108 protein-coding genes, 1 tRNA gene and 1 pseudogene (1 of these 110 cut by a window edge) are annotated in these 112184 nt (G+C 70.5%); 55 read left to right on the forward strand and 55 right to left on the reverse strand.

Features of this window, described 5'->3' with window-relative positions; genetic code table 11:
• A protein-coding gene (locus ABCS02_RS31155; protein WP_345839601.1) for a bifunctional YncE family protein/alkaline phosphatase family protein crosses the window boundary here: on the forward strand, nt 1-2336 show its 3' portion. The gene continues 544 nt to the left of window position 1, outside the view; 2336 of the gene's 2880 nt are visible here — the last part of the coding sequence; the start codon falls outside the window, past its left edge; the stop codon is at nt 2334-2336.
• Between the two features lie 49 nt (nt 2337-2385).
• On the opposite strand, the gene ABCS02_RS31160 is transcribed toward ABCS02_RS31155, so the two are convergent.
• Nucleotides 2386-2949 carry a YbhB/YbcL family Raf kinase inhibitor-like protein gene (locus tag ABCS02_RS31160; RefSeq protein WP_345839602.1) on the reverse strand — a complete coding sequence of 188 codons (564 nt, stop codon included), beginning with the start codon at nt 2947-2949 and terminating at the stop codon, nt 2386-2388.
• A 53-nt stretch (nt 2950-3002) separates the two neighbouring features.
• On the reverse strand, nt 3003-3755 hold the full coding sequence (locus ABCS02_RS31165; RefSeq protein ID WP_345839603.1) for a CDP-alcohol phosphatidyltransferase family protein: 753 nt from the start codon (nt 3753-3755) through the stop codon (nt 3003-3005).
• 124 nt (nt 3756-3879) lie between these two features.
• Here ABCS02_RS31165 and ABCS02_RS31170 point away from each other — a divergent pair, with 124 nt between their 5' ends.
• From ABCS02_RS31170 to ABCS02_RS31205, 8 genes are read left to right on the forward strand one after another with little or no spacing between them, the layout of a single operon-like run.
• Nucleotides 3880-4857, forward strand: a complete 978-nt coding sequence (locus ABCS02_RS31170) for a zinc-binding alcohol dehydrogenase (RefSeq protein WP_345839604.1) — start codon at nt 3880-3882, stop codon at nt 4855-4857.
• Nucleotides 4857-5255, forward strand: a complete 399-nt coding sequence (locus tag ABCS02_RS31175; RefSeq protein WP_345839605.1) for a 6-carboxytetrahydropterin synthase — start codon at nt 4857-4859, stop codon at nt 5253-5255. Before ABCS02_RS31170 ends, ABCS02_RS31175 begins: the two co-directional genes overlap by 1 nt.
• Nucleotides 5252-6313 carry a glycosyltransferase family 4 protein gene (locus ABCS02_RS31180; RefSeq protein WP_345839606.1) on the forward strand — a complete coding sequence of 354 codons (1062 nt, stop codon included), beginning with the start codon at nt 5252-5254 and terminating at the stop codon, nt 6311-6313. Before ABCS02_RS31175 ends, ABCS02_RS31180 begins: the two co-directional genes overlap by 4 nt.
• A complete protein-coding gene (locus ABCS02_RS31185; RefSeq protein WP_345839607.1) occupies nt 6310-7158 on the forward strand; it encodes an SAM-dependent methyltransferase in 849 nt (282 codons plus the stop codon). Before ABCS02_RS31180 ends, ABCS02_RS31185 begins: the two co-directional genes overlap by 4 nt.
• On the forward strand, nt 7155-8144 hold the full coding sequence (locus ABCS02_RS31190; protein WP_345839608.1) for a lysylphosphatidylglycerol synthase transmembrane domain-containing protein: 990 nt from the start codon (nt 7155-7157) through the stop codon (nt 8142-8144). Before ABCS02_RS31185 ends, ABCS02_RS31190 begins: the two co-directional genes overlap by 4 nt.
• Complete coding sequence (locus ABCS02_RS31195) at nt 8141-8836, forward strand: dihydrofolate reductase family protein (RefSeq protein ID WP_345839609.1); 696 nt, start codon at nt 8141-8143, stop codon at nt 8834-8836. The genes ABCS02_RS31190 and ABCS02_RS31195 overlap by 4 nt, the downstream gene beginning before the upstream one ends.
• Entirely contained in the window at nt 8833-10461 is a 1629-nt protein-coding gene (locus ABCS02_RS31200) for a CDP-alcohol phosphatidyltransferase (RefSeq protein WP_345839610.1), read from the forward strand. The genes ABCS02_RS31195 and ABCS02_RS31200 overlap by 4 nt, the downstream gene beginning before the upstream one ends.
• Nucleotides 10462-10513: 52 nt before the next feature.
• Nucleotides 10514-10858, forward strand: coding sequence for a hypothetical protein (locus tag ABCS02_RS31205; protein WP_345839611.1), 345 nt, complete (start codon nt 10514-10516; stop codon nt 10856-10858).
• Between the two features lie 40 nt (nt 10859-10898).
• Here the strand turns inward: ABCS02_RS31205 and ABCS02_RS31210 are convergent, their stop codons facing one another.
• Complete coding sequence (locus ABCS02_RS31210) at nt 10899-12086, reverse strand: MFS transporter (RefSeq protein ID WP_345839612.1); 1188 nt, start codon at nt 12084-12086, stop codon at nt 10899-10901.
• Between the two features lie 108 nt (nt 12087-12194).
• On the opposite strand from ABCS02_RS31210, the gene ABCS02_RS31215 reads away from it, so the two are divergent.
• Nucleotides 12195-12593, forward strand: coding sequence for a hypothetical protein (locus tag ABCS02_RS31215; RefSeq protein WP_345839613.1), 399 nt, complete (start codon nt 12195-12197; stop codon nt 12591-12593).
• Nucleotides 12594-12599: 6 nt separating this feature from the next.
• Here the strand turns inward: ABCS02_RS31215 and ABCS02_RS31220 are convergent, their stop codons facing one another.
• The 4 genes from ABCS02_RS31220 to ABCS02_RS31235 all read right to left on the reverse strand — a co-directional run bounded on the left by ABCS02_RS31220 (nt 12600) and on the right by ABCS02_RS31235 (nt 15513).
• A complete protein-coding gene (locus ABCS02_RS31220; protein WP_345839614.1) occupies nt 12600-13004 on the reverse strand; it encodes a hypothetical protein in 405 nt (134 codons plus the stop codon).
• Nucleotides 13005-13014: 10 nt separating this feature from the next.
• Nucleotides 13015-13680: a DUF433 domain-containing protein gene (locus ABCS02_RS31225; protein WP_345839615.1), complete on the reverse strand. Its 666-nt coding sequence runs from the start codon at nt 13678-13680 to the stop codon at nt 13015-13017.
• A 75-nt stretch (nt 13681-13755) separates the two neighbouring features.
• The gene (locus tag ABCS02_RS31230; RefSeq protein WP_345839616.1) at nt 13756-14430 is read right to left on the reverse strand and encodes a methyltransferase domain-containing protein; all 675 of its coding nucleotides are present in this window, start codon (nt 14428-14430) and stop codon (nt 13756-13758) included.
• 54 nt (nt 14431-14484) lie between these two features.
• Nucleotides 14485-15513 (reverse strand): alpha/beta fold hydrolase, encoded by a 1029-nt coding sequence (locus ABCS02_RS31235; RefSeq protein ID WP_345839617.1) that lies wholly within the window; start codon nt 15511-15513, stop codon nt 14485-14487.
• Between the two features lie 115 nt (nt 15514-15628).
• Between ABCS02_RS31235 and ABCS02_RS31240 the strand changes: the two genes are divergently transcribed.
• The gene (locus tag ABCS02_RS31240; RefSeq protein WP_345839618.1) at nt 15629-16423 is read left to right on the forward strand and encodes an alpha/beta fold hydrolase; all 795 of its coding nucleotides are present in this window, start codon (nt 15629-15631) and stop codon (nt 16421-16423) included.
• A gap of 248 nt (nt 16424-16671) precedes the next feature.
• Here the strand turns inward: ABCS02_RS31240 and ABCS02_RS31245 are convergent, their stop codons facing one another.
• Nucleotides 16672-16992: a hypothetical protein gene (locus ABCS02_RS31245; RefSeq protein WP_345839619.1), complete on the reverse strand. Its 321-nt coding sequence runs from the start codon at nt 16990-16992 to the stop codon at nt 16672-16674.
• 81 nt (nt 16993-17073) lie between these two features.
• On the opposite strand from ABCS02_RS31245, the gene ABCS02_RS31250 reads away from it, so the two are divergent.
• Nucleotides 17074-17610 carry a dihydrofolate reductase family protein gene (locus ABCS02_RS31250; protein WP_345839620.1) on the forward strand — a complete coding sequence of 179 codons (537 nt, stop codon included), beginning with the start codon at nt 17074-17076 and terminating at the stop codon, nt 17608-17610.
• Between the two features lie 97 nt (nt 17611-17707).
• On the opposite strand, the gene ABCS02_RS31255 is transcribed toward ABCS02_RS31250, so the two are convergent.
• Together ABCS02_RS31255 and ABCS02_RS31260 are read right to left on the reverse strand one after the other, a co-directional pair.
• Entirely contained in the window at nt 17708-18349 is a 642-nt protein-coding gene (locus ABCS02_RS31255; RefSeq protein WP_345839621.1) for a helix-turn-helix domain-containing protein, read from the reverse strand.
• 5 nt (nt 18350-18354) lie between these two features.
• The gene (locus ABCS02_RS31260; protein ID WP_345839622.1) at nt 18355-18789 is read right to left on the reverse strand and encodes a VOC family protein; all 435 of its coding nucleotides are present in this window, start codon (nt 18787-18789) and stop codon (nt 18355-18357) included.
• A 229-nt stretch (nt 18790-19018) separates the two neighbouring features.
• Here ABCS02_RS31260 and ABCS02_RS31265 point away from each other — a divergent pair, with 229 nt between their 5' ends.
• Nucleotides 19019-20290 carry an ATP-binding protein gene (locus ABCS02_RS31265; RefSeq protein ID WP_345839623.1) on the forward strand — a complete coding sequence of 424 codons (1272 nt, stop codon included), beginning with the start codon at nt 19019-19021 and terminating at the stop codon, nt 20288-20290.
• An 18-nt stretch (nt 20291-20308) separates the two neighbouring features.
• On the opposite strand, the gene ABCS02_RS31270 is transcribed toward ABCS02_RS31265, so the two are convergent.
• Entirely contained in the window at nt 20309-21109 is an 801-nt protein-coding gene (locus ABCS02_RS31270; protein WP_345839624.1) for a thioesterase family protein, read from the reverse strand.
• A 48-nt stretch (nt 21110-21157) separates the two neighbouring features.
• Here ABCS02_RS31270 and ABCS02_RS31275 point away from each other — a divergent pair, with 48 nt between their 5' ends.
• The gene (locus ABCS02_RS31275; protein ID WP_345839625.1) at nt 21158-21301 is read left to right on the forward strand and encodes a hypothetical protein; all 144 of its coding nucleotides are present in this window, start codon (nt 21158-21160) and stop codon (nt 21299-21301) included.
• A 16-nt stretch (nt 21302-21317) separates the two neighbouring features.
• Here the strand turns inward: ABCS02_RS31275 and ABCS02_RS31280 are convergent, their stop codons facing one another.
• The 7 genes from ABCS02_RS31280 to ABCS02_RS31310 are packed head-to-tail and all read right to left on the reverse strand — an operon-like array spanning nt 21318 to nt 30068.
• Nucleotides 21318-23666, reverse strand: coding sequence for a glycoside hydrolase family 3 C-terminal domain-containing protein (locus tag ABCS02_RS31280; protein ID WP_345839626.1), 2349 nt, complete (start codon nt 23664-23666; stop codon nt 21318-21320).
• Nucleotides 23667-23715: 49 nt separating this feature from the next.
• Nucleotides 23716-24726, reverse strand: a complete 1011-nt coding sequence (locus ABCS02_RS31285; protein WP_345839627.1) for a BadF/BadG/BcrA/BcrD ATPase family protein — start codon at nt 24724-24726, stop codon at nt 23716-23718.
• 2 nt (nt 24727-24728) lie between these two features.
• Entirely contained in the window at nt 24729-26030 is a 1302-nt protein-coding gene (locus ABCS02_RS31290; protein ID WP_345839628.1) for a hypothetical protein, read from the reverse strand.
• A 40-nt stretch (nt 26031-26070) separates the two neighbouring features.
• A complete protein-coding gene (locus ABCS02_RS31295) occupies nt 26071-26877 on the reverse strand; it encodes a 6-phosphogluconolactonase (RefSeq protein WP_345839629.1) in 807 nt (268 codons plus the stop codon).
• Nucleotides 26878-26930: 53 nt separating this feature from the next.
• Complete coding sequence (locus ABCS02_RS31300; protein ID WP_345839630.1) at nt 26931-27743, reverse strand: carbohydrate ABC transporter permease; 813 nt, start codon at nt 27741-27743, stop codon at nt 26931-26933.
• A complete protein-coding gene (locus ABCS02_RS31305; protein ID WP_345839631.1) occupies nt 27740-28714 on the reverse strand; it encodes a sugar ABC transporter permease in 975 nt (324 codons plus the stop codon). The genes ABCS02_RS31300 and ABCS02_RS31305 overlap by 4 nt, the downstream gene beginning before the upstream one ends.
• A gap of 4 nt (nt 28715-28718) precedes the next feature.
• Nucleotides 28719-30068, reverse strand: coding sequence for an extracellular solute-binding protein (locus ABCS02_RS31310; RefSeq protein WP_345839632.1), 1350 nt, complete (start codon nt 30066-30068; stop codon nt 28719-28721).
• 135 nt (nt 30069-30203) lie between these two features.
• Here ABCS02_RS31310 and ABCS02_RS31315 point away from each other — a divergent pair, with 135 nt between their 5' ends.
• Nucleotides 30204-30923 (forward strand): GntR family transcriptional regulator, encoded by a 720-nt coding sequence (locus ABCS02_RS31315; protein WP_345839633.1) that lies wholly within the window; start codon nt 30204-30206, stop codon nt 30921-30923.
• A 24-nt stretch (nt 30924-30947) separates the two neighbouring features.
• Here ABCS02_RS31315 and ABCS02_RS31320 read toward each other — a convergent pair whose 3' ends face one another.
• A complete protein-coding gene (locus tag ABCS02_RS31320) occupies nt 30948-31892 on the reverse strand; it encodes a helix-turn-helix domain-containing protein (protein ID WP_345839634.1) in 945 nt (314 codons plus the stop codon).
• 295 nt (nt 31893-32187) lie between these two features.
• Here ABCS02_RS31320 and ABCS02_RS31325 point away from each other — a divergent pair, with 295 nt between their 5' ends.
• The 4 genes from ABCS02_RS31325 to ABCS02_RS31340 all read left to right on the forward strand — a co-directional run bounded on the left by ABCS02_RS31325 (nt 32188) and on the right by ABCS02_RS31340 (nt 35065).
• Nucleotides 32188-32865: a GntR family transcriptional regulator gene (locus tag ABCS02_RS31325; RefSeq protein ID WP_345839635.1), complete on the forward strand. Its 678-nt coding sequence runs from the start codon at nt 32188-32190 to the stop codon at nt 32863-32865.
• The gene (locus tag ABCS02_RS31330; RefSeq protein ID WP_345839636.1) at nt 32865-33533 is read left to right on the forward strand and encodes a GntR family transcriptional regulator; all 669 of its coding nucleotides are present in this window, start codon (nt 32865-32867) and stop codon (nt 33531-33533) included. The genes ABCS02_RS31325 and ABCS02_RS31330 overlap by 1 nt, the downstream gene beginning before the upstream one ends.
• 9 nt (nt 33534-33542) lie before the next feature.
• Nucleotides 33543-34229, forward strand: a complete 687-nt coding sequence (locus tag ABCS02_RS31335) for an SDR family oxidoreductase (protein ID WP_345839637.1) — start codon at nt 33543-33545, stop codon at nt 34227-34229.
• 104 nt (nt 34230-34333) lie between these two features.
• Nucleotides 34334-35065, forward strand: a complete 732-nt coding sequence (locus tag ABCS02_RS31340; RefSeq protein ID WP_345839638.1) for a hypothetical protein — start codon at nt 34334-34336, stop codon at nt 35063-35065.
• 19 nt (nt 35066-35084) lie between these two features.
• Here ABCS02_RS31340 and ABCS02_RS31345 read toward each other — a convergent pair whose 3' ends face one another.
• From ABCS02_RS31345 to ABCS02_RS31355, 3 genes are read right to left on the reverse strand one after another with little or no spacing between them, the layout of a single operon-like run.
• Nucleotides 35085-35645 carry a GNAT family protein gene (locus ABCS02_RS31345; RefSeq protein WP_345839639.1) on the reverse strand — a complete coding sequence of 187 codons (561 nt, stop codon included), beginning with the start codon at nt 35643-35645 and terminating at the stop codon, nt 35085-35087.
• A gap of 31 nt (nt 35646-35676) precedes the next feature.
• Nucleotides 35677-36192, reverse strand: coding sequence for a GNAT family N-acetyltransferase (locus ABCS02_RS31350; RefSeq protein WP_345839640.1), 516 nt, complete (start codon nt 36190-36192; stop codon nt 35677-35679).
• A gap of 31 nt (nt 36193-36223) precedes the next feature.
• Nucleotides 36224-37783: a phospholipase D-like domain-containing protein gene (locus tag ABCS02_RS31355; protein ID WP_345839641.1), complete on the reverse strand. Its 1560-nt coding sequence runs from the start codon at nt 37781-37783 to the stop codon at nt 36224-36226.
• A gap of 107 nt (nt 37784-37890) precedes the next feature.
• Between ABCS02_RS31355 and ABCS02_RS31360 the strand changes: the two genes are divergently transcribed.
• The 3 genes from ABCS02_RS31360 (at nt 37891) to ABCS02_RS31370 (ending at nt 39656) form a co-directional block, all read left to right on the forward strand.
• Nucleotides 37891-38337 (forward strand): hypothetical protein, encoded by a 447-nt coding sequence (locus ABCS02_RS31360; RefSeq protein WP_345839642.1) that lies wholly within the window; start codon nt 37891-37893, stop codon nt 38335-38337.
• A 296-nt stretch (nt 38338-38633) separates the two neighbouring features.
• Entirely contained in the window at nt 38634-39119 is a 486-nt protein-coding gene (locus ABCS02_RS31365; RefSeq protein ID WP_345839643.1) for an FBP domain-containing protein, read from the forward strand.
• Nucleotides 39120-39362: 243 nt separating this feature from the next.
• The gene (locus tag ABCS02_RS31370; RefSeq protein ID WP_345839644.1) at nt 39363-39656 is read left to right on the forward strand and encodes a DUF2277 domain-containing protein; all 294 of its coding nucleotides are present in this window, start codon (nt 39363-39365) and stop codon (nt 39654-39656) included.
• Between the two features lie 4 nt (nt 39657-39660).
• Here the strand turns inward: ABCS02_RS31370 and ABCS02_RS31375 are convergent, their stop codons facing one another.
• Both ABCS02_RS31375 and ABCS02_RS31380 read right to left on the reverse strand, forming a co-directional pair.
• Nucleotides 39661-41511: an amylosucrase gene (locus tag ABCS02_RS31375; RefSeq protein ID WP_345839645.1), complete on the reverse strand. Its 1851-nt coding sequence runs from the start codon at nt 41509-41511 to the stop codon at nt 39661-39663.
• A 50-nt stretch (nt 41512-41561) separates the two neighbouring features.
• The gene (locus ABCS02_RS31380) at nt 41562-42203 is read right to left on the reverse strand and encodes an NAD(P)-binding domain-containing protein (protein ID WP_345839646.1); all 642 of its coding nucleotides are present in this window, start codon (nt 42201-42203) and stop codon (nt 41562-41564) included.
• A gap of 54 nt (nt 42204-42257) precedes the next feature.
• Between ABCS02_RS31380 and ABCS02_RS31385 the strand changes: the two genes are divergently transcribed.
• From ABCS02_RS31385 to ABCS02_RS31420, 8 genes are all read left to right on the forward strand, one after another.
• On the forward strand, nt 42258-43739 hold the full coding sequence (locus ABCS02_RS31385) for a PQQ-binding-like beta-propeller repeat protein (RefSeq protein WP_345839647.1): 1482 nt from the start codon (nt 42258-42260) through the stop codon (nt 43737-43739).
• 397 nt (nt 43740-44136) lie between these two features.
• On the forward strand, nt 44137-44343 hold the full coding sequence (locus ABCS02_RS31390) for a cold-shock protein (RefSeq protein ID WP_179604383.1): 207 nt from the start codon (nt 44137-44139) through the stop codon (nt 44341-44343).
• 163 nt (nt 44344-44506) lie between these two features.
• A complete protein-coding gene (locus ABCS02_RS31395; protein WP_345839648.1) occupies nt 44507-45601 on the forward strand; it encodes an acyl-CoA desaturase in 1095 nt (364 codons plus the stop codon).
• Nucleotides 45602-45646: 45 nt separating this feature from the next.
• On the forward strand, nt 45647-46273 hold the full coding sequence (locus tag ABCS02_RS31400) for a TetR/AcrR family transcriptional regulator (protein WP_345839649.1): 627 nt from the start codon (nt 45647-45649) through the stop codon (nt 46271-46273).
• 74 nt (nt 46274-46347) lie between these two features.
• Entirely contained in the window at nt 46348-47265 is a 918-nt protein-coding gene (locus ABCS02_RS31405; protein ID WP_345839650.1) for an NADP-dependent oxidoreductase, read from the forward strand.
• Between the two features lie 34 nt (nt 47266-47299).
• Nucleotides 47300-47725, forward strand: coding sequence for a GNAT family N-acetyltransferase (locus ABCS02_RS31410; RefSeq protein ID WP_345839651.1), 426 nt, complete (start codon nt 47300-47302; stop codon nt 47723-47725).
• 7 nt (nt 47726-47732) lie between these two features.
• Complete coding sequence (locus ABCS02_RS31415; protein WP_345839652.1) at nt 47733-48062, forward strand: hypothetical protein; 330 nt, start codon at nt 47733-47735, stop codon at nt 48060-48062.
• Nucleotides 48063-48066: 4 nt separating this feature from the next.
• Nucleotides 48067-48366: a putative immunity protein gene (locus ABCS02_RS31420; RefSeq protein ID WP_345839653.1), complete on the forward strand. Its 300-nt coding sequence runs from the start codon at nt 48067-48069 to the stop codon at nt 48364-48366.
• A gap of 27 nt (nt 48367-48393) precedes the next feature.
• On the opposite strand, the gene ABCS02_RS31425 is transcribed toward ABCS02_RS31420, so the two are convergent.
• Nucleotides 48394-48885 (reverse strand): hypothetical protein, encoded by a 492-nt coding sequence (locus tag ABCS02_RS31425; protein WP_345839654.1) that lies wholly within the window; start codon nt 48883-48885, stop codon nt 48394-48396.
• A gap of 191 nt (nt 48886-49076) precedes the next feature.
• Between ABCS02_RS31425 and ABCS02_RS31430 the strand changes: the two genes are divergently transcribed.
• The 3 genes from ABCS02_RS31430 (at nt 49077) to ABCS02_RS31440 (ending at nt 51465) form a co-directional block, all read left to right on the forward strand.
• Nucleotides 49077-49673: a TetR/AcrR family transcriptional regulator gene (locus ABCS02_RS31430; RefSeq protein WP_345839655.1), complete on the forward strand. Its 597-nt coding sequence runs from the start codon at nt 49077-49079 to the stop codon at nt 49671-49673.
• 139 nt (nt 49674-49812) lie between these two features.
• Complete coding sequence (locus ABCS02_RS31435; protein WP_345839656.1) at nt 49813-50931, forward strand: XRE family transcriptional regulator; 1119 nt, start codon at nt 49813-49815, stop codon at nt 50929-50931.
• Between the two features lie 6 nt (nt 50932-50937).
• A complete protein-coding gene (locus ABCS02_RS31440) occupies nt 50938-51465 on the forward strand; it encodes a hypothetical protein (protein WP_345839657.1) in 528 nt (175 codons plus the stop codon).
• 155 nt (nt 51466-51620) lie between these two features.
• On the opposite strand, the gene ABCS02_RS31445 is transcribed toward ABCS02_RS31440, so the two are convergent.
• Nucleotides 51621-52793 (reverse strand): ROK family protein, encoded by a 1173-nt coding sequence (locus tag ABCS02_RS31445; RefSeq protein ID WP_345839658.1) that lies wholly within the window; start codon nt 52791-52793, stop codon nt 51621-51623.
• A gap of 7 nt (nt 52794-52800) precedes the next feature.
• Complete coding sequence (locus ABCS02_RS31450; RefSeq protein ID WP_345839659.1) at nt 52801-55191, reverse strand: glycoside hydrolase N-terminal domain-containing protein; 2391 nt, start codon at nt 55189-55191, stop codon at nt 52801-52803.
• Nucleotides 55192-55306: 115 nt separating this feature from the next.
• On the opposite strand from ABCS02_RS31450, the gene ABCS02_RS31455 reads away from it, so the two are divergent.
• The 3 genes from ABCS02_RS31455 to ABCS02_RS31465 all read left to right on the forward strand — a co-directional run bounded on the left by ABCS02_RS31455 (nt 55307) and on the right by ABCS02_RS31465 (nt 61133).
• Nucleotides 55307-57514: an alpha-galactosidase gene (locus ABCS02_RS31455; protein WP_345839660.1), complete on the forward strand. Its 2208-nt coding sequence runs from the start codon at nt 55307-55309 to the stop codon at nt 57512-57514.
• A 91-nt stretch (nt 57515-57605) separates the two neighbouring features.
• Nucleotides 57606-60131 (forward strand): X2-like carbohydrate binding domain-containing protein, encoded by a 2526-nt coding sequence (locus tag ABCS02_RS31460; protein WP_345839661.1) that lies wholly within the window; start codon nt 57606-57608, stop codon nt 60129-60131.
• Between the two features lie 15 nt (nt 60132-60146).
• On the forward strand, nt 60147-61133 hold the full coding sequence (locus ABCS02_RS31465) for an acetylxylan esterase (RefSeq protein WP_345839662.1): 987 nt from the start codon (nt 60147-60149) through the stop codon (nt 61131-61133).
• 134 nt (nt 61134-61267) lie between these two features.
• Here ABCS02_RS31465 and ABCS02_RS31470 read toward each other — a convergent pair whose 3' ends face one another.
• The 4 genes from ABCS02_RS31470 to ABCS02_RS31485 all read right to left on the reverse strand — a co-directional run bounded on the left by ABCS02_RS31470 (nt 61268) and on the right by ABCS02_RS31485 (nt 65842).
• Entirely contained in the window at nt 61268-61840 is a 573-nt protein-coding gene (locus ABCS02_RS31470) for a hypothetical protein (protein WP_345839663.1), read from the reverse strand.
• A gap of 288 nt (nt 61841-62128) precedes the next feature.
• Nucleotides 62129-63811: an ABC transporter substrate-binding protein gene (locus ABCS02_RS31475; RefSeq protein ID WP_345839664.1), complete on the reverse strand. Its 1683-nt coding sequence runs from the start codon at nt 63809-63811 to the stop codon at nt 62129-62131.
• An 85-nt stretch (nt 63812-63896) separates the two neighbouring features.
• Nucleotides 63897-64847, reverse strand: a complete 951-nt coding sequence (locus ABCS02_RS31480) for a carbohydrate ABC transporter permease (protein ID WP_345839665.1) — start codon at nt 64845-64847, stop codon at nt 63897-63899.
• Nucleotides 64841-65842 (reverse strand): ABC transporter permease subunit, encoded by a 1002-nt coding sequence (locus ABCS02_RS31485; protein WP_345839666.1) that lies wholly within the window; start codon nt 65840-65842, stop codon nt 64841-64843. The genes ABCS02_RS31480 and ABCS02_RS31485 overlap by 7 nt, the downstream gene beginning before the upstream one ends.
• A 362-nt stretch (nt 65843-66204) precedes the next feature.
• On the opposite strand from ABCS02_RS31485, the gene ABCS02_RS31490 reads away from it, so the two are divergent.
• Entirely contained in the window at nt 66205-67380 is a 1176-nt protein-coding gene (locus ABCS02_RS31490) for an ROK family protein (protein WP_345839667.1), read from the forward strand.
• On the opposite strand, the gene ABCS02_RS31495 is transcribed toward ABCS02_RS31490, so the two are convergent.
• Genes ABCS02_RS31495 through ABCS02_RS31510 form a run of 4 tightly spaced genes read right to left on the reverse strand, consistent with a single transcriptional unit; the run spans nt 67377 to nt 72031 of the window.
• Nucleotides 67377-68741, reverse strand: coding sequence for a glycoside hydrolase family 32 protein (locus tag ABCS02_RS31495; RefSeq protein WP_345839756.1), 1365 nt, complete (start codon nt 68739-68741; stop codon nt 67377-67379). The genes ABCS02_RS31490 and ABCS02_RS31495 overlap by 4 nt on opposite strands.
• A gap of 55 nt (nt 68742-68796) precedes the next feature.
• The gene (locus ABCS02_RS31500; RefSeq protein WP_345839668.1) at nt 68797-69672 is read right to left on the reverse strand and encodes a carbohydrate ABC transporter permease; all 876 of its coding nucleotides are present in this window, start codon (nt 69670-69672) and stop codon (nt 68797-68799) included.
• Entirely contained in the window at nt 69669-70628 is a 960-nt protein-coding gene (locus ABCS02_RS31505) for a sugar ABC transporter permease (protein WP_345839669.1), read from the reverse strand. The genes ABCS02_RS31500 and ABCS02_RS31505 overlap by 4 nt, the downstream gene beginning before the upstream one ends.
• Entirely contained in the window at nt 70628-72031 is a 1404-nt protein-coding gene (locus ABCS02_RS31510; RefSeq protein WP_345839670.1) for a sugar ABC transporter substrate-binding protein, read from the reverse strand. Before ABCS02_RS31510 ends, ABCS02_RS31505 begins: the two co-directional genes overlap by 1 nt.
• 148 nt (nt 72032-72179) lie before the next feature.
• On the opposite strand from ABCS02_RS31510, the gene ABCS02_RS31515 reads away from it, so the two are divergent.
• From ABCS02_RS31515 to tatC, 5 genes are all read left to right on the forward strand, one after another.
• The gene (locus tag ABCS02_RS31515; protein ID WP_345839671.1) at nt 72180-73223 is read left to right on the forward strand and encodes a LacI family DNA-binding transcriptional regulator; all 1044 of its coding nucleotides are present in this window, start codon (nt 72180-72182) and stop codon (nt 73221-73223) included.
• The gene (locus tag ABCS02_RS31520; protein ID WP_345839672.1) at nt 73220-74674 is read left to right on the forward strand and encodes a glycoside hydrolase family 32 protein; all 1455 of its coding nucleotides are present in this window, start codon (nt 73220-73222) and stop codon (nt 74672-74674) included. The genes ABCS02_RS31515 and ABCS02_RS31520 overlap by 4 nt, the downstream gene beginning before the upstream one ends.
• 117 nt (nt 74675-74791) lie before the next feature.
• A complete protein-coding gene (gene tatA / locus ABCS02_RS31525) occupies nt 74792-75010 on the forward strand; it encodes a twin-arginine translocase TatA/TatE family subunit (RefSeq protein ID WP_345839673.1) in 219 nt (72 codons plus the stop codon).
• 10 nt (nt 75011-75020) lie between these two features.
• On the forward strand, nt 75021-75317 hold the full coding sequence (locus ABCS02_RS31530) for a twin-arginine translocase TatA/TatE family subunit (protein ID WP_345839674.1): 297 nt from the start codon (nt 75021-75023) through the stop codon (nt 75315-75317).
• Entirely contained in the window at nt 75314-76069 is a 756-nt protein-coding gene (tatC, locus tag ABCS02_RS31535; protein WP_345839675.1) for a twin-arginine translocase subunit TatC, read from the forward strand. The genes ABCS02_RS31530 and tatC overlap by 4 nt, the downstream gene beginning before the upstream one ends.
• A 62-nt stretch (nt 76070-76131) precedes the next feature.
• Here tatC and ABCS02_RS31540 read toward each other — a convergent pair whose 3' ends face one another.
• Nucleotides 76132-78672 (reverse strand): GH32 C-terminal domain-containing protein, encoded by a 2541-nt coding sequence (locus ABCS02_RS31540; RefSeq protein WP_345839676.1) that lies wholly within the window; start codon nt 78670-78672, stop codon nt 76132-76134.
• A 160-nt stretch (nt 78673-78832) separates the two neighbouring features.
• On the opposite strand from ABCS02_RS31540, the gene ABCS02_RS31545 reads away from it, so the two are divergent.
• A complete protein-coding gene (locus ABCS02_RS31545) occupies nt 78833-79771 on the forward strand; it encodes a PfkB family carbohydrate kinase (RefSeq protein ID WP_345839677.1) in 939 nt (312 codons plus the stop codon).
• A 34-nt stretch (nt 79772-79805) separates the two neighbouring features.
• On the opposite strand, the gene ABCS02_RS31550 is transcribed toward ABCS02_RS31545, so the two are convergent.
• A complete protein-coding gene (locus tag ABCS02_RS31550; protein WP_345839678.1) occupies nt 79806-80855 on the reverse strand; it encodes a zinc-dependent alcohol dehydrogenase family protein in 1050 nt (349 codons plus the stop codon).
• Entirely contained in the window at nt 80843-82108 is a 1266-nt protein-coding gene (locus ABCS02_RS31555) for a multidrug effflux MFS transporter (protein ID WP_345839679.1), read from the reverse strand. The genes ABCS02_RS31550 and ABCS02_RS31555 overlap by 13 nt, the downstream gene beginning before the upstream one ends.
• A gap of 102 nt (nt 82109-82210) precedes the next feature.
• On the opposite strand from ABCS02_RS31555, the gene ABCS02_RS31560 reads away from it, so the two are divergent.
• From ABCS02_RS31560 to ABCS02_RS31570, 3 genes and pseudogenes are all read left to right on the forward strand, one after another.
• Complete coding sequence (locus tag ABCS02_RS31560) at nt 82211-83098, forward strand: helix-turn-helix transcriptional regulator (protein ID WP_345839680.1); 888 nt, start codon at nt 82211-82213, stop codon at nt 83096-83098.
• 298 nt (nt 83099-83396) lie between these two features.
• Nucleotides 83397-85262 (forward strand): AAA family ATPase, encoded by a 1866-nt coding sequence (locus ABCS02_RS31565; RefSeq protein WP_345839681.1) that lies wholly within the window; start codon nt 83397-83399, stop codon nt 85260-85262.
• Nucleotides 85263-85387: 125 nt separating this feature from the next.
• Nucleotides 85388-85582, forward strand: a pseudogene (locus ABCS02_RS31570) (site-specific integrase); the annotation flags it as partial.
• A 41-nt stretch (nt 85583-85623) separates the two neighbouring features.
• Here ABCS02_RS31570 and ABCS02_RS31575 read toward each other — a convergent pair.
• From ABCS02_RS31575 to ABCS02_RS31595, 5 genes are all read right to left on the reverse strand, one after another.
• Nucleotides 85624-85712: transfer RNA gene (locus tag ABCS02_RS31575), tRNA-Ser, on the reverse strand.
• A 70-nt stretch (nt 85713-85782) separates the two neighbouring features.
• Nucleotides 85783-86409, reverse strand: coding sequence for a DUF2510 domain-containing protein (locus tag ABCS02_RS31580; RefSeq protein ID WP_345839682.1), 627 nt, complete (start codon nt 86407-86409; stop codon nt 85783-85785).
• A gap of 24 nt (nt 86410-86433) precedes the next feature.
• A complete protein-coding gene (pntB, locus tag ABCS02_RS31585; protein ID WP_345839683.1) occupies nt 86434-87810 on the reverse strand; it encodes a Re/Si-specific NAD(P)(+) transhydrogenase subunit beta in 1377 nt (458 codons plus the stop codon).
• Nucleotides 87807-89354: a Re/Si-specific NAD(P)(+) transhydrogenase subunit alpha gene (locus tag ABCS02_RS31590; protein ID WP_345839684.1), complete on the reverse strand. Its 1548-nt coding sequence runs from the start codon at nt 89352-89354 to the stop codon at nt 87807-87809. The genes pntB and ABCS02_RS31590 overlap by 4 nt, the downstream gene beginning before the upstream one ends.
• A gap of 142 nt (nt 89355-89496) precedes the next feature.
• Complete coding sequence (locus ABCS02_RS31595; protein ID WP_345839685.1) at nt 89497-90096, reverse strand: class I SAM-dependent methyltransferase; 600 nt, start codon at nt 90094-90096, stop codon at nt 89497-89499.
• A 61-nt stretch (nt 90097-90157) separates the two neighbouring features.
• Here ABCS02_RS31595 and ABCS02_RS31600 point away from each other — a divergent pair, with 61 nt between their 5' ends.
• The 5 genes from ABCS02_RS31600 (at nt 90158) to ABCS02_RS31620 (ending at nt 94647) form a co-directional block, all read left to right on the forward strand.
• Nucleotides 90158-90589 carry a VOC family protein gene (locus ABCS02_RS31600; protein WP_345839686.1) on the forward strand — a complete coding sequence of 144 codons (432 nt, stop codon included), beginning with the start codon at nt 90158-90160 and terminating at the stop codon, nt 90587-90589.
• A 51-nt stretch (nt 90590-90640) separates the two neighbouring features.
• Nucleotides 90641-91879, forward strand: a complete 1239-nt coding sequence (locus tag ABCS02_RS31605; protein ID WP_345839687.1) for a DNA polymerase domain-containing protein — start codon at nt 90641-90643, stop codon at nt 91877-91879.
• 48 nt (nt 91880-91927) lie between these two features.
• Nucleotides 91928-92134, forward strand: a complete 207-nt coding sequence (locus tag ABCS02_RS31610) for a hypothetical protein (protein ID WP_345839688.1) — start codon at nt 91928-91930, stop codon at nt 92132-92134.
• Nucleotides 92135-92221: 87 nt separating this feature from the next.
• Nucleotides 92222-93517, forward strand: coding sequence for an alkaline phosphatase family protein (locus ABCS02_RS31615; RefSeq protein WP_345839689.1), 1296 nt, complete (start codon nt 92222-92224; stop codon nt 93515-93517).
• A complete protein-coding gene (locus ABCS02_RS31620; protein ID WP_345839690.1) occupies nt 93514-94647 on the forward strand; it encodes an alkaline phosphatase family protein in 1134 nt (377 codons plus the stop codon). The genes ABCS02_RS31615 and ABCS02_RS31620 overlap by 4 nt, the downstream gene beginning before the upstream one ends.
• A gap of 39 nt (nt 94648-94686) precedes the next feature.
• Here the strand turns inward: ABCS02_RS31620 and ABCS02_RS31625 are convergent, their stop codons facing one another.
• The 10 genes from ABCS02_RS31625 to ABCS02_RS31670 all read right to left on the reverse strand — a co-directional run bounded on the left by ABCS02_RS31625 (nt 94687) and on the right by ABCS02_RS31670 (nt 105141).
• Entirely contained in the window at nt 94687-95187 is a 501-nt protein-coding gene (locus ABCS02_RS31625) for an SRPBCC domain-containing protein (RefSeq protein WP_345839691.1), read from the reverse strand.
• Entirely contained in the window at nt 95184-95519 is a 336-nt protein-coding gene (locus ABCS02_RS31630; RefSeq protein WP_345839692.1) for a metalloregulator ArsR/SmtB family transcription factor, read from the reverse strand. Before ABCS02_RS31630 ends, ABCS02_RS31625 begins: the two co-directional genes overlap by 4 nt.
• 57 nt (nt 95520-95576) lie before the next feature.
• Nucleotides 95577-96077 carry an SDR family NAD(P)-dependent oxidoreductase gene (locus ABCS02_RS31635; RefSeq protein WP_345839693.1) on the reverse strand — a complete coding sequence of 167 codons (501 nt, stop codon included), beginning with the start codon at nt 96075-96077 and terminating at the stop codon, nt 95577-95579.
• A 65-nt stretch (nt 96078-96142) separates the two neighbouring features.
• Complete coding sequence (locus ABCS02_RS31640) at nt 96143-98086, reverse strand: beta-L-arabinofuranosidase domain-containing protein (protein ID WP_345839694.1); 1944 nt, start codon at nt 98084-98086, stop codon at nt 96143-96145.
• The gene (locus tag ABCS02_RS31645) at nt 98083-99816 is read right to left on the reverse strand and encodes a glycogen debranching protein (RefSeq protein WP_345839695.1); all 1734 of its coding nucleotides are present in this window, start codon (nt 99814-99816) and stop codon (nt 98083-98085) included. Before ABCS02_RS31645 ends, ABCS02_RS31640 begins: the two co-directional genes overlap by 4 nt.
• A 1-nt stretch (nt 99817) precedes the next feature.
• Nucleotides 99818-100636, reverse strand: a complete 819-nt coding sequence (locus ABCS02_RS31650) for a carbohydrate ABC transporter permease (protein ID WP_345839696.1) — start codon at nt 100634-100636, stop codon at nt 99818-99820.
• Complete coding sequence (locus ABCS02_RS31655; RefSeq protein ID WP_345839697.1) at nt 100633-101607, reverse strand: sugar ABC transporter permease; 975 nt, start codon at nt 101605-101607, stop codon at nt 100633-100635. The genes ABCS02_RS31650 and ABCS02_RS31655 overlap by 4 nt, the downstream gene beginning before the upstream one ends.
• Before the next feature lie 28 nt (nt 101608-101635).
• A complete protein-coding gene (locus tag ABCS02_RS31660; RefSeq protein ID WP_345839698.1) occupies nt 101636-102889 on the reverse strand; it encodes an extracellular solute-binding protein in 1254 nt (417 codons plus the stop codon).
• Between the two features lie 86 nt (nt 102890-102975).
• Nucleotides 102976-103983, reverse strand: coding sequence for a LacI family DNA-binding transcriptional regulator (locus ABCS02_RS31665; protein WP_345839699.1), 1008 nt, complete (start codon nt 103981-103983; stop codon nt 102976-102978).
• A gap of 147 nt (nt 103984-104130) precedes the next feature.
• Nucleotides 104131-105141: a LacI family DNA-binding transcriptional regulator gene (locus tag ABCS02_RS31670; RefSeq protein ID WP_345839700.1), complete on the reverse strand. Its 1011-nt coding sequence runs from the start codon at nt 105139-105141 to the stop codon at nt 104131-104133.
• 285 nt (nt 105142-105426) lie between these two features.
• Between ABCS02_RS31670 and ABCS02_RS31675 the strand changes: the two genes are divergently transcribed.
• Nucleotides 105427-107868 carry a LamG-like jellyroll fold domain-containing protein gene (locus ABCS02_RS31675; protein ID WP_345839701.1) on the forward strand — a complete coding sequence of 814 codons (2442 nt, stop codon included), beginning with the start codon at nt 105427-105429 and terminating at the stop codon, nt 107866-107868.
• A 206-nt stretch (nt 107869-108074) separates the two neighbouring features.
• Nucleotides 108075-108926, forward strand: a complete 852-nt coding sequence (locus ABCS02_RS31680; RefSeq protein WP_345839702.1) for an alpha/beta fold hydrolase — start codon at nt 108075-108077, stop codon at nt 108924-108926.
• Nucleotides 108927-108944: 18 nt separating this feature from the next.
• On the opposite strand, the gene ABCS02_RS31685 is transcribed toward ABCS02_RS31680, so the two are convergent.
• A complete protein-coding gene (locus ABCS02_RS31685) occupies nt 108945-109391 on the reverse strand; it encodes an SRPBCC domain-containing protein (RefSeq protein WP_345839703.1) in 447 nt (148 codons plus the stop codon).
• Between the two features lie 170 nt (nt 109392-109561).
• Here ABCS02_RS31685 and ABCS02_RS31690 point away from each other — a divergent pair, with 170 nt between their 5' ends.
• Nucleotides 109562-110536 carry an RNA polymerase subunit sigma-70 gene (locus ABCS02_RS31690; RefSeq protein WP_345839704.1) on the forward strand — a complete coding sequence of 325 codons (975 nt, stop codon included), beginning with the start codon at nt 109562-109564 and terminating at the stop codon, nt 110534-110536.
• 42 nt (nt 110537-110578) lie between these two features.
• A complete protein-coding gene (locus ABCS02_RS31695; protein ID WP_345839705.1) occupies nt 110579-111004 on the forward strand; it encodes a hypothetical protein in 426 nt (141 codons plus the stop codon).
• 543 nt (nt 111005-111547) lie between these two features.
• Here the strand turns inward: ABCS02_RS31695 and ABCS02_RS31700 are convergent.
• On the reverse strand, nt 111548-112177 hold the full coding sequence (locus tag ABCS02_RS31700; protein WP_345839706.1) for a TetR family transcriptional regulator C-terminal domain-containing protein: 630 nt from the start codon (nt 112175-112177) through the stop codon (nt 111548-111550).
• Nucleotides 112178-112184: the final 7 nt, after the last annotated feature.

A 112184-nucleotide genomic window follows, 5' to 3' on the forward strand; every position in this document is an offset into this window, starting at 1 on the left:
ACGGCTCGCTCGGCGCCGGCACGACGATCGCCATCCCGAACTCCGCCGCCGGCCAGGAGGCGCTGACCGCCGGGATGACCTTCTCGCCCGACGGCTCGACCCTCTACGCCGCGGTCAACGGCCAGAACACGGTCGTCGCGATCGACCCGGCCGCCGGCACCATCAAGCAGACCGTCGCGGTCGGCATCGCTCCGCGCCAGCTGACGTTCGTCGGGAGCAAGCTCTACGTCTCGAACGAGGGCGGCCGCTTCGCCCTCCCGGGCGAGACCACGATGGGGTCGTACGGCACGTCGGTCCCCGCCGACACCACCCTCGGCACGTCGACGACCGGCACGGTCAGCGTCATCGACACGGCGAACCCGTCGGCCGCGGTCGCGTCCATCCCGGTCGAGCTCCACCCGACCGCGATGCACCTCAGCGGCACGACCCTGTACGTCGCCAACACGAACAGCGACACCGTCTCGGTGATCGACACGCGCTCCGGCGCCGTCGTCCAGACGATCGCGACCCAGCCGTGGGCGTCGTCCAAGACCGGGTACCAGCCGACCGCGGTCACCCTGCAGGGCGACCACCTGCTGGTCTCCCTCGGCAACGCCAACGCGATCGCCGTCTACAAGATCAACCCCGCCGACCCGCGCGACCCCGCGAGCCTCATCGGCCTCCTGCCGACCGACTACTACCCCGAGAACGTCGCGGCGGTGAACGGCTCGATCGTCGTCACGAACACGCGCGGCATCGACGCGCGCGGGCCGGGGATCACCGTCAACAAGGGTGCGGGCGTCCCGATGGTGACCGGGCACGGCACGCACTCGACCACCGCGTCGCTCACCAAGTTCGTGCTCCCGAGCGACCAGGACATCCGCAAGGCGACCGCCCAGGTGTACGCGCAGAACGGCTGGACCGAAACCTCCCTCAAGCAGGCGGAGGGCGACCGGAGCGACAACGCGTCGGTGGCCATCCCGAAGCGTCTGGGAGACCCGTCGGCGATCAAGCACGTGTTCCTCGTCGTCAAGGAGAACCGCGGCTACGACCAGCTCTACGGCGACATGAAGCAGGGCAACGGCGACCCGTCGCTGACCCAGTTCGGGCAGACGGTCACGCCGAACCAGCACTCCCTCGCCTCCCAGTTCGGCCTGTACGACAACACGTACGACATCGGGACGAACTCGGCCGAGGGCCACAACTGGCTGATGCAGGGCGACAACACCGCCTACACCCAGACCAGCGCCGGCGAGTACACGCGCTCCTACGACACGGAGGAGGACGTGCTGGGCCACCAGCGCAGCGGCTTCCTGTGGAACTCGGTGCAGTCCGCCGGGAAGAGCGCGAAGAACTACGGCGAGTTCGAGTACGGCGAAGGCAAGCCGGCCGGCGCGACCTGGCAGCAGTACTACTGCGCCGCCACGAGCGTCATGGGCGGCGGTTCGCCCGCGCAGCTCTTCGACCCGTCGATCAAGTGGAACGCGGGCTCGGTCATCCCGTCGCTGAACGCGATCTCCGACCCGAACGCGGCGCCGTTCGACCTCGCGGTTCCGGACATCTACCGGTACGAGACCTGGAAGCAGGACTTCGAGAAGAACGGCCCGTCCAACTTCAACATGGTCTGGCTCTCCAGCGACCACACCGGAGGCACCGCCGACCCGAAGGCGATGGTCGCGGACAACGACCTCGCCCTCGGCAAGATCGTCGACGAGATCTCGCACTCGCAGTACTGGAAGGACTCCGCGATCTTCGTGGCGGAGGACGACAGCCAGGACTCGGCCGACCACGTGGACGGACACCGGGCGCCCATCCAGGTCATCAGCCCGTACGCGGTGCACGGGAAGACCGTGAGCACCTACTACTCGCAGATCAGCATGGTCCGCACGATCGAGCAGATCCTCGGCGCTCAGCCGCTCAACCAGAAGATCGCCGCGGCGACGCCGATGGTGGACGCGTTCCAGAACAAGCCGGACCTGACGCCGTACACCGCGGTCCCCAACCAGGTCCCGCTGACGGAGGGCGTGGCGACCAAGCCGGCGTGCGGCTACGACACCCTCGGCCAGACCGGAGCCGCGGCCGCCGCGGTGAACGCCCAGGCCGCGAAGGACGCCGCCGTACCGGACTCCGAGAAGTCGGTCGCTGCCGAGTGGCAGAAGTGGGCCGGAAAGCAGCACTTCACCGGAACGGCCGGCCACCCGGCCATCCCGGACTACGACAACCCGCTGCTGATGAACCGCTACACCTGGTACCAGACCAAGCACTGGACGTCGCCGTACCCCGGTGACGCGAAGATCTACGGTCCGAACGACGTTCCGGGCATCGCGCCTGGATCGGTCAACCACGACGACGAGTAGCCGTCGGAACGCGGACGCCCCTGCCCCTCGTGGGCGGGGGCGTTCGTGTTTACGGGTTCTCGTACGTGCCGTCGAGCCGGGCGCGGGCGATGACGTGACCGCTCATCGCACGCACCACGTCCTCCAGCCCGAAGGAGGCGGGGAGGTCGAGACGGCGATCCAGGGCGAACAGCTGGAAGACGTAGGCGTGCGGCCCGTGCGACGGCACCGGCATCGGGCCGTGCCAGCCGCGGGAGCCGAGCGACCCCCGGCCGTAGGCGACCCCGGCCGCTGCGCCCTTCCGCGCCAGGCCGCCCTCCGGCAGCCCGCCGAGCGACGGGTCGATGCCCCGCGCGATCGTGTGGATGGCGGGCTCGGCGCGCGGGGCGTCCGGATCCTCCACGATGAGCACCAGCTCCTCGGCGGCGACCGGCGGCGCCGTCCACTCGAGCGCGGGAGACAGGTCCTGCCCGAACAGCCGCCCGCGATACTGCGCCGGGATGGGCGTCCCGTCCGCGAACGCCGGGCTGGTCAGCACGAACGACTCCGGACCCTGCAGCCCGTCGCGGAGCCAGACGACCTTGTCGTGCCCGGCACGCCGATCGCGCAGTGCCCGTCCGATGGGGTTCGGCATGGTGGGGCCTTTCGGGGAGGGGTGGGTGCGAGGGCCAGCCTAGAGGACGCTGCTCATTTCTCCATCGTAGGAAGCCGATCGGCTGGCTGTTCCTCCCGCACCCGCACTCTCTCCCGCACCAACCACACCACATCCCGCCCGAACGACTCCCCCAGCAGCACCAGCGCCCCCGCGACCAGCACCGCGGCCACCACCGGCAGCCCCCCCGTGCACGCCACCGCGAGCGCCACCCCCGCGTACGCCGTCACCACCTTCCGCCAGTACCGGTACGGCAGCGTCGCGCGCATCCACGGCAGCGCCCACCCCGCCGCCACGAACGCGTACCGCAGCACCCCGATCGCCAGCACCCAGACCCCGAGCACGGGCGCGACGTACACACTGAGCACCAGCAGCAGGAACGCGTCCACCTCCATGTCGAACCGGGCGCCCAGCTCGCTCGTGCTCCCGGTGTGCCGCGCCACCCAGCCGTCGACCGCGTCGAGCGCGAGGGCGGGGATGACCAGGCCGACCAGCAGCGGCACGGGCACGGCCCCGGTGAACGACGCCACCACGAGTCCCGTGATCAGCCCGACCAGCGTCGAGCGCATCGAGGTGACGATGTTGGCGGGGCCGAAGCGTTCGGTCCGGCGGCGCTGGAGGCCGCGGACCAGCAGCACGTTCGACACCAGGAGGTACGCCGCGGCCGCCGCCCAGCCCGTCGCGGGCAGCGGCGTCATCCACCACTCGACCGAGAGCAGTCCGATGAGGAGGACGAGCGCGACGCCCGCGCCGGCCCAGCCGACCGCTGCGAGTTGAACCCTTTTCACCTGAGCCTCGTGTCTTTGGGGAACGGCACCGTGCGCTGCCGCATCTTGCCTTAACACGCAGCGTGTGCACGGATGGTTCACAACGGTCCCGGCCCATCGGGAGTCACCGCGAGAGGAGCTGGACGTGCTCGAAGCCACCGCGTTCTGGGTCGTGGAGCCCGGCGTCGGCGCCCTGCGGCCCGAGCCGCTGCGGGAGCCGCGCGACGGGGAGGTGCTGGTCCGCACGCTGCGCACGGGGGTGAGCCGCGGCACCGAGGCCACCGTGTTCGCCGGCCGTGTGCCGCCGAGCCAGCACAATCGGATGCGGGCGCCGTTCCAGGAGGGCGACTTCCCGGGGCCGGTCAAGTACGGCTACCTCAACGTGGGCGTGGTCGAGCAGGGGCCCGCCGAGCTGGCCGGGCGCACCGTGTTCACACTGTTCCCGCACCAGTCGGCCTTCGTTGTGCCGCCCGCCGCTGTGTTCCCGGTGCCGGAGGACGTGCCCGCCGAGCGCGCCGTGCTCGCGGGGGCGGTGGAGACCGCGGTCAACGTGCTGTGGGACGCGGCGCCGCTGCTCGGCGACCGGATCGCGGTGATCGGCGCCGGGATGATCGGCTGCTGCGTCGCGCGGCTGGCGCACGGCATCCCGGGCGTGGAGGTCACGCTGGTCGACGTCGACCCGTCGCGGCGGGAGGTCGCCGGGCGGCTGGGCGTGGACTTCGCCGAGCCGCAGGACGCCCCGCACGACCGCGACCTCGTCATCCACACCAGCGGATCGGAGGCCGGACTGCGGCTCGCGCTGGAGACCGTCGTCGCCGACGGCGAGGTGATCGAGGCGAGCTGGTTCGGCGACCGGCCGGTGACGCTGATGCTCGGGGAGGACTTCCACTCCCGGCGGCTCACCCTACGGTCGAGCCAGGTCGGTGAGGTGTCGCCCCGCCGGCGCGACCGGCGCAGCCACGCCGACCGCCTGGCGCTCGCACTCGACCTGCTGCGGGACCCGGCGTTCGACGCCCTCCTGACGGGGTCGTCGTCGTGGCGGGACCTGCCGGAGGTCCTCGCACGACTGGCGGCCGACCCCGGCCCCGAGCTCTGCCACAGCATCGATTGGAGTGACGCCTGATGCCGTTCACGGTCACGGTCCGCGACCACCTCATGGTCGCCCACAGCTTCACCGGCGCGGCGTTCGGCCCCGCGCAGCGACTGCATGGCGCGACCTTCGTCGTGGACGCGACCTTCGGAGCGGACGAGCTCGACGAGGACGGCGTCGTGGTCGACATCGGCCGGGCGACGGCCGCGCTCGCGGAGATCACCGGCTCGCTCACCTACCGCAATCTGGACGACGAGCCCGCGTTCGCCGGGATGAACACCACCACGGAGGTGCTGTGCCGGGCGATCGCCGACCGGCTCGCGGAGGCCGCGGCCGCCGGGTCGCTCGGCCGCGCGACCGGGCTGACCTCCATCGCCGTCACGCTTCACGAGTCCCACATCGCGTGGGCGAGCTATTCGAGGCCGCTGTGACCGAGCTGCACTTCGTGGTGCCGGACAGCATCGACGACCCCCGCCTGGTGAGCGGCGGAAACCGCTACGACCAGCGCGTCCGCGACGGCCTCCGCGCGGAGGGGTGGACGGTGCACATGCTCCTGGTCACCGGCCGCGGAACGGGCTGGACGGGACGAGCGCTGGCGGCGCTGCCCGAGGGGGCGCTCGCGCTGGTCGACGGACTCCTGGTGTCCCGCGAGCCGGAGGCGATCGTCGCGCACCGGTCGCGGCTGCGGATCGTGGTGCTGGCGCACATGGTCGCGGCGCCGACCGACTCGGGCGATGGGATGCTCGGCGACCGCGACCTCGCCGCTCTGCGCGCCGCCCGCCGCATCATCGCGACGAGCGCGTGGACCCGCTCCCAGCTCCTCGAACAGGACGCCGCCGACCCGCACCGGATCGTGGTCGCCCGCCCGGGCGTCGACCCGGCCCCTGCGACGGGGGCCTCCGCGGGCGGCGGGCGGCTGCTGTGCGTCGCCGCGGTCGCGCCGCACAAAGGACAGGACCTCCTGGTGCGCGCCCTCGCCGGCTTCGCCGACCGCGACGACTGGACCTGCACGCTCGTCGGCTCGCTGACGGTCGCCCCGGACTTCGTCGCGGCGCTGACCGCCGTGATCGACGCCGCCGGCCTGGCCGGGCGGATCCGGTTCGCGGGCGTCCTCGACCCGCGCGCCCTCGCGGAGGCGTACGGGGAGGCCGACCTCGTCGTGCTGCCGTCGCGCAGCGAGAGCTATGGGATGGCCGTCGCCGAGGCGCTCGCGCACGGCGTCCCGGTGCTCGCGACCGGCGTCGGCGGCCTCCCCGAGGCGATCGCGCGGGAGGACGCCGCGATGATCGTCCCGCCGGACGACGCCTGGGCGCTGCGCGTGGTGCTGCAGCAGTGGTGGGCCAGCGCGGCGCGGCGGGACGCTCTGAAGGCGGCGGCGCTGGAGGCCCGCGAGGCCGGCCGGCGCTGGGAGGACACGATCGCGGTGCTCTCCTCCGCGCTGCGCGAGGCCGCTGTGGAGGACCTGCGCCCGGAGGCGGTGCCGTCGTGAGCGGGATGCTGGAGGTCAGTGCCGACTGGCTCGCGCTGCGGGAGGCCGAGGACGGGCGCGCACGGTCGCGTCGGCTCGCGCGCCTGGCGGCTGGGCTCGTCGGCGCCGACGCGACGCACGGCCGCCCGGTCACCGTGCACGACCTCGGCAGCGGCACCGGCTCGATGATGCGCTGGCTCGCGCCGCAGCTGCCCGGTCCGCAGAGCTGGGTCCTCCACGACTGGAACGCCGGCCTCACCGCCCACGCGACCGAGGCACAGCCTCCCCTCGACCGCACCGGCCTGCCGATCACGGTCGTCTCCCGGGTCACCCCGCTCGACCGGCTCGCTGCCGCCGACCTCGCCGGCGCCGACCTGGTGACGGCCTCCGCGCTCCTCGACGTCGTGACCGCGCGGGAGGCGCACGCGATCGTCGACGCCTGCCTCGCCGCCGGCGCTCCCGCGTTCCTGCCGCTCAGCGTGACGGGGGACGTGGAGGTGCGCCCCTGGGACCCGCGCGACATCCTCTTCGCCCGCGCCTTCAACGAGCACCAGCGCCGGGAGGTCGACGGCCGCCGCCTGCTCGGGAGGTTCGGCGCGCCGATCGTGCGCGGGCTCTTCACGCGCGCGGGCTGGCACGTCCGCACCGCGCTGACGACGTGGCGGCTCGACCGTCGCGAGCCGCTGCTGCTCGGCGAATGGTTCGACGGCTGGACCGATGCGGCGGTGGAGCAGGCGGAGGTCGACCGCGACCGCACACTGCTCGACCACGCCGACGGGTACCGGGAGCAGCGCCGGGAGCAGCAGCGACGCGGCGGACTGTCCGCCGTCGTCTACCACCTCGACGTGCTGGCCTGGCCGCGATGACCGTTCGGCTGAACGCAGCGGTGGAGGAGGAGGCGCCCGCGGCGACGACCCCCGGACTCCGCCGCGCCCTCGCCCGCCCCTGGCTCCGGATCACGCTCCGCGTCGTCGTCCCGGTCGTCATCCTGATCGCGATCGTCGCCCGCGTCGGCGCCGGCCCCTTCCTGCACGGCCTCCTCAGCCTCGACGGACCGACGGTGATCGCCGCGTTCGCCCTGACCGCGATCGCCACGGTCGCGGCTGCCTGGCGCTGGCGCCTGATCGCCGGACGGCTCGGCGTCGGGATCCGCTGGTCCACGGCGATCGGGGCGTACTACCGCTCGCAGTTCGTGAACACCGTGCTGCCCGGCGGCGTGGTCGGCGACGTCCAGCGCGCGGTCGATCACGGCCGGAATGCCGACCGGATGGGAGCCGCGGCACGGGCCGTCGCACTGGAGCGGCTGGTCGGCCAGGCCGTGCAGCTCGTGCTCGCGGTCGTCATCCTCGCCATCGTCGGGATGGAGTTCGAGGGCGTCGTGCTGCCGCTGCTCGGCGTCGCCCTCACGGCCGTGATCGTCGGCGGAGCGGTCACGGCGTCCGCCAGCAGGCGCGTCCGGCGGGCGCTGGCGCGCGAGTGGCGGGAGGTCAGGGAGGGCCTCGGCTCGGTGTCGGTCTGCGTCCGGGCGGTCGTCGCGTCCGTGGTCGTCTGCGCCTGCCACCTGGGCACCTTCGCGATCGCGGCCGTCGCCGTCGGCGCGGACGTGCCGCCGCTGCGCATGCTCGCGCTCGGGATGGTGGTGCTGCTCGCGGCCTCCATCCCGTTCAACCTCGGCGGCTGGGGCCCGCGGGAGGGCGCGGCCGGGTGGGCGTTCGCGATGGCGGGCTTCGGCGCCGCGGCGGGCGTCTCGGCGGCCACGCTGTACGGCGTGCTGGCGTTCGTGTGCTTCGCCCCGGCGGCGCTGATCGTGCAGTCCGCGACCGTTGTGCAGCGGAGGAGGATGCGGCCATGACCGAGCGACCGTATGTGACCGTGAGCTGCGCCATCTCCCTCGACGGCTACCTCGACACCGCGCGACCGCCCAAGCTCGCGCTCTCGAACGCCGCCGACTTCGACCGGGTGGACGAGGTCCGCGCGCGGCACGACGTCATCCTCGTCGGCGCGCGCACGGTGCGCCGCGACAACCCGCGTCTGCTCGTGCGCAGCGCCGAGCGCCAGGACCGCCGGGAGGCCTCCGGCAAGTGCCGCACGCCGTGGAAGGCGACCGTGACCTCGACCGGCGACCTCGATCCCCGCGCGAACTTCTTCACGCTCGGCGACACCCTGAAACTCGTGTACTGCCCGAGCGCGCAGCGCAGCCGGCTCACCGACCAGCTCGGCGATGCCGCCACGGTCGTGCCGCTCGGCGACGACGTGCGGATGACCGACCTGCTCACCGACCTCGGCGAGCGCGGCGTGCGGCGCCTGATGGTGGAGGGCGGCGGGACGACGCTGACCCAGTTCCTCTCGGAGGGGCTGGTGGACGAGCTGCACCTCGCGGTGGCGCCGTTCTTCGTCGGGGACGGGGACGCGCCGCGCTTCGTCGGCGAGGGCTCGTACCCGTGGACGAGCGACAGCCGCGCCGCCCTCGTGGAGGCCCGCCCGATCGGGGATGTCGTGCTGCTGCGCTACGCCCTGTCCGACCGGTTCGGGGGCTTCCCGTGAACCGCGCGCGCCGGGGTCGCCGGGTCTGGAGCGCCGTCGCCACCGCCCTGGCCGCCGTCACCCTCTTCCTCGCCTCCCTCGCCCCCGGCCTGGTCGCCTCCGACTCGGCGCTCGCCCTCGTGCGCGTCCCGCTGGAGTGCGTCGTCGCCCTGGCCGCGCTCATCCTGCTCCCGTGGCGGTGGGCGCGCCGCACGCTCGCGATCCTCGTCGCCCTGCTGCTCGTCCTCTCGACGATCGTGGCGGCGCTGGACCGCGTGTTCCAGGCCACGGTCGGCCGGCCCTTCGACGTGGTGTCCGGCTGGTCCGAGCTGGTGGACGGGTACGGCGTGGTCCGCGACTCCACCGGGACGGCGGGCGCGATCGGCATCCTGGCGCTCGTCGCGCTCCTCGCGATCGCGGCCGTCGTCGCGGTCGCCGCGTCGCTGCTGCGCCTGGCGCGCGTCCTCGTCCGGCGGCGCCGGCCGAGCCTGATCGCGGCCTCCGCGGTCACGGCCGGCTGGCTGGTCCTCGCACTGGTCGGCGCGCAGCTCGTGCCCGGCGAGCCGGTAGCGGCGGCGGACGGCGTCACCGCCGCGGCGACCACGGTGAACCAGGTGCAGGTCGCCGCCCGCGACCAGGCCGTCTTCGACCGCGCGGCCTCCACCGACCCGTACGCGGCGCTTCCGTCCTCCGACCTGCTCACCGGGTTGAAGGGCAAGGATGTCGTCGTCGTCTTCGTGGAGAGCTACGGACAGGTCGCCGTGCAGGGCACCTCCTTCTCGGCGGGGGTGGACGCCGTCCTCCGCAGCGGGAACGCCGCCCTCGCGGCGCACGGCTACTCCGAGCGCAGCGCCTTCCTGACCTCGTCCACGTTCGGCGGGATCAGCTGGCTCGCGCACTCCACCCTGCAGACCGGCCTGTGGGTCGACTCCCAGCAGCGCTACGACCAGGTCACCGCGGGCACCCGGTTCACCCTCAGCGACGCCTTCCGCAAGGCGGGCTGGCGGACCGTCAGCGACGTCCCCTCCGACTCGAAGCCGTGGCCGGTCGGGACCTCCTTCTACCACTACGAGCAGGAGCTCAACGCGACCAACGTCGGCTACCACGGCCCGAGCTTCAGCTACGCGCAGGTGCCCGACCAGTACAGCCTGGCGTACTTCCAGCAGCACGAGCTCTCCGGGCCGCACCAGCCGCTGATGGCGGAGATCGACCTGGTCTCGTCGCACACGCCGTGGACGCCGCTGCCGAAGCTCCTGCCCTGGGACCAGCTCGGCGACGGCTCGGTCTACGACCCGCAACCGGCGGAGGGCCTCCCGCCGAGCGTCGTCTGGCAGGACCCGCACCACGTGCAGCAGCTCTACGGCCAGTCGATCGAGTACACGATGGGCGCGCTGACCTCGTTCCTGACCACGTTCGACGACCCCAACCTGGTGCTCGTGGTGCTCGGCGACCACCAGCCGGCGACCGTCGTCAGCGGGCCGGGGGCGAACCACGAGGTCCCGATCAGCATCATCGCGAAGGACCCGGCCGTCACCGAGCGGATCGCGTCGTGGGGGTGGCAGCCCGGGCTCCTGCCGTCGCCGGGCGCGCCGGTCTGGCGGATGGACGCCTTCCGCGACCGCTTCCTGACGGCCTACGGGCCCTGAGCCCGGATCAGACCCCTCCTCGCGGGGAGGTCTCGCGCGCTATCGTCTGTCCATGTCTGAGTGGGCACCGTCGCGGCTGCGCAGCCTCCCCGTGCTGGCGCTGGCGGGCGCGTCGATCGCGTTGGCCGTTGCCGTAGCCGCTTTCGTGCGGTCGTGGGTGGACGGCGGCGAGGCGGGCCTGTCCGACGTCATGATCGGCGCGATACCGATGACGATTGTTGCGATCCCATCCACTGCGATCGCCATCGTCGCTCTCGCGAAACATGAGCACCCCCGATGGATGGCCGTGACGGCAGTCGTCATCAGCGGGGTCCTGGCGTCGCTCGGCGGACTCGTTCTCTCGCTGACACTGCTCCTGCAGATCGAACTGTCCATGATGGCGGAGCTGCCGCGCTGACGGAGGCGGCCGGTAGAACGATCCCTGCGTGAGGTCCGCGCTACCCCTCCGGCGACGACGGGAACGACCGCCGCGCCACCAGGATGACGACAAGCCCCACGACCACCAGCGCCGCCCCCGCGAACGGGAGCCACCCCAGCCCCGGCCCGGCCAGAACCGCCGCGCCGACCGCCGCCCCTCCCCCGATCCCGATATTCGCCGTCGAGTTCACGAGCGCCCCGATGACCTCCGGAGTCGCGCCGCGCGTCCGGATCGCCGCCGTCTGGAACACCGACGCCACCCCGCCGAAGCCCGCGCCCCACACCACCGCGGCCGCGAGCACGCCGGCGAGCGCCGGGAACGCGATCCCGACCCCGACCAGCCCGACCGTCACCGCGCCGAGCAGCGTCAGCACGGTCGCGCGCGGCCTCCGGTCGAGCGTGGCCGCCGCGAACCACGTCCCGACGAGCCCGACCGCGCCGATCCCGAGCAGGACAGGACCGACTCCGGCCAGAGGGAGCCCGGTCGCGAGCAGGATCACCGAGACGAACGTGTAGACGGTGAACTGGCCCAGGTACACGAGCGCGTTCGTCGTCGACACGACGCCCAGCCGCACGCGGCGAGCGCCCGCGCCCTCACCGGTGTGCCCGGTGCCGCCTCCCGGGACCGCCGGCAGCAGCGCCGCGACGACGACGACGGTGATCGCGCACACCCCGGCCAGCACGCCGAACGCCGCACGCCAGCCGAGCGCCGTTCCGAGGGAGGTCGACAGCGGCACGCCGAGCACGAACCCGGCCGAGGCTCCCGCGGTGACCAGCGCCAGCGCGCGCCCGGTGAACGCGGAGGTCACCAGCCGGGACGCGTACCCGATGCTGACCGAGAAGAACAGCGCGTGCGCGATCCCCCCGAAGGCCCGCCCCGCCGCCAGCACGCCGAAGTTCGGGGCCACCGCCACGACCAGGTTGCTGAGGGTGTACGCCACGAGGGTGGACTGGAGCAGACCCTTCCGGGAGAACCGCGCCGTCGAGAGGGTCAGCGGCACCGCCAGCACTGCGACCATGAACGCGTAGACCGTCACGAGCAGCCCGGCCACCGAGTCGGACACGCGCATGTCGCCGCCGATCGCCGGCAGCAGCCCGACCGGCAGCATCTCCGTCGTCACCGCGAGGAAGGTCGCGACCGTCAGCGCGACGAGCCCGCCCGCCGCCTCGCGCACGGTGCCTGGGCTCCAGTCCGACGCGTGAGGCATGGTTGCGATGCTAGCCCTGCGCCTCCGATTGAACCGATACTGAGGCTCGTTCGTGTTCCCTGTGAGGCCTTCAGCGGTGGAGGCCACGAGACGGAAGCGGGTAGTGCCATGACCGAGAGCAGCCAGGGGCCCCTGTGGCTCATGCGCATCCTGAGCGCGATCGTGCTCGTGCTGATCGGCGGGATCCATCTGTTCCTGATCTTCGACGGCGTCGGCGGCCTGCTCGGCGTGCTGTTCGTCCTCAACGCCGTCGCCGCCTTCGTGCTGGCGATCGGGATGCTGGTGCTGCGCGGCGCGTGGCTGCGGCTCGCCACGACGCTCAGCCTGCTGTTCGTCATCGCCAGCCTGGCCGCCCTCCTGCTCGCGCTGACGGTCGGCCTGTTCGGCATCCGGGAGGTGTGGACGTTCACCCTCGTCCCGGAGACCGTCATCATCGAGGCCATCGGGATCGTGGTGCTGGGGATCACGTCGGGGGTCGCGTTCCGGCGGCGGGCGCGGGTGGCGTGACGGCGCCTACCCGAGCAACTTGAGCGTCTGAAGCCCCTGTCCGGTCACGCTGACGATGTACGGTCCGGGGTGGGAGTTTGCGCGATTGAAAATCGCCCGCTGGTGACCCAAGAGCCTTCCCGCCTTCGCGGCACCGGTGAGCTGGCTGCTCCCTAGCGCGAAGACACGAGCTCCGGCCGCGAGGACAGCCTTCGCTTCCAGAGGTCGTTTCGCTATCGCCTTGTCGCCGGTCAGAAGCACCTCGCCCTCACCTGTCGCTTCGTGGATCCAGTCGATGTCAGCGAGCTGTTGCGCTGCAATGGGACCGTACCGCTCGCGCATGCTCACGACCGCCCATCCCGCGGCACGGAGCGCTCCGAGCACGTGATGATCACCGAGGCTCCGGTCGGTGAAGAACCGAAGCTCTGCCACGTATGCCCGCCTATGCGGCCGCGAGTGCGAGGCGCTCGACGGTCGCGTTAGGAAGGTCGAAGTCGGCAGCGACTTCTTCCATCGTCTCGCCGGCTGCGATCCGATCAAGGATGTCATCGACACGGATCCCGTATTGCGTAAGCGTGGGTTGGCCGAAGTTGATCTGCGGGTCGACCGTGATATCCGCACCGTCGACTCGCGGAATCCGGAGCTGACCGACGAACCCGTCCCGATAGTCGACGCGTTTCAGGTGCTCGCGGACGATCTCGCCGAACGTTGCGTCGCCGTTTCGAACGACGACCAGGCGATTGTCGTCGAAGGCCGCATCCCTCTGTCGCAGATCCCAGAGAATCTCCGCGCCATCCGTCTTCAGCCGATCGCTTGCGAGTGCGTGCTCGACACCGATCTGAGTACGGAGTTGCTCCAGCGCCGGCCTGATACGACGCATGGGTACACCCGCTTGAGCGAACGCCTTCACGATCCAGGCCTCAGCCAGGCCGATGAACGGCACCGTGTAACCTCGCCCGGGACGGTCCACCGTGATGAACGGCGGCTTACGGTTTCCGGAAGTCGTCGTGTAGCCGGTTGCCCAGTGATTGAACGTCGACCGCGGCATCCTGATGATGTCAGCGGCCTCGGCCTGCGCGTAGATGGGGGTCATGAGCAGCTCGTCCACGATGGCTCCCTCCGCCGATGTGCTGACAGAAATACTACCGGGTTGGAGGATGCCCGCCGCGTTATCCACACCTCTTCACGTGACGGCCACCCCCGCGATCTGCGTGTTGAACGGCAGGAAGGGCGTCCGCACGCGGTAGCGCTCCACGTCGACGCGCGCGAAGCCCGCCGCGCGGAGGGCGCCCTCCAGGTCGCGTTCGCAGGAGCAGCCCTCGAACGTCCACGCCCACGGCCGGCGCAGGAGTCGCTGGACCCGCCGGGTCGGGGTCCCGTCCGGTGCCGCGACGTGCTCCACGAACCGGTACGTGCCGCCCGGACGCAGGATGCGGCGGACCTCGGCGAGCACGGCCTCCGGGTCCTGCACGGTGCAGAGCACGAGCGAGGAGATCACGGTGTCAACGCTGTGGTCGGCCAGTCCGGTGCGCTCGGCCAGGCGCTCGCGGAGGTCGAGCCGTACGCCCGCGCGGTCGGCCGCGGCGCGCAGGCGGGCGTGCATGTGGCGGTTCGGCTCCACCGCGATCAGGGTGGCGCCGCGCGGGAGGTGGCGGAGGTTCGCGCCGACGCCGGGACCGAGCTCGACGACCTCCGCCGGGAGGCCCGCGAACGCCCGCTGCTTGTGCGGCCGGAGCTTGCGCTCGATGTACGGGTCCATGACGCGGAAGAACGCCGCGTTGAATGGGCCGCGGAGGGCGTGCTGCTCGAAGTCGGTGGCTCCGGGCAGCGTCGGAGCAGTGCTGGTGACTCGGGTCATGGAGGTCAGCCTCCACGACTCCGCGCGCCGATCCAGGCGGGGAACTACCCCACTTCAGCGGCCCGACCCGCCCTCCCGCTGCGCCGCGTACCAGGCGGCCACCTGCGCGCGCGAGCGGAAGCCCAGCCGCAGCCGGATGCGCTCGACGTGCCCTTCCGCCGACCGCTCGTCGATGCCGAGGCGGTCGGCGATCTCCCGGTTCGTGCGGCCGTCGGCGATCAGCGCGGCGACCTCCGTCTGCCGCTCGGTGAGCGTGCCCGCACCACGTCGTGACGCCCGGAGGCCGAGGAAGCGGCGCACGGTCGCGACCAGCTCGTGGGCGTCTCCGGCGTACGGGAGGTGCGACCGCCCGGGGAGCACCACGAGTTCCGCGCCCGGGATGCCCTCCGCCAGCGCTCTCGCCTGCGCCACCGGAGCCGCGCGGTCGTGGTCGCGGTGCACGACCAGCGTCGGCGCCCGGACCCGGCCGAGGAGGTCGCCGACGTCGAGGCGGTAGCTGAGCTCCAGCAGCGCCCTCGCGGTCGCGGCGTCCGACGACGCGCGCTGATACCGGCCGAACTCCTCGCGCGTCGTGGCGTGGGCGTCCGGCGCGAAGATGTCGGTAAGGACGTCGGAGCCGAGGCCCCAGTGCGACTCCACCAGCGCGAGGATGTGGTCGCGCGCGCTCGGCGGCGACAGCTCGGCGCCCGACCACCAGCCGCCGTAGAGCACCAGCCGCCTGACCCGCTCGGGATGCTCCGCGGCCCACGCCACCGCGATCGGCGCACCCATCGACGACCCCATCAGGTCGAACGGCGCTGGGCCGACCCCCGCGGCCACGGCGTCCAGCTCCTCCAGCTCGAACGCGAGCGACGGCGGCCGGTCCGAGGGGGAGGACAGCCCGCACCCCGCGCGGTCGTACCGGACCAGCAGGCAGCCCTGCGCGAGGCTCTCGAAGTAGGCGCGCTCCTCCGGGATCTCCCAGCTCAGCTGCAGGTGGCCCACCCAGCCCGACACGTACAGCAGCGGGCGGCCGGCCCCGGCCGTCGCGAACGCAAGCTCGGCGCCGCCCTCGGTCGTCAGCCTGCTGATGCGCTGCTGCATGCGTACATTGTGCGGCGCGCGGGAGGCCGCGGCACCAGTCGCGGCGTCGGCCCACGGGATTACCATGACGACCGACGCGCGCCCCCGCTCATCCGTGCGCGCGGGAAGGAGCGACATGGCCGAAGGGACCCTCACCCGAGCCGGCGCCACCCTGAGCTACGACGTGGAGGGCGACGGCCCGACGGCTCTGCAGGCGCACGGGCTGACCTCCAGCCGCACCGCCGACCTGGACCTGCTCGACCTCCGCCCGCTCGCCGCGCACGGCCGCCGCCTCGTCCGTTACGACGCCGCCGGCCACGGACTCTCCGCCGGTCCCGACGATCCGGAGCGCTACCGCTGGACGGCCCTCGCCGACGACCTGCTGGCCGTGCTCGACGCGGTGGGCCAGACCGAGCCGGTGGACGCGGTGGGCATCTCGATGGGGACGGGCACGATCCTCACCGCCGCCGTGCGGCATCCCGAGCGCTTCCGCCGCCTCGTCCTCGCCCTGCCACCGACCGCGTGGGGGACCCGCGCGGCGCAGGCCGGCATCTACGGACAGATGGCCGACCTCCTGGAGGCGCAGGGCTGGGACGCACTCATGGACCTGATGGCGGCCTCCACCCTGGCGATGCCGCCCGTGCTCGCCGAGCGCGGCGTCACCCCGGAGCCGCAGTTGCAGCCCGCGACCGCGCCGGCCGTGCTGCGGGGAGCGGCGCTGTCCGACCTGCCGAGCCCGGAGCGGATCGCGACGCTGCGCCTGCCGGTGCTGCTGCTCCCGTGGGCGGGGGACGCCGGCCACCCGCTGTCGAGCGCCGAGCGGCTGCACGAGCTGATCCCCGGCTCGGAGCTGTTCGTGGCCGAGAACGCGGCCGACGCGGACACCTGGCCGGAACGTGTGGAGGCGTTCCTGGCCGGAGCCGCGGGTTAAGCGAAGGTGAAATCGCGGCGGAGCGGGTTGATCTCCCGCCGTCGTCGCACTACTGTCTCACGACGTGAGCCGTCCGCCGCTGACCCGAACCGCCCTCTGGGTGCGCGAGCGTGCCTGTGTGCCGCTCGTGCTCGCCGAGGCGCGGGGCGCCACCGTGCGCCGTGCGGCACAGGTCACCGAGCTCGCCAGCGCACGGCAACAGCCGGCTCGGCGGTCGCGCCGGCGCCGCGCGGCCTGAGCGACCAGGCTCAGGAGTCCATGCCCACCGCGGGCTCCCCGACGAACTGGTGCGCCTCCGCCGCGAGCTCGGGCCAGTCCTCCGCGTCGGCGATGCTGACCCAGGCCCCCTTCGCCTCCGCTCGGCCGGCCGCGACCGGCGCGGCCACGTCCCGCCCGATGAGGTCGCCGGCGCGGGCCTCGGGCAGGTCGACGACGAGCTCGCCGTCGTCCAGGTAGGCGAAGAGCGTCCCGCGCACGTGGAGGCCGGTGGCCGTCTCGGACACGTCGAGGTCCGGGTCCTGGAGCAGCTGCGTGGTGAGCAGATCGTAGGAGACGACGGGGTCGGTCATTGCGGATCCTCTCGGTCGTTGGTTCTATACAAGCGGATGCGCGGGGCGCTGCACAGTGCCCCGTTCGACAGGAGGGTGCGCATGCGGAAGATCGTGGTCTACGAGCTGGTGTCGCTCGACGGGGTGGCGGAGGACCCCGACGGGTTCATCCCGGACTGGGACGAGGACATGGACGCCAACCTGGGCGTGGTGATCGGGTCGCAGGACGCCGTCATCGTCGGCCGGCGCAGCTACGACGACTGGGCGCGGTACTGGCCGGGCAAGGACATCCAGCCGTTCTCGGACTTCATCAACGGGGTGACGAAGTACGTCGCGACGTCGGCGCCGCTGGAGCCGGAGTGGCCCGGAGCGGAGGCGGTGGACGGCGACATCGTGGAGTTCGCGCGGCGGCTGAAGGAGGGCGACGGCGGCGACATCGGCGTGCACGCCAGCATCTCGGTCGCCCAGACGCTGCTGGCCGCGGGCGTCGTGGATGAGCTGCGGCTGGTGATCGCGCCCGGTGTCGCGGAGGGCGGGCGGCGTCTGCTGGAGGGCGTGCCCGCGCTGCGGTTCGAGACGATCGCGAGCGGGGTGTCCTCCACCGGCTACCTCCTGCTCGGCTACCGCGTCCTCCCCTGACGCTGTCGCGCCGCCGACCTCTCGCCGAAGGGCACGTTAACGCCCTTAAAACCGCGTTTTAGGGGCGTTAACGTGCCCCTCGGTGGCTGCGCGCGGGTCACGCGGCGAGGTGGAAGGTGGTGGCGAAGCGCGTGAGGAGCGTGCGGGGGCCGCGCAGGACCTCCACCACTCCGGCGTCGATCGCGGCCTCCGGCGTGAGCTCGCCCGAGATGAGCCGGCGGATGCCGGGCCCGCTCGCGAACGCCAGGTCGGCCGGCCCGTCGCCGCGAACAACCACGAGTCGCGGCCCCTCCACGTGGATGAGCAGCCCGTCGTCCCCGAACCGCGCACCGTAGGCAGTGGCAGGAAGCTCGGCGGCGACGGCAGGCTGGAACGCCGTGCGCAGCGACATCGTCATCGAGTCCGGGGTGATGATCTGCTCGTCGCGCGGGTCGCCGAGCGCCTTGAACCCCCAGGCGCCGAGTGCGAGCACGACCGGTTCGAGCTCCCGCCCGTACGGCGTGAGCTCGTAGAGGATGATGCGCGAGCGCGGCGCCCGGCGGATGATGCCGGCCGCCTGCAGCTCCTTGAGCCGCGCCGCCAGGATGTTGCTCGGGATGCGGGGGAGCCCCGCGGCGAGCTCGCCGTAGCGGCGCGGCCCGACGAGCAGGTCGCGGACGATCAGCAGGGCCCAGCGCTCCCCCACCAGCTCCAGGGCCTGGGTGATCCCGTCGTACTGCCCGTAGTCGCGCGCGACCATCGACCTCAGGCCTGCTGGCTCAGGTACGCCTCAGGGCCCTTCGCGGCGGCGACCGGGTCCATCCACCCGAACTCGAGGATGTTGCCGTCCGGGTCGGTGAGCTGGCGCTGGTACATGAAGCCGTAGTCCGCCGGCTCCTTGGTCTCGGTGCCGCCGGCCGCCAGCCCGTCCGCGACAGTGGCGTCGACGAGCTCGCGGCTGTCGAGCATGACGGAGGTGGACGCCGACACGTTCTTCGTGGGCTCGCCGACGGGGAGGTCGGTGAAGCTCTGGAAGAAGTCGCGCGTGACGATCATGAAGTAGTTGTGGTCCTCCTCGACGACCACGCACGCGGCGTTGTGGTCGGTGAAGAGGGGATTGATGGTGAATCCGACGGCCGAGTAGAACGCCTTGGCGCGCTCCAGGTCGGTCACGGGCAGGTTGACGAACATCGCGGTCATTATGGTCTCCCTTGTCATGGTCCGCTGTTGATGTGTTGATACTTGCAAAAAACAAGTGGGGCGTCAAGGGGTGATTTCGCGAGTTGGCCCGGAACATCCCGGCCACACGCGAAGACCTCGTGGACGCCCTCGAAAATCTCAAACAAAGCTCCTCGGGAAACCCAAACAGACAGGCTCGAAAAACTAAAATAGACTGGCTCGAAAATCTAAAACAGATTAGGCTCGACCCATGTCGATCGCGGAAAGCCCCCTGCTGAGTCGACGAGCCCTCCGTGCAGCACTCCGACGCCTCGAGGAAGACCCCGTCGTCCTCCTCGAGGGTCCGAGAAGTGTCGGCAAGTCCACCGCGCTGCGCGAGTTGGCTGCGGCGGCCGGTTCGACCATCCTCGATCTCGACGACCTCGCAACACGCGACGCGATCTCCTCCGATCCAGCATTGTTCTTGACGGGCTCGCCACCGGTGTGCGTCGACGAATACCAGAAGGTTCCTGCCATTCTCGACGCGATCAAAGCCGAGCTGAATCACGCAACCTCCCCTGGCCGCTTCCTACTCGCCGGCTCGACGCGCTACGAGGCACTCCCCCAAGCTGCTCAATCTCTGACCGGACGCCTCGACCGAGTCGCGATCCAACCATTCACCCAGACGGAGATCGACGGTACCGAGAACACCTTCGTCGCACAGCTCTTCGGCGATCCCGAATCGCTCATCACCGGTGCAGCGTCCGCGACCTCCCGCGAAGAATACATCCAGAGGATCGTCCGAGGCGGGTTCCCGCTCGCGATCGAGCGGCCGACCCCTGCATCCCGTTCACGCTGGTTCGAAAGCTACGTGCGGCTCACGCTGGAGAGGGACGCCCAGGAACTCGGCAAGCTCCGGCAGGCTGCGGCCCTCCCCCGCCTCCTCGGTCGCCTGGCCGGTCAGACCGCGCAGGTTCTGAGCCTCACAGAAGCCGGAGCCGATATCGGCCTGTCCGCTCCCAGCGTCGAGAGCTACACACGCATCCTCGAAGCCGTCTTCCTCGTCAACCTGCTCCCCGCGTGGGGAACGACCCTGACCGCTCGCACCAGCAACCGACCCAAGATCCACGTCGTCGACTCCGGGGTCGCGGCGCACCTTCTACGGTTGAGCGCCGAACGATTGGCTCGGCGTGACGCCCCGGCACTCACCGAATTCGGCCACCTCTTGGAGACGTTCGTCGTCGGGGAAGTGGGTCGGCAGACCAATTGGATGGACAGCATCGCCGGAACAGGACATTGGCGCACCTACGACGGCGACGAAGTCGATTTCGTCGCCGAACTCCATGACGGCAGTGTCGTGGCGATCGAGGTGAAAACAGGCCGACGCGTGGCCGGTACGGACTTGCACCCCCTCCGACGCCTGCGGGATCGACTGGGCGACCGTTTCGTCGCCGGAGTGGCCCTCTATCTCGGAGAACGCTCCTACACCTACGACGATCGCCTCCACGTCATCCCGGTCGACAAGCTCTGGCTGACCTACTGACCCAGCAGGCCGTCACCCCTACTCCGTCAACCGCCGCACCGTCAGCGACTGCTCCGCGAACCCCACCGCCCCCGCACGGTCGTGCAGCACCGAGCGCGTGATCCCGAGCCCGGTCGACCCGAACACGACCTCCGTGTCCAACCCCAGCCACTTCCCGCTCGGCGCCCGGTGGAGGTGGATGGTGAGGTCCACATTCGGGAACATCCACCGCGTCGGGTGCTCGCGCACCGCGACCCCGTTCGCCGTGTCGACCAGCGTGATCCACGCCGTCACCGGGGCGACTTCCACGCCCTCGATGAGCTCGCAACCGGTCGACAGCCAGACGGTCGCGCGGCCGGCCTCCGGGAAGTGCACGGCACGGGTGTCGAGGGACGCGACGTAGCCGCCCTGCCAGGCGTCCATCATCGACCACGGGGTCGCCGAGTCCGGCGACGGCAGCGGCCCGGCGGCGCCGCCGGCCACCTCGGCGGTGTCGAAGTCGGCGAGCAGCCAGGCGCGCGCCTTCACGGCGGTGCGGCCGCGGATGACGGCCGTCGCCTCCACCAGCTCGATCGTGCGGCCCGGGCGGATCGTCTCGACCGAGAGCTCGACCTCGTCCAGGGCGAGGAAGCCGAGGATGTCGAAGCTGATCCGGGCGAGCTGCAGCGAGGCGCTCGCCTCGGCCGCGTGGCGCAGGATCGCGTGCGTGATCAGGCCGCCGAGCGGGCTGAAGTGCATCTCGTCGTCGGCCCACGCGCCGCCGGCGTGCGGGGTCGGGGTGAAGACGTTCTCGCTCCGCTGCACGAAGTAGGCGTCGGGGACGGTGGTGTCGGCGTTCATTCCCTCCAACGTAGGCGCAGGAGGGCCTCGCGAGCGACACTAGAGCGTATGAGCAGACACGAACGCAGGCGGGAGGCCGCGGCCGAGGCCCAGGAGCGGGCTCAGGCGGAGGCGGCGATCGAGGCGACGGAGACCGACGACACGTCGGTGGACGCGGACGAGACGCTGGAGTCGGAGGAGGAGCCGGGCTGAGCCGGAGGTCAGCGCGTCACCCCGCATGCCCCGCCACGAACCGTGACGTCGGCGCGCCGCCCTCTTCGGCTCCGCGCAGGTCCGAGTCGCGCACCAGTGGCGGGATCGTCGCGTCGTCGGGCAGTTCGATCGTGGCTGTCAGCCGGATGTCCCGGGAGGATGCGCCGACCTCGATCGTGAACGCACCGCCCTCGCGCCGCCACAGGCCGGTGCGGCCGTCCGGTCGGGTGGAGGCCGAGTCCCAGTAGGCGAAGTCCCGGCTCTCCAGGTCGAACGTCACGGTCGCCGTCGCGCCCGGTTCGAGTGCGACCTTCTCGAAGCCGCGGAGCTCACGGAGCGGGCGGTGCACCTCCGCCTCGGGGTCGCCGACGTAGAGCTGCACAACTTCGGCGCCCGCGACCGCGCCCACGTTGGTGACCGCGCAGGTCACGCGCACACGGCCGGCGGCGGCATTCACCACCTCGACGCGGAGGTCGCCGTACGAGAACGAGGTGTACGAGAGCCCGTGCCCGAACGGGTAGCGCACGCGCCGATCCAGCGCGTCATACCAGCGGTAGCCGATGAACACGCCCTCGCCGTAGACGACCGTCCCGCGCTCGCCGTTCCAGTTCGGGAAGCCGGGCGTGTCCTCGATCGCCAGCGGGAACGTCTCGGCGATCTTCCCCGACGGGTTGACGCGGCCGAAGAGCACGTCGGCGACGGCCGCGCCCACGGCCTGGCCGCCGAGCCAGGCCTCCACGATCGCGTCCACGCGGTCGTGCCACGGGTCCATCGTCACGGGAGAGCCGTTCGACAGCACGACGGTGAGGGAGGCGCCGGTGCGTTCGCGGAGGTCCGCGAGCGTGTCGATCAGCGCTGCCTGGTCGGCGGGGAGGTCGAGGGTGAACCGGTCGTTGGCCTCCTGCTCGTGCGAGAGCGGGAGGCCGGCGAACACGACGATCGACTCCGCCGACTCCGCGACGGCCACGGCCTCGTCGATCAGCCGGCGGGCGGCGTCGGAGAGCGGGCCGCTGCGCAGGCGCTGGACCGACTCCGCGATCCGCAGCTCCTCCACGAGGTACTCCGAGCGCAGCGACACAGCGGGGCGCTCCGAGACCCCGTGGGCCCGGAAGACCGCCGCGTTGTCGTCCTGGTAGGCGTTCTTCGGGATGTCGATGTACCCGGGGGCGTAGACCACGCGCTTCCCGGCGATCCCGCGCACCGCGTCGAGCGGCGCATCGACCCGGGTCGGATCGACCCCGGAGGAGCCGCCGCCCTGGATGCGCGCGTTCTCGGCGAACGCGCCGACGACCGCGATCGTGCCGCCGGACTCCGCCAGCGGGAGGACCGTGGCCTCGTTGCGCAGCAGCGTGACGCACGCGGCCGACGCCTCCCGGGCGAGCGCGTGATGCGCGTCGGCGTCCAGCAGGGCGAGCTGTTCGGGGCTGAGCCGGTCCCCCGCCGCGTGGACGAGGTCCATCACGGGCCCGTTCACCAGGTCCGCGCCCGGGTAGGTGCGGGCGACCAGCTCCAGCACGCGACGAGCCGACGCGTCCACGACCGACTCGTCCAGCTCGCCTGCGCGGACCGCTTCCACGACCTCCGCCACCGTCCGCCCGTGCGTGCCCGGCATCTCCAGGTCGAGGCCGGCGCGGAGGGCGGCCACCCGATCGTGCACGGCATCCCAGTCCGAGACGACGGCGCCGCCGTAGCCCCAGTCCTCCCGCAGCACCTCGGTCAGCAGCCACCGGTTCTGCGACGCGTGCACGCCGAAGAGCCGGTTGTAGGAGCACATCACCGTCCACGGGTCGGACGTGCGCACGACCCGCTCGAAGGCGGGCAGGTACGTCTCGCGCAGCGTCCGCTCGTCGGCCACGACCGAGATGCGGGTGCGCTCGATCTCCTGGTTGTTCGCCGCGAAGTGCTTCAACGACGCTCCGACCCCGGCCGACTGGAGGCCGTCGACGTACGCAGCACCGAGCTCGCCCGCGTGCAGCGGGTCCTCGGAGAAGTACTCGAAGTTGCGCCCGCACAGCGGCGAGCGCTTCATGTTCACGCCGGGGCCGAGCACGACCTGCACGCCCTCCGCCCGCGCCTCGGCGCCGATGGCGGCGGCGACCCGGCGCATCAGATCGCGGTCCCAGGAGGCGCCCATCGCGGAGGCGGTGGGGAACCCGGTCGCCGGGACCCACACCATGTCCACGCCGGTTTCCTTGCGGAGACCGTGCGGGCCGTCGCCGACCTCGATCGCGGGGACCGGCGCGGGCAGCCCCGGCCGGTCGATCGCCTGGGTGAACCAGTCGTCCACGCCGGAGAGCAGCGACGCCTTCTCCTCCAGGGTGAGGGCGGCGAGGACGTCGTCCACGACGAACGGGGGGACATGCATGGGGATGTGGCCTTTCGGAAGCCGAGTGGGAAGAAGAGACGGCACCGCGTCAGGTCGCGAGGAAGGCCTCAGGATGCTCGTGCCGGATGCGCGCGATCAGCCCAGGGGTCACGGCGACGCCACCCTCCGCGAGCGCGTCGAGGAGGACGCCGTGCAAGGGGGACTCCGCGGCGACGGTGACCGTGGCGGCCGGCGCGACCCTGCCGAGCTCGGCGACGATCGCGTCGCGCATCGCGGGGTGCTCGGAGGTCGCGACCGATCCGTTCAGCAGCACCGGCAGGTCCCCCGCGGCAAGATCCGCCCCGACCCTCCTGGCGCACCACTGCGCGTAGCGGACGAACGCCTCTGCCTGGTCGGCCACGATCCGCTGCGCGACCGCGTCGCCCTCCCCCGCCAGCGCGAGCACGATCCGGGAGGACTTCCACAGCTCGGTCCCCGGCAGCGCCCCGAAGCGCCGGGTGAACACGTGCCGCAGCTCGCCAGGGTCGGCCACGCCGTACTGGGTGCAGAGCGCCTCGGTGAGCCGCGTCGCCGGTCCCAGGCCCATCCACTCGCGGCACGCCGCTGTGAGCGCGCTGTTGCCGAGGCCCTGGCCGCCCAAGTCGTCGAACACGTACCAGCCGGAGCACTGCTCGCGGCCATCCTCCGAGCGCGCGGCGACCGCCGGACCGGTGCCGACCGTGATCGACAGCCCGACGCCGGTCCCGTCGATCAGGCGAAGCGAGGCGAAGCCGTCGTTCTTGACGCTCCAGCCGCCCATCCCGGCGAGCCGGTCGGCGATGCGCTCGTCCCAGAAGGTCGCATCCTCCGGGTAGTCGACTCCGGCCAGGCGGAAGGCCGCGGACCGGATGTCCGCGGCCGTTGCGCCCGCCTCGACCAGCGCCCCCTCCACCGCCCCGAAGACGGCCTCCTCGGCCACTTCGACGCTGTGGGCTCCGTAGATGTCCCCGCGCCCGCCGCGGCCACGGCCGAGCACGATGCCCGAGCCGTCGACCACCAGCGCGACCGTCTTCGAGTTGCCCGCATCGACAGCGAGGAACAGTGGCCCGGACTCCGCCATGCTCAGCGCAGCAGCCGCTCGGGCAGGTACGCGCGGTGCGCGTACGCCATCTCGTCGTACAGCTCTTCCGCGACCCGCAGCGTCGGAACCATCGGGTTCGCGGCGAGCGCGCGGATGCCGTCGGCCCGCGTGCCCTTCCACGCCGCCTCGGCGGCGAGGTACTGGTACTCCGCGAGCTGCTGCACGAGGCCGCGCACCGCGTGCGGCAGCGGCTTCTGCGGCAGCGGCGTCACGCCGGAGCCGTCGACATCGCACCACATCTCCACGACGACATCCTCGTCGAAGCCGGGCAGCACGCCGCCGGTGTTCGGGAGGTTGACAGGCAGTCGGGCGGGGGCGTCGTTGTAGTACGAGCTCATCACGTCGATGGCGAGCTCCAGCTCGTGGATGCCGCCGCGCGACCGGCGCGGGTCCAGCTCGGGGACGGCCGCCTGCGACTGCTCGTCGTAGTGCTCCCAGTAGCCCGGCAGCGCGGCGAGCAGGTCCTCGGCGCGGGTCGTGCGCGCGCCCTGCAGCTCGCGCAGGATCTCCTCGCGGAAGTAGTAGTACTGGAAGTAGTCCGCCGGCACCGAGCGCATGGTGACCGCGAGCTGCAGCATCCGCCTCTCCAGCGTGCCGAGCGTCGGGTCGTCCTTGCGGGCCTCCCACGCCGCGTCGAGCAGCGGCATGAGGTCCTGGCCGTCGTAGGTGTGCTCGGTCGACCAGACGTTGTGGTTGACGCCCGCCATGACCACGTTCGCGCGCTCGGGGTCGAGGCCCGCGGCGCGCAGCACCGTCTTCGGGAAGACGATCGGGCCCTCGCACATCGACCAGATGGTCCGGTCGGTGAACCGGGTCACGGCCTGCGAGACGATGTTGACCGGGTTCGTGTAGTTGAACAGGATCGCCTTCGGCGCGACGGCGTCGAGGTCGCGGATGATGTCCTCGTAGATGTGGATGGACCGCAGCGACATGAAGAACCCGCCGGGGCCCTGCGTCTCCTGGCCGATCACGCCGTGCTTGAGCGGGATGCGCTCGTCCAGTGCGCGGGCGGCGAAGTTGCCGGGGCGGAAGCTCGACAGCACAGCGTCCGCGTCGGCCAGCGCCGCGCGACGGTCGGTGGTCGACGTGATGGTGATGTCGAGACCCTTGGACTCCGCGATCTTCTGGCCGATGGTCTCGACGGCCTTCAGGCGGGCGGGGTCGACGTCCTGGATGACGATCTCCGAGCCGTCGAACTCCTCGCCGTGCTCGAGGATGGACGCGACGGTGCCCGCGCCGCGGGACGATCCCCCGCCGATGTAGACGAGCTTGATGGAAGCCATGAGTGTGGGTGGTGCCTTTCTGGTCGGACGTCGGCTGGGGTCAGCGGGTGGTCTGGAGCAGCTCGGCCGCGCTGCGGTCCACGAGGAAGCGCGCGTCGGAGCATTCGGAGAGGACGGTCGCGGGCCAGTCGGGCTCGTAGGAGTCTGCCGCCGCGAGCCTGCGGACGGTGTCCTGCTTGTGCTCGCCGGTGACGACCATGACGACCGACTTGGAGAGCTCGCGGATGGTGGCGATGCCGACCGTCACGCCGAACCGCGGCGCCTCGTCGAGGCTGCGCAGCGTCGGGAAGGTGCCGAGGTTGTCGCGGCGGGTGTCCTCGCCGAGCGGCACGACGCGCGTCACGGTGTCGGCGGCGGCGCCGACCGGGTTGAGGGCGACGTGGCCGTCCGACGCGCCGGAGGCGAGCAGGAACAGGTCGATCCCACCCGCGGCGGCGAGCGCGCGGTCGTAGTCGCCGGCCTCAGCGGCCGGGTCCGGGAACCACAGGTTGGCCTCCGGGATGCGGTGCTCCGGCGTCGCTGCGGCGTTGAGGAGGCCGAGGATCTCGCGGCGCCCGAACCCGACGCAGCTGTGTGGGAGCTCGGGGTCGATCGCGTGGTAGCCGTCGCCGGCCTCCTCGACGTACTCGTCCATCAGAGCGACGACGACGTGGGAGAGGTCGAGGTCGCGCTCGGTGACGAGTGCCGCGAGGTGCGCGTAGGTGGCGATCGGGCTGCGTCCGCTCGGGCAGCCGAGGACGAAAGTCCGCCCCTCGGCGGCGGCCTGGGCGATCCCGTCCGCGAGCTGGACGGCGGCCTCCCGCCCGACGTCGTCGGCCGTGTCGAGGATTTCGGGCGCGATGCGCATGGGTACTCCTTTGTTGCTCCTGGTGCAGTGCGGGAAAGGGGTGCTGGCGCCGGTCACTCTTTGAGAGCGCCGTTGAGCACGCCGCGGATGAAGTGGCGCTGGAAGAACGCGTAGAGGATCAGCACGGGCAGCGCCACGATGAGGGAGCCCGCCGCGAGCATGTTCACGTCGAGGGTGTGCTGGCCCTGGAAGACGCCGAGTGCGAGCGTCGCCGGCTGGATGCTCGGGTCGGCGATGAAGACCAGCGAGAGGAAGAAGTCGTTCCACGTCCACATGAACGACAGCAGCGCGAGGGTGAGCACGGCGGGCCGCGAGATCGGAAGCAGGATCTGCCACAGCATCCGCCAGCTCCGCGCACCGTCCATCTCGGCGGCCTCGATCAGCGACTTCGGGACGGCGCGGAAGGTCGCCCGCATCCAGAAGACGCCGAACGGCACGCCCATCCCGATCTGGATGATGATCAGGCCCAGCCACGAGTTGGTGAGCCCGATCGACTGGAACGTGTAGTACAGCGGGATGATGAAGACCTCGGCCGAGATCATCAGACCGAACAGGATCAGCGGAAAGAGGACCTTCTGCCCCGCGACGCCGAGCACGCCGAAGGCGAACCCGGACAGGATGGCGATCAGGGTCTGACCGAGCACGGCGCCGATGGTGATGACGGCCGACGCGACCATCGCCGACCCGAAGTTGCCCTCGTTCCAGGCGGTGACGAAGTTCTCGAAGTGCAGGTTCAGCAGGTCGAGCTGACCGCTCCGGCTCGGGCTGAGCGCCGTGAACACGAACCAGACCACCGGGAACAGCACCAGGATCGTGACGAACGCGAGGATGGCGTGGTTGAGCAGGCGCTCGCTGCGCGAGATCATGCGTCCTTCTCCTCGGAGAGTCGGGTGATGACGAGCGCGACGCCCAGGCAGACGATCGCGATGACGATGCCGATGGCCGCGGCCATGCCGACATCCGGGTTGAGGAACGCCTTGCGGTAGAGGATCAGCGCGGGCGTGGTCGTGGAGGTCCCCGGCCCGCCCTGTGTGGTGATCCACACGAGGTCGAACGCACGGAGCGCTCCCGTCACGGTGAGTGTGAGCGCGACGGCCACCTGGCCGCGGAGGCTCGGGAGGGTGATCGAGAAGAACTCCCGGATCGGCCCGGCGCCGTCGATGCGCGCCGCCTCGTAGAGCTCGGTCGGGATGGCCGCGACGCCGGCGACGAACAGGACCATGCAGAGGCCGAGCGCCGTCCAGGTGCCGATGACGCCGAGCGCGGGGAGCGCCCAGTTGAAGTCGCCGAGCCAGTTCTTGGCCAGGTCGCCGAGGCCCACGGCGCGCAGCGCCTCGTTGAGCGGGCCGTCCGGACCGTAGATGCGCTTCCAGATCACCGCGACGACGACGCTGGTCAGCACCTGCGGCAGGAAGAGCAGCCAGCGGTAGACGCCGCCGCCGCGCAGCTTGCCGCGGCCGAGCAGGGCGGCGGAGAGCAGCCCGAGGGCGATCGGCAGGATGGCGAAGAAGACGACCAGCACGAGCACGTGGCCGAGCGATTCGACCAGTGCGGGGTCGGTGAAGAACGAGATGTAGTTGTTCAGGCCGACCCACGTCGCGGTGGTCACGCCGTCCCAGCGGTAGAACGAGTAGTTGACGCTCTGCAGGATCGGGACGATCACCACGAAGCCGTAGAACAGCAGGCCCGGCGCCGCGAAGGCGAGGCCGAGCCAGTGGCGGCGGCGCACGCGCGGCGAGAGTGCACGACGCGGAGCCCGCTTCGGCGCGGTGCGGCGGGGCGCCGCCGGTGCAGCGGCCGGGGCCTCCGGCCGCTGCGCCACCTGGGACGAGGTCATCCCGTCAGCCCTGCTTCCGCTGGGCCTGGAAGGCGTCGTAGTCCTTCTGACCGGCCGCCGCGAGCTGGTCGGGCGTGACCTGGCCGGCGTAGAGCTGCTGGAGCTGTCCGCCGATCGTGTCGATCATCGACGGGGTGGACCAGTCGAAGTAGGGCACGTAGCCGTTGCCGGTGTCGAGCTTCTGCTGCGCCGCGATCTCGGTGGAGAGCTCCGGGTTGCCGCTCGGGGTGCTGACCGAGTGCAGCAGCGGGAGGAAGCCGTGGTCGACCGCCTGCTGTGCCGCCGTCTTCGACGCCATGAAGTCGAGGAAGGCCGCCGCAGCGTCCGGGTGCTTCGACTTGGCCGAGATGGAGAGGTTGGCCGCGGTCGAGCCCGTGCCGACCACCTTGCCGCCCTGCACCTGCGGGAGCTGCACGTAGCCCATCGTCTGCTTCTGCGCGTCCGAGAAACCGAGCGAGCCGGTGTACTCGAAGCGGAAGGCCGCCTTGCCGCCCAGGAATTCGGCCTGCGCGTCGGCGTACTGGACGCCGGGGTAGTTCGCGGTGAACCAGCCCGCGTCCGCCCACTTCTTGACGTCCTTGGCGGCGTCCACGATGCCGGTGTCCGTGATCGGGACCTTGCCGCTGGAGTAGACGAAGTCGCCGATGTTCTTCGACGTCGCGTACAGGTCCTGCGTGGCGAAGAGGATGGAGGTCGCCGAGCCCTTGTCCTGCGAGCCGTACGCGATCGGGGTGATGCCCGCGGCCTTGACCGTCGCCGCGTCCTTCTCGAAGTCGGCCAGCGTCTTCGGCACCGCCAGGCCCAGCTTGTCGAGGATCTCCTTGTTGTAGTACAGGCCGATCAGCGAGGAGCGCGCCGCCGGGGTGGCGTACAGCGAGCCGGTGCCCATCTGCTTGCCGTCCGGGGTGAACTCGAGCTGGCGCGCGATCGTGTCCGGGATCTCCTTCTTCCAGCCGTACAGGTCGGAGTAGGCGTCCAGGTTGAGGATGCGGCCTCCCTTGGCGAGCGTGCCCATCGACTGCCAGCCGTTGTTGACGAGCGCGATGTCGGGGCCGTTGGCGTCCGCGAGGCGGAGGTTCAGGGTGTTCATCACCTGGCCCCAGTCCTGCGTGGTGCGCTTGATGGTGATGTTCGGGTGCTGCTTCTCGAAGTCCTTGACGACCGAGTCCATCCACTTGCCCTCGTCGCCCTGCCAGAAGTCGAGGATCTTGAGGGTGACGGGCTTGCCGGAAACATCCTTCGAGACGGCGTGCGTGGAGCCCGCAGCGCTGGAGCCGCCGGGTGCGCACGCTGTCAGGCCGAGGGCCAGTCCAGCGGTGAGCGCGAGCGCTCCGGCGAGGTGCCTCTTTTTCATGCGAGTCTCCTTTAACTCGTGAGCATGGGGGTGGCGCCGACGACCGGCGCGGAACCAACCGTAACCATAACCAAACCAGATAGTCCATTCGAGAACGAATTAACGGCCATCGGTCAAACTGGTATGGTCACTCCTGTGAAGACTCCGACGATCTCAGAGCGCGTGTCCCGTGACCTGAACACGTCCCTGAATCACGGCGTGTACCCGCCGGGCACCCGGCTGCCGGGCGAACGGCAGCTCGCCGAGAGCCTCCATGTCAGCCGGAGCACCATCCGCACGGCACTGGAGGACCTGGAGCGCCAGGGCCGCATCGCGCGCTCGGCCCAGCGCGGCTGGTTCGTCCCCAGCCCCACGGTCGGGGAGCCGCCGAGCACGCTGCAGAGCTTCAGCGAGATGGCCCGGCTGCGCGGCCACACGCCGACGGCCCAGGTGCTCGAGAAGAGCGTCCGGTCGGCCACCATCGACGAGGCGGAACGGCTCGGCATCGTCGCCGGGGCCGACGTGCTGGTGCTGGTGCGCCTGCGCGGGATGAACTCCACGCCGATCTGCGTCGACACCAACGTCATCCCGCTCTCGGTCGCGGCGCCGCTGGTGGAGGCCGACCTCACCGACGCGTCGCTGTACGAGTCGCTGCAGACGCTGTGCTCCGTCGACATCTATCGCAGCGCGTACAGCGTCCAGGCGGACGCGGCGACCGCGGACATCGCCGGGCTGCTGCACATCGCGGCGGGGAGCCCCGTGCTGATCGGGCGCGAGATCGCGTACGAGCGGGCCGGCTCGCCGGTGCTGCTGGGGCTGAACACCTACCGGGGGGACGCGTACCGGTTCGAGGCGGACCTGTACCGGGCGGGCTGACGACCCGCCGGCCCAGCGGCTCCGCTACGCGCCGGAGCCCACCGGATCCGCGCCGTACTCCTCGCGGTAGTGGCGCACGAAGACCGCCTCCGACGAGAAGCCCCACAGCTCCGCCGCAGCACGCACCGTGATCGGCGTGCTGGAAAGCTGGTCGTGGGCGGCGCTCAGCCGGGATCGCCGCAGGTAGGCGGTCGGGCCGAGGCCGTCCGCCTGAGCGCGGAAGGCGAGGACGAGCTCGCCGGTGGAGGCGCCGGCGGCGTGGGCGGCGTCCTCGAGGGTGATCGGCCGCGCCGCGTGGTCGCGGAGGTATCGCGCGCCGACGCGGAAGACGCGGGCCCGGCGCTCGGCGGACACGCGGAGTTCGCGCCGGTCCCCCACCAGCCGGAAGGTCTCCAGCGCCGCGACGGCGAGCTGGCGGTACGTGGTCGCGCGCACCGAGTCGTTCGAGAGCGCGCCCGCCCGCCACTCCCGCCTGGCGACCTCCATGGCCGCCAGCCAGGAGGCGGCGCGTCGTGCGTTGACCGGACGCGGACCGTCGAAGCGGAGCTCCAGATCGTCCCGTGCGTAGAGCAGCCGCGCGGTGCGGGTCAGCTCGGGCACGCGGAACGCGACGGCGCGGCCCTCCAGGTCCGCTATCCGGTGCACGGACTGCTCGCCCGGCTGGAAGATCACCGGTTCGGCCGCGAAGCTGCCGGTCTCGTCGCCGACCTCCCAGCCGCTGCCGGGCGTGCCGGTCGAGATGAGGAGCACGTCCGGGTCGACCACGCAGCGCAGGTCACCGAGCATCCGGGCGTCGGCGAGGAGGAAGCGGCCGTCGCCGACCACGCGCTCGGCGTAGCCCGAGAAGGGACGGCCGAGGTCGACCCTGCCGTACTGGCCGGCCAGGTACGCCTGCGTCTCGTCGCGGTCGCGCGAGCGGAACCGGCGCTCGAAGTACGTCGGCGACAGCTGGTCGACCGGGGATCCCATCGCTGGAACCTCCTCCATCCGGCCGGGCGGCCTCGCGGCAAGTTTTGAGGGGTCCTGCGTACCCGAAACGCAGGACCCCTCGACGGGCGCCCGACACCCGAAATCCGGGGGCCCGTCGGGCGGAGGGACCACTGGGGGCGGGCCCTCCCTGGGGGGAAACTGTCGGAATCGTCTTCCTGCTGGGAGTATACGTCGAGATTGGAACTTTAGTCCACGCTCTAGTTCCACCAATCCGTCGCGGCTCGGTACGATTTGAGCAGAGCGACGCGCGTGTGCGCGAGAGAAGGTGGGGGAGATGCCCGTCCCGGGGGTGTCGGAGGTCCGGCAGACGCGTGTGCTGGCGCGTGACCGCGCGTACGAGTCGCTCAGGACGGCGATCCTCGACGGCACCATCCAGCCGGGCGAGCGACTGGAGGACGCCGAGCTCCAGGCCTGGCTCGGGATGTCGAAGACTCCGATCCGGCAGGCCCTGCACGCGCTGACCGTCGAGGGCTTCGTGGAGACCGCCGCCCAGTCGTACACCCGCGTGGTCGCGCCGCGGGTAGAGGACGCCGTGCTGCACCTGCAGACCATCGGCGTGTTCGTCCTCGGCGTGCTCGACCTCACCCTGGACGGCCTGAGCGACGCCCACCGGGACGCGCTCGTCGCGGACGTCGACCGCTTGATCGCCGGACTGGAGGCCGCCGACCTCGAAGCCTCGATCGCGGCCTCCCGGCAGTACTACGGGCGGCTGATGGCGCTGTGCCGGAACCGCGTTCTGCTCCGGCTGGGCGAGCGGACGCTCGCCGCCCGCGCATACTACGTCGGTGTCGCCTACCGCGCGCTCGGGATCGACTGGCAGGAGGCCGCTCAGTCGTACGCCGCGCTGCGCTCGGCGCTCGCGTCGGGGGACTCCCGCGGCGTCCACGCAGCGGAGCGGGAGATCTTCCGCATCGACGCTCCACAGACCGCGGCCGGGGAGGGACGCGACTGATGCCGATCCCCCGCTCCCCCGAGAAGACCACCAGCCCCCGCGAACTCGTCCGCGAGCGCGTCTACGCCCAGCTCAAGGAGGCCATCCTCTCCGGCGTGCTGCTGCCCGGCGAGCGCCTGGACGAGGCCGAGCTGCGCGGCTGGCTCGGCGTGTCCGGCACGCCGATCCGGCAGGCGCTGCACACCCTCAGCCTGGAGGGACTGGTGGAGACGGCGCCGCAGTCGCACTCCGCCGTCATCGCACCGCGGCCCGAGGAGGCGCTCGACACCCTCCAGACCATCGGCGTGCTCGTGACCGGCGCGACCATCCTGACCCTGCCGCGGCTGAGCGCCGAGGACCGGACGCGTCTCGCCGCGCTGGCCCGCGACGTGACCGTCCAGCATCGCAGCGGCGACGTCCCCGCCATCACGAAGGCCGCCGAGGCGTACTTCGGGTCGATCGTGCGGGCGTGCCCGAACCCGGTGTTCGTGGAGGTCGTCGCGCAGACCGGCCCGTCGCTGAGCTATCACGTCACCGTCACCCACCGCGCGCTCGACGCCGATCTGGAGGAGCTGGCGCAGGACTACGCGGAGCTGTCGGCGGCGCTGCTGGACGCGGATGACGAGCGGGTCATCGACGTCACGAAGCGCATCTTCCAGCTGACCGCTCCTCCCTCTTCCGCGGCCTAGGCTCGTGGCATGGCTGAGAACTCCCGTCCCGTCGCCCTGATCACCGGAGGCTCGCGCGGCATCGGCCGGGCCATCGCCGTCGAGCTGGGCAGCACCCACCACATCCTGGTCGGCGGCCGGGATGCCGCGGGCGTCGCGTCCGTCGTGGCGGAGCTGCCGTCGGCCGAGCCGTTCGTCGCGGACCTGACCGGCGACACGCTGCCCGCCCTCCCGGACCGGCTCGACGTGCTCGTGCTGTCCGCGGGCGTGGAGGACGGCGGCACCGTCGCCGACACGGACGACGCGACCTGGCGGCACGTGTTCGAGGTCAACGTCTTCGCGGTCGCGGCGCTGCTGCGGGCGACGCTCCCGGCGCTGCGGGCGGCAGGCGGGCTGGTCGTCGCCATCAACAGCGGGTCGGGCCTGAGCAGCGGGGCGGGCGGCGGCGTCTACTCCGGCTCGAAGTTCGCCCTGCGCGCGGTCACCGACGCGCTGCGGGAGGAGGAGCGCCCGAACGGCGTCCGCGTCACCAGCATCCACCCGGGCCGGGTCGACACCGACATGCAGCGCGCGCTCGTGGCGCGCGAAGGGCACGAGTACGACGCGGCGTACACGATCACTCCCGAGATGGTCGCGGCCACGGTGCGCGTGGCGGTGGACCTGCCGAGCAGCGGGATGGTGGAGGCGCTGACCGTGCGGCCGGTGCGGCGGCGCTGAGCCGCGAACGCATCCCGAACCCGCCCTTTACGATCCCCGAACATTCCCCGACGAGGCTGGACTCAGCCGGAAACCCCGGCCGCTCACCTCTGAACGGGAGAACCATGTCCAGACGATCCATCGGCATCATCACGGCGGCGACCGCGGGAATCGCGTGCGCGGCCCTCATCGGCGGCCCGGCCTTCGCCGACACCCCGACGCCGACCCCGACCCCGACCGCCTCGCACGCCCCCAAGACGCTCGCGCAGCTCCAGGCCGCCGGCGCGAAGGCGACCAGCGACCGCGAGACCAAGCTCACCGCCGCAATCACGAAGGTCAACGCCGACACCACGCTGACCTCCAGCGACAAGTCCACGATCCTAGCCACCCTCAACGCCGACCTCGCCGCCATGAAGTCCTCGGCCTCGGCCATCGCCGCCGACACCACGACCACCCAGGCCGCGGCCGACCTCAAGAAGGTCTTCACCTCCTACCGCGTCGACGCCGTCGCCCTCCCCCAGGCGCGCCTCGCGTCCGACGCCGACCGCCTCACCGGCACCACGATCCCGAAGCTCACCAAGGAGCAGTCGACCCTCGCGGGGCTGCTGTCGGGCAAGGACAAGGCGAAGTCGACCTCCGCGCTGCAGTCCGACCTCAGCGACCTGAGCGCGCAGCTGTCGACCGCGTCCCACGACGCGAGCGGAGTCGCCGCCGCGGCCCTGGCGGTGACCCCGGCCTCCTACGACTCCAACCACTCGGCGCTGTCGTCGGCGAAGTCGTCGCTCACGTCGGCGCGGGCGGCGGTGAAGAAGGCGGAGGGTGACGCGAAGGCGGTGCGCGAAGCGCTGAAGAAGTGAGGGATGCCGGGCGCGGTGGTCAGGCCGACGCCGCGCCGGCGCCCTCCCACTCGGAGGCCAGCAGCGACCACACCTGCTTGTCGTGGAACACCCCGCCGACCGGCCACGCCTCCCGGAGGACGCCCTCCAGCGTCATCCCGAGGCGGCGCGCGACGGCCGAGCTGCGCTCGTTGTCGCTGCGGCAGCGCCACTCCGCCCGGTGCATGCCACGCTCGTCGAACGCGTAGGCGAGCAGCTCGCGCACGGCGCTCGTGATGTGCCCGTGACCCTCGGCGCCCGGCTCCAGCCAGCAGCCCACCTCGAAGCCGCCTGTCGCCGGCACGAACTCCACGAACATGACGCCGCCGACCAGCGTGCCGTCCGACCAGATGCCGTAGATGCCCGCGCCCTCCTTGGCCGCGCGCTCGGCGTACCGGCCGAGCGTCGCGCGGGCGCCCGCGACGTCCTCGGTGACGAACGACGGCCCCACCCACGGACGGATGTGCTCCCTGGCGCGGTCGAGGTGCGCGGCGAACTCCTCCGCCATCCAGGGTTCGAGGGGGCGCAGCTCGGCGCCCGAGGCGAGGGTCTTCGAGAACATGAGGGCAACGCTACAGGGGCGGTCAACCCGCTCAGCGGAGTGCGCGCAGGTCGAACGCCCACGCGTTGACCGTGATCGGCACGCCCTTCGGGTACTCGGAGTCCTCGGTCCCGGTGTTCACGAACCCCACCGAGCGGGCGAGCTCGTTGGATGCCACGTTGTCGACGCGCGGGAAGGCGAACACGGTGTCGCGATCGCCCCGGGCCGCGGCGTGTTCGAGCAGGAGGCGCACGGCCGCCTGCGCGTACCCGCGACGCTGGAAGGGCACGAACACGTACCAGCCGCACTCGTACACGGCGTCGCCGTGATGCTCGATCTGCCAGTAGGCCGCCGCGCCGACCGGCTCGTCCGCGGCGTCCGACCACACCGTGAACGGCGAGACGGTCCCGTCGACCTGCCCGCGGAGGAACCGCTCGTGACGCCGGCGCACGACCTCCTCGCCCTGCGGACCGCCCAGGAACACCGTCATGTCGGCGGCATTGTTCCGCAGCTCCACGGCCAGGTCGGCCTCGGTCCACGGTTGCAGTCGCACTCGGTCAACGCCCACGCGGGCGACACTACACGCGAGCGCCGACGCCCTAAAAGCGCCCCGTCCGCCGCAGACGCTCGGGGCGCGAGTCCGGGTCCACGACGATCCTGTAGAGCGGTTTCGCCCAGACCCGCTGCAGCGCCGTCACCGGCTCGATCCGGTGGCGCCTGGCCTGGCCGCGCGGGCGGGGAGTCCGCCGTCCCGACCGGTGCCAGGAGTCCAGCGCGTCGCTGCTCTCCGTCCAGAGCGCCAGGCCGCCGGCCGCGTCGGTGAGCCGCGGGTCGTCCCGGTCCAGGCCGAGGTGCTCGGCCCAGAGCTGCGTGCGGAGGTCGCGCGCGACGTCGCCTCCGAGGACGGCGCAGGTGAGCTCGCTGTCGGTGGTCCAGGATCGCAGGTTGAAGTTGTCCGAGCCGCACGTCATCCAGGTGTCGTCCACGATGCAGATCTTCGCGTGCACGTAGATCGGCGTGCCCGCGTCGTTCTCCAGGTCGAAGACGCCCACCCGGTCGGGCGCCGCCCGGCGGAGCATCGACACGGCCCGATGCTGGCCGAGGCGGGCGGGCGGGCCCGAGACCCCGCCGTCGTCGTCCGGATAGCGCGGCACAGCGACGATCACCTGCAGCGCGGGGTTCGACCGCAGGGCCTTCGCGATCCCGCCGGCGACCTCCCTCGACCAGAGGAACTGGTCCTCGATGTAGATGAACGAGCGGGCGCGGGCGAACGCTTTGAGGTAGGCACGCGCGATGCTGCGCTCCCCGCGCGGCGCGAACGGGAACGGCTGCCGCTTCGGCGCGTACGTCCTCAGGACCTGGACGGCGTGCGTGCCCGCGACCGGAGGCGGAGGCGCTGCCTCGGGGAGCGGCTTCGGGTGCCGGGGCATGTCGGCCAGACGCTGGACGAGCATCCGGTACGGGTTGCGATGGTCCAGCGGGTGCGGGTCGTCCCAGCGCTCGGAGAACGTGTCGAGGAGGTCGCCGACCACGGGTCCGCGCAGTTCGAGTGCGGCGTCGTGCCACGGCGGACGCTCGCCGTAACGCGGGTCGATTTCCACCGGCTGCGGGTCCCCCGCGTGCGCGATGTCGTCCCGGCGGCTGTGGCAGAGGTCGATCCCGCCGACGAACGCGACGTCCCGCGCCGGGTCGTGCGTGTGCCGGATGACGAAGAGCTTCTGGTGGTGCGACCCGAAGGCGCGCACCCGCTGGTCGAGCAGAACCTCGCCGCCGGCGTCGTTGATCTCGCGGCCCAGCAGCGCGTTCGACAGTCCGCTCATCCGCCCTCGGATGGTCTGGCCGTGGGAACGCCACACCAGGCCGCGCACCTCCACGCCCGCTCGCGCGATGTCCGCCAGCAGCTCCCCGATCGTCGGGCCGCCCGGCAGCAGCAGCTCGTCCTTGTCGCCGCGCCAGTCGGTGAAGAACACCCGGTCGCCGGGCTCCAGCGCCGACAGCTCCTCGTGCAGGCGCGCGAAGTAGGTCGCACCGTGGACGAGGGGCCGCACCAGGTTCCCCTCCGACCAGGACGCGGTCCCGGACGGGCCGGCCTGCACGGCGGACGCGGGGTTCCCCCGCTCGGCACGGCTCAGGAACCAGTCGGAGGCTTCTGTCGGCACGCAACGCACTCTACGCCGACGCGCAGTGATCGCCGCGCCTCTGTACCGGCGGACGATTGCGGGAGCACAATGGACCCGTTCGAGCCGCATCGCGAGGCAGGGAGACCATGTCCGAATCCGCCGCACCGTCCGCCGCATCGCGCCCCACGCCGAGCCCGAGCGAGGGCCTGCGCCGTCGCTCGCGGGAGGCGCTGTCCGCCCTGGCCCTCCAGTTCCTGCTCGGGATGGCGGCCAACCTCATCGGCGAACCGAAGGGGACCTTCGCGATCGTCGTGGACACGATCATCGTCATCCTGCACATCCTGGTCGCGATCGGCCTGGTCGTGGTCAGCATCCGGCTGCTCCTCGCCGCCCGCAAGGCCGGTGTCGGCCAGCGCCTGGCGCTGTGGGGGCTCATCGTCATCGTGATCACGTTCCTCGCGGGCGTCGGCACGATCGCCACCGGCAACGAGTGGGCGTCCTACGTGATGGCGGTCGGGTTCCTGGCCGCGGCCGCCCTGTACGGCGGCACGTTCTTCGCCTCCTACGGGCTCGGGGGCACATCGCGGGCGTAGTCGGAGAAGCCTTCCGTCGCCCGGGCGTGTCGTAGACTACCCGCGTGGATCGGATCATCGCGTCTCAGCCTGTCGGGCGCCTGGAGGTCGTCGGCGCGCCCATCGCCGGCGTGAGATAGCCCCGCCTCTCGTTCCGCGATCCCGCGCGCCTTCTTTCGCGCGCTCCCGCTCGCGTCCGTGCGCGCTCCCGCGCCGTGGCCCCGCGCCGTTCCGCGCCGGCCCGCGAGCACCCCATCACACCGGACCCGTCGCCGTCCCGGCGTCCCGCGGTCCGCGGACAGACAGGACATCCACCCATGCTTCCTCTGAACGAGCAGCAGCTCCGCTCCTCCTTCGTCAACGCGTCCCAGCGCGAGCGCAAGGAACTCACCCTCCCCGACCTGGCGAACACGCGCTGGGACGACCTCGACTACCTCGGCTGGCGCGACCGCAGGAACCCCAACCAGGGCTACGTGATCGCGGAGGTCGACGGCGAGCTCGTCGGCGTCCTGCTGCGGAAGGCCGACGGCGGCGTCCGCAGTCGGCCGCAGTGCTCGTGGTGCGAGGACGTGCACCTGCCCAACGAGGTCGTCTTCTTCATCGCGAAGCGCGCGGGCGCGGCGGGCCGCAACGGGAACACGCTGGGCACGCTCGTGTGTGCGGGCTTCGAGTGCTCGGCGAACGTCCGCAAGCGGCCGCCGCTCGCCTACGTCGGGTTCGACGTGGAGGCCGCGCGCATCCAGCGCATGGAGGCGCTGCGGGAGCACGTCACGACGTTCCTCCGTCGCGTCGCCGAGGGCTGAGTCCGGGAGGCCGCGGCCTCGCGGACGGCGTCAGACCTGCGGAAGCGGGATGGCGCCGGTGTTCGTGAGGCCGTCGACGTCGGCGGCGATGCCCTCGGTCTCGGGGAGGGTGCGCTCGATGTGATCGCGGAGCGAGCTCATGGGGTGGTTCCTAACGTGCTGTGGGGGTAACCGGGAAATCTTCCGCCATTCAACCTGAGAAGACGCACAACACGCGGGATTGAATGGCGGTATCGTCGCGGCATGTGCCGGAACATCCGCTGCCTCCACAACTTCGAACCGCCCACGACGGACGACGAGGTCCGGGAGGCCGCCCTCCAGTTCGTCCGCAAGGTCAGCGGCTCGACCCGCCCCTCCCGGGCGAACGCGGCCGCCTTCGACCAGGCGATCGACGAGATCGCCGAGGCCACGCGCCGCATGCTCGACCAGCTCGTCACCAATGCGCCGCCGAAGAGCCGCGAGGCCGAGGCGATCAAGGGCCGCGAGCGGCACGAGAAGCGGATGGAGCGGGAGGTGCGTATCCGGACGGCCGTGTGATCCTTCAGCCCTCGGGCACCAACCACACGAACCCGTGCGCGCCGAGCGTCACGCCCTCCCGGAGGTCATGGCCGCCGCCCGTCACGAGGTCCGTCCACAACCCCGCCTGCCCGCTGAGCGCCCACGGCTCGACCCGCTCCGGGTAGTCCCCGACGTTGGCGAGCACCAGGAGCGGGCGTCCCTCCTGTCCCGGCCGCATGTACCCCAGGACCTTCGGGTTCCCGGTGTCCAGCGGGACCAGCTCGCCGCCGCCGAACTGACCGAACCGCCGGCGGAGGCCGATGAGCCACCGCATCCGTTCGTACAGTGCGCCAGCCGGTGTGGAGGCGTCCGTCCGCTCCGAATACTGCCGCGCCGGATACGCCGGCCTGCCGACCCACCGGGAGTCCTCCCGGCGACCCTCGGCCTCCAGCTGCGCGTAGTCGTTGAGCTGGCCGACCTCGTCGCCCAGGTAGATCAGCGGGATGCCGCCCGTCGACAGCGCGAGGGAGTAGGCGAGCAGCACCCGGCCCGGCCCTCCCGCGTCGCCCGACTCGTAGCCCGCCAGCGATGCGGTCGTCCCGGCGACCCGGCTGTCGCCCGTCTTCGGGTTGAACTGGAAGGCGACGCCGCGCGCGAAGCTGCCCTCGAACCGGCCCGTGTAGTAGTCGTTGAGGAAGCGGCGGTGACCGTACGCGTCGATGCCGAGCCGGGCGGCGTCCTCGTCCGCGAACGTCCAGCCGATGTCGTCGTGGCTGCGCACGTAGTTGACCCAGGCGGTCCCTCCGGGCGTCGCGTGGCGGTCGGCCAGCGCGCTCTGCAGCATCCGGACGTCGCGGGTCGCCAGCGCCTCCCAGGTGAGCGCCATCTGCAGCGGGTTGTAGCTGAGCTGGCACTCGTCCGGGCGCACGTACGAGAGCACGTCGTCCGGGTGCACGATGGCCTCCGAGAGGAACACCATCGCCGGGGCGGCGATGCGGCAGACGGCGTTGAAGGCCTGCAGCAGCAGGTGCGCCTGAGGCAGGTTCTCGCTGGAGGTGCCGAGTTGCTTCCAGATGAACGGGACGGCGTCCATCCGCAGGACCTCCACGCCGAGGTTGGCGAGGAACAGCATCTCCCCCGCCATCGCCCGGAACACCGCCGGGTTGGAGTAGTTGAGGTCCCACTGGAAGGTGTGGAACGACGCCCAGACCCAGGTGCCGTCCGCGAGCTGGACGAACGAGCCCGGGTGGTCGTCCGGGAAGATCTCCCGCGTCGTCTCCTCGAACCGGTCGGGCTGCTCGCGCGAGTCGAACATCCAGTAGTAGTCCCGGAAGGCCGGGTCGCCGGCGACCGCCCGCTGGGCCCACTCGTGGTTGCTGGCCGTGTGGTTGAAGACGAAGTCGACGGCGAGCGAGATGCCGTTCCCGCGCAGCGACTCCCCCAGGGCGCGGAGGTCGTCGATCGTGCCGAGGCTCGGGTTCAGCTCCCGGTAGCTGGAGACCGCGTAGCCGCCGTCCGAGTTGCCCTCCGGGGTGAGGAACGGCGGCATCACGTGCAGGTAGGTCAGCCCCAGCTCCCTGAAGTACGGGATGCGCTCCTGGAGCCCGGGGACGCCGCCCGCGTAGAGGTCGGCGTAGCAGACACCTCCGAGCATCGCGTTGGACTGGAACCAGTCCGGCTGCTCCGCGCGCCGGCGGTCGAGGTCCTTGAGCTCGGCGGTGCGCTCCCGCCAGGAGGCCTCCACGAGCTCCAGCGTGCTGGCCAGCGCCGCCGATAGGCCCGGATGGTCGCCGTAGATCGCGCCGAGGAGGCGGCGCAGGCGCTCCCCCTCCACCGCGAGCCGGCGCTCGAAATCGCGACGGTCGTCCTCGATCGTGCTGCTCTCGCTGCTCACGTGACCCAACGTAGTCGCGGAGCCGCCCGCGATGGAGGGGCCGGACGGCCTCAGACCGTGCGCGGCGCCCTGGCGACGTTGGCCTCCAGCTCCTCGCGGTTCTGCCGCACCACGTAGGCGGGGCGATCGCGCTCCACGCGCCAGCTCTCCGAGAGCGGGCCGAGGTGGACCGTGTCGAAACCGAACTCGTCGTAGATCGCGGCGACGATCGCCGAGGCGCCCTCGTGGTCGCTCGCGGTGGCGAGGGCGCGGCGGTCCTCGGTCCCGGCCGGCGACCCCGTGGTCGCGATGTCGCGCGCGGCGATGTGGTTGAAGCCCTTGGCGACGCGGGACTCGGGCAGATGCGCCTGCAGGAGGCCGGAGGTGGTCGCGGTCCCCTCGTCCAGTTCGGCGATGTGGCCGTCCCGCTCGAAGTAGTAGTTGTTCGTGTCGATCACGACCTTGCCCGCCAGCGGCTCGACGGGGATGTCCCGGTACCGGTGGAGCGGGACGGTCACGACCACGATCTCGCCCGCCGCACCGGCCTCCTCCGCCGTCGCCGCGGTGGCCGACGGGCCCAGCTCGGCGACCAGCTCCGCGAGCGTCTCCGGCCCGCGCGAGTTCGCGATCGTGACGGTGTGGCCGTGCCGGATGAAGGTGTGTGCGAGAGCCCGGCCGATGTTGCCCGCTCCGATGATTCCGATGTTCGTCATGCTGGGTGCAACCGGAGGGGCGCGGCAGAATTCCGTGAGGCATACGCTGTCGCCATGCACCGCGCGACGCGGGGATCCGCCGGCCGCACGCGCGCTCGCCTCGGAGCGGCCGCGCTGGCGGGCCTGGTGCTGCTCGCCGGCTGCACCGCGCCGGAGCCGCCGTCGCCGACGACCTCCCGCGCGTCCGGCACGCCGTCGCGCTCCCGGCCCACGTCCTCGGACTCGTCCACCCCGGTCGCGGTCCAGGTGCCCGGCGTCACGGCCTGGGACTCCTACCACGCGGTCCCGGACCGCACCGGGGCGGTGGTCGCCGGGGCATCGCTCGCCTCGCTCACCCGGGCCTGGACGGCCGACCTCGGCGGCGCGGTGTTCGGCCAGCCCGTCGTCGCAGGAGGCCGGGTGATCGCGGCGACGGAGACCAACCGGGTGGTGGCGCTCGACCCCGCCAGCGGGAACGTCGTCTGGTCGGCCTCCCTCGGCGAACCGCTGACGGACGTCGGCTCGGTCGCCGGCTGCGGAAACATCGACCCGCTCGGCGTCACCAGCACGCCGACCGTGGACACCGCCACCAGGGTCGTGTACGTCGTGGGCGAGGTGAGCACCGGCGGAGGGGCGGTGCACCACCAGCTGGAGGGCCTGAGCGTCGCCACGGGACAGGTGGTGCTCTCGGAGACCGTCGACCCGCCGCTCCCCGCGGGCGAGGACCCGGTGCACCTCCTCCAGCGGGCGTCGCTCGCGCTGGCGAACGGCCGCGTCTACATCGCCTACGGCGGCAACTACGGCGACTGCGGCACGTACCACGGCTGGGTCGTCGGAGTGAAGGAGACCGGCGCGCCCGACCTCGTCGCCTTCGAGGCGGCGGCGGACGGCCAGGGCGGCGCGATCTGGCAGGGCGGCGGCGCGCCCGCGGTCGACGCGGCCGGCGACCTCTACGTGTCGACGGGCAACTCGAACCCGGACCCGCCGGGCGGCGGCCCCGACCCCGTCCAGTACGCGGAGAGCGTGGTCAAGCTGTCGCCCGACCTCAAACCGCTGGCCGCCTTCAAAGACCAGGGCGCGGGCGGCGACGACGACCTGGGGACCGGCAATCCGGTGCTGCTGCCCGGCGGTCTCGTCTTCATCGCGGGGAAGACGGACGTCGGCTTCGTCCTCCGCCGGTCCGACCTGTCCGAGGTCGCGACCATCGGCGGGATCTGCGGCAGCGATCCGGACGGCGGCGCCGCGTACGACCAGGCCACGAACCGCCTGTTCGTCCCGTGCCGCGACGGGGGCGTCCAGACCGTGGACCTCGCCGCCGGCCGGCTCGGGCGGCGCCTGTCGGGCGCGAACGGGGCGCCCATCGTCATCGGCGGGACGGTGTGGGCGGTCCAGTACCCGGGCGGGACGCTCAGCCAGTTCGACGCGTCGAGCGGAGCGGTGCTGCAGCGGCGGCCGGTGGGAGACTCCGTGCCGCACTTCGCGAGCCCGAGCACGGGAGCCGGGCTGCTCCTGGTGGGGACGGATTCGGGGGTGGCCGCCTTCCGCGGGGGCGGGTGAGCGTGCTCACATGCGCACGGTGTATGGTAGGCGGACATCCCGGTCAGCGTTGCCCGCGGCATCACCCCCGCCTCCTGTGGAGGCGAAAGGATTCACCATCACCAGCACTCCGCGGCCCACGGCCGCACTCACCTGGCGCCAAGCCGACGACACCGTCTGGGTCGCCACCGCGCACGACGAGTACGCCGGCATCGCCGAGCTCCACGACGGAGCGTTCCGCGTGCTCGACGACCGTTCGCACGCCGTCGGCACCGCGCCCACCCTCGCCGAGGCGGAGACCCTCCTCCGGCCCACCCCCACCCACCGCGTTCCCCGCGGTGCACACAGACGTCCGCGCCGATTCGCGCGCGGCGACCGGAGCCGACCTCTCGGCTCCCGAAGAATGAAGGAAGAAAAGATGCCCACTGGCACCGTCAAATGGTTCAACTCGGAAAAGGGCTACGGCTTCATCGCCCCGGATGACGGCAGCGCCGACGTCTTCGCCCACTACAGCGAAATCGCCTCCACCGGCGGTTACCGCAACCTCGACGAGAACCAGAAGGTCGAGTACGACCTCGCACAGGGACCGAAGGGTCCCCAGGCCGCGAACATCCGCCAGGCCTGATGGTTCCGGTGCCCGGCTGCGAGGCCGGGCACCGACTCCGTCGCCGGGCGCGGCGCTGCCGCGCTACACCGGCGACACCCAGGAACCGCGCCTACGCTTGCGGCATCTCGGGCGTTCTGCCCACATCCTCGGCTGGGAAGTCGTCGCACCAGCGGAGGAAGCAATGACCGCATCCATGCTCGGCCCCGTCACGAAGACGCGGAAACGCGATACGTCCCGGCCGGCGGTCACCAGCACGTACAACGAGCTGCTCGCGCAGGTTCGCGGCGAAGGCCTCCTCGAGCGCCGCCGCGGCTTCTACATCGGCATGTTCGCCGTGCTCACGGTCGGTCTGCTCGGAGCAGCCGCCGGTTTCGTCCTGCTGGGCGACTCCTGGTTCCAGCTGCTCATCGCGGCGGCGCTCGGACTGATCTTCACGCAGTTCGCCTTCCTCGGCCACGAGGCCTCCCACCGCCAGGTGTTCGCCTCCGGTCCCCGCAACGACCGCGCGGGCCGGTTCATCGCGACCTGGCTGGTCGGCATGAGCTACCAGTGGTGGATGACGAAGCACACCCGTCACCACGCGAACCCGAACACCGAGGGCAAAGACCCCGACATCGCGTTCGACACGATCTCCTTCACCACCACGGACGCCGCCCGTCAGCGCGGCCTGCTCGCGATGATCACCCGGCGCCAGGGCTACCTGTTCTTCCCGCTGCTCCTGCTGGAGGGCGTCAACCTCCACGTCACGTCGATCCGGTCGCTGCTGGGCCGCGGGCCGGTCGAGCGCCGGAAGAGCGAACTGGTCGCCATCGCGCTGCGGCTCTCGATCTACTTCACCATCGTGTTCCTGATGCTGCCGCTCGGGATGGCGTTCGCCTTCCTCGGCGTGCAGCTCGCCGTGTTCGGCGTCTACATGGGCGCATCCTTCGCCCCCAACCACAAGGGCATGCCGCTGCTGCCGGCGGGCACCCGGGTCGACTTCCTGAACAAGCAGGTGCTGACCTCCCGCAACATCCGCGGGGGCTGGGAGATGAGCATCCTGATGGGCGGCCTCAACCACCAGATCGAGCACCACCTCTTCCCGAGCATGCCGAGGCCCCATCTGCGCCGGGCCCGCGAGCTCGTCCGCGAGCATTGCCGTGCCCACGACATCCCCTACACCGAGACCGGGCTCGTGAACTCCTACCGGATCGTGATCCGCTACCTCAACCGGGTGGGCCTCGCCGCCCGCGACCCGTTCGACTGCCCGGCGGCCAACCGGTACCGACGAGCCTGAGGTCAGGGGCAGATTCCGCGCGAGGCCGGGACGTACCATGAAGGAATGACCGCGACCGCCGACTCGCCGACCGTGCGGCTGACCGCGCGCGGGGCGCAGACGCGTGAGCGGATCGTCACCGCTGCGGCCGAGCTCATGTACGTCCGCGGCGTCGGCGCGACCACCCTCGACGACGTGCTGGCGGCCAGCGGGGTCAGCAAGTCGCAGCTGTACCGGCACTTCGCCGGCAAGGACGAGGTCGTGCGCGCGGTCGTCGGCCTGATGGGCCGGCGGGTGATCGAGCGCGAGCAGGACACGCTCGGCCGCGTCTCGACGATGGCCGGGCTGCGGGCCTGGCGCGATTCGCTCGTGGAGGGCAACGCGCTGCGGCACGGCGCCTACGGCTGCGCGCTCGGGTCCTTCGCGTCGGAGGTCGCCGATCACGACGATGTCGCGCGGAGCGCTCTGCTGGCGCTGTTCGCCGAGTGGGAGGGCCTCCTCGCCGGGGCGATGCGCCGCATGCGGGAGAACGGCGCACTCCCGGCCGACGCGCCCGTCGATCGACTCGCGACCGGGCTGCTTGGCGCGCTGCAGGGAGGCTACCTGCTGGCCCAGACCGCCCGCGACGTGACCCCGATGGCGACCTCCCTCGACATGGCCCTCGCGCACATCGACAGCCTGACCGGCGGCTGACCTCCCTCCCGAAACTGGACTATTTAGTCCCGTTTGTGTTTACCTGTTCCTTGACTGATGCAAGGAGGTTCGCAATGAAGGCGATAGTGGTGACCGATGAGGCCGCGGGCGCGGCGGGGATGACGCTGGAGGATCGGCCGGAGCCGAAGCCGGCGATCAACGACGTGCTGGTGCGGGTGCACGCCGCGGCCTACGTCCCCACCGAGGTCGGCTGGCCGTCCACGTGGGTCGACCGCGCCGGCCGCGACAGGAGGCCGGCCATCCTCGGCCACGACCTCGCCGGCGTGGTGACCGCGCTCGGCTACGGCACCACCGGCCTCACGGTCGGGCAGCGGGTGTTCGGGATCACCGACTGGCACCGCGACGGGTCCCTCGCCGAGTACGTGGCGGTCGAGTCCCGCAACCTCGCGCCCCTCCCGGGCTCCGTCGACTTCACGGTGGGTGCGAGCCTCCCGATCTCCGGGCTCACCGCCTGGCAGGGCCTGTTCCAGCACGGCCGCCTGGAGGCCGGCCAGACCGTCCTCGCGCACGGCGCGGCGGGCGCCGTCGGCACGATGGTCACCCAGCTCGCCCGGGAGGCTGGCGCCTACGTCATCGGCACCGGGCGCGCGGCCGACCGTGGGAAGGCGCTCGACTTCGGCGCCCACGAGTTCGTGGACCTGGAGAACGACGACCTCGCGGACGTCGGCGCCGTCGATCTGGTCTTCGACGTCATCGGCGGCACGATCCAGGAGGCGTCCGCCCGGCTGATCCGCCCCGGCGGCACGCTGGTCACGGTCACGGGGCTCGGGGACGTCCGCCCGGTGGACGGCCGCTCCGTCGACTTCGTGGTCGAGTCCGTCACGTCGCAGCTGACCGAACTCGTCCAGCGCGTCCGCGACGGCCGGCTCCGTACGAACATCGACGCGGTGGCTCCGCTGGAGGACGCCGTCGCCGCGCTCAATCCGACGCAGCGCCGCAACGGGAAGACCGTCATCAGCGTGAGCTCCTGAGCATCCCACCCACCGCAGAAGGAAGGATCCCCGCATGACAACCGAAGACTTCGAATACCCCGACGAGGCCGGCTACCCCGACGGCGTCGGCACCCTGACCGAGGACCAGGTCGTCCTCATCGGGGAGGTGGCGGACGACCACTCCCCCACCATCACCTTCTTCGTCACCGACAACGAGCCGAGCTCGACGTACGAGGCGATCTCCGGGGACACCGTGATCGGCGGCCTGACCTACGAAGAGGCCGGAGGGAGCAGGCGCGTCCTCATCGCGGCGGCGGTGTACCCCGAGTTCCGCGGCCAGGGTGTGGCGACCGAGCTGATCCGGCGCGTCCTGGACGACATCCGCAGGCGCGGCGACACCATCACGGTCCGGTGCCCGATCGTGCGGGCCTTCATCGACCGCAACCCCGAGTACGACGACCTCGTGGACCCGGAGCTCCCCGGGCTGCGCGCGAACTAGGAGTGCCATGAACGCGAAGAAGAAGGATGCGCCGCACTTCCCGGTGATGGACGGCGCACAGCCCGCCCCACGCGAGGACCAGATCGCCGGGATCGTCCAGCGGGTCTGGTCCGACTCCCGCCTCTACCACCAGGACGTCGAGCCGCTGCTCCGCGAGTGGTTGACCGCCGACCAGTGCGTGGTGACCGACGCCGAGTTCGCTGCCCTGCTGGAGAAGGCCCGCGGCGAGTTCGACCGCATCGCGGCGGAGGACGACTCCGGCGCACCCGCCTGCCCGGCGGGCTCGCTCGTGGCGTGCGTGTACTGGGACGTGCAGGAGCTCGAACGCGCTCGGTGAGGTAATGGTGTCCCCCCGTGACGCGATCGACCGCGCGCGGGCCTTCGCGGTCGCGCACATGGGCGCCCACGCTCTCGGCGCGGCGGCGTACGCGACGAAGGCGGCGAGCCTGGCTCCGCAAGCGGGCCCGGGTGCCGCAGATCAGGAGACCACGTGGCAGCTCGGACGGCTCGATGAGCAGACCCGGGCGGCGCTCGCCCGGCTGCCGTCGCTCGGCGAGGACCGTGCGGGTCCGCTGGGGGCGGGGCTGCTGACGAGGGGTGAGCTCGGGGCGGCCATCCGGAGGATTCAGGAGCGGCTGTGATCGCGGGACACCCGTGAGCCGATCAGTTCACCGGCACCCGACGAACCCCGACGTGGATACCCCGCCCTCCACACCCGCCTGCTCGATGGCCTCCTGGATGTGGTCCTTGAGCACCCCGGCGAGGATGACCGCCTCGGTCTCCCCGCGGGCCTTCATCCGCGTGAGGTCCGCGGCGGGCACCTCCGCGAGGGAGACGGGCTCGGTTCGCCAGCGCGGGTCGGCGAGGATCGCGCGCGCCGCGGCGAGGTTTCCGGCCGATCCGCTGCCGGCGGTCGAAGGACCGACCGTCACCGACAGCGTGAGGCAGCCCTGCTCCGTCGAGCCGTCCGACAGCGTGAAGGCGCGGCGGATCGAGAGGTCGGGCGACGGAGACGCGGTGGTCGAGCCGGTTGCAGTGCTGGAGGTCGGCGCGGCCGCGCTCGTCACGGCGCTGCAGCCGGTGACGCTCACCAGCAGCGCCAGCACGAGTGTGGCGAGGGCGGCGCCCCCACGCCGCCCCCGCGCATGCATTCCCGTCACCGTGAACCTGCTCCCCCGCCGCTCATGGCCCCGAAAATGCAGCACCAACATACCAAAATCCCGGTCAGTGTTGATCACACGATAGAGCGTGGTGCGACCGCCGTCAATCCGCCTGGTTCGCCGCCGGACCTCCCCGGCCGCGATATCCTTCAGCGGAGCAGCACACGCTGGTGTCGAGGAAGGTCCGTCGGATGGCAGAACGCGCTCGGCAAGCGCACGAGACCCGGGAAGCCATCCTCGACGCCGCCGCCGCCGAGTTCGCCCGCTACGGTTTCAGCGGGGCCCGGCTGGACCGGATCATCGCTGCGACCGGTTTCACGAAGGGCGCCGTCTACTTCCACTTCGCGTCGAAGAAGGCGATGGCGGACGAGTTGCTCACGGGGCGTTTCGACGCGTGGCCGGCGCTCGTGCAGGACGTCAGAGACCACGGCGGCCGCGGCCTCTCCGGGATGCGCCTCCTCGCCTGGCGGGTGACGCGGACGATGGCGACCAACATCCGCACCCGCGCCGCCATGCGACTCAGCCAGGAGCTCCGGCTCGTCCCCCACGGCGTCAATCCGTACGACGTCTGGGCCCAGCGCTTCATCCCGTTCCTGGACGAAGCGGTGGACGACGGCGACGCACCCGACTCCCTCGATCGCGCCCGAGCGGCCAAGACGATCGTCAACTGCCTGTTCGGCGTCCTCTCGGTGGCCATCGACTCGGGAACGGAAGACCAGGTCGACGCCGAGCTCGAAGCACTCTGGAGGCTCGTCACCCCCGGGCTGCGGACGGGAGGGGCGGGGTAGGCAGACCTTTTTCCCTGCTCCAGGGTTTACTCATGCTTGCGTCCGAGCCGCAGGTGGGGCGTGGAGCATGGCCGGGCTTTTTCTCCGAATCCAGCTAGGCCCTCTTTCGATTTTCGCAATATATGACAGACTGATGACTATGCCTGAATCACTCTCTGACCGTGTTCGGCGGGTTGTCCAGCAAAGTGGGCTTTCGCAGGCCCAGTTCGCTGACCGGATAGGTATCGACGGCCCGAAGCTGACTAAGTCGCTGAGCGGCCAGCGCCGCTTCACCTCATTCGAGCTCGCGTCGATCGCCGAGCAGGCTGACGAGACGGTCGACTGGCTCATCACAGGCCGCAGTCGCGCTCGTGTCTTCGCTCATCGTGCGGTGATGAACACTGCTTCGGGTGATGAGATCGGGCGCCAGAAAATCGATCTGATCGAAGATCGCGTTGCAGGTTTGCGTTTCATGGGTCGCCCGCTCGACTTCCCGGCGTTGCCAGTCCCGGTGCGCTCCGGTCGAAAGATCGATCAGGGCGCGAAGACGGCCATGCGATATGCAGAAGCACTTGGCGTCGGCGTCGCCGGTCTCTCCACTCCTGCACTAATCGATCATCTTGAGGCCAGGTTCGGAATCAACGTTGTGGTCGCTCAGCTCCCCGATGGGTGCGATGGTTTGTCGTTTGCGAGCGATGGATTGAGAGTCATCGTGCTCGCGACTTCTGACACGTCGCCGCATCGTCAGCGCTTCACCTTGGCCCACGAGCTGGGCCACATAGCATTCGACGATGCGTTCGACTCAGTAATCTCCGAACGCATGTGGGAGAGCCGCGAACTCGAGGAACTGCGAGCGAACGCTTTCGCTGCGAGTTTCCTTGCTCCAGCAGCGGAGGTGCGTGCGGCTATCGGAGGCCAGCCCGCTCGCAACGTTTTCGATTCTCTAGTCCTCGACTTCCAGGTCTCGCCGGAGTCGATGGCGTGGAGGCTGTTCAACGAAGGCATCATCAATGCCGACGAGCAGCGTGTCCTTGCCACTCCGTCTTCACGTACGGTTGCTATGAGAGCTGGCCGACCGGCTGAGTATGCCGAACGGATTGAGCTTGCTTCGCAGGAGCGCCCACCGCTCCGATTGGTCGGCGCTTACCTAGCTGCGTATGCCGACGGCGAGACAACGTTGAAGCCGGCTGCATCCCTCCTTGGCTGGTCGATCGAGCGCGCCGAAGCTTCGTTCGGCGATGCAGCCCATGAAGATTCCGACCCCGTTCACACCCTCTGACCGCTCGTGACCTTCTGGTTCCCGGACACATCGGTCATCGTAAACTTCGGCCATCTCGACCAGCTCGATCTGTTACGTGGTCACCTGCGCGGCAACGGCAAGGTCACCCAGGCCGTTTCGGCCGAGATTGCGGAATCTGCGAATTGGGTCACCCCACTTACGACGATCGACCAGCAAGAGTGGTTCGGAGACGTAATCGAAGTTCCCGACGACCAGGGCGCTATCGAGGGCATCCGTGTCCACCGGTTCGGTGGCGAACGCAACAAGCCCAAGCAGCACCTCGGAGAAAGCGAGACTCTGTACGTAATCCAGTTCGTCCCTGGCTACTCGGATGCCGTCTGGATCACCGAGGACAAGTCGGCGTATCAGTTCGGCAAGGCGAACGGGATCGTCACACGCAACACGTTCAACATCCTGTGCGAGATGGTGGCGTTCGGGGACATTTCCGGCGCCGACGCGTTGAGATGGGCGACCAGGCTGGATGAGATGGATCGACTGTTCTACTGCCCGACTTCAGCATCCGAGTTCGGGTAGTTCGACCAATCAGAGCTTCCGAGACGGCCTCCTCCGCTCGACGGCGCCAACGCCGCACTCGATCCGATGCAGCCTGCAAGGGACGGCCGTCATCAGAATGCGCCTCTGAGCGGCCGGCTGCGGCGGCAGAACCGGGTCCCAGCTGCTCCGAAGCCTCACACCACCAGGGCGCGGATCGCGCTGGCCGCCGCCCCCCGCGCCCAGTCCTCGAAGGTGTGCGGCCGCACCGCGAGCTGGCATTGGTCGGCGGACGCGAACACGTGCTCGGCGTACGAGCGGCGGAGGGGCTGCTCGATGAGGTCGAAGTCGGCCACGCCCTCACCGCCGATGACGACCAGCTCGGGGCCCACCAGGTTGACGAGGCTGGCGATCGCGGCGCCGATGACCCGGCCGGCCTCGTCGAAGACCTCGACCGCGGCGGCGTCCCCGGCCCTCCGGAGCGCGACCGCCTCGCTCATGGTGACCTCGCGGCCGTGAGCGGCGGAGACGGCGGCCGCGATCGCGGTCGTGGACGCGACGGCCTCCACGCAGCCGCGGCGGCCGCAGGCGCACACGTGGTCGAGCGACGTGAGCGGGAGGTGGCCGATCTCGCCTGCCACACCGTAGGCGCCCTCCACGACCTCCCCGTTCAGGTGGAGGCCGGAGCCGATGCCGCGGCCGATGGTGACGATCGCGAAGGAGCTCGTCCCGAGTCCGACGCCGAACCAGTGCTCGCCGATGGTGAGCGCGCGCACGTCGTTCTCGATCACGACCCGCCGGCCGAGCCGCTCCTGGAGCGCGGTTCCCAGTTCGACGCCCTTCCACTCCATCAGCGCGGAGTCGCGGACGACGCCCTTCGGGGTGTCGACGTCACCCGACACCGCCACACCGACGGACGCGAGGCGCGGGCCCAGGCCGTCGAGTCTCTGCTCCAGGAGCGCGCAGAGCTCCACGATCGCGTCGATGACCTCGGCGGGCGCGTGCGAGGTGAGCGGCAGCCGCTCGGACGCGATGACGCGGGTCGTGAGGTCGGTGGCGACGCCGATCAGCTCGTCCGCGTTCACCTTGATCCCGAGCGTCACGACCGCATCCGGGACGAGCGCGACGGGACTCACCGGGCGGCCGGGCAGGCCGGTCAGCGTCGGTCCGAGCGAGTCGTTGAGGAGTCCCACGGCGACCAGCGGGGCGACGGCCTTGGTCACCGCCGCCTGCGACAGCCCGGTGAGCTTGGCCACGTCGATCCTGCTGATCGGGCTCCGGGTGAGGATCGTGGTGAACACGCGCGTGGCCGCATCGGACGACGAGCCGAGCAGCGCCGTCCGAGTCCGCACCTCGTCGTTCATGTCCATTCCCCGATCAGAATACGGGTTCCGGGACCGTGACGACGGCCGTTCCCCCGGCGGGCACGAGCACGTCGAGCTCGGAGGCGCCGGTACGGACCGGCACGCGCCGCTCCGTCGCGCCGGGGTTGTGGAGCACGGCCTCCGTCAGCGCACCGTCCGCCCAGCTCAGGTCGACGACGCTCCCGCCGCGGGCGTGGAGGCCGTCGACCCTGCCCTCCGGCCAGGCTGCCGGGAGCGCGGGCAGCAGATGCACGCGACCGCCGTGGCTCTGCAGCAGCAGCTCCGCGATCCCGGCGGGGAAGCCGAGGTTGCCGTCGAGCTGGAACGGCGGGTGCGTGCTGAACAGGTTCGGCAGGAGGCCGCCCCACTCGGAGCCGTCGACCGGGCCGTGCCGGCGGGCGTCGCCACGGTAAGGGGCGAGCGCCTCGCGCAGCAGCTCGTGCGCGGTCTCGCCGTCGCCGAGCCGCGCGCGCAGGGCGATCTTCCACGCCCACGACCAGCCCATCGCGCCGGGGCCGCGCGCGTCGAGGAAGCGCCGCGCGCCGTCCGCGAGCGCGGGGGTGGACTCCGGGGTGATGAGGTCCAGCGGGTAGGCACCGACGAGAGCGGAGAGGTGGCGGTGGGCGGGCTCGTGCTCGGCGACCTCCGCCGACCACTCCAGCAGCCGGCCGTCCGAGCCGACGCGGGGTTCGGGGATGGTGCGGAGCGCCGCCACGACTTCCCCGCGCAGAGTGGCGTCGGAGCCAAAGCCGACCGCGTCGATCGCGACCAGGGCGTGCTCGAACAGGGCGCGGATCAGTTCGAGGTCCATCGTCGCCGTGAGCCCGAGCGCCCGGGGCGTGCCGTCCGCGTCGAGGTACTGGTTCTCCGGGGAGGTGGAGGGCGCGAGGTACGCGACGCCGTCTGGGCCGACCTGGAGCCAGTCGAGGCAGAACTTGGTCGCGCCGCGCAGCAGCGGCCAGATCCGGTCGCGCAGCAGGGCGTCGTCGCCCGTGAACTCGTACTGGTCCCAGAGCGAGTGGCACAGCCAGACGCCGCCCATCATCCAGATCGCCCAGCTCGGCGCGCCGTGCCCCATGCCGACCGGGAGGCTCCAGCCCCACAGGTCGCTGTTGTGGTGCGCGACCCAGCCGCGGGCGCCGTAGAGCTCGCGGGCGACGTCGCGGCCGGTCAGCGCGATGCGCTCGACCAGCGAGATCAGCGGCTCGGCCTCCGCGGTGAGCCCGAGCGGGCCGGCCGCCCAGTAGTTCATCTCGGTGTTGATGTTGATCGTGTAGTTGGAGGACCAGGCGGGCCTCAGCTCGCCGTTCCAGATGCCCTGGAGGTTGGCCGCGGGACCGCCGGCCGCGGAGCAGGACTGCAGGAGGTAGCGCCCGTACTCGGCCGCGATGGTCGCCCGGAGGCCGTCGTCGGCGCCGTCGAGCACATCCTTCTGCACATCCCACCGGCCGGCACGCCGGCCGCCGATCGCGAACCGCGCCGCCGCACGGCGCTGCACGCCGACGGTGGAGGGGGACGTGTTCTCGCCAAGCGCGCCGAGAACGCGCTCCCGCGCGCGGTTCCGGATCGTCTCATGGGAGACGCTCCGCCACTCGTCGTCCGCGCCGGCCCACCACGACTCAGCGCGGGACGACGACGAGAGGGCGATCGACAGCCGACTGGCATGACGGATCGTCAGACCGGAGTCGTCGGATCGTGCCGTGCCGTTGCTCCGCACCGCAAGGGCCGTGGATGCGAAGCCGTCATAGGATCCGTCGCCCGGCTCCGCGTAACGCAGGGCGGGGTCGACGGACTGTTCGTGCAGGGGCGCCCCGTCGATCGGGACGGCCAGGTCGAGTGCGAGCTCTCCGTCACCGCTGCGGCGGGCGAGCTCCCGGAGCGGCGTGGTCACGCTCACGCGCACCTCGGGCAGCGGCTCATCGGCCTCGATGCGGACGATGAGCGCGTGCCCGGCGACCCAGGAGACGCGGCGGACGGCGACTCCGCCGACCTCCAGCCGCTCCTCCAGATAGGCATCGTCGAGGTCGAGCACCCGCGCGGGCTCCCCCGCCGCCGGGGTCGCGCCCGGGAGGCCGACGAACAGGTCGGCCAGCGGCAGGAACTCCTGCGAGTACCGGCCCTCGAACGTCATCAGCAGTCGCTCGGCTTCGCCGAGGTCACCGCTCGCGAGCGCGGCGCGCACCTCACGCAGCCGATCGGGACCGGCGCCTCCCGCGAGGACACGGCGCAGCTCCTCCGCCGCAACCTCCGGGGAGCCCGACCAGATCAGGGCGTCGTTCACCTGGTAGCGGCCGGTCGCGCCGCCGAACGCCATCGCGCCGAGGCGGCCGTCGCCGAGCGGGACGGCCTCCTCCCAGTGGGCGGCCGGAGCCGACCAGGCGAGCTGAAGCGTGTTCTTCGTCATGTGGGTCCCAGGAGTCCGTTCTCCGATCGGAAATCACCGGCCGGGGTTGCAGATCACACAGTAGGCATGGTTTATTGACACTGTCAAGCAATTCAATTTCTCCGAGGAGCCACCCATGCTCGACGGCTACGGCGCCGTACTCGCCCTGCGCGCTGCAGGCACCTCCCTCGTCCTCGACACGGACGGACGGGTGCCCCGCGTGCTGCACTGGGGCGCCGACCTCGGCGCCCTCGACGAGGCGCTGTCGGAGGCCCTGCGCGACAGCGGCGGCCCTGCCGTGCTCAACAACTCGCCGGACGTCCCCCGCTCGTTCAGCCTGTGGCCCAGCGAGTTCGAGGGCTGGGCCGGGACGCCCGCGCAGGAGGGGCACGCCGCCGGTTCGGCGACGACGCCCCGGCCGCACACGGTCGCCGTGCGCTACGAGACCGCGGGCGAGAACGGCGACCTCGGCGGCCGGATCGAGTTCGACCTCGTGGACGAGATCACCGCACTGCGGTCGACCATGTCGATCGCGCTCGACCGGTTCGGAGTGCTCGCGGTGGACGTCACCGTCACCCGGGATGCCGCGCTCGGCGCCACGACGGCCGAGCCGTACACGCTCGACGCCCTCCGCGTCCTGATGCCCGTGCCGGAGCGCGCGACCGACATCCTCGACTTCACCGGCAAGTGGTGCCGCGAGCGCGCACCGCAGCGCGGCCCGCTGTTCTTCGGCAGCCACGTCCGCCGCGCCCGGCGCGGCAAGCCGGGGCACGACGCCCCGTTCCTGGTCGTCGCGGGCACCGAAGACCTCGGCTTCCGCCGCGGGGAGGCCTGGGCCGCGCACCTCGCCTGGAGCGGCGACGCCGAGTACGTGGTGGAGCGGCTCACCGAGGGCGCCGGCCCGTTCTCATCCGTGCTCGGCGTCGGCGAAGGCCTCCGTCCCGGCGAGATCGCGCTGGCGGACGGCGACAGCTATGTCGCACCGACCGCGCTGTTCCTGTGGTCGGCAGACGGGCTGGACGGGTTGGCCGACCGCCTGCACCGGCGGCTGCGCGCGCGGCCCTCGCACCCGGCGAAGCCGCGTCCGCTCACGCTGAACTCGTGGGAGGCGGTCTACTTCGACCACGACCTGGACCGGCTCACCGCGCTCGTGGAGCGCGCCGCGCGGGTGGGCGTGGAGCGCGTGGTGCTGGACGACGGCTGGTTCCACGGCCGTCGCGGCGCCAACGCCGGGCTCGGCGACTGGATCGTGGACCGCTCCGTCTGGCCGGACGGCCTCGGCCCGCTGGTCGACATCGTCCGCGCCCACGGCATGGAGTTCGGGCTCTGGTTCGAGCCGGAGATGATCAATCTCGACTCCGACCTGGCCCGCGCGCATCCCGACTGGGTGCTCGGCCCGCGGCAGGCGCTCGGCGCCACCGCGCGCGATCAGCATGTGCTCGACCTCACCCGGCCTGACGCCTACGCGTACGTGCTCGAGCGGATCAGCGCGATCGTGGACGAGTACGGCGTCGACTACATCAAGTGGGACCACAACCGCGACCTGTCGGAGGCCGTGAGCGGGTACGCCGGTGTCGACCGGCCCGCGGTCCACGAGCAGACCACCGCCCTCTACCGGATGCTGGACACGCTCCGGGCGCGGCATCCCGGGCTGGAGATCGAGACCTGCTCGGGAGGCGGCGGCCGGGTCGACCTCGGCATCCTCGACCGCACCGACCGGGTCTGGGCGTCCGACTGCAACGACCCGGTCGAGCGCCTCAAGATCGAGCGCTGGACCCGGATGCTGCTCCCGCCCGAGCTGATCGGCTCGCACCTCGGCGCCGAGCGCTCGCACACGACCTCGCGGCGCACGGATCTCGCGTTCCGGCTGATCGTCGCGCTAACCGCGCACGCCGGCATCGAGTGGGACCTCCAGGAGGCCGACGACGAGCAGCTCGCGCAGATCGCACGCTGGGGCGCCGCTTACCGCGAACTGCGCGGCCTCATCCACTCCGGCCGGGTCGTGAACGCGGACCTCGCCGACGACACGACCCTGCTGACCGGCATCGTCGCCGACGACGGGAGCCGCGCGATCTTCACCTGGGCGCGGCTCGGCACCTCGGCGCCCGGGCAGTCCGGCCGCGTTCGCCTCCCCGGGCTGGACGCCGACGCGCGCTACGCGGTGCGCGTCCGCGACGACTTCGGCACGGCCAGCCGCCACCAGAGCGCAGACCCGTCCTGGATCGTCGCCGCGGCGAGCGGCACGGTGGTCCTCCCCGGCGCGGTCCTCGCCGTCGCCGGCGTCCCCCTCCCGACCCTCAACCCCCAACAAGCGATGCTGTTCGATCTCGTGCGGGTCCCCTGACCCCGTCAGCCGATCGCTCCAGCCACAGACGGCCCACCACATATCGCCCGCGCGCACCGCTGCGCGCGAGCGCTTCAGAGAGGAAGAACGTATGAGAGGCCAGACACGCTCGCGACGGGGGCTCACCGCCCTGCTCGCGACGATCGCGGCGCTGGGGCTCGTGGCGGCTGCCGCGGCTCCCGCCGGGGCGACCCCGACGGGAACGCCCACCCCCACCGCTCCGCCGGCCACGGCGAGCGCCACACCGACGCCGACGCCGTCCGCGACGCCGACCTCCACCGCGAAAGCCACGGCGAGCGCGACCCCGGCGCCCGCCGCAGCCGTGGACCCGTGGGCCGCCAAGCCCTACATGGGCTGGAGCAGCTACTCCATGCAGGTCTACAGCGGCAACGGCAAGTGGATCACCGCGGACCAGATCATCGCGCAGTCCGACGCCATGAAGGCGAAGCTGAGCAAGGCCGGTTACGACTACATCAACGTCGACTCCGGCTGGAACGACGGCGTCGAGGCCAACGGCCGTCCCGTGCCGAGCGCGACGCTCTACCCGAACGGGTTGAAGGCCGTCATCGACCACGTCCACGCGAACGGCCAGAAGTTCGGCCTCTACTTCATCCCGGGGATCTCCCCCGCGGTGTACCAGGCCGCGTACCCGATCGCGAACGCGCCTGGATGCACCACGCACGACATCGTCAAGCAGCCGCTGCAGCAGGCCGACTACTGGAAGATCGGCTACCGCCTCGACTTCTCGAACCCGTGCGCGCAGAAGTACATCGACTCCATCGTCGACCAGCTCGCGTCCTGGGGCGTCAACTTCGTCAAGTTCGACAGCGTCACCCCCGGCTCCGGCATCAGCGACCTCTCGCTGGACGCCCGTGACGACGTCGCCGCCTGGTCGAAGGCGCTGAAGGCGAAGGGCATCTGGTTCGAGCTCTCCTGGGCGCTCGACATCAACTACGCCGACACCTGGAAGCAGTACGCGAACGGCTGGCGCGTGGAGTGGGACGTCGAGGCGTACGCGCCGGGCGTCCAGCTCACGCAGTGGAGCAACATCGCCCGCCTGTTCCCGCGGGCCGCGGACTGGTGGCGCTACGCCGGACCGGGAGGCTGGAACGACTTCGACTCGCTCGACGTCGGCAACGGCACGATGGACGGCCTGACCCAGGACGAGCGCCGCACCGCCACCACGCTGTGGGCGATATCGGCCGCACCGATGTACGTCGGCAACGACCTGACCAAGCTCGACCAGTTCGGTGTTGACCTGCTCACCAACAAGGAGGTCGTGGCCGTCGACCAGACCGGCACGCCCGCCCAGCCGGTGTCGACCTCCACCACCAAGCAGGTCTGGTACGCGCCGAACGCGGACGGCAGCTACACCGTCGCCCTGTTCAACCTCAGCCCGACCGAGTCCGACATCACCGCGAACTGGTCCGACCTCGGCCTCAGCGGGCCGGCGAAGGTCCGCGACCTGTGGGCCGGCAAGGACCTCGGCACGGTCACCGGGAGCTTCACCGGCCAGACCGTCCCGATCCACGGCGTCCGCCTGCTCCGGGTGACCCCGCAGAGCGGCACGACGGTCGCGCTGAACGACGACGCCCAGCGGGTGACCTACGCGGGCCAGTGGACGCGCAACGGCGGCAACGAGGTCGTCGCGACCACGCAGCCGCTCGCGGTCGCGGTCGGCGACTCGTCGACCGGCACCGTGCCGACGCCGCCCGCGTCCGGCCGGGTCGTCGCGGTCAACGACAGCGACCCCGGCATCACGTACACCGGCGGCTGGGGGCAGAGCGGAGGCCGCGGCCTCGGCGACTACCAGGACGACGTGCACTACACCGAGGGCGACGGCTCGTCGTTCCAGTACACGTTCACCGGCACCGGCATCGACTACGTGACCGAGCTCGACCAGTCGCAGGGCAGTGTGGACGTGTACCTCGACGGCCAGTTCCAGAAGACCGTCGACACGAGCAGGGCCGCCGGGCAGCCACGGCTCGCCCAGCAGGTGGTGTGGAGCGCGAGCGGCCTCCCGAACGGCTCGCACACCCTCCGCGTCGTCAAGAAGTCGGGCCAGTTCATGCTGCTCGACAAGCTCGACATCACGCTGGCGAGCCTGCTCGACCCCGACACCGCGGTCTTCGACAAGGCGAAGCCCGCCGACGTCACGGTGACCCTGCAGCGCGACGGCAGCGAGCTCGCCGGCATCGTGCGCGACGGAACGGCCCTGAAGCGCGGGACGGACTACACCGTCTCCGGCACGACCGTGACGATCGCCTCGGCGTATCTCGCGGGCCTGGCGAACGGCACCGTCTCGCTCGGGTTCCAGTTCCGCGGGGACGCGCACGACGACATCCACGCGACGACCACGAACGGCGACACGGCCGGCCTGACCTTCACCGGCACCGGCGTCTCGTGGATCGGACCGACCGCGCCCGACCAGGGCACGGCCGAGGTCTACGTCGACGGGAAGCTCGCCAAGACGGTCGACACGCACTCGGACAGCCGCCGCACCGGGCAGAAGCTGTTCAGTGTGAGCGGTCTGCGCGCCGGACAGCACACCATCCTGGTGAAGAAGGTGTCCGGGGACATCCTCCGGAACGACGTCTTCCAGTACACGGCGAAATGATGAACTAGGAGTCCCATGCCCCACCCCGCGTCGCCCGACGGGGGTGTCCGCCTCAGCGCGGACGCCCCCGCCGGGCGCGCCGGCATCGCCGGCGCCCCGTTCCCCGCCGTCCTCGGCACCGAGCCGCTGCCGACCCCCGACGACTACGACGCCTTCTGGGCGGACGCCCTCGACCTCGCGCGCCGGCACAGCGTCGCGCCCCGCGCCGTCCCCGTCGACACCCTCCTGACGACGATCGACGTCTACGACTTCTCCTTCGCCGGCTCCCGCGGACGCACCGTGACCGGCTGGCTGCGGCTCCCCCGGCATCGGGAGGGCGCCCTCCCCGCCGTCGTCCACGCCAACGGCTACGGCGCCGGCCGGCTCTCCCCGCTGGACGACCTGACCTGGTCGGCTGCCGGCTATGCGCACCTCATCGTGAACACGCACGGCCAGGGCGGAGGCAGCACCGGCCACCTCCTGGACGGCATCGAGGACCCCCGGCGCTACTACTACCGCGATGTGCTCGTGGACGTGACGCGCGCGGTGGACGCCGTGCGCGAGCTCGACGAGGTCGACGCGTCGCGCGTGGCGATGATCGGGAACAGCCAAGGCGGAGGCATCGCCCTCGGCGTCGGCGCGCTCGCCCAGGGCTTGAGCGCGGTGCTCGCCCAGTCGCCGTTCCTCACCGACGCGCCGACCGCGCTGCAGCTCGCAGCGCAGGGTCCGTGGACCGAACTGCGGGCCTACCTGACCGAGCATCCCGAGCGCGCGGACGCGGTCGCCCGCACGCTCGCGTACGTCGACGGTGTCACGTCGGCGCGGCACGCGACCGCACCCGGCTGGCTGTCCGACGGGCTGGCCGACGACATCTGTCCTCCGGAGACGACCCGCACGGCGGTCGCGGCGTACGCCGCGCCGGTGCAGTTCCGCGAGTGGCCGGGCGCCGGGCACGAGTCGGGCGGAAGCGAGGATGTAGCGGCGGCGCTGCGGGCGCTGCGGCAGCGGTTCGCTATCGGCTGAGGCGCAGAGCGTCCCGGATCAACGCGATCTTCGGCTCGCCCGGATCCACCGCACCCAGACCACCACTCCCGCCACGATCGCTGCGACGACAAGCAGACTGATGACGAGATTCGGGACCGACAGGGACGCGAGCATCACGACGAGACCTGGAAGCTTCCCGACGGTGTGTAGAACGTGCTGGTCACAACGATCGTGGCGTAGACGACGAAGGCGCTGTACGGCTGGTTACGGGACATGTTGTGGTAGGTCCCATTCACGGTCGCGCAGGGGTCAGAGGTGTAGACGATCCCGACGCCACCGGCTCCCACGGTGCCGTACGCTCTCACGCTGGCGCAGTTCTTGATCTTTTGGACGTTGCTGGTCTTTGCCACCGCGGTGACAGAGAAGCTATAGGAGTTGTTCCAGGTGAAGTCCTGGGTATAGAGCGACATGCTGCCGTACATCTGGCCCGAGCCTCCCGCCCCTGAGCCGGCGCGATTGAAGTCCGCACGGGCGGTTCCACGGTCGCGGGCAGGCTCAGGCTCCTTCTTCAGAGTCTCGCCGTAGATGCGGATGAACTCGACGTCCGCGGGGTCGAGGAGGTCGCCGACGTCGGTGTACTTCTCGCTGAGCTGCATCTCACGGTCTGTCACAGATTCCGCGTCGAGGTTTCGATTTTCAACGTAGGAGGCGTCGGATGGTGCGATTCGGCTGAGGTCGGCAGACACGTCAGCATTGGCCGCTGATGGGGCCGCGAGAACGAGTCCCACGCTGAGTGCCCCAGCGGTGATGAATCCGGTGATCCTGCGTGGACGATGGGCCGGAAGGGAAGTCATAGGGACTCCGATCAGGTCAGGGGGCGTTGCGCCGACGTTTCTTCATTGAACGCGTGAAGCCTAACATCTGACCGACGAACATCGCCCGGTGCGTCACGCCAATGAATTACGAGGCCGCCCCTTAAACGACTCCGGCCCACCCCCGACATCGTCGGGGCTGGGCCGGAGCTCGTTACCGGACTACTTCTTGCTCTTGTCGTACGCCGTCTGCAGCGTGCTCAGGTAGTCCTTCAGCCCGAGCCCGTTGAAGCCCGCCACGTAGGAGTTCCAGTCCGTGTCGAGGTTCTTCGAACCGGTGATGAAGGCCAGCGCGTTCTGCGTGACGTAGTTGTCGATGTTCGTCTGCTCGGTGGCGATCTGCGTCGCCTTGGCCGGGTCGGGCCACACCCTCCACGTCGGGTAGATCGCGTTCTTGTCCTCGTGGCCCTTGTAGAGCTGGGTCGCCTCGAACAGCCGGCGCTCGTACCCGGACGGGTCGTAGATGTCGGTCGGCTCGACCTGCGCGCCGCGGAACTTCTCGTTCTGGTTGTACGTCGAAAGCGCCTGCCACTGGACCGCATTGGCGGCGTCCTGCGAGAGCTGGAGGTTCTTGAACAGCGGCTTGTCGGCCGGGTCGAGCGACTGGTCGCCCGCTGCCGGCTTGGACCAGCCCTGACCCTCCGGGCCGAAGTTGCCGTCGAGCTGGCCCTCATTCGTGAAGAGGTAGTTCACCATCTTGATCGCGGCCACCTGGTCGTTCTTCGACGCCTTGTTGGTCAGCAGGAACGTCGCACCCGGCGTGCTCCCGAACGCGTACGTCGCGAAGTTCGCTCCGTTCGGCCCGGTCAGCGGCGGCACCGCGTCGTACTGCTTGTCACGGCCGTCCTTCGCGCCGGGGCTGACGAAGATGTACGGGTGCAGGGCGCTCGCGCTCCCGAGCAGCACCGAGCCGGTGTTGTTGCCCTCCTGGGCCAGCGCCGCCGGGTTCTGGGTGAAGGCGCCCTTGTCGATCAGGCCGGCGTCCCAGAGCGACTTGATGTACTTGAGTCCCTCCTTCCAGCCCTCCTTGTTCGCCTGGATGTCGACCTTGCCCTTGTTGAGCACGGTCGTCGACTGGATGCCCTTGTCCGGGTTCTGCGGGTCGTAGATGAACGCGTTCATGAAGAACGGGATCAGGGTGTCGTGCGAGTCGCCGCTGAGCGGGATCTCGTCCGCCTTGCCGTCGCCGTTCGGGTCGCCGGTCTTGAACGCCTGGAGGACCTTGGTCATGTCGCCCGTGGTCTTCGGCATCTGGAGGCCGAGCTTCTTGAGCCAATCGGTGTTGATCCAGAGCTTCGACGGGTACTGGATGTGCTGCGTCTCGGCGAGCTGCGGGAGGCCGTAGATCTTGCCGTCCGGCGAGGTCACCATCGCCTTGTAGTCCGGGTTGGTGTCGATCACCTTCTGGATGTCGGGCGCGTACTGCTTGATCAGGTCGTTCAGCGGCAGCGCGACGCCCTGCTTGGCGAGCTTCTCGACATCCACCGGGTTGAACTGGTCCACCCACGGGATGAGCAGGAACATGTCCGGGTAGTCGCCGCTGGCCATCAGGATCTGGCGCTTCTCGGGCGCGACGGAGGAGTCCTGCGTCGTGGTCTGCCATTTGAACTTGATGTTGAACTTCTTCTCGAGCTGCTTGGTGAACGCGTTCGTCGCGAGGTCCTGGCCGGTGCCCTGCTGGGCGAACACCGAGATGTTCGCTGTGCCGCCGACCTTGTCGTCGGCGCTGGTGGGAGCGCTGGTGCAGGCCGTGATCGCGAACAGTGCGAGGCCGGTCGCCGCCGCGGTCAGCGTGCGCACGAGCCGGCGCCGACGGCGGGTTCGGCTGTCGGTGATGGGTAGCATGTGTGTTTCCTCCTTTGGAAATGCCGTGCAAAGCGATGGTGCGCGTGGTGGGTCTGTGGGGTCGGGGTCGACGGCGGATGCCGGGTCAGCCCTTGACCGAGCCGATGAGCACGCCCTTGTTGAAGTAGCGCGCGACGAAGGGGTAGATGACCAGGACCGGGACGCTCGTGATGACGATGAGCGAGTACTTCAGCAGGTTCACCAGCTCCTGGTTCTGCGCCTGCGCGGCCAGGTCGTTCGTGCCGCCGTTGGTGGCGTTGAGCACCAGGATGTTGCGGAGCACGAGCTGGAGCGGGAACAGGTCGGAGCTCTTCAGGTAGAGCAGGGCGTCGAAGAAGCCGTTCCACTGGCCGATCGCGTACATGAGCGCGATGACGGCGATCAGCGGCTTCGACAGCGGGAGCACGACGCTCCAGAGGAAGCGCAGGTCGCTGGAGCCGTCGAGCGACGCCGCCTCCACCAGCTCCTCCGGGATCGCCGACTTGAAGAAGGTGCGGGCGATGATGACCTGCCAGACCGCGATGGCCTGGGGCAGCAGCAGCGCCCACCGGGTGTCGAGCATCCCGAGGTTCTGGACGACCATGTAGGTGGGGATCAGGCCGCCGCTGAACAGCATCGTGAAGAGCAGCAGGGACATGATCACGTTGCGTCCCATGAAGGTGCGTCGGGAGAGCGGCCAGGCGATGCAGACCGTCAGCGTGGTGCTGATCAGCGTGCCGGCGACCATGTAGAACAGCGAGTTCGCGTAGCCCAGGAGCACCTGCGGGTCGGCCAGCACCGTCTGGTAGCCCTTGAGCGTGAAGTCGACGGGCCAGAGCAGGACCCGGCCGGCCGTCACGGCCTGCGGGGACGAGAACGAGCTGGCCACGATGAACAGCAGCGGCAGGAGGACGACGAGCACGGCCAGCGTCAGCCCGAGGTAGATGACGACCAGGAGCGCGCGGTCGGAGGCGGACTCCCGGATGCGGCGCGTCTTCTTCGACACGGCGGCGGGGCGGGTGCGGCGGCGCGCACTCGGACTCTCGATGGTTACCACAGTCCACTCCCACTGATTCGTTTTGCCACCCAGTTGACGACGAGCAGCAGCACCAGGTTGATCACAGAGTTGAAGAGCCCGACGGCGGTCGCCGTGCCGAAGTCGGCGTTGAGGATGCCCAGCTTGTACACGTAGGTCGCGATGATCTCGGACTGGCCGAGGTTCAGCGGGTTCTGCAGCAGGAAGACCTTCTCGAACCCGATCGACATGATGTTGCCGACGCTGAGGATCAGGACGATCATCGCCGTGGGCATGATGCCGGGGATGTCGACGTGCCAGATCTTGCGGAGCCGGGAGGCGCCGTCCACTTTCGCCGCCTCGTACAGCGACGGGTCGATCCCGGACAGCGCCGCCATGTAGATGACCGCGGAGTACCCGGCGGTCTGCCAGACGTCCGACCAGACGTAGATGTGCCGGAAGTAGCTCGGGTCGCCCAGGAAGTCCGGCGACTGGACCCCGAAGAAGCCGAACACCTGGCTCAGCACGCCGAGCCGCGGGGCCATGATCAGGATCAGCATGGACACCACGACGACGGTCGAGATGAAGTACGGCGCGTACGTGACCATCTGCACGGTCTTCTGGAACCACCGGTGGCGGACCTCGTTGAGCGCGAGCGCCAGGATCAGCGGGATGGGGAAGCTCGCCAGGATCGCGTAGCCCGACAGCAGCAGGGTGTTCTGGACCAGCGTCGGGAACACCGGGTTCTGGAGCATCGACGCGAAGTTGGCCCAGCCGGACCACGGGCTCCCCCAGACGCCGAGCACCGGGCTGTAGTCCTTGAAAGCGATGATCGCGTTGGAGATCGGCACGTACTTGAAGATCACGAAGTACGCGAGCGGGAGGACCGTGAGCAGGTAGAGCTGCCAGTGCCGCCGGAGGGCGACCCGCCAGCGCTGCGCGAGGGTCAGCCGGTTGCGCGGCACCCGCCGCGGAGTCGCCGCATCCGGGACCCGGGCGGCCGGCGGCGCCGGGGCCACGGGCGGCGCGCTCGTCATGAGGCCGCATCCTTCGTCATCGAAGACTCCCAACAAGAGATGAACTGGTTCCTCACCTCGGCTGGAACAGCGGTCCCGAGGGGGTGGTCTATAGCAAAACCTATTTCTTTGCCGTTGTCAATAATCTCTGCCGGATGTGTTGCTCGTGTTGCGAATGAGTCACCGCAATTGCTTGAAAGACGGCCCTCGGCGTCGACCGGAGTTACAACACGCTGGAAACAAGATACCCAAATCGGCTCACGAAACGGCCCGGATGTGTACTAGCCTTGTCGCACGCCGGACAGCACTGTCGGCAGGTACGCCGGGTGCGGGGACCGGTTCGACGACCCGCCACACAGATCAGGTGCACGATGAGCTTGAGCATGTCCGAACACACAGCACGCCGACCCGTGCTGGGCACAGCCGCGTCCGCCGAGATCTTCACGCGCATCATCACGCACGGCCCCGTCAGCAGACTCGACATCGGCCGGCTCACCGGCCTGTCGCAGGCGAAGGTCACCAAGACCGTCAGCCCGCTCATCGCCGACGGCTTCGTCACCGTCGGCGAGCACGCCGAGCACGCGTTCCCCGGCCGGCCCGTCCGTCCGCTGAGCGTGGTCCCGCGCTCCATGATCGCCGTCGGGGTGAAGGTGAACGCCGACGAGATCTTCGCCGTCACGGTCAGCCTGGGCAACGAGGTGATCGGCTCCACCCGCCGCCGCCTCACCAGCCACGCCCCCGACGCGACGATCACGGCCATCGTGAAGTCGGTGGAGACCCTCATCGACCAGCTCGGCGACGACGCCCGGTTCCTCACGGGGGTGGGAGTCTCGGTCTCCGGCGACATCGACAACACCGACGGAGTGGTCCGCGACTCCCCCCTGCTCGGCTGGACCCACGTCCCCCTCGGCAGCGCGCTCTCGGAGCGGCTCGGCCTCCCGGTCATCGTCGAGAACGACGTGCGCGCGCTCGCCAAGGCGGAGCAGTGGTTCGGCGTGGGAACGGACGCCGACTCCTTCGCCATCATCACGATCGGCGCGGGCATCGGCTGCGGGATCTACGTGAACGACGACGTCGTGGTCGGCGCGCACGGGGTCGCCGGCGAGATCGGCCACCTCCCCCTCGGCCCGAAGGACGCGGTCTGCGTCTGCGGCCGCCGCGGCTGCGTGGAGGCCGTGGCGTCCTCCCACGCCATCCGCGACGCGGTCCGCCAGGGCCACGACGACCCGACCCTCACCCTGGCCGACGCGATCCGCCTCGCCCACGAAGGCGACCGCATCGCCGTCGACGCCTTCGAGCGGGCGGGCACGGCCATCGGCGCGGCGGTCGCCACCACGGTGAACCTCTTCGGCCCGGAGGTCGTCGTGATCGCCGGCGAAGGCGTCATGGACTACGACCTCTACGAGCGCCGCTTCCGCGAGGAGTTCCTGGCCCACGTGTTCGGGACCGCGGCGAACTGCCGGCTGATCGTGCGGCGGCACACGTTCGTGGACTGGGCGCGCGGGGCCGCGGTGGCGGCGCTGCGGGAGGCGATCAGCGTCTCGACCACCATCGTCTAACCGACGGTGAGCGACTCCAGCCGAACCGGCTGCGCTTCGCTCGCGGAGGCGACCGCCCTCGCCAGCTCCCACACGACGGCGCCGGCCGGCGCCTGGACGCGCCACGGCGGCGGGGTCGTGGGGTACACCCGGCTCGTGATGGAGCGCCCCGAGCTGGTGAAGACCTCGACGACCGACCCGTCGATGAAGATCCGCGCGGCCCATTCGGCACGGTCGCCGAACGCCTGAGTGCTCACAGCGCCCTCGGTGTCGACTCCGGCCTCTCCGCCTGCCGCACTCCGATCGAGGGTGAGGGTGTCCGCCTCCAGATCGAGGACGACGTCGAGCCAGTGGTCCTCGTCGTACCGGACTCGCACGGTCCCGGAGACCGCGGGGACGACGATCTCGGCCTGCGCGCCGATCGTCGCATCGTCCGCCGCACGGCCCGAGCCGGCCCGGAGAGCCGCGACCGCCGGGTGCGGCTCGCTGCACAGCCGGTCGCCGTCGAGCCACGCGCGGCGAGGGAGCGAGATCGCGCCGGCCCAGCCCGCGGCCTGCCACAGCGCCGCGTCCCTGCCCTCGGTGATCCAGCCGAAGAGCACCTGCCCGTGCGATCCTTGGCGCATCACGGACGCCGCGTAGAAGTTGTGACCGTCGTCCACCCGGCGCGGAGCCGGAGCCGCGTCGACCGGGAAGGCCAGCACCTCCCCCGGACCGCCCTCGTGCGACCAGGACGAGACGAGAGCCACTTCGCGGCCGTCGAGCGCGATCACCTGCGGGCACTCCCATCCCTCGCCCGTGTCGACACCGTCGAACAGGGTCCTCGGAAGCCGCGCCAGCTCCCCCTCGAACCGCCACGACAGTCCGTCCGCCGAGCCGTACTGACGCATGCTCGCCGTGCTGCCGGGACCGGCGGCGCCGACCACCATGCGCCACGTCGAGCCGTCGCGCCAGACGAACGGATCGCGGAACATCGTCACGCCCTCCTCGGGCGCCGGATCGTCGACCACCTGCGCCGGCCGGCTGAAGTTCGTGCCGTCCTCGTCGGACACCGCGGTCAGGATCGACTGGTACGGGCTGTGGTCCACCTTTCCGGAGTAGAAGGCGCGCACACGGTCTCCGTCGACCACCGTGTTCCCCGACCAGCATCCGCCCGAGTCGGCACCGCCCGGCACCGGGCTCATGGCCGGCCGCTGCAGCGTCCAGTGCACGAGGTCCTCGCTCGTCGCGTGCCCCCACTCGACCGGCACCGCCAGCTCGGCGTGCGAGCGCGACTGGAAGTACAGGTGCGTCGTCCCGCCGAACTCCACCGGGCCGTTGGGGTCGTTCACGTAACCGCGCGGAAGGCGCACGTGGAAGTGGGGAAGGTGGTGGTCGTGCATGGAGTTCACACATCTCTCTGTTCGACGGCCCCCTCGATGGGGCCGGTGCGGGGGCTCAGCGGAAGGAGCCGGCGGTGACGCCCTCGATGAAGTAACGCTGAGCGAAGATGAAGAGCAGGACGCTGGGGATCATCGCGAGGATGACGCCGGCCAGGACCACCGAGATCGACCCGGTCCCCAGGTTGCCCTGGAGCCCGACGAGTCCCAGCGGAAGCGTGAAGTTGCTCTGCGACTGGATGAAGATCAGCGGCCGGTAGAACTCGGCCCAGAATCCCGAGAAGTTGAGGATCGCCAGCGTCGCGATCGCCGGCGACGCCATCCGCGCGTATACGTGCCGGAACACGCCCCACTGCGAGGCGCCGTCGATGCGGGCCGCCTCGCCGAGCTCCCTCGGCATCTGCATGAAGTACTGCCGCATCAGGAAGGTCCCGAACGCGCTTCCCAGCGCAGGGATGATGAGCGAGGCGAGCGAGTCGCTGATGCCCATCGTCTTCACGATGACGAAGACCGGGATGATGATCGTCTGCAGCGGCACCATCATGGTGGCCAGGAAGATGCCGAAGATCGTGTTCTTGCCCGGGAACGACACCATCGCGAACGCGTAGCCGGAGAGGGTGCACGTGATGGTCTGGCCCACCACGATGAGCACCGTCACGACGACGCTGTTCAGGAAGAACTGACCGATCGGGATCTGATTGAACACTGCGGCGTAGTTGCTGAAGTCGGGGCTGGTCGGGATCCACTGCGGCGGGTTTGTGAACGCCTCCGCCGGCGTGCGCAGTGAGGTGGTCAGGGTCCAGAGCAGCGGGCCGAGCGCGAACACCGCGGCGAGGACGAGCAGCACCATGCCGACGATGCTGCCGACCTTCACGATCGGCCGGCGGCGGCGGCCGAGCACGACCGTCGTGCTCGGAGCGACATCTGTGGTCATTGGTAGAACACCAGCTTTCGTGCGGCGAGGAATTGGATTCCGGTCAGCGCGAGGATGATCACGAGCAGCAGGATCGCGATCGCCGACGCGTAGCCGAACTGCAGGTTCTGGAACCCGGTCTGGTACATCGCGATCGTCGCGGTGGTCGTCGCCGTGCCCGGACCGCCCTTGGTCATGATGAACGGCTGGTCGAACAGCTGCATCGCGTTGATCATCGCCACGACCGTGGCGAACAGGATGGTCGGGCTGATCAGCGGGATCTTGATCCGCAGCAGCGTACGCCACGCCCCTGCCCCGTCGATCGCCGCGGCCTCCTGGACCTCCTGCGGGACCGACGTCAGCGCCGCCACGAACAGCACGAAGGTGAAGCCGACCTGCTGCCAGACGACGATCAGGATGATGGTGATCTGGGCCGCCACCGGGTTGGTCAGCCACGGCACCGCGGGCAGCCCGAGCTGGGTCAGGTAGTAGTTGATCAAGCCGAATTTCGCGTCGAACAGGTATCCCATGAAGATCGACACGGCTGCGGTGGAGGCCAGCAGCGGCAGGTAGAAGGCCGTCCGGAAGAAGACCTTGGTGGACTTCCGCTTGCGGCTGTTGACCAGGACCGCGAGCAGCAGCCCGAGGGTGATCTGGAGCACGACGATGCCGATGGCCAGCAGGATCGTCACGCCGAACGAGGCGAGGGTCGAGCCGTCGCTGAACAGCCGGGTGAAGTTGGCGACGCCGACGAACTTCGGGGGCGAGATGACGTCCCACGAGAAGAACGAGAGCCCGAGGGAGGCGAGGATCGGGATGAACGTGAACACGGCGACGAACGCCACCGCGAGCCCGATCATCGAATAGCCGAACGCGCCCTCCCGCCGGGCCGCCCGTCGCACACCGGGGCGACGGACGGCACGGCGAGGAGAGGTCGCCCCATTCACGCGCGGGCGCTCCTGGGTCTGGACAGCCATCAGGACGCCTGCGCTGCCTTCTCGAAGTCGGACTGCATGCCGTCGAGCGCCGCCTTGGCGTTGCCCGACGAGATCGCCTGCGTCGTCCGCTGGTTGAGCGAGGTGGCCAGCGCGTTGTAGTACGGCGGCGCGGAGATCGGCACCGAGCCCTCGAGCTGGTCGTAGAAGACCGACCAGTTCTCCGGTCCCGTCGTCTTGTACCGGTCGGCCGTCAGCAGCTGCTTGCGGCCGGGGGTCGTGACGTTGCCCGGGAACATGATGTCGAAGGTGGAGGGCTCCACCATCATCTTCACGACCTCCCACGCGAGGTCCTTGTTCTTCGACGAGTTGAAGATGCCGTAGCCTCCGGCGCCGAAGAGCGACTTGTTGCTCTTCCAGGTCGGGAAGCGCTGCACGTCGAAGCTGCCGTCCGCCATGCCCGCGTTGTGCAGGCCGCCGGCCCAGAACCCGCCGCCGATCGTCATGCCGATGCGGCCGGTGGAGAACAGGCCCTGCAGGGTCGCGCCGCCTCCGACGTCGGGCGAGGGCGACAGGCCGGACCGTTGGAGGTCGACCACGTACTCGAGGGCCTCGATGGCGGCCTCCGAGTTGGCCGTGGGCGTGCCCCACTTCCAGCCGCCCTTGCGGCCGTGCACGCCGACCGGGTTGTTCTTGAAGGCGGAGTTCCACAGCCAGTCGCCGCCGGAGTACTTGCCCTCCTCCAGCAGGTTGCCGTTGTTGGCGTAGAGGAACGACGTCCAGCTGCCCCAGAGCCGCACCACCCAGTCGAAGGCGTTGACGTCGCCGCCGAGGCCCTTGAGCTTGGTCGCGTAGGTGTGGAACTCGTCCATCGTCCAGTTGTCGGCGGGACGGGAGAGCCCGGCCTTCTGGAAGAGGTCGGTGCTGTAGAACATGCTGCCGGCGTTGAAGCTGTCGGGGAGCTCGTACAGGTGCCCCTGGTACATCATCGACTCCACGAGCGCGGGGTGGATCTGGTCGAAGTAGCTCTGCAGCGACGACAGGTCCTTGGTCACGTAGCTGTCCAGGGGGATCAGCAGATCCTTGGACGCCATGAGCTGGAGGCCCTCGGTCGCGACGCTCACCAGGTCGGGCGCCGCTCCGGCGGCGATCTGGGTGAGGACCTTCGCGAGGAAGTCGTTCCAGTCGGTGCCGTTGATGGCCGTGACTTCGAGCTTCGCGTTCTTGTCGAGCTTCTTGATCTGCGGCTGCAGGGTGTTCTGCAGCGCCGTGGCCGCCTTCTGGTCTCCGAAGTACAGCATCTTGATGGTGCCCGATGCGTTCGTGCCACCGCCTCCGCCTGTGGAGCAGGCGGCCAAGGAGGCCAGACCGGTCAGCGCGAGGCCCGCGCCGCCGAGTTTGATCACAGTGCGACGGTCGATGGCCGTTCCAAAGGTGCTGGTCATCCGTCCGCTCCTCTCTGAGCGTCTAGGCCGCGGCGGGTGCCACGGCCGGACTAATACGTATTGGGGTTCCGAGCATAACTCCATCCCCTTCCGAATTGCAAATACGTATTGGCTTTGTGGCATGATCGGTTCCGGGAGGAACGATCATATGGCTGCGAACAGCAATGGCCCGGCGAAGCGGGTGACCATGAAGGATGTCGCCCGGCGGGCGGGGGTGTCCCAACCGACGGTGTCCTTCGTGCTCAACGACCGGCGCGACATCTCGGTCGCTCCGGAGACCCGCGAGCGGATCCTCAAGGCGGCGAAGGAGCTCCGGTTCCAGCCCAACCGGGCGGCCCAGTCCCTCCGCTCCAACCGTCCCTACACCATCGGCGTGATCGCGCACCGCATCGTCTCGCAGCCCTATGCCGGCCAGATCGTGCTCGGCGTGCAGCAGGCGGTGCAGCCTGCGGGCTACGTGTCGTTCGTCGTCGAGATCTCCGAGGCGCCGGACAGCGGCAAGGCGGCCGTCGAGAACCTCGTCCGGCAGGGAGTCGCCGGGCTGGTGTACGCCGCCCCGGGCCCCGAGCCGATCTCCGCCCTCGACATCGGCGAGGACATCCGGACGGTCTTCGTCAACTGCTGGGCCGACAACGTGGAGGATGTGCCCCTCGTGCTGGCAGACGAGTACCAGGGCGGACGCGATGCCGCGGCCGCCGTGTTCGCCGCCGGGCACCGGCGCGTCGCCTTCCTCGGCGGTCCGTCCGACGACTACGCATGCAAGGAGCGCGAGCGCGGCCTGGTCGACGCGGCGGTGGAGGCCGGAGTCGACCCGGCGTCCATCCCCCGGGCCTACGGCACCTACCACGTGTCCTCGGGGTACGAGCTGGCGTCCCGCATCCTGGCCGACGATCCTCCGACCGCCCTCGTCTGCGGCAACGACCGGATGGCGGTCGGCGCACTGCTGGCCTCCCACGAGGCCGGGCTGGAGTGCCCCAGGGACATCTCCATCGTGGGCTTCGACGACCAGCCTGAGCTCGCCGCCGAGCTGCACCCTCCGCTCGCCACCGTCGCGCTCCCCCACCTCCAGATGGGCATCACCGCCGGCACGCTGCTGATCGAGGACGCGGAGCCGCCGAAGCGCACGCTCGTCCCCTGTCACTACATCGATCGCGCCTCGCTCGGAGCCCCCCGTCCGGACTCCGCCCGATGAGCTCCGCCCACTTCCTGCCGCAGGGCGGGTACGTCGGCGATGTCATCCCATTCGAGCACGACGGCACGGTCTGGCTGTACTACCTGCTGGACACCCGCGACCCGCGCCGCCCGCTGGACCGCGACGAGGGGATGCCGTGGGCGGCGGTGACCACCACCGACTTCGCGCGGTTCACCGACCGCGGCGTCGTGCTGCCGTCGGGCGGCGCCACGGCCGAGGACTTCGACTGCTACACCGGCAGCGTCGTGACGGACGACGACGGCGTGCACCACCTCTTCTACACCGGGCACAACCCCCGCATCCGCACGGCGGACGGGGATGCCCAGGTCGTCTGCCACGCAACATCCGCTGCGGGGCTCGACACCTGGACCCGCCACCCCGAGTGGACGTTCGGCGCCCTCGACGGCTACTCGGCGGAGGACTGGCGGGACCCGTTCGTGTTCCGCGCGGCTCCCGGCGAGCAGTGGCAGATGCTGCTGGCCACGCGACGGGTGGGAGCCCCGTATCGACGCTCGGGTGTCGTCGCACGGCTCGTCTCGGACGACCTGGTCCACTGGCGCGACGCTGAGCCGATCTGGGACCCGCGCCGGTTCATCACCCAGGAGTGCCCCGACGTCTTCCAATGGGGCGACCACTGGTATCTCGTCTACTCGGAGTTCTCCGACTCCTTCCAGACCCGCTATCGCGTCGCCGACTCCCCCGACGGCCCGTGGCGCGCGCCGGAGCACGACACCGTCGACGGCCGCGCCTTCTACGCGTCGAAGACCGTCGAGCACGCCGGAGAGCGCCACTTCATCGGATGGATCGCGACCAGGAAGGGCGAGACCGACACCGGCGAGTGGCAGTGGGCCGGCACGATGTCGTCGCTCCGCGCCGAGCAGTCCGCCGACGGCTCGCTGCGGTTCGGCCTACCCCGGGCCGTCACGGCGCTCTACGACACGGCCCGCGACCTCCTGCCGGAGCTCGCCCCCGTGCAGGGCGCGGATGCCGTCGCCGGCCGCGGCGCGCTGGACCGGCACTCGACGTGGCTCGCCGGCGAGGTTCCGGCGGAGGCTCTCATCGTCGCCGAGTTCGACATCGCGGCCTCAACTCAGGCCTGCGGACTCCTCCTCCGCAGCTCCGACGACGCCGAGCAGGCGTACTCGATCCGGCTGGAGCCATACCGCGGCCGGCTGGTGTTCGATCGCTGGCCGCGGGGCACGACCGGCGGCGAGCAGTGGCAGATCAGAGGGGACGTGCCGCACGAGCTCGAATCGGAGCGTCCCGTGCCGCTGCCGCCGGGCCGGCACACCGTGGAGGTCCACCTCGACGGCGACATCTGCGTGGTCGTGGTGGACGATCGGGTCGCGCTCAGCACGCGCGTCTACGACCTGGCCTCCGGTCGCGTCGGCGTCTTCGCGACCGACGGCGCGTTCGACCTGTTGCGTCTGGAGGCCCGGGTCCGCGGCTGAGCCCAGGGTCCAGCTGACGCGACCTCCGGCTTGACATCGCCGGGCCGAGTGTTTACCCTGCCAATACGAATTACTAATACGAATTGGCTCGTATTGGTCCGTCAAAGGAGATGACTCATGTTGGCTAATCTCGGTGGCTGGCACCTGCTGGTGATCCTCGCTGTGGTGCTGCTGTTGTTCGGCGCCACGCGCCTGCCCGCCCTGTCGAAGGGCCTCGGCCAGTCGATCCGGATCTTCCGCAAGGAGGTCCACGACCTGTCGGACGGTGAAGCCGGCGGCACGGCGGAGAAGCCGGCCGCGGCCTCCGGTTCCGACGGGGTCTCCGCCCGGCCGTGAGCGTGCAGTCATGAGCTTCGAGAAACTGCTCGTGATCGGCGTGATCGCCGCCTTCCTGATCGGGCCGACCCGGCTCCCGGCCTACGCGGCCAAGCTCGGCCAGTTCGTGCGCTCGCTGCGGAGGCTCGCCGACGACGTGCAGCAACAGGTGCGCGAGGAGGTCGGCGACCCGGTCGACCTCGACTGGCGCCGGTACGATCCGCGGCAGTACGACCCACGGCGGATCATCCGCGAGGCGCTCCTCGCCGAGCCCGAGCCCGAACCCGCCTCCCGCTCCCTCGAGCGGTCGGCCCCGGACGCGCCATGAGCCGCGCGAACCGCACCGCGCGGATGTCGCTGGCGGCCCACGTCGCGGAGTTGCGCCGGCGGGCGGTGCGGGCGGCGGCGGCGCTCCTGGCCGGGACGGTCGGCGGCTGGTTCCTCGGCCCGCTCCTGCTCGCGGCGCTACGGGCGCCCATCGCGGAGGCCGCGGCCTCGCAGCACCGCCTCGCGGCGCTGAACTTCGACACCATCACCGGGGCGTTCGACCTGCGGATGCAGGCGGCGTTCGCGATCGGCATCGTGGCCTCCAGCCCGATCTGGCTGTACCAGGTCTGGGCCTTCCTCGTCCCGGCCCTCAGCCGCCGGGAGCTGAAGTACGGTTTCGGCTTCTTCTTCACCGCCGTCCCGCTCTTCCTCGGCGGCTGCGTCGCCGGCTGGCTGATCGTGCCGCACATCGTCCTCCTGCTCACGGGGTTCGCGGCGGACGGCTCCTCGTCGTTCATCCAGGCCAACGACTACTTCCAGTTCGTGCTGAAGCTCGTCGTCGCGGCCGGTTTCGCCTTCGTCTCGCCGGTCTTCCTCGTGCTGTTGAACTTCCTCGGGATGCTCTCCGCAGCGACGATCCTGCGCGGCTGGCGGATCGCGTTCCTCGTCATCCTCGGCTTCACCGCGATCGTGACGCCGTCGGCCGACGTGATCTCCATGCTCCTGCTCGCCGGGCCGCTGATCGCGCTGTACTACCTCGCGTGGTCGGTCGCGCTGCTGCACGACCGCAGGCTGGCCGCGCGGGTGCTCTAGGCGCCGCGCACGAAGAAGGCTCCCCGTCCGGTCTGGGCGGGGAGCCTTCTCCTGTGTCCGGATCAGTTCCAGATCGACGTCAGCTTCCACGCCCGCAGCGAGTCGATCCCCGCGGTTCCGCCGGTGGCGAAGGCGCTGACGCCGGTGCTCGCCGCGTCGGGGAAGATCTGCTCGGTGATCACCCGGGTGCCGTCTCCTGTGAAGACCTCGACGGACGAGGCGTCGATCAGGATGTGCAGGTCGAGCCCGCCACGGGAGTCCAGCGCGACCGGCGCCGCAGCCCGGCCGGGGAACGACGGGTTGAAGCCCGTGTCGCCGGAATGCGTCCGGTCGACGTAGAGCTCGCCCGCCGCCGTGTCGTAGCCGATCTGCGTGTACTGGCCACCTCCGGTCCTCACGTTCAGGCCGAACGTCGACGCGGTTCCCTTCGTCAGCCGTGCCTGGACCTCGAGCTCGGCTCCCGACACGGGAAGGGTCTTCGTGCCCGCGACGGTCACCGCCCGCACGTTCGACACGGGGCCGGCGCGAAGGTCGGACAGGGCATCCACCGGGGTCTGGACGAGCTGGACCTTTCCGCCGATCGTCCGCAACGACTCGGTCCGCGGAAACGACTCGGCTCCCTGCCACGGCGTCGTCGGCACGTTCGAGGCGTAGGCCCAGTTGTTCATCCACGCGACGTTGATGCGCTGGCCGCCGGGGGCGTCCGTCCAGGTGTTCTCCGCGTAGAAGTCGCTGCCGTAGTCGATCCAGCTCGCTCGCTGGAGCTGGTTCAGCGCCGGCTTGTCGGCCAGGGTGAAGCCGTCGGCGAGGATGTGACCCCAGCTGCCGGTCGCGTTGTCCACGATCTGGAGCTGCGCCTGCCGGCCCTGGAGGTCGCTGACATCCCACGACGCCCAGTCGAGGCTCTCGCTGTTCCTGCCGGTCTCCGAACGGACGACCTTCCCGTCCACCAGCAGGTCGACGGACGTCTGGGTGTCCCAGACGGGCGCCTTCTCGCCGGCGAAGACGATGTCACCGACCATGAGGTGCCCCCAGCCGGTCGACCCGTCGTTCTGGTCGACCACCTGGAGCTGCGCCTGCTGGCCCTGGTAGGCGGAGGTGTCCCAGCTCGTCCAGTCCAGGGTCCCCGCGTTGTTGCCGGTGGCGGTCTCGACGACTTTGCCGCCGACGAGCAGGTTCACCGCCGTGGGGTTCGGCTGGCTCATCGGATGCGTGCCGCCGGCGATCTGGAGGTCGATGTAGGGCGATCCCACGGTGAAAGCCGGAGACGTGATGGTGCCCTCGCCCGGGTCCCCGTCGGGGCCCCAGGTGTCGAGGACGCCCGCGCTGACCTGGTTGCCGAGCTTCTCGCGGCTCGGTCCGGTGCCGACGAAGGAGCCTGTCGTGGTCCAGCCGGGATCGTACGACGTGCCGGAGAAGTCGGTGAAGACCGTCCCGGCCGGAAGGGTCCCGAACGGCACCGCGCCGGCGGCGTACGGGTTGTCGCCTCCGCCCACCTGGAAGTTGAGCCGGCTCTTGTCGATCGTGAAGGCCGGGGAGGTCAGCGTGCCGATCGCGGCGTCGCCGCCGTTGAAGCTGTCCACGAAGTAGGGGCCGTCCGCGCCGGTGACCGGCTGCTGATCGGGCAGTGCGCCCGATGCCGGCGCCGTGCCGAAGGCGGAGCCGGTAGTCGTCCAGTCGCCGTAGCTCCCGGACTCGAACGCGTCGAGCGCTTCGCCCGCCGGGGGCGTGTACGTGGCAGGACCGTCCGGGACGAAGGTCGAGCCGTCGAACCGCCCGACGAAGTACTGGACGCCGGTACTGCCGACGCTGACGCTGAGCACCCACTTCTGGTTGCGGGTGTCGCCGTCGACGGGCAGCTGGTAGAGGTCGGGCATCTCCCACACCCCGGTGGTCGCGCCGGCTGGGCCGAAGGTGCCCGCCTGCGTCCACGTCTTGAGGTCGGGCGACGTGTAGAAGGCCACCTTGTACTGGTCGCTGAGAGCGACCGACATCATCCACTCGTGCTTCGGGGCGTACCAGAACACCTTGGGGTCGCGGAAGTTGACGGAGCCGATGTCGATCACCGGGTCACCCGCATAGCGCGTCCAGTGCCGGCCGTCGTCGGTGCTGTAGGCGATGTCCTGGGACTCGACGTTCGTGCCCGCCTGGACGCTGGTGTAGATGGCGACCATCGCCGGGTTCTTCGTCGTGCCGAACCCGCTGGTGTTCTGCGTGTCGACCACCGCGCTGCCCGAGAAGAACGCGCCGGCGCCGGGGTCCGGCGCAGGACCGGTGACATCGATGTTCGTCCAGTGCACCAGGTCCGTGCTCACCGCGCCCTTCCAGGTGCCGTAGCTGAACAGGTAGTACCGGCCGTCCTTGTAGACGAGCCCGTTCGGGTCGCCGATCCATCCGGTCGGCAGGGAGTAGTGGAACTGTGGGCGGTACGGCTCGTGATAGAGGCCCGTGGTCGCGGTCGACGGTGTCGCTGTGGGCGACGGGGTGGCCGGCTGGGTCGCCACTGCTGGCCGAGCCGCCGATGCGGGGACCGCCGTCGGGGCGAGCCCGGTCAACGTGATGCCGACGGCGAGGGCCGTCGCGATCGTGAGGGATCGGATCATGAAGGTGCGCTTCCTCTCTGAAGGCTTTGCCAATACGTATTGGTCGCGGCCACAAGTCGGGCTCGACGTATTAATACGTATTAGTTAGAGTGATCAGTACGCAGTCTGGAACGCCAGGCTCCCGAGGTCAAGTCAATCCGCAAAGAAAGCAGCTCCGCGCATGCCAACCCCGACATCGCCCGAGAACGTCCTCGACCCGCCCGCGGGCCTCCGCCGCGTCCTGGTCGCCGGCGAGGCGCTCATCGATGTGATCCGCCTCGGCGGCACGACGCGCGAGCATCCTGGCGGCTCCCCCGCGAACGTCGCGCTCGGCCTCGCGCGCCTCGGTGTGGCGACGTCGTTGCTGACCGCCCTGGGCCGCGACGCGAGAGGCGAGGCGATCGCCGCGCGACTGGGCGATGCCGGCGTTACTCTGCTCCCGGAGTCGTGGAGCCTCCCGACGACCTCCAGTGCTTCAGCCACGATCGAAGCGGACGGTTCGGCCACGTACGAGTTCGACATCAGCTGGCAACTCCCCCAGCGGATCGCCCTCCCTCCCGTCCGTCACCTCCACATCGGCTCGATCTCGGCCTTCCTCGCACCGGGTTCGGACAGGATCGAACAGCTCGCCTCCGAACTTCACCGCGAAGCGACCATCAGCTTCGACCCGAACATCCGCGCGGACCTGGTCGGCGACCGTGCCGCCGCCCTGGCACGATTCGAGCGACTCGCGGAGCTGGCGGACATCGTGAAGCTCAGCGACGAGGACGCGCTCTTCCTCTACCCCGACCTCAGCATCGACGAGGCGGCACGCGCGATCGCCGCCCGTGGCGCTCTGGTGGCTGTGACGCGCGGTTCCGCGGGCTCCCTCCTCACCGCGGGAGACGCGACGGTCGCGATCGAGCCCCTCGTCGTGCAGGTGGTGGACACTGTCGGCGCCGGCGACAGTTATATGGCGGCGCTGCTCGCCTGGGTCCTCGGAACGGGAATGGGAGCCGTGCGCGACGGCTCTCGGGCTGAGCTGGCGTCGGCCGGTGGATACGCCGCACGCGCGGCGGCGATCACCGTGTCGCGAGCGGGGGCGGAGCCGCCGACGTCGGACGAGCTCGGCGCGCGATAGGGGCGATAGCCGGCATCAGGCCGGCGCGTATTCGTCATCCGTGGCGCCCTTCGTACTCGTCGTCCATCTCCAGCAGGACCTTGACGGCCCGGCGTTCGTCCATCGCTCTGTAGCCCTGCGCCGCCTCCGACAGGGGGAGGGTGAGGTCGAACACCGCGCCGGCGTCGAACTCGTCCCTCATGATCGACGCGATCAGCTCCGGGAGGAACCGGCGGACGGGAGCCGGTCCGCCGTGCAGGTGCACGCCGGAGAAAAAGAGCTCCAGGCCGGGCAGCTCGACGTCGTGCGAGACGCCGACGTAGCCGACGTGGCCGCCGGGCCGGGTCGCGCGGATGGCCTGCATCATCGACTCCTGCGTGCCGACAGCCTCGATCACCGAGTGCGCGCCGAGACCGCCCGTGAGCTCCTTGATCGCGGCGACCCCGGCGTCCCCGCGCTCCTCGACGATGTCGGTCGCGCCGAAGCGGCGGGCGAGCGCTTGACGGTCGGCGTGCCGGCTCATTGCGATGATCCGGTCGGCGCCCAGCTGCTTGGCGGCGAGGATGCCGAGCAGTCCGACCGCGCCGTCGCCGACCACGGCGACCGTCTTACCCGGGCCGGCCTCGGCGGCGACGGCGGCGAACCAGCCGGTGCCGAGCACGTCGGAGGCGGCGAGGAGGCCGCGCACCTGCGTCGGGGTCGGGGTGCCGGGAACGACGACGAGCGTACCGTCGGCCAGCGGGACACGCAGCTTCTCGGCCTGCGTCCCGAGCGCTCCCATGGGGAAAGCGTGCACGCAGCGCGACTGGTAGCCGGCCCGGCAGATCTCGCACGTGTTGTCCGAGGCGAAGAACGACCCGACGACGAAGTCGCCGACCTTCACGTTCCGAACGTCGTCGCCGATCTCCTCCACGACGCCGACATACTCGTGTCCCATCGACGTCGGGCCGGTGACCGGGTCGGTGCCGCGGTACGGCCACAGGTCGGAGCCGCAGATGCAGGCGGCCGCGACGCGGATCACCGCGTCCGTCGGCTCCAGGACGGTCGGGTCGGCGCGCTCTTCGACGCGGACGTCCCGAGGGGCGTACATGATCACTCCACGCATGTGGGGGTTCCTTCCGTTGCGAGGTGGGTGTCGGCCGGGGCTGCTGCCCCGGCCGGAGGCCGTAGGAGGGCGGTTGCCGCGACGGCGGCCGCTACGACCGCGATCGTCGTGACAAGGCCCAAGGGGAGGATGCTCAAGGCGCCGGCGACGCCGACCAGCGGCGCGGCGATGCCGCCGAACGCGAACCGCGCGGCGCCGAGCAGCGAGGAGGCCGTGCCCGCGATCTGCGGGTAGTCCGCGAGCGCCAGCGTGGTCGAGGGCGGACTGGTGACAGCCGTTCCCGCGGCGAGGAGGAACAGGGACACGATCACCACGGCGAGCGGCATGTGCGCCAGGCCCGCGACGAGCAGTCCGGCCGCGCCGAGCCCAGCGACCGCGAGGCCCACGGCCAGCGTGCCCAGCACGCTCCAGCTCTCGCTGAGGCGGCCGGCGAGGTACCCGGAGACCATGAAGCCGGCCGAGTTGAGCCCGAACGCGAGCGCGTACCCCTGGGGCGACAAGCCGTAGACACCCTGCAGCACGTAGGTCGCACCGCTCAGGTAGGCGAACAGCGCTGCGTAGACGAAGCCCTGCGCGACCACTGCCCCGACGAAGCGCCGGTCGGAGAGGAGCAGCCGGACGTCGCGGCGGATGACCGCGAACCCGGCGCCCGTGCGCGCATCCTGAGGCAGCGTCTCGGGGAGGCCGACAGCCACCCAGCCGAGGATGACCGCTCCGATGACAGCGAGCACGAGGAAGAGGCCGCGCCAGTCCAGCACCGCCGTGAGCGCGCCTCCGAGCAGCGGGCCGACGATCGCCGCCAGGCCGCCGATGACCGTGAGCCGGCCGTAGAAGCGGATCAGCCTGCCCCCCTCGTACACGTCGCGCCCGGCAGCCTGGGCGATCACTATGCCGACGCCTCCGGCCAGCCCCTGCACCAGGCGGGCCGCGATGAGCAGCTCGACGGTCGGGCTCGCCGCGCACAGCGCCGAGACGACCACGTAGGCGGTCACCCCGATGAGCGCCGGTCTGCGCCGCCCGAACCGGTCGGACAACGGCCCGGCGATGAGCTGCCCCGCGGCCAGGCCGACCAAGCACGCGGTCACCGTCAGCTGCGCCAGCGAGGTCGCGGCGCCCAGCTCGGCCGTGAGCGCCGGGAGCGCGGGGAGGTAGAGGTCCATCGAGATCGGGCCGAACACCGTCAGCACGAGCAGCAGCGTCGCGAGCGCTCGGCCGGCCGGGATCCGGACCGTGGGGGAAGAGGAGGCTGTCACGCCATCCAGCACACCGCCTCCGGCCGCCCGGAGGGAGTCCCTGATGAGAGGTGTACTGACAGGGCATCCTTCGGGGACGCCGCTCGGCCTAGCCTGAGACGCATGGACAATCGAGCGGACGTGCGCGAGTTCCTCATGTCGCGCCGCGCCAAGGTCACGCCGGAGCAGGCCGGGCTGCCGGCGGGCACCGGCCGACGGGTCGCGGGGTTGCGACGGTCCGAGGTGGCGATGCTGGCCGACGTCAGCGTCGAGTACTACGCGAAGCTCGAGCGCGGCGCGATCGCGGGCGTCTCGGCCGGAGTCCTGGACGCAGTGGCCCGGGCGTTGCAGCTCGACGACACCGAGCGCGCCCACCTGTTCGACCTCGCCAGGGCCGCCGACGGCATCCCCAGCTCCGGACGTCCCCGCCGGCGCGCCACTCCCAGCCCCGCAGCACGGCCCAGCCTGCACTGGGCGCTCGAGGCGTTCACCGACGGCGTCGCCGTGGTGCGCAACGCCCAATCGGACGTGATCGCCTTCAACGCCCTGGGTCGTGCGTTCTACTCGCCGTTGATCGGAGACGGCGGCCGCACACCGAATCTCGCGCGCTTCCAATTCCTCGACCCGGCCTCGCGCGACTTCTATCCGGACTGGGACCTGTTCGCCGACATGTGCGTCGCCATGATGCGAGCGGAGGCGGGACGCGACCCACACAACCCCGCCCTCCAGGACCTCGTCGGGGAGTTGTCCACCCGCAGCGACACGTTCCGCCGGCTGTGGGGCGCACATGACGTGCGCACCCACGGGGCAGGCACCAAGCGCTTCCACCATCCCGTCGTCGGTGAGCTCACCCTCGCCTACGAGGAGTTCGCGATCACCGCCGAACCCGGCCACGTCCTGCTCGTCTACACGGCCGAGCCCGGCTCACCGTCGGCCGAGCGGCTCCGCCTGCTCGCCTCGTGGGGGGCGGAGCGGCCTGCGGCCCGTCAGACCATCGCTGAGGAAACGTGACCGCAGCAAGGCGACCCGGGGCGAAGCGTCTTACGCGTTGCATGGTCGATCGCACGAAGCCGACGTGCGACACGCTCAAGACCGCGAATAGGAGACCGCTGGGCGGCACGCGCGGCCGACGCGATGTTGTCGTTGCAAGTCAAGTCGGGCACGCGCGGCGAAGCCCTTAAGCGACGACGCGAACTCTGGTTGATCGTAGTCGGGCGATTCCCTCGCTCACCAATCCGGCACGCCCGGGAATCGGCCTGAGAGACTTTGCACGAGCCGCTAGAGCGGCGGGAATGAGGGGTTTCGATCAATGCGAATCTCATCCTTTGAGATCAATAACTACAAAGGGCTAGCTCACGCGCAGGTGAGCGATCTTGGCCGCGAAAATGTTGTCATCATCAGCGGTAAAAATGGCACGGGAAAGTCTTTGGTTCTTGAGGCGTTGGTGAGCGCCTGGACGGGCCGCATCTTCCGAACGCCCGAGAACGTTGGCCCGTGGGGCGACACCCTCCGCTTCGAGCTCTCAGTGGAATTCTCAGACGACGAGTGGGACATCATTGACGATTGGCATACACGGTTTAGTGGTGGTCAGCCTGCGCCCCGGCTCCAAAACACAATTGCTTTCGAGTACAACCGCGCTGGCCAAGTGGTCCGCAACTCGAGCACCCCGGCAACAGACATCGTGAGACAGCAGTCGTTCCAGCGCGAGCACGGATTCGGCATCATCGATTTCCTTCCCGCCACCCGCCTCGTAAGCAACGGAGTGACCCAGGCCGTGGACATCGCGATGCTCGGCGCCGAACGAATCGAACAGGAGCGCTCGCAGGGATTGGAGCAAGTGATTGTTAGCGGTGGCCCCATCGCGCTCCCAAACGTTGGCAACTACCTGATGACGCTGGACTATCAACGCTTCTTGGCGGAGCGGCAGGGAGATGTGGTGAACGATGAATACGACCGGATTGCAACGATCTTCAATGAAGCCACAGGCAAGCGGCTTCTGCCGCCGACATACGACGCTGTCCGCGGGAGCACCATCTCTATCGAACTGGTTAGCGGTTATCGACATGGACTGAACGCGCTCAGTAGTGGCGAAAAGGAACTGCTCGCTATGAGCTACTACATTCGGAGGTTGTCCGCTGCCGGCGGGGTCCTCCTGATCGATGAACCGGAACAACACCTACACCCAACGTTGCAGTCGGCGTTGCTCCAGGCCCTAACGGATGTATCCGAACGTGCGCAGACATTCGTCGTGAGCCATTCGTCCGCCATAATCGCCTCAGCGAGCAGGGCTTCACTTCTTGAGGTCGAGGCTGCTGGTGGCCAGGGGCAAAACCAGATCCTGAGACTTTCGGACGCTCCGTCAAAAACACAGCTTCTGGAGACTCTCGGGCTTTCGCACGCTGACCTGTTACAAGCCGACGCGATCCTCGTTGTGGAGGGCGTCACCGACGCACGCTGGTTGCCGTTGCTATTCCCCATTGAGGTGGGACGGACTCACGTGGTTGTCGCCGGAAGCGCACGGCAAGTTCTCCAGACATACGAGGCGCTTGTACGAGTTCCCGTGGGCGTGCCCTTCCTATGCGTGCGAGACCGAGACCTGCTTTCAGACGCCGAGCTCGCTGCAATCGCGCAGAATCACCCACGGTTACATGTTTGGCCGCGGAGAGCCATCGAAAGCATGGTGCTCGACGGCGCGCTTATTTCGAGCACGCTCCGCATGGTCGGTAAGGAGACGACTCCCGCCGAGATCGAAGCAATTCTGCGTTCCGCGGCCGACCAGAATCGTGAGGACGTGCTTTTGTCGATGGTGAACGCTGAACTAGACCACAGATTCCCGGCTCCAGGCCCCCAGGCTGGAGACGATTCATTTGCAAAGCTTCAAGCGCATCTGATGGCTTACGCTCAAGTCAACGCCGGTCGCGCCTCTCAACTTGTAGCCGTCCGGGCGGAGCAAGAAGCAAAGCTTGACGCCCTTTGGGATGAACGGTGGAAGGAGCTGGTCAACCCGAAGCCCGTTCTAGCCGCACTCTTTCGGGAAGTGGCAACATTCAAGACCCTTACCGATCTGGTAGATGGGCTGATCGCCAAGGCGCGCGACGACGAAACGCTCATGCCGGCGGGATTCGCGGCCTTCAAGTCCGCCCTCGCCACGACCCTACCCACAGCGAAAGCGTGATGTCTCCGTGCGGCCACAGTCGTCGGGCTGAGCAGCGGGTCCAACGCGAGGCCGACCGGCGCAAGGCTGTCACACTCGGAGAAGCTCGAGTCGCGTTAAGGCGGACGCAACGGAGCCTTCGCCCATCTGCGGCCTTCAGCTCGGGCGCCAACGTCAAAGCTGTCTAGCGGATGCTCGGGCACGCGTCCGCTGCAATGACCCTCGATCTGTATGCCGACCTGTTCGACGACCACCTCGACGACGTTGCCATGCGCCTCCACGCCGCCGTCTCCGCGGCAAGTGTGGGCAAAATGTGGGCAACCCATCGCCCCACCAACTGAAAAACCCCCGGAATCACTGGGATTCCGGGGGTTTCGATCGGCGGAGACGGAGGGATTTGAACCCTCGGTCCCCTTACGGGGACTCCACCTTAGCAGGGTGGTGCACTAGGCCTGACTATGCGACGTCTCCTGAGCGTCCGCGGGCGGACGCACGACAGCCATCATAACGGACGTTGCGGGGCCGGCCGGACACCGCGCTCTCAGGCGCCGGCGCCCGGGAGCTGGTGGACGGTCTGGAGCATCGCCGAGCTCAGGGTGAGCGTTGCGGCGATCCCGGCGGCGACCGAGAGGACCATCACCGCGATCGTGGCCCAGAGGACTCCCGAGCCTCGGCCTCCCGCGACGCGGCGGACGATCACCGCGCGGCCGATCGTGTAGACCGGCCACGCCAGGAACGACCACGCCCAGTGGAACGGGTCGTCGACGCCGCGGCGGGTCAGAGTTCGGTAGTCGAGCCAGCTGAAGACGATCGACAGGGCGTAGACCAGCCAGCCGAGGAGACTGCCGAGGAGGTAGCCGGGTGACATCAGCAGTGCGAGGTTCGCGGCGCCCGGATGTGCGAACGCGGCGAGCGAACGCGTGACCTCGCCGAGCGTGGCCAGCGAGACGACGGTGCTCAGCAGCGGCAGCAGCACCACCAGCCAGACCCACGACGTGTACACCGGCGTCTCGGGAGGCAGCGGGCGGCGGTCCGCGGCGTAGCGCACGGGCGGCGCGGCGGGAGCGTTTCCGCTCACCGCGGCCTCCCACTTCGTGCCGTCCCACCAGCGCAGCGGGGCCTCGCCGAACGGGTCCGGATACCAGCCCGGTCCGAGGCGTCGGCTCACCTCGTCCGTCTCACCGTCGACCATTCAGAAGTACCCCACGATCTCGTCCACCGCTTTCCGCGCGTCCCCGAACAGCATCCTCGCGTTTTCGCGGTAGAACAACGGGTTGGGCACGCCCGCGTAGCCCGCGGCCATGGAGCGCTTGAACACGACGACCTGGCGGGCCTCCCAGACCCGCAGCACCGGCATGCCGGCGATGGGGCTGCCCGGGTCCTCGGCGGCGGCCGGGTTCACGGTGTCGTTCGCGCCGATCACGAGCACCACGTCGGTGTCGCGCAGCTCGTCGTTGATCTCGTCCATCTCGAGCACGATGTCGTACGGGACGCGGGCCTCCGCCAGTAGCACGTTCATGTGGCCCGGCAGCCTCCCGGCGACCGGGTGGATGCCGAACCGGACGGTGACGCCGCGGTCGCGGAGTTTCTGAACGAGCTCGGCGACGGGATACTGCGCCTGGGCGACGGCCATCCCGTAGCCCGGCGTGATGACGACGGTGGTCGCGTTCTGCAGCAGCTCGGCGGTCTGCTCGGCGCTGACCTCCTGGTACTCGCCCTGCTCCTCGACGGCCGCGGACGGGGCCTCGATTCCGAAGCCTCCGGCGATCACGGACAGGAACGAACGGTTCATGGCCTTGCACATGATGTACGAGAGGTACGCACCCGACGAGCCGACGAGGGCGCCGGTGACGATCAGGAGGTCGTTGTCGAGGAGGAAGCCGGAGGCGGCAGCGGCCCAGCCGGAGTAGCTGTTCAGCATCGACACCACGACGGGCATGTCGCCGCCGCCGATCGACGCGACGAGGTGGACGCCGAGAGCGAGGGCGATCAGGGTGACGACGGCCAGCAGCCACAGGTCGGGGGTGATCACGTACCAGACGGTCAGCGCCACGAAGACGACGAGCGCGCCGATGTTGAGGGCGTTCTTGCCGGGCAGCACCAGCGGGCGCGACGAGATGCGCGCGGAGAGCTTCAGGTAGGCGACGATCGACCCGGTGAAGGTGACAGCGCCGATGAAGATGCCGATCACGACCTCCGCGTTGTGCACGCCCCGCAGCGAGCCGGCCAGGTCCGGGTGCGAGAGGTGACCCGTCCAGCCGACGAGCACGGCGGCGAGGCCGACGAAGCTGTGCAGGAGGGCGATGAGCTGCGGCATGCCGGTCATCTGCACGACCCGCGCGCGCCACAGACCGATCGCGGCGCCGACCAGCATGGCGACGATCAGCAGGACGACGGAGGACGCGGGCAGCACGAGGAACCCGATGGTCGCGACGAGCGCGATCCCCATCCCGACCATGCCGTAGACCACGCCGCCGCGCGCGGTCTCGTGCCGGGACAGGCCGGCGAGGCTCATGATGAAGAGGACGGCCGCGACCAGGTAGGCGGCGTCCGCGACGCTGAGACTCACCGGTCGCTCCGCGTGAACATCGCCAGCATCCGCCGCGTCACCGCGAACCCGCCGAACACGTTGATGGATGCCACCAGCACTGCGATCGCGGCGAGCGCTTGCACGAGCGGGTCGTGCGAGGTGAGCTGCACGATCGCGCCGACGACGATGATTCCCGAGATGGCGTTGGTCACGCTCATCAGCGGCGTGTGCAGCGCGTGGTGGACGTTGCCGATCACGTAGAAGCCGATGACGGTGGCGAGCACGAGCACGGTGAAGTGCTGCGGGAGCGGAGGGGGTGCGAGCGCGGTCAGCGCCAGCAGCACGGCGAGGCCGACCGCGGTCAGCACCGCCTTGCGCACCGGCGTCAGCCACGGCTCCTTCGGCGCGGGCACGGCGACCGGTGCGGCGGCGGCGCGAGGGGGCGCCGCGGAGACGGTCACCGGTGGCGGCGGCCAGGTCGTCTCCCCGTCGCGCACCACCGTCACCGACCGCTGCACGACGTCGTCGAAGTCGAGGACGAGCCTCCCGTCCTTGCCGGGCGTGAGGAGGGTGAGGAGGCTGACCAGGTTGTTGCCGTACAGCTGCGACGACTGGGTCGGCAGGCGCGACGGGAGGTCGGTGTAGCCGAGGATGATCACCCCGCCCGGCGTGACCACCCGCTCCCCCGCGACCGAGCCGGCGACGTTCCCGCCCTGCGCGGCGGCCATGTCCACGACGACCGAGCCGGGCCGCATGCTCGCGACGTCCGACTCGGTGAGCAGCTTCGGCGCGGGGCGGCCCGGGATGAGCGCGGTCGTGATGACGATGTCCACGTCCCGCGCCTGCTCCGAGTAGATCTCGGCGGCGCGGCGGTCGTAGGCCTCGCTCGTGGCTTTGGCGTAACCGTCGGTGGACTGCATCGCGTCGTCGCCGGCGACCTCCACGGCCAGGTACTCGCCGCCGATCGAGCGCACCTGGTCGGCGACCTCCGGCCGCGGGTCGGTGGCGCGGACGATCGCGCCCATGCTCGACGCGGCGCCGATCGCGGCGAGGCCGGCGACGCCCGCACCGGCGACCAGCACCTTCGCGGGCGGGACCTTGCCCGCCGCGGTGACCTGCCCGGTGAAGAACCGGCCGAACTCGTGGGCGGCCTCCACCACGGCCCGGTAGCCGGAGATGTTGGCCATCGAGCTGAGCACGTCCATCGACTGCGCCCGGGAGATGCGCGGCACCGCGTCGAGGGCGAGCGCGGTGATCCCGCGCTGCGAGAGCGCGGCGAGGAGGTCGGGGCGCAGGCCGGGGCTGAGGGTCGCGATGAGGGTGGCGCCGTCGGAGAGGAGCGCGATCTCGTCCTCGGTCGGCGGGGCGACCTTGATCACGATGTCGGCGCCCCACGCGTCGGCCCGGGAGGTCACGGTCGCGCCGGCATCGGCGAAGGCCTCATCCGTGAACGCGGCCCGGACTCCCGCGCCGGACTCCACGCGTACGTCGTACCCCAGGGAGACGAGCTTCTTCACGGAACTCGGGCTGGACGCGACCCGGGCCTCGCCCGGCCCCTCAGCGACGATGCCGACTACCGACACCTGGCCTCCCTCGGCTTTTGACTGGACACTAGCAGGCTGCACCCGCCGACAGGAGTTGCGGCGGCGACGCGCGCCCGAACTCCTGCCGAACCCCGTTGGGAAGGAGATTCAGACGTGTCCTCCTGTTTGCGCGACGCGCCCGTCACGCGCGGGCCACGGCAGCCTGGATCACGCCGGCGAACAGCGGCCGCCAGAGCGGTACGGCGAAGCCGGCCGCCCGCATCCCAACCTCCGCCCGCTCCCGGCTCCCCGCCGCCCCGCCCGGCCCGAACACCCGCACCGGCAGCCCGCGCGAGGTGAACACGTCCGCGAGCAGCAGCGCGCCTCCCGGCGCCAGCACCCGCCGGCACTCGGCCAGACCGGCGGCCTTGTCCTCCCAATGGCTGAAGGAGGACGAACTCACGACCAGGTCGAACGACGCATCCTCGAACGGGAGGGTCTCCGCCGAGGCCTGCAGCACCGCGGCGCGGGTGGAGGCCACGGCCTCCCGCACCATCCCCGCGGCCGGGTCGACCCCGATGAGCCGCGCGTCGGGGCGGAGGCTTTCGAGCAGCCGCAGCAGCGCGCCGCTGCCGCAGCCGACGTCCAGGATGCGCGGGGCGGGGGTCCCGTCGGCCAGCGACACCGCCAGCACGCCGACGCGCCGCACGATCTCGCCGTGCAGGAAACCGCGTGGGCCGCGCTCGTAGCCGCCCGCGCGCCTGCCGTAGGCGGCGATGTCCCGCTCGGGGTCGAAGGTCATGCGCGGCAGCTTAGTGATCGGGTCTCCCGGCCGCTCCCTCCTTCCGCATACACTCCGGAGGATGACCGCACGGATCGCCAACGTCACCTTCCACGCAGCCGACCCCGCGGCGCTCGCCCGGTTCTGGGCCGCCGTCATGGGCTACCCAGAGCCGGAGTGGCTGACGCCCGAGGAGGAGGCCGAGCTCCGCGCCGCCGGCCTGACCGACGACGACCTCGCCGCCCGCGCCGTCGCCTGGGACGAGGACCCGACCCACCAGCGCTTCTACTTCACCCGCTACGACCACGAGAAGCGCCAGCGCAACCGGATGCACATCGACATCACCCCCTCCGCCGACCGCCACGCGACGCGGGATGAGGTGGAGGCCGAGGCCGCCCGGCTGGTCGGCCTGGGCGCGACCGTGGAGCAGGTGCTCGACGGGTCGTGGGGGCCGTATCCGGAGTTCGCGATCATGATGCGCGATCCGGAGGGGAATGAGTTCTGTCTGCAGTGAGGTGCCGATGAGCCCCTGGCCCCGCGCCGCCCCCGCGGCTACCGTGGCGGCATGACCCCGTCGTCGAAGTCGGAGACGTTCCTGGAGGCCGGCGGCCACGACGTCCGCATCTCGAACCCCGACAAGGTGGTGTTCCCCGAGCCCGGGCTCACCAAGCTCGACCTCGCGCGGTACTACCTCAGCGTCGCGGACGGGGCGTTGCGCGGCGCCGGCGGGCGGCCGATGGTGCTGAAGCGGTTCGTGAAGGGGCTCACGCAGGAGCCGTTCTTCCAGAAGCGCGTGCCGGAGGGGCATCCTGACTTCATCGACACCGCGACCCTCCACTACGCCCGCGGGACCTCCGCCGAGGAGGCCGTGCTGCGGGACGCCGCGGGGCTCGCGTGGGTGTCCAACCTCGGCTGCCTCGACCTGAACCCGCACGCGGTCCGGGCGGAGGACCTCGACCATCCCGACGAGCTGCGGGTCGACCTGGATCCGATGCCGGGCGTCGACTGGTCGCAGATCGTGGACGTGGCGTTCATCGCCCGGGAGGTGCTGGAGGACCACGGGCTCGTCGGCTGGCCGAAGACGAGCGGGTCGCGCGGCCTCCACATCCTCGTCCGGATCGCGCCGCAGTGGGGGTTCGCGGACGTCCGGCTCGCGGCGGAGACGCTGGCGCGGGAGGTCGAGAACCGGGCGCCGGGGCTCGCGACGGCGCGCTGGTGGAAGGAGGAGCGCGGCGAGAGCGTGTTCGTGGACTTCAACCAGAACGCCAAGGATCGCACCGTGGCCTCCGCCTACTCGATCCGGCCGCTGCCGGACGCGCGCGTCTCGACGCCGCTCGACTGGGACGAGGTGCGCGCCCGCCGGCCGGAGGAGTTCACCGTGCTGACGGTGCCCGCGCGCTTCGCGGAGGCCGGCGACCCGCACGCCGGGATCGACGACGCCGCGGGCTCGCTGGACGGCCTGCTCGCGCTGGCCAAGCGGCTCGGCCCCGCCGAGAAGCCGCCGCGGGCCGGGGACGGCGCGGGACGCCGGGTCTCGCAGATGCCGCTCATCGAGGTGGCGCGCACCAAGACGAAGCCGGAGGCGCTGGCGGCCCTGGAGCAGTGGAAGACGGCGAACCCGGAGGTCGCGGGGTCGCTGCATCCGGCCGACGAGCTGGTGGACGGGATGCGCGGGTCGAGCTCGCAGTGGTACCGGGTGCGGATCAACCTCCAGCACGTCGCGGAGGCCGACCGGCCGGAGCAGGGCGCGCTCGTGGCCGACTACGACCCGTGGGCCGGGCGGGAGTGGCCGGGCCGACCGTGACGGCGATCGGTCATTCCTGCCGGGGCGTTCACGACGTACTCTGAGCCCATGAAGCGCAGTTGGCCGTTTCTCGTCCCCGGCATCATCCTCGCCGCGATCGGTCTCGTGTGGACGTTGCAGGGCACCGACGTGCTCGGCGGGTCCGTGATGAGCGGGTCCTCGTTCTGGGGGATCGTCGGCGTGGTCCTGCTCGTGGTGGGGCTGGTCCTGATCGTGCTCGGGATCGTACGGAGGCGTCCCCGGCGCACCGGGTGAACCGCAGGTGACGGCGGGGTGACGGCTGGGTGACGCCTCACCCGACGGGGGTCACTTTCGCGCGCCCTCGTGGTTGCGTGTGCTGACGTGAACGTCGATCGCAGACACTTCCTGACCCTGGCGGGCGGCCTGACGGCCGGGGCCATCGCAGCGGGCACCGCCTTCGCCGCGAACGCCGCGACCACGAGTGCGACCGCCGGCACCGCGTCGCCCCTCCCCGCTCCCGCGGCCTCCGGCATCGACCACATCGTGGTCGTCATGATGGAGAACCGCTCGTTCGACCATCTCACCGGCTGGATGCCCGGCGCGACCGGGATGCCGAGCGGCCTCCGCTACACCGACCGGTACGGCTTCCCGCACACCCCACACCACCTCGCCGACTTCCAGGGCTGCGGGCATCCGGACCCCGACCACTCCTACGAGGGCGGCCGCATCGAGCTGAACGGCGGGAAGTGCGACGGCTGGCTGAAGGCCGGCGAGAACGACGACTTCTCCATCGGCTACTACGCGCAGACGGACCTCGGCTTCTGGGGTCAGGCCGGCCCGCAGTGGACGGTGTGCGACCAGTACTTCGCCGCGACGCTCGCCGAGACGTACCCGAACCGCTTCTACATGCACGCCGCGCAGACCGACCGCCTGCACAACTCGACGGTGACGGCGACGATGCCGACGATCTGGGACAAGCTCGCGGCCGCCGGCGTCAGCGGGAAGTACTACTTCAACGACGTGCCCTTCCTCGCGCTGTGGGGATCGAAGTACATCGGCATCTCGCACCAGTACTCCGACTTCCTCGCGGACTGCGCGAGCGGCTCCCTTCCGGCGGTGTCGTTCGTGGACCCGCGCTTCGAGGACGAGTCGTCCGGCACCTCGGGCGACGATCACCCGCACGCCGACCTCCGCAGCGGCGAGCTGTTCCTGGACGGGATCTACCACGCGGTCACGACGTCACCGAACTGGGGCAGGACCATGCTCGTGATCAACTACGACGAGTGGGGCGGCTTCTTCGACCACGTGGTGCCGGGCACGGCCGCCGACGCGACGCCCGCGGCCGGCACCGGCCAGCGCGGCTTCCGCGTGCCGTCGATGGTGGTCTCGCCGCGGGCCCGTCGCGGCTACGTGGCGCACGGCACCTATGACCACACCTCCGTGCTGAAGGCGATCGAGTGGAGGTTCGGCCTCCCGGCGCTGACCCCGCGCGACGCCGGCGCGCGCAACATCGCAGAGGTCCTCGACTTCGCGTCGGCGCCGAACCCGGCCGCGCCCGCCTACACCGTGCCGCCGTTCGTCGCCGGCCCGGCGTGCGCCCCGGTCGGGCCGCCCGCCGCCGAGGAGTGGGCGCCGCTCAAACAGAAGGCCGTCGCAGAAGGGTGGACGCTCCCGTGACCATCAGGACAACACGCACTCGCCTCCTCGCGGGCGTCGCCGTCGCGGCCGCAGCCGTCGCGGGCGTCGCCTTCGCCTTCCTGCCCTCCACCACGGCGACCGTGAGCGCCGCGACCACCGGCTCCTACCTCCCCGGCGCGAAGCACGTCTTCGTGATCAATCTGGAGAACAAGGGCTACGACGAGACCTGGGGCCCCGGCTCCGCGGCGCCGTACCTGTCGACCACGCTGCGCAGCCAGGGCGTGCTGTTGAACTCCTACTACGGGACGGCGCACAACTCGCAGCCGAACTACGTGGCCGAGATCTCCGGCCAGGGCCCGAACCCGCAGATGCAGGCCGACTGCCAGACCTACTCGCCGTTCGTGGGCACGGGGACCGCCTCCCCGGGTCAGGCGGTCGGCGACGGCTGCGTGTTCCCCTCCACGGTGAAGACGGTCGCCGACCAGCTCACCGCGTCCGGCCGCACCTGGAAGGGCTACATGGAGGACATGGGGACGCCGTGCCGGCATCCCGCGCTCGGCGCCGTCGACGACACGCAGAAGGCGAAGGTCGGCGACCAGTACGCGGCCCGCCACAACCCGTTCGTGTACTTCCAGAGCCTGACGGGAACGGCGGCCTGTGCGGCGAACGACGTCGACCTGTCGCACCTCCCCACCGACCTCGCCTCCGTCTCGACCACGCCGAACCTGTCGCTGATCACGCCGAACCTGTGTGACGACGGCCACGACTCCCCCTGCGTCGACGGGAGGCCGGGCGGGCTGGCCAGCGCCGACGCCTGGCTGAAGCAGTGGGTGCCGAAGATCACCTCCTCGCCCGCGTTCAAGCAGGACGGAGTGCTCGTGATCACCTTCGACGAGTCGGACGGCCCGCAGTCCGACGCCTCCAGCTGCTGCAACGAGGGGCCGGGGCCGAACTCGGCGCTCCCCGGCATCTCGGGACTCGGCGGCGGCCGAGTCGGGGCGCTCGTGCTGTCGCCGTTCGTCAAGGGCGGCACCTGGTCCACGACCCCGTACAACCACTACAGCCTGCTCGCGAGCATCGAGGACACCTTCGGGCTGCCCTACCTGGGCTACGCCGCGACGCCGGGGCTCAACCGCTTCGGGCTGGACGTGTACAACTACCGCAACTGAGCGAGGGCGGGAGCGGGACCAGCTCCAGCCGCATCTCCATCAGTCGACCGTTGCGAGCCCGCGGAGCACCTCGGTCGTCAGCTTGTCGAGCGACTGGTGCATGCCCGCGTACGCGAACACCGACATCAGGCTGCGCGACCAGCCGCTCTCGGTGATCGTGAGCTCGGTGAGTCCGCCCACGTCGGCGAACTCCACGACCGTGCGGATGTTCTGCGTGAAGCCCTCCGGGAGCTGGTCGTCGGGCAGCGGCACGCCGTCCGCGTCGGTGATGCTCTGCGTGAACTCGAGCCGCTCCTCCGGCACGATCGCGGTGTAGGTGCCGCCGGTGAAGCTCTCGGCGCCGCCCTGGTACTCGGGCGCGAGCATGCTGAACACGTACGAGCCGCCCTCCCGCAGGTCGACCTGCGCCGAGGGTGAGGTGTAGTCCTCCGGCCCCCACCACTCGGTGACCAGCTCGGGGTCGGTCCACAGCCGCCACACGGTGGCGACCGGCGCGTTCAGGATGCGCCGCACCACGATGTCCGTCGTCTCGTTCGTCATGGGAGTTCTCCCCTGTCTCGTGTCTTCTCGATATGCGCGGCCAGCTTGTCCATCCGCGCGTTCCACTGCCGGGCGCGGTCGGCCAGCCAGCCCTCCGCCCCGGCGAGCGCCGAGACGTCCAGCCGGTAGACGCGGTGCTGCGCCCGCTTCTCCACGGTCACCAGGCCCGCCTCGCGCAGCACCTTGAGGTGCTGGGAGATGGCGGACGCGCTGGTCGTGAACTCCGCACCGATCTCCCCCGCCACCAGCTCGCCGCGCCGGGCGAGCAGGTCCACGATGGCGGCCCGGGTCGGGTCGGCCAGCGCGGCGAAGGCGGAGGTGGGGGTGGTCATGAGTCGATAATACAGCGGGTGCTTAATTAAGGCAATGGCGAAACATGGAGCCGGGGCTCAGTACGGTTGCACCTCGAGCTCGGTGGCGAACGTGCGGAACCGGTCGCGATCGGAGTGCATCTTCCAGAGCAGCTCGGCCAGGACCTCCGGGTCCTTCTGACCGTCGCCCCGGATGATCCCGCCCGGGATGATGAGCTGCGCGACGTGGATGTCCGTGTCCCGCAGCGCCTGGTCGAGTATCTCCGCATACGCCGTCTCGCCCGCGAACGCGATCGACGTCCCGGCGAAGTGCTGCACCGGCTGAACGGCGCTGCCGCCGTTGACGAAGAGGATCGTGCCGCGGCCGAGGACGCGCATCCCCTGAAGCACCTGGTGCACCGCCGCGACCGGCCCGAGCACCGAGAACTCGAATGCGGCTTGGATGTCGTACACGGTCGACTCCAGCACCGGCCGCAGGAAGTCCTTCGCCGGGAGCGGATTGTAGCTGAGCACCTCGATCGGGCCGAGCTCCTGCGCGGCGAGGTCGAGCGCCTTCACCAGCGCCTCGGGATCGCGCACGTTGGCGGCATACCCGGGAAGCCCGGCCGCCGGCACCGATGACGTCGGCCGGCGACCGGGCGGTCTCACTCGGCGGTGGGGATCCACACGCGCATCAGGCTCGGGCCGCGGTTCGCCCACGCGAAGTAGGGGCGGAGGCGCGCCTCCACGACCTGCTGCTCCGCGTCCGGGGCGGCCCGGGATCCGACCTCGGCATACGGCCACGCCCCCGCGTCGCCGCCGCCGGACACCCGCAGCCGCACGCTCGCCCCGTCCGGCGTCGTCTCGGGCGCGAGCGCCGGATCGACCCGCACGCTGTCGAAGTCCACTCCCGCGGGGAGGTCGACGGACTCCAGCGCGAGCACCAGGGGGCCGCGCTCGACGGCGACCGCCCCGCGAACCGCGTCGATCCGGGGGTGCGCCGCGACGACGCGGGGCGCGAGGTCGAAGTCCACCCGGATCACGTCCCCGCGCCGGAAGCTGCGCGCGACGGTGAAGTAACCGTCGACCACCCCGACCGGCTCCCCGTCGATCGTCGCCCGGTGCGCGCCCTCGGCCCAGGCCGGAACGCGCAGCCGCAGGCTGAACATCCCCTCGCTGAGCATCGTCACGGCCACGCCGCCGTCGAACGGGTACCCGGTGCGCAGCTCGAACGCCACCCGGACGCCCGACGCGAGGGTCGTGTCCACGTCGAGGTCCGCGTACTGGTGCACCTGCACCCCGTCGGCGTCCGCCGTGACGAAGTACGCGGCGACACTCGCCAGCGTCCTGGCGACATTCGTCGGGCAGCACGAGACCTCGAACCACGGCGCCCGGAGACTGGCCTCCGCACGCTCGCTGAGCTCGTCGTCCCGCGTCTCCACCCCCAGCACCCGCTGATGGAGGGTGTTCGAGTAGTAGAAGGCGCGGCCGTCCTCGCGCGGGGACACCAGCACGGCGTTGAGCAGCGTGCGCTCGATCAGGTCGGCGTACTTCGCCTCGCCGGTCTGCAGCAGCAGGCGCCAGCTCAGCATCACCGAGCCGATCGCGGCGCACGTCTCGGCGTAGGCGCGGTCGTCCGGCAGCTCGAAGTCGTGGCCGAACTCCTCGTTCTGGTGGTGGGAGCCGATGCCGCCGGTGAGGTAGGTGCGCTTGGCGACCGTGTTGGCCCACTGCGTCTCGACCGCCGCCAGCAGGTCGGCGTCGTCGCGCTCGGCCGCGAGGTCGACAGCGCCGGACGCGAGGTAGACCGCGCGCACGGCGTGCCCGCGCAGCACCTCCGCCTCCCGCACCGGCTGGTCGTCCAGGAAGTACTCGCTGCTCTGGAAGAGCGTCGTCGCGAGGGTGCGCCTGCCGCGCCGGGCGAGGAACAGCTCCGCGAGCTCCACGTAGCGCGGCTCGTCCAGCGCACGGCCGAGCTCCACCAGCGCCGGCTCGATCTCCGGGTGACCGCAGATCGCGTTCCGCCCGCCGGGCCCGAACTCGCGGTAGACGTGGTCGGCGAGCCGTCGGGCGACCTCGACGAGGAGGTCGTCGTGCCCCGTCCGGACGCGGGCGACCGCCGCCTGCATCAGATGACCGAAGCAGTAGAGCTCATGCCCCCACTCCAGGTCGGAGTAGCGGGCGCGCTGGCCGTCGCGGCCGAAGGAGGTGTGGAGGTAGCCGTCCGGCTCCTGCGCGGCGGCCACCCGGGCGACGAGCGACCGGTAGCGCTCGTCCAGCGCGGGATCGCCGGCGCGGCCGAGCTCCCAGGCCATCGCCTCGAGCAGCTTGTAGACCTCCGAATCGACGAACTCGATGCCCGCGTGCTCGGCGGCAACCGTCCCCTCGGCCGCCCGGTCGAAGTTGCCGATCCAGCCGATGCGCTCCATCCATGTCTCGCAGTGGCCGATGATCGCCGACGCGTTCAGCTCCTGACGCTCGCCCCAGAAGCCTCCGACGACGCGGGCCTCCGCCAGGCTCAGCGGGCGCAACCGGGAGCGCGACGGGGCGACGGGTCCGCCGATCGTGGTGGCGACGGGGGCGGCGGGCTTCGGCAGGGTGTCGGTCATTGTTCTCCGATGGTCAGAAGGCGGGCGGTGTCGCGCACCCGCGCGTCCGCGAGCAGGACGAGGTAGGCGCTGGCGGTCCAGGTGTAGGCACGGTCGCGGAGGCCGTCGCCGGTCACCGCGTCGAAGTTCTCGGCGAAGCCGGACCGCTCGCAGACCGCCCGGAAGGCGGCGCTGACCCGGTCGGCCAGCTCCTCGAACCCGGCCCGGCGCAGGCCGGACTCGATGAGCACGGTGGAGGGCGCCCAGATCGGGCCGCGCCAGTAGCCGTCGGACTCGTATCGCGGCGAGTCCACCGGCTCGGTCGCCGGACCCCACTCGGTCAGGTGGTCCGCGATCCTGGTGGCCAGCCGCTCGGCGACCTCCGCCGGGAGCTGCTCGCCGAGGACGATCGGCAGGGCGTTCAGGAGGCTGGAGGTGCTGCTCGGCCGGCCCGAGTCGACGGCGCGCGCGACGAACCGGTCGCCCGTCCACAGCTCGTCGTGCAGAGCGTGCGCGAGGTCGTCGCGGGCCTCGCTCCAGGGCGCTGACGCCTCCCCGAGCCGGTCGGCCAGCCCGGCGAGCACGTCGAGCTGCAGGATCAGGAACGCCGCGAGGTCCGGCGCCTCGATGACGCGATCGGCGTCGAAGGTGGTCGAGTTGTCCCAGCCGCTGTCGTTGCCGTGCTGGTAGTACGGGAGGGCGTGCGCCGGCGCCCGACGGGAGTCGAGCCAGAACCGCGTCCACGCGGCGAGCCGCTCGTACACCGCGGCCAGCTCCGCGGGCGTGAACGGACGCGCCGCGCGCGCCTCCAGCTCGCGGAACGCCCAGCCGTGGATCGGCGGCTTGACGAAGTTGTAGAGGACTTCGGAGTGCGTGATGGAGTCCGGGAGGGCGCCCGAGGCGTCCTGGTGGTCGAACGGCAGGAGGAACTGGTCCAGCGCGGCGTCCGGGTCCGTGCCGGCGAGGGCCAGCGCGTTGAAGCAGTGGTCCCAGCTCCACACCTTGTCCATCCAGTGCTTGGACATCAGGATCGCCTCGCGGCCGACGAAGCCCGATGGCCGCACGGTCGCCGACCAGAGCACGTAGGCCGCCTTCGCTGCCGTCTCGCCGGCGCAGGACGACGGCGCCAGCGCAGCGGAGTACGCGGCGAACTCGGCCGCCGACCGCGCGACGAGCCGGTCGAACGTGTGCTCGGAGCGGTACGGCGGGCGCGCGGTCTCGAACTCCTCGACGACCACCTCCCACGGGTGGTCGTCGGCGAACACGACGGCGCGCTCCCCCTCACCGAGGTCGCCGTCGCCGATGACCCGTGCCTCCCCGGAGAGCACCGTGAAGCGGTAGCGGCGGCCGGTCTCGTAGCTCGTGAGGACGACCCCGCCGTCGAGGGGATCGGTGAACAGGAACCCGCCGGTGAACGGAGTCAGGCTGTCTCCAGCCGAGAACCGCATCCCCAGCCCGTCCCCGGCGAACCGGATCGCTGCGGGGCCGTCGAAGGTCGCACGGACGGCTCCAGACGGTGCGGCCCACTCGAGCACAGCAGGGTCGGCCGACACCTCCGTCTCGATCGCTCGGCCGTGGTGCTCGGGCTGCAGCCGGAGCACGGCGTGCATCCCGGTCTGGTGCGACACCAGGTGGAGGTCCTCCGCCCGGGTGTGCAGACCGACGACCCGGGACAGGTCGAGCCAGGAGCCGCGCCTGGAGAAGGGGATCTCGTCGATGTCGAAGGCGAGACCGTGATCGTCGCGTGTCATCTCAGTCCTTGACCGCACCGGCCGTGACCCCGGCGGCGACGTACTTCTGGGCGATCACGAGCAGCACAGCAGCAGGGATGGAGGCCACGACCGCGGTGGCCATGATCGCGTTCCACTCCTGGTTGTTGTTGCCGATGTACTTGTAGATGCCGAGCGTCACCGTCTGCAACGGGCCTCCGGAGTTCAGCGTCGAGGCGAAGATGAAGTCCGACCATGCCCAGAGGAACGCGAACAGCGACACGGTGACGATCGAGTTGCGGCTGACCGGCAGCACGATGCTGCGGAAGGTCCTCCAGGTTCCGGCGCCGTCGATCTTCGCCGCGCTCAGCAACTCGTCCGGGACGCCGGCCATGAAGGCGGAGAAGATCAGCACCCCGAACGGGACGGCCAGGGTCGAGTCGGCCACGATGAGGCCGCCGATGCTGTTGAGCATCCCGAGGTTGAGGTAGATGGCGTAGAACCCCATCGCCATGATGATGCCGGGGATCATCTGCGCGATCAGCAGCACGAAGTTGAGGACGCCTCTCCCCCGCGGGCGCAGCTTCGCCAGCGAGTACGCTGCCGGCGCGGCGATCGCGACGGTGAGGATCACGGTGCCCAGACCGACGAGGAGGCTGGTGCCGAGGTTCGGCAGCTGGTCGTTGATCACGGCCTGGTAGCCCTCGAACGTCGCGTGGAACGGGAACAGGTCGGGCGGGCTCTTACGCATCAGGCTCGTGGGCGTGAGCGAGACGTTGATCATCCAGTAGACCGGGAAGAGCATCAGCGCGGTCAGGACCACCCCGAGCGCGGTCTTCCACCAGGGCCGTTTGCCGTTCATGCGAGGTCCTGCTTTCGCTGCGTGCGGATGTAGATGAGGCCGAAGATCAGCGCGATCACGATGAGGATGTTGCCGACCGCGGCGGCCGGGCTGAAGTCGGGCAGCGTGGAGGCGAAGCCCAGCTGGTAGGACCAGGTCGACAGCGTGGTGGAGGCGGTGCCTGGGCCGCCGCGGGTCATGATCCAGATGATGTCGAACACCTTGAGGGTGTAGATCAGGCCGAGCAGGATCGTGATGGCCGACACGGGCTTCAGCAGCGGGAAGGTCACCCGCCAGAACTTCTGCCAGGCGTTGGCGCCGTCGAGCGACGCGGCCTCGTACAGGTCGGCGGGGATGTTCTGCAGCCCGGAGTACAGGATCACCAGGTTGAACGGGATGCCGATCCAGATGTTGGCGATGATCACGCTGGTCAGCGCCCAGTCCGGCGAGGTCAGCCAGTTGACCGGCGCGATCCCGAACGCGTGCAGCGCGGCGTTCACCACACCGGAGTCGCTGTTCAGCATCCACGACCAGGAGGAGGCCGACACGATCAGCGGCAGCAGCCACGGCACCAGGAAGAGCGCCCGCAGTGTGCCGGAGAGGCGGAAGTTCTGGTGGAAGAAAACCGCCAGCACCATGCCGATCGAGAACTGGAAGGCGATCGAGATCACCGTGAACAGCGCGGTGTGGATGATCGCCGGCGCGAAGGTCGGGTTCTGGAACACCTTGATGTAGTTGTCCAGCCCGACGAACGGGGCGTCGCCCATCACGAACGAGCGCACGGTGTAGTCGCGGACGCTGAGCTCGATGTTCCGGTAGAGCGGGAAGGCGTAGAACACGACCAGGTAGACGACCACCGGGACGAGGAACGCCCAGGCGGCCCACTGGCCGCTGCGCCGCCGGGAGGAGCGGCGCCGGGGCGGGGTGGCGGCATCCGCCACCCCGCCGTCGGGTCGGACAGAGCCGTTCGGCGCTGTCTGGAGGGTTGTCATCGGTTTTACCTCTGTTGCGGGAGAGCGGTTACTTCGTAGCTGCCGCGGCGGCCGTCTGTGCGGCCTGGAGCGCCGCCTGCGGGGTCTGCGAACCCGAGAGCGCGTTCTGCACCGCACCCCAGAGCTGCTGCGAGATCTTCGGGTACTTGGTGCCGAGGTTGTCGCTGGTGCGGCCCTTCGCGGCGGCGACGGCGTCCACCCACGGCTTGAGCTCGGCGTTCCCGGCCACCTGCTCCTGCTGCGCCGCCGCGGTCGGGGCGATGTAGGAGAGGGTGTTGTCGGTGTTCACGAAGCTCTTGGTGCTGGTCAGGCACTCGGCGATCTTCTTCGACGTGGCGTAGCGCGATGTGTCCTTCTGCACCGGAATCGTCATGAACTCGCCGCCGGTCGGCGCGGGGGCCGAGCCGCCGTCGATGCCCGGGATGTTGAGGATGCCGTAGTCGATGCCGGCCGCCTTCACGTTGCCGAGCTGCCAGGTGCCGTTCTCGCCGAACGCGTAGTCACCGGTGGCGAACTCCTGCCAGGACGTGGTCTGGGTGTTGTTGATCACCGAGTTGGGCGCGTAGCCCTTCTTCACCCAGTCGGTCCAGAGGCTGAGCGCCTGCTGCGCCTTCGACGAGTCGAGCTGCTTGAGGTTGGCGCCCGAGCCCCAGAACCACGGCAGGAACTGGAAGCTGCCCTCCTCCGTGCCGATCGCGGAGAAGGTGATGCCCTTCTTGCCTGCTGCGGTCACCTTGGCGAGCGCGTCGGTCAGGCTCGCCCAGTCCTTCACGGTCGAGATGTCGACCCCGGCCGCGGCGAGGACCTTCTTGTTGTAGTACAGCGCCAGGGTGTTCGCGCCGATCGGGACGCCGTAGGTCTTCCCGTCGATCTGGCCCGCGCCGATGATGTTCTTCTGGATGGCCGAGGTGTCCAGCTTGTTCTCGGCCGTGCTGGTCAGGATCCCGGCGTCGGCGAGAGTGGAGACGACGGGGTTGTCGACCAGGAGCAGGTCGGGCGAGCTGCCCTGTTGTCCGGCGAGGAGCGCCTTGTTGGTCAGCGCGCTCGTGTCGTAGCCGGTGCGCTTGACGGTGACCCCGGCCTGGGTGCCGCACTGCTCGACCAGCTTGGTCCAGGCGGCGGAGGCGTCGAACTGGGGGTACGGGTCCCAGAACGTGTAGCTGCCGCCCGCGCTGCTGGACGAGCCGGAGCCCGAGCCGCCGGAGCAGGCGGAGACTCCGCCGATGATGGTGGCCGCGAGCATGGCGGCGCCGATGATGCGCGTTCGCTTGGTGGCGATCACAGTATTCCTCCTTGAATGATGTGCAGTTGTTCGGTGGGGACCGGGAAGCGCTGGGGGTATCGGGATGCGCTGCGTTTCGAGTCGGGTTATCTGGTGCTTCCGCGGTTCGTCAGTTCGGGCGCGACGAATCGGGTGACCGGGGCTCCCGCGAGCTCCGGGTTCGTGATCCGCCGAACCAGTTGCCGGACCGCCTGCTGGCCCAGCTGATCGGGCGAGCTCTCCACCGCCGTGTACGGCAGGGAGAAGGCTCGGCCGAAGTCCTTCGAGTAGAGGCTGACGACGGACAGGTCCATCGGCACGCGGGTTCCGCGCGCCGCCAGCACCGCAGGCAGTGCCGCGATGGTGGCGTCGTTGTGCACGATCAGCGCCGTCGCCGTCGGGCGGGCGTCGAGGATCGCGTTGATGCTGTGGCCGATCGCCGGCTGCTGGCTCTCGCCGTAGTACGGGTGCATCTGGAGGCCGTACCTGGCGCCCCGCTCGAGGGCGGCGTCCCGGAACCTCCAGCCGTACGCTCCCCCGCGCTCGAAGACGTGCTTCGGGGGCGAGACGACCACGATCTCCCGGTGCCCGAGCCCGTAGAGGTGGTCGACCAGCATGCGCGCCGACTCCCCGAAGTCCAGGTCGAAGACGTCGAGCCCCTCCGTGTGCTTCGGCAGGCCGACGAGCGCGCCGGGCTGGGGGGCCGCGCGCATGGTCTCCAGCCGCGGGTCCTCGTGGATGACGTCGAGAAGCACGACGCCGTCGACCATGCCGGTCCGGGTCACGCGGTTCAGGGCCGCGGTGGCGTCGGTCTCGGTGACGAGCAGGATGTCGTAGCCGAGCTCGCGGGCGGTGTCCGAGACCGGGAGCACGTACTGGAGCATGGCGGGCGCGAACTCGTCCTGGTGGAACTGCGTGAGCAGGCCGATCACCATCGTCTGCGAGGTGGCGAGGGCCCTGGCCCCTGCGTTGGCGGTGAAGCCGAGGTGGGCGATCGCCGCGTCGATCCGCTCGCGGGTGGAGGGCGAGATCGTGCGCTTGCCGGAGATCGCGTACGAGACGGTGCTCGGGGAGACGCCCGCGTGGCGGGCGACATCCGAGATGGTGACTGCCACGTTGCTGCCTCCTTCGCCGTCGAGTCGGGTTCGAGCGATCGTTGTCGAACCGGTTCGATGACTGTAGCGCGCGTTGGGCTGCATTTCAAGTCGAAGCGGTTCGCTAGGTGGAGAACACCCGAAAATGGCGGCCCGGCGCCGCGATCCCTACAGCGTGCGGGTGCTCGCCCGGTCGGTGAATCCGGGCTCGATGAGACGCACGATCGGCGCGCCGGCGGTCGCCGGGTCCGCGATGCGCCGGACGAGCTGCGCGACCGCGAGCTCGCCGAGCCGGTCGGGCAGCGACTCCACCGCCGTGTACGGCAGCGAGAAGGCCTGCCCGAACTCCTGCGAGAAGACGCCGACCACCGACAGGTCGTCCGGCACGCGGATGCCGCGGTCGCCGAGGTACCGCGGCAGCGCCGCGATGGTCGCGTCGTTGTGCACGATCAGCGCCGTGGCATCGGGGTGCGCGGCGAACGCGCGGTCCAGCTCCTCGGCGATCCCGGGATGACGCGAGTCGCCGGCGTGGACGCTCAGCCGCAGGCCGTACCGGGCGGCCCGCTCGAGGGCGGCATCCCGGAAGCGCCACACGTAGGAGCCGCCGCGTTCCGCCACGTGGCCGGGCGGCGTGACCAGCAGCAGCTCGCGGTGCCCGCGCTCCGCGAGGTGGTCGACGGCCATCCGCGCCGCCTCGCCGAAGTCGAGGTCGAAGGAGTCGAAACCCGCGGAATCCCGGGCGTAGCCGATGAGGACGGCGGGCTGCGCGGCCTCCCGCAACGGCTCCAGCCGGACATCGTCGTAGGTGACATCGAGGAGCACGACGCCGTCGACCATGTGCGAGGAGGTCGTCCGGCGGATCGCGCCGACCAGGTCGGTGTCGGTGACCATCAGGAGGTCGTAGCCCTCGGCGCGCGCCGTCGTCGACACCGGGAGGACGTACTGCAGCATCGCAGGCGCGAACTCGTCCTCCTGGAACTGCAGGTACAGCCCGAGCACGTTCGTGTGCGAGGTGGCGAGCGCGCGGGCGCCGGCGTTGGGCGTGAAGCCCAGCGCCTGGATGGCCTCCTCGATGCGCAGCCGCGTCTCCTCGGAGATGACGCGCTTGCCGGAGAGCGCGTACGACACCGTGCTCCGCGAGACGCCCGCGGCCCTGGCGACGTCGCCGATCGTTGCCACTCGAGCCTCCTTCGCCGGGTCGACCACGATTCTCGCACGCGCATTCGGCACGAATCGCGGCTCTCACCCCGGCATTCGCACGATTCGGCACGAATCGGGATGTAGTGGGGTGGAATTGTCGAACCGGTTCGCTTCGGCCCTTGACCTCGCGAAAACGCGCTGTTACGGTGCTGGCCACGGCCATTCGTCCGATTCACTCCCCCAATCCGGCACTCGCAGCCGACGCGGAGTCATCGAACCGGTTCGAATAACCGCTCACTTCATCGGATCAACGGAGAACACAAGATGACGTCACGCACGAAATCCCGCAGGAGGTGGTCGCCGACCGCCCTGACGGCCACGCTCGCCGCGTTCGCCCTGGGAGCATCCGGCGCCGCCCTGGCAGCCGCCCCCGCCGTCGCGCTCCCCGGCGCGGCCTCCACCCTCGACGTCCACGCCGACCAGCCGTTCCGCCCGGTGACCCACGTGGCCACCGGCTCGCTGTACGGCCTGGCGAGCAGCACGGTACCGTCGGACTCCCTGGTGCAGGCGATCAAGCCCAACACGTTCGTCCAGATGGCGCCCGGCGGCCACCAGCTTCCCAACGGGGAGCCTGCCCCCGCGGGCGACGCCCTCGTCGTCGCACCGGAGGCGGCCGCGGCCGGCGCCAAGGTCGTGGTCCGCATGTCCGACTGGTACCCGGACTTCCCGTACAAGTGGGTGAGCTGGAGCGACTGGCTCAGCGCGGTCGACACGCAGGTGAAGGCCGTCCAGGCCTCCGGCGCGACGAACATCTCCGCCTACGCGCTCTGGAACGAGCCCGACTGGACCTGGGACACCGCCAAGGCCGGATCCTTCAACGACGCGTGGACCCGCACCTATCGCGAGGTCCGCTCCCTCGACGCCACCACCCCGATCCAAGGCCCGAGCTATTCGGACAACATCAGCGGGATGCAGAGCTTCCTCGCCAACGCCGTCGCCACGAACACGGTGCCCGACATCCTCGCGTGGCACGAGCTGGAGAGCTCGTCGCACATCCAGGGCGACATCGCGAAGGTCGAGGCGATCGAGAAGAGCCTCGGGATCACCCCGCGACCGATCGCCATCGAGGAGTACGCGACCCCGTCCGAGATCGGCGTGCCGGGACCGCTGGTCGGCTACATCGCCAAGTTCGAGCGCTACGGCGTGGACAACGCCGAACTCGCCTTCTGGAACCACTACGGCACGCTCGGCGACACGCTCACCGACACCGGCGGGTCGCCGAACGGCTCGTACTGGCTCTACAAGTGGTACGGGGACATGAGCGGGAGCATGGTCACCACCACCCCGCCCGCGTCCTCGGGCCTCGACGGCGCGGCCTCCGTCACCGCGGACAAGACCGAGGTGGATGTCATCGCGGGCGGTGGCAGCGGCGCGACGGCCATCCACGTCGACGGGCTGAACGCGCTGAAGTTCGGCAACGCCGTCGGCGTCAAGCTGGAGTACACGCCGTCCTACGGGCGCACCACCCCGACGGCCGCGCCGATCACCATCTCGAACACGCTGTACCACGTCGGCTCGGACGGCTCGATCACCGTGCCGGTCGCCATGAACGCCGCGTACGGGTATCACCTCGTCATCACCCGGCCGAACACCGTCACGAACCTCAACGGCCAGTACACGCTCACCAACGGCAACAGCGGCCTCGCGCTCGACACCGCCGGCACGACGGCCGACCAGGCGGCGGCCACCGGTGGCGCGAGCCAGCTGTGGAAGCTCGTCTCCAGCGGCGCCGGCCTCTACAAGGTCGTCAACGGCGCCACCCACGCGGTGCTCGGCGTGCAGTCGGCCTCCACGGCGAACGGCGCGCAGGTCGTCGTCGGCGCGGACACCGGAGGCGACGACCAGCTCTGGCAGGTCATCCCGGCAGCGGACGGCCGCGTCAAGCTCGCCAACGCGGGCAGCGGGCTCGTCCTCGCGGTCTCCTCGATGAGCACGGCGCCGGGAGCCTCCGTGGTCCAGTGGACCGACGGCGCCCCGACCTGTGCGGTCGACGGTCCGCGCGCACCCGGCCGGATCGGGACCGCGCTCGACTTCTGCCACACCGCGTCGTACGTGTCGCTGCCGGCCGGCATCGCCAGCGGGCTAACGGGGGACTACACGGTCTCCGCCTGGGTGGACCCGTCGGCGAACACCACCTGGTCGCGCGTGTTCGACTTCGGCAACGGCCCCGGCACGAACATGTTCCTGACCGTGAACTCGGGCACCGGCCTCCGCTTCGCCATCACCACGGGAGGCCCGAACGCCGAGCAGCGGATCAACGCCACGAGCGTGCTGCCGGTCGGCCAGTGGTCGCTGGTGACGGTCACTCTGTCGGGGACGACCGGGACCATGTACGTGAACGGCCAGGTCGTCGGCACCAACGCGAACATGACGGTGCACCCCGCCGCGATGGGCACGACGCCGAACGACTGGATCGGCAAGTCGCAGTACAACGACCCGGCGCTCGACGCGAAGGTGGACGATTTCAACATCTACTCGCGGGCGCTCAGCGCAGCGGAGGTCGCGACCCTCGCCTCCGGGACGGCGGGCAGCGGGGACGTGGCGCACTACGCCTTCGACGAGGCCGGCGGCACCACGATCGCCGACTCCTCCGGCCACGGCCGCACCGGCACGCTGGTCGTCGGGACGGCGAGCGGGACCTCCACCACCGCGTCCGACGCGGCCACGGCGGACCACTTCTGGACGCTGACGCCGGTGGCCGGCTGACGCGACCGCGACGACTGGGAGGGGACGGCGGGCATCCGCCGTCCCCTTCCCGCGTTCGCCACCTGCGCACCACCTGGGCGAAGCCTCCCGGAAGCCTGCGATCCGGTTGACCCTGCCGCCACCGCGTCTACCGTGTCGCGTCATCACTCGCGTCCGCGGCGGAGACCCCCTACTCCGTACCGCCGGGCGCACAGGAAGAGGTACCGATGTCGTTACTGAAGAAGCTGCTCGTCGCCGGCGCCGCGGCGGCCCTCGGATCGCTGGCGGTCGCCCTGCCCGCCCAGGCGGACACCGTCTCCGTCTCGCCCCCCGGTGCCAACGACTGGTCGTGCGTGCCGTCCGCCGCGCACCCGTACCCGGTGATCCTCGTGCCGGGGACGTTCGAGAGCATGGCGAAGAACTGGTCCACCATGTCGCCCGTGCTCAAGCAGGCGGGCTACTGCGTGTTCGCCCTGGACTACGGGCAGTACAACGGCGTGGACGCATCCGGCCCGATCGCCCAGTCCGCGCAGCAGCTCTCGCCGTTCGTGGACGCCGTTCTGGCCTCCACGAAGGCCTCGAAGGTCGACCTCGTCGGTCACAGCCAGGGCGGGATGATGCCGCGCTACTACCTGGGCTTCCTCGGCGGCGCCAAGAAGGTGCACCAGCTGATCGGGATCGCGCCCTCCAACCACGGCACGCAGGGCGTCATCGTCCCGGGACCGGACGGGCTGCCGGCGCTCACGAGCGCGGACCCGTCGGCGTGCCCGGCGTGCGCCGACCAGACGGCCGGCTCGGCGTTCCTGCAGAAGCTCAACTCGATCGGCGACACCGTGAAGGGACCGAGCTACACCGTCATCTCGACCACCCACGACGAGGTGGTGACGCCCTACCAGAGCCAGGCGCTGAGCGGCTCGCCCAGCCAGGTCACCAACACCGTCATCCAGAACAAGTGCCCGGCCGACCCGATCGAGCACGACCAGACCCCCAACGACCCGGTCGTGCAGCAGCTCGTGCTGGAGGCGCTCAGCGTGCCGAACGGCCCCGCCGACCCGGCCTACCAGCCGAACTGCACCTGATCTGAGTCCGACGCTCCGTCACAGCGGCACGCCTGCGCCGGTCTCCACGAACCGGCGCAGGCTGCCGACGACGAAGTGGTCCCATCCCGCCGAGCACGCGTCGTAGCACTCCTTCGCCGGCGTGAGGCCCTCGTGGGTGAACGTCAGGCGCGTCCCGCCGCCGGACGGCTGGAGGTCGAACACGATCCGCGTGCCGGTCCACGGGTCGGGCTCGTCCACGAAGCCGAGCTCGCTGTCGATCACGTCCCAGACGATGCGACGCCCCGGCTCGAACGCGGTGACGCGCTGCGTGCTGTCGTGCAGGTCGCGGTAGCGGTAGGTGAACTCGTCGCCCACGCGGTCCGCCGCGCCGGTGACGTCGCCGAGCCACCAGCGGCCGACGTCCGCGATGGCGCCGGAGACGTCGCCCGGGCTGCGGTCGAGGTCGATCGTGGTGGTGTAGTCGGTGGCGGTCTGTGTGGTCATGGTGTTCTCCGTTCGGTGCGCGGGTCGTCGACCCGCGGTTGTCGTCTCACCGGGGTAGACGCCGCCGGATGCGGGAACTGGTCACGCCTCCTCGACCAGTCCGCGGCGCCCACGGTGTCGACACAGACGAGACGGACGACCAGAATCGGATCGCCCGGGAGAGAGGGACGATGGACGACCAGCTGCTCCACGCCGCGCTCGGCGGCGACCGCGCCGCGTTCGACGCGCTGACCGCGCCGCACCGCCACGAGCTGCACGTGCACTGCTACCGGATGCTCGGCTCGGTGCAGGACGCCGAGGACGCGGTGCAGGACACCCTGCTCAGCGCCAGGCTGGGACTGGCAGGCTTCGAGGGCCGCTCGTCGCTGCGGACCTGGCTCTACCGCATCGCGACGAACCGCTGCCTCAACATCTTGCGCGCCGGGCGCCGCAGGCCGGCCGAGGTGGAGCCTCCCGTCGCCCGGCCGACTGCGCTCGGCGAGGTGTCCTGGCTGGAGCCGTACCCCGACACGCAGCTCGACGGCCTCCCCGACTCCGCCCCCGGACCGGAGGCCCGCTACGAGTCCCGGGAGGCCATCACCCTGGCGTTCACCCGCGCCCTGCAACTGCTGCCGCCCTCCCAGCGCTCGGCCCTCCTCCTCCGCGACGTGCTGGGCTACCCCGCTGCGGAGGCCGCCGACCTCCTGGACGTCACGGTCGACTCCCTGAACGGCTCACTGAAACGCGCCCGCGCGGCCCTCGCGGACGCGCCGCCCGCGCTCGACCCGATCGACCCCGACCCGGAGCTGCTCGACCGCTTCGTCACCGCCTTCACGTCCGGCGCGGTCGCAGACCTGGTCGCCCTGATGACGGACGACGTCTGGGTCCGGATGCCCCCGCTGCCGTTCGAGTACCACGGTCCCGGCGCGGCGGCGGCGTTCTTCGGGCCGATGACCGACCACCGGCGGACGATCGAACGGATGGTGCCGACGGGTGCGAACGGGCAGCCGGCCTGGGGCGAGTACGTGCGGGACCCGGTGTCCGGCGGCCTGCACCTGGTGGGCGTGCTGGTGGTGGGGGTCACAGGCGGGCTGGTGAGCGAGGTGACGCACTTCGAGCCGGGTGCGGGGACGTGGCTGGGGTTGCCGCGGCGGTGGGAGGGGTGAGGGGCGGCGGCGGTCATGCGAGTGTCACGTAGCCTGAATCGTATGAAGCGCGAGGAATTGCCTGATCGGAGATCCTCGTGGGGTCGAGCGGTCGACCCTGTGGCTCAGGAGGAACTGCTCGTGCCTCCCTACTCCTCAGCCGAGGCGACCATCGCCAGGAGCGCGCGGTCGCGCGCAGGAGAATTGCACACGATCAGGTTCTTTCCCGACCACGGCCATGATTGGCCGCTCTGGGATCCGAATTTCGGCTACACCGTCACTCCCGACCACTATGGGCTGAGCGACGAACTCGCGACCGCCTTACGGCGGTGGTACGACGAATGGGAGGCCGCCGTCGGACCTGGTGACGGTTGGCGCGACGCAGCTGAGCACGACAAGTGGCTCGAGCGCGGAGACGAACTCTGTGACTGGCTGACCCAGGAGCTCTGGGACAGCGCGGAAATCATCGCGGAGCATCGAGCTGAATAAAAGCGCGTCGACCCAGGACTGGGGCCGACGCCCTTTCCGCGACGGCCCCAATCGGTCAGCAAACCTTGCGGGATGAGGGGAACGACGTGATGAGACGGTCACTGTCCGACGCCCACGCCGGGGTCCGCGATGACTCCTGGTCGCCCCTGACACGAGGTCGTCCCCCGACTCGACACCATACTGCGCTGACTGCCATCCGCGAGCACGAGCGGTATTCAGGACATCCTGCCACTGAGATTCATGGCGCTCGCGGATGTACTCAGCCGTGAGCCGGGCTTGGCGGATTCTGCTCCTGCAGGCGGTTCCAGGTCGAGGGTCGCGGCCGCCAAGGCTTCCATGTACACATCGATCCACGTGTCCTCATGCTGGATAACCAGCTTCACTTCCGACTCGTCCGAAGCGTGCGCCGGGGTGGCACCGTCGGTACAACCGGTTCACTAGAGCGCATGCATGTGTGGGCGAGGAATCTGCGGATCCGCCACACGCGCCGGATAGCGCTGGCCGACCGGCGCGAACGGGCAGCCGGGTGGGAGGGGTGAGGGGCTAGGGCCGAGCCGGGTCGTGGAGCACGCCGTCGGGCTCCGCCGCGACCACCATCACCCGGGCATAGTCGTCGAGCCATTCCTGCTCGAGCTCCGGGTCCAGCTCGCCGACCAGCACGTCGACACCGAAGCCTTCCTCCAGGGCGACGAAGCCGCGCGCCAGCACCTCGGCCGGCTGCCGGAGACGGAAGCGCCCCGACGCCTCGCACTCGCGGAGCACCTGCTCGTAGAGCGCGGCCTGCCGCGCGATCAGCGCGATGTGCTCCGCCGCCGCGGCGTCGTTGCGCAGCACGACAGGCGTCAGCTCGTAGAGCAGGCGGCTGGTCTCCTCCGCGTGACCGGGCCACGGGATACCGGACCGGATGCACGCGGCGAGCTTCGCCTCCGGGGAGTCGGCGGCCTGCACGTGGGCCTCGCGCAGCGCGATGTACTCCTCGCCGCCCTGGGCGAAGGCGGCGGTGTAGAGCTCACGCACGTCGGGGTAGTAGTAGAGCACCGACGCGGAGGTCAGGCCGGCCTCCTCGGCGATGTCGGCCAGCCGCAACCCGCTCGCCCCGTGCCGGAGCACCGCGCTGGAGGCCGCGGCGATGAGCTGGTCGCGACGCTTGGTCTGTTCCTTCGGCCGGGCCATACGTCGA

Source organism: Microbacterium sp. X-17, from assembly GCF_039615055.1.

Bases quoted from the DNA above. Each gene is read 5' to 3' on its own strand.
- ABCS02_RS31160 (WP_345839602.1), bottom strand. From the start codon at position 2,949: ATGCCGAACCCCATCGGACGGGCACTGCGCGATCGGCGTGCCGGGCAC.
- ABCS02_RS31175 (WP_345839605.1), top strand. From the start codon at position 4,857: ATGCCGTTCACGGTCACGGTCCGCGACCACCTCATGGTCGCCCACAGC.
- ABCS02_RS31190 (WP_345839608.1), top strand. From the start codon at position 7,155: ATGACCGTTCGGCTGAACGCAGCGGTGGAGGAGGAGGCGCCCGCGGCG.
- ABCS02_RS31195 (WP_345839609.1), top strand. From the start codon at position 8,141: ATGACCGAGCGACCGTATGTGACCGTGAGCTGCGCCATCTCCCTCGAC.
- ABCS02_RS31205 (WP_345839611.1), top strand. From the start codon at position 10,514: ATGTCTGAGTGGGCACCGTCGCGGCTGCGCAGCCTCCCCGTGCTGGCG.
- ABCS02_RS31210 (WP_345839612.1), bottom strand. From the start codon at position 12,086: ATGCCTCACGCGTCGGACTGGAGCCCAGGCACCGTGCGCGAGGCGGCG.
- ABCS02_RS31215 (WP_345839613.1), top strand. From the start codon at position 12,195: ATGACCGAGAGCAGCCAGGGGCCCCTGTGGCTCATGCGCATCCTGAGC.
- ABCS02_RS31230 (WP_345839616.1), bottom strand. From the start codon at position 14,430: ATGACCCGAGTCACCAGCACTGCTCCGACGCTGCCCGGAGCCACCGAC.
- ABCS02_RS31235 (WP_345839617.1), bottom strand. From the start codon at position 15,513: ATGCAGCAGCGCATCAGCAGGCTGACGACCGAGGGCGGCGCCGAGCTT.
- ABCS02_RS31240 (WP_345839618.1), top strand. From the start codon at position 15,629: ATGGCCGAAGGGACCCTCACCCGAGCCGGCGCCACCCTGAGCTACGAC.
- ABCS02_RS31245 (WP_345839619.1), bottom strand. From the start codon at position 16,992: ATGACCGACCCCGTCGTCTCCTACGATCTGCTCACCACGCAGCTGCTC.
- ABCS02_RS31250 (WP_345839620.1), top strand. From the start codon at position 17,074: ATGCGGAAGATCGTGGTCTACGAGCTGGTGTCGCTCGACGGGGTGGCG.
- ABCS02_RS31255 (WP_345839621.1), bottom strand. From the start codon at position 18,349: ATGGTCGCGCGCGACTACGGGCAGTACGACGGGATCACCCAGGCCCTG.
- ABCS02_RS31260 (WP_345839622.1), bottom strand. From the start codon at position 18,789: ATGACCGCGATGTTCGTCAACCTGCCCGTGACCGACCTGGAGCGCGCC.
- ABCS02_RS31265 (WP_345839623.1), top strand. From the start codon at position 19,019: ATGTCGATCGCGGAAAGCCCCCTGCTGAGTCGACGAGCCCTCCGTGCA.
- ABCS02_RS31270 (WP_345839624.1), bottom strand. From the start codon at position 21,109: ATGAACGCCGACACCACCGTCCCCGACGCCTACTTCGTGCAGCGGAGC.
- ABCS02_RS31275 (WP_345839625.1), top strand. From the start codon at position 21,158: ATGAGCAGACACGAACGCAGGCGGGAGGCCGCGGCCGAGGCCCAGGAG.
- ABCS02_RS31280 (WP_345839626.1), bottom strand. From the start codon at position 23,666: ATGCATGTCCCCCCGTTCGTCGTGGACGACGTCCTCGCCGCCCTCACC.
- ABCS02_RS31285 (WP_345839627.1), bottom strand. From the start codon at position 24,726: ATGGCGGAGTCCGGGCCACTGTTCCTCGCTGTCGATGCGGGCAACTCG.
- ABCS02_RS31290 (WP_345839628.1), bottom strand. From the start codon at position 26,030: ATGGCTTCCATCAAGCTCGTCTACATCGGCGGGGGATCGTCCCGCGGC.
- ABCS02_RS31295 (WP_345839629.1), bottom strand. From the start codon at position 26,877: ATGCGCATCGCGCCCGAAATCCTCGACACGGCCGACGACGTCGGGCGG.
- ABCS02_RS31300 (WP_345839630.1), bottom strand. From the start codon at position 27,743: ATGATCTCGCGCAGCGAGCGCCTGCTCAACCACGCCATCCTCGCGTTC.
- ABCS02_RS31305 (WP_345839631.1), bottom strand. From the start codon at position 28,714: ATGACCTCGTCCCAGGTGGCGCAGCGGCCGGAGGCCCCGGCCGCTGCA.
- ABCS02_RS31310 (WP_345839632.1), bottom strand. From the start codon at position 30,068: ATGAAAAAGAGGCACCTCGCCGGAGCGCTCGCGCTCACCGCTGGACTG.
- ABCS02_RS31320 (WP_345839634.1), bottom strand. From the start codon at position 31,892: ATGGGATCCCCGGTCGACCAGCTGTCGCCGACGTACTTCGAGCGCCGG.
- ABCS02_RS31325 (WP_345839635.1), top strand. From the start codon at position 32,188: ATGCCCGTCCCGGGGGTGTCGGAGGTCCGGCAGACGCGTGTGCTGGCG.
- ABCS02_RS31330 (WP_345839636.1), top strand. From the start codon at position 32,865: ATGCCGATCCCCCGCTCCCCCGAGAAGACCACCAGCCCCCGCGAACTC.
- ABCS02_RS31335 (WP_345839637.1), top strand. From the start codon at position 33,543: ATGGCTGAGAACTCCCGTCCCGTCGCCCTGATCACCGGAGGCTCGCGC.
- ABCS02_RS31340 (WP_345839638.1), top strand. From the start codon at position 34,334: ATGTCCAGACGATCCATCGGCATCATCACGGCGGCGACCGCGGGAATC.
- ABCS02_RS31345 (WP_345839639.1), bottom strand. From the start codon at position 35,645: ATGTTCTCGAAGACCCTCGCCTCGGGCGCCGAGCTGCGCCCCCTCGAA.
- ABCS02_RS31360 (WP_345839642.1), top strand. From the start codon at position 37,891: ATGTCCGAATCCGCCGCACCGTCCGCCGCATCGCGCCCCACGCCGAGC.
- ABCS02_RS31365 (WP_345839643.1), top strand. From the start codon at position 38,634: ATGCTTCCTCTGAACGAGCAGCAGCTCCGCTCCTCCTTCGTCAACGCG.
- ABCS02_RS31370 (WP_345839644.1), top strand. From the start codon at position 39,363: ATGTGCCGGAACATCCGCTGCCTCCACAACTTCGAACCGCCCACGACG.
- ABCS02_RS31380 (WP_345839646.1), bottom strand. From the start codon at position 42,203: ATGACGAACATCGGAATCATCGGAGCGGGCAACATCGGCCGGGCTCTC.
- ABCS02_RS31385 (WP_345839647.1), top strand. From the start codon at position 42,258: ATGCACCGCGCGACGCGGGGATCCGCCGGCCGCACGCGCGCTCGCCTC.
- ABCS02_RS31390 (WP_179604383.1), top strand. From the start codon at position 44,137: ATGCCCACTGGCACCGTCAAATGGTTCAACTCGGAAAAGGGCTACGGC.
- ABCS02_RS31395 (WP_345839648.1), top strand. From the start codon at position 44,507: ATGACCGCATCCATGCTCGGCCCCGTCACGAAGACGCGGAAACGCGAT.
- ABCS02_RS31400 (WP_345839649.1), top strand. From the start codon at position 45,647: ATGACCGCGACCGCCGACTCGCCGACCGTGCGGCTGACCGCGCGCGGG.
- ABCS02_RS31405 (WP_345839650.1), top strand. From the start codon at position 46,348: ATGAAGGCGATAGTGGTGACCGATGAGGCCGCGGGCGCGGCGGGGATG.
- ABCS02_RS31410 (WP_345839651.1), top strand. From the start codon at position 47,300: ATGACAACCGAAGACTTCGAATACCCCGACGAGGCCGGCTACCCCGAC.
- ABCS02_RS31415 (WP_345839652.1), top strand. From the start codon at position 47,733: ATGAACGCGAAGAAGAAGGATGCGCCGCACTTCCCGGTGATGGACGGC.
- ABCS02_RS31420 (WP_345839653.1), top strand. From the start codon at position 48,067: ATGGTGTCCCCCCGTGACGCGATCGACCGCGCGCGGGCCTTCGCGGTC.
- ABCS02_RS31430 (WP_345839655.1), top strand. From the start codon at position 49,077: ATGGCAGAACGCGCTCGGCAAGCGCACGAGACCCGGGAAGCCATCCTC.
- ABCS02_RS31435 (WP_345839656.1), top strand. From the start codon at position 49,813: ATGCCTGAATCACTCTCTGACCGTGTTCGGCGGGTTGTCCAGCAAAGT.
- ABCS02_RS31445 (WP_345839658.1), bottom strand. From the start codon at position 52,793: ATGGACATGAACGACGAGGTGCGGACTCGGACGGCGCTGCTCGGCTCG.
- ABCS02_RS31450 (WP_345839659.1), bottom strand. From the start codon at position 55,191: ATGACGAAGAACACGCTTCAGCTCGCCTGGTCGGCTCCGGCCGCCCAC.
- ABCS02_RS31455 (WP_345839660.1), top strand. From the start codon at position 55,307: ATGCTCGACGGCTACGGCGCCGTACTCGCCCTGCGCGCTGCAGGCACC.
- ABCS02_RS31460 (WP_345839661.1), top strand. From the start codon at position 57,606: ATGAGAGGCCAGACACGCTCGCGACGGGGGCTCACCGCCCTGCTCGCG.
- ABCS02_RS31465 (WP_345839662.1), top strand. From the start codon at position 60,147: ATGCCCCACCCCGCGTCGCCCGACGGGGGTGTCCGCCTCAGCGCGGAC.
- ABCS02_RS31475 (WP_345839664.1), bottom strand. From the start codon at position 63,811: ATGCTACCCATCACCGACAGCCGAACCCGCCGTCGGCGCCGGCTCGTG.
- ABCS02_RS31485 (WP_345839666.1), bottom strand. From the start codon at position 65,842: ATGACGAGCGCGCCGCCCGTGGCCCCGGCGCCGCCGGCCGCCCGGGTC.
- ABCS02_RS31490 (WP_345839667.1), top strand. From the start codon at position 66,205: ATGTCCGAACACACAGCACGCCGACCCGTGCTGGGCACAGCCGCGTCC.
- ABCS02_RS31495 (WP_345839756.1), bottom strand. From the start codon at position 68,741: ATGCACGACCACCACCTTCCCCACTTCCACGTGCGCCTTCCGCGCGGT.
- ABCS02_RS31500 (WP_345839668.1), bottom strand. From the start codon at position 69,672: ATGACCACAGATGTCGCTCCGAGCACGACGGTCGTGCTCGGCCGCCGC.
- ABCS02_RS31505 (WP_345839669.1), bottom strand. From the start codon at position 70,628: ATGGCTGTCCAGACCCAGGAGCGCCCGCGCGTGAATGGGGCGACCTCT.
- ABCS02_RS31510 (WP_345839670.1), bottom strand. From the start codon at position 72,031: ATGACCAGCACCTTTGGAACGGCCATCGACCGTCGCACTGTGATCAAA.
- ABCS02_RS31515 (WP_345839671.1), top strand. From the start codon at position 72,180: ATGGCTGCGAACAGCAATGGCCCGGCGAAGCGGGTGACCATGAAGGAT.
- ABCS02_RS31520 (WP_345839672.1), top strand. From the start codon at position 73,220: ATGAGCTCCGCCCACTTCCTGCCGCAGGGCGGGTACGTCGGCGATGTC.
- tatA (WP_345839673.1), top strand. From the start codon at position 74,792: ATGTTGGCTAATCTCGGTGGCTGGCACCTGCTGGTGATCCTCGCTGTG.
- ABCS02_RS31530 (WP_345839674.1), top strand. From the start codon at position 75,021: ATGAGCTTCGAGAAACTGCTCGTGATCGGCGTGATCGCCGCCTTCCTG.
- tatC (WP_345839675.1), top strand. From the start codon at position 75,314: ATGAGCCGCGCGAACCGCACCGCGCGGATGTCGCTGGCGGCCCACGTC.
- ABCS02_RS31540 (WP_345839676.1), bottom strand. From the start codon at position 78,672: ATGATCCGATCCCTCACGATCGCGACGGCCCTCGCCGTCGGCATCACG.
- ABCS02_RS31545 (WP_345839677.1), top strand. From the start codon at position 78,833: ATGCCAACCCCGACATCGCCCGAGAACGTCCTCGACCCGCCCGCGGGC.
- ABCS02_RS31550 (WP_345839678.1), bottom strand. From the start codon at position 80,855: ATGCGTGGAGTGATCATGTACGCCCCTCGGGACGTCCGCGTCGAAGAG.
- ABCS02_RS31560 (WP_345839680.1), top strand. From the start codon at position 82,211: ATGGACAATCGAGCGGACGTGCGCGAGTTCCTCATGTCGCGCCGCGCC.
- ABCS02_RS31565 (WP_345839681.1), top strand. From the start codon at position 83,397: ATGCGAATCTCATCCTTTGAGATCAATAACTACAAAGGGCTAGCTCAC.
- ABCS02_RS31595 (WP_345839685.1), bottom strand. From the start codon at position 90,096: ATGACCTTCGACCCCGAGCGGGACATCGCCGCCTACGGCAGGCGCGCG.
- ABCS02_RS31600 (WP_345839686.1), top strand. From the start codon at position 90,158: ATGACCGCACGGATCGCCAACGTCACCTTCCACGCAGCCGACCCCGCG.
- ABCS02_RS31605 (WP_345839687.1), top strand. From the start codon at position 90,641: ATGACCCCGTCGTCGAAGTCGGAGACGTTCCTGGAGGCCGGCGGCCAC.
- ABCS02_RS31610 (WP_345839688.1), top strand. From the start codon at position 91,928: ATGAAGCGCAGTTGGCCGTTTCTCGTCCCCGGCATCATCCTCGCCGCG.
- ABCS02_RS31625 (WP_345839691.1), bottom strand. From the start codon at position 95,187: ATGACGAACGAGACGACGGACATCGTGGTGCGGCGCATCCTGAACGCG.
- ABCS02_RS31630 (WP_345839692.1), bottom strand. From the start codon at position 95,519: ATGACCACCCCCACCTCCGCCTTCGCCGCGCTGGCCGACCCGACCCGG.
- ABCS02_RS31640 (WP_345839694.1), bottom strand. From the start codon at position 98,086: ATGACCGACACCCTGCCGAAGCCCGCCGCCCCCGTCGCCACCACGATC.
- ABCS02_RS31645 (WP_345839695.1), bottom strand. From the start codon at position 99,816: ATGACACGCGACGATCACGGTCTCGCCTTCGACATCGACGAGATCCCC.
- ABCS02_RS31650 (WP_345839696.1), bottom strand. From the start codon at position 100,636: ATGAACGGCAAACGGCCCTGGTGGAAGACCGCGCTCGGGGTGGTCCTG.
- ABCS02_RS31655 (WP_345839697.1), bottom strand. From the start codon at position 101,607: ATGACAACCCTCCAGACAGCGCCGAACGGCTCTGTCCGACCCGACGGC.
- ABCS02_RS31675 (WP_345839701.1), top strand. From the start codon at position 105,427: ATGACGTCACGCACGAAATCCCGCAGGAGGTGGTCGCCGACCGCCCTG.
- ABCS02_RS31680 (WP_345839702.1), top strand. From the start codon at position 108,075: ATGTCGTTACTGAAGAAGCTGCTCGTCGCCGGCGCCGCGGCGGCCCTC.
- ABCS02_RS31685 (WP_345839703.1), bottom strand. From the start codon at position 109,391: ATGACCACACAGACCGCCACCGACTACACCACCACGATCGACCTCGAC.
- ABCS02_RS31690 (WP_345839704.1), top strand. From the start codon at position 109,562: ATGGACGACCAGCTGCTCCACGCCGCGCTCGGCGGCGACCGCGCCGCG.
- ABCS02_RS31695 (WP_345839705.1), top strand. From the start codon at position 110,579: ATGAAGCGCGAGGAATTGCCTGATCGGAGATCCTCGTGGGGTCGAGCG.
- ABCS02_RS31700 (WP_345839706.1), bottom strand. From the start codon at position 112,177: ATGGCCCGGCCGAAGGAACAGACCAAGCGTCGCGACCAGCTCATCGCC.